General features: G+C 46.5%; 74 protein-coding genes and 2 tRNA genes (1 of these 76 only partly in view). 30 read left to right on the top strand and 46 right to left on the bottom strand.

Annotated features, from left to right (window positions below):
• Positions 1-192, top strand: a 192-nt coding sequence (locus AC1DFM_RS29205) for a hypothetical protein (protein WP_477080315.1), incomplete at its 5' end; no start/stop codon positions are given.
• Positions 193-351: 159 nt separating this feature from the next.
• Here AC1DFM_RS29205 and AC1DFM_RS29200 read toward each other — a convergent pair.
• Positions 352-424 (bottom strand) — tRNA-Lys (locus AC1DFM_RS29200).
• 188 nt (positions 425-612) lie between these two features.
• On the opposite strand from AC1DFM_RS29200, the gene AC1DFM_RS29195 reads away from it, so the two are divergent.
• The 4 genes from AC1DFM_RS29195 (at position 613) to AC1DFM_RS29180 (ending at position 6,152) form a co-directional block, all read left to right on the top strand.
• Positions 613-1,425, top strand: coding sequence for an SDR family oxidoreductase (locus AC1DFM_RS29195; RefSeq protein ID WP_477080314.1), 813 nt, complete (start codon positions 613-615; stop codon positions 1,423-1,425).
• A 202-nt stretch (positions 1,426-1,627) separates the two neighbouring features.
• On the top strand, positions 1,628-2,455 hold the full coding sequence (locus tag AC1DFM_RS29190; RefSeq protein WP_477080313.1) for an SAM hydrolase/SAM-dependent halogenase family protein: 828 nt from the start codon (positions 1,628-1,630) through the stop codon (positions 2,453-2,455).
• The gene (locus AC1DFM_RS29185) at positions 2,452-2,745 is read left to right on the top strand and encodes a putative quinol monooxygenase (protein WP_477080312.1); all 294 of its coding nucleotides are present in this window, start codon (positions 2,452-2,454) and stop codon (positions 2,743-2,745) included. Before AC1DFM_RS29190 ends, AC1DFM_RS29185 begins: the two co-directional genes overlap by 4 nt.
• Positions 2,746-2,918: 173 nt before the next feature.
• The gene (locus tag AC1DFM_RS29180; RefSeq protein ID WP_477080311.1) at positions 2,919-6,152 is read left to right on the top strand and encodes a glycosyltransferase family 117 protein; all 3,234 of its coding nucleotides are present in this window, start codon (positions 2,919-2,921) and stop codon (positions 6,150-6,152) included.
• Between the two features lie 303 nt (positions 6,153-6,455).
• Here AC1DFM_RS29180 and AC1DFM_RS29175 read toward each other — a convergent pair whose 3' ends face one another.
• Positions 6,456-7,301, bottom strand: coding sequence for a sugar phosphate isomerase/epimerase family protein (locus AC1DFM_RS29175; RefSeq protein ID WP_477080310.1), 846 nt, complete (start codon positions 7,299-7,301; stop codon positions 6,456-6,458).
• Between the two features lie 235 nt (positions 7,302-7,536).
• On the opposite strand from AC1DFM_RS29175, the gene AC1DFM_RS29170 reads away from it, so the two are divergent.
• The 4 genes from AC1DFM_RS29170 to AC1DFM_RS29155 all read left to right on the top strand — a co-directional run bounded on the left by AC1DFM_RS29170 (position 7,537) and on the right by AC1DFM_RS29155 (position 12,522).
• A complete protein-coding gene (locus AC1DFM_RS29170; protein ID WP_477080309.1) occupies positions 7,537-8,631 on the top strand; it encodes a vWA domain-containing protein in 1,095 nt (364 codons plus the stop codon).
• Between the two features lie 41 nt (positions 8,632-8,672).
• Positions 8,673-10,178, top strand: a complete 1,506-nt coding sequence (locus AC1DFM_RS29165; RefSeq protein WP_477080308.1) for a magnesium chelatase ATPase subunit I — start codon at positions 8,673-8,675, stop codon at positions 10,176-10,178.
• A 234-nt stretch (positions 10,179-10,412) separates the two neighbouring features.
• Entirely contained in the window at positions 10,413-11,735 is a 1,323-nt protein-coding gene (locus AC1DFM_RS29160; protein ID WP_477080307.1) for a Gfo/Idh/MocA family protein, read from the top strand.
• A gap of 49 nt (positions 11,736-11,784) precedes the next feature.
• Positions 11,785-12,522, top strand: a complete 738-nt coding sequence (locus tag AC1DFM_RS29155) for a 3-keto-disaccharide hydrolase (protein ID WP_477080306.1) — start codon at positions 11,785-11,787, stop codon at positions 12,520-12,522.
• A gap of 118 nt (positions 12,523-12,640) precedes the next feature.
• On the opposite strand, the gene AC1DFM_RS29150 is transcribed toward AC1DFM_RS29155, so the two are convergent.
• Both AC1DFM_RS29150 and AC1DFM_RS29145 read right to left on the bottom strand, forming a co-directional pair.
• Positions 12,641-13,126, bottom strand: coding sequence for a GNAT family N-acetyltransferase (locus AC1DFM_RS29150; protein WP_477080305.1), 486 nt, complete (start codon positions 13,124-13,126; stop codon positions 12,641-12,643).
• Positions 13,127-13,534: 408 nt separating this feature from the next.
• Positions 13,535-13,608, bottom strand: a tRNA-Cys gene (locus AC1DFM_RS29145).
• Between the two features lie 202 nt (positions 13,609-13,810).
• Here AC1DFM_RS29145 and AC1DFM_RS29140 point away from each other — a divergent pair.
• From AC1DFM_RS29140 to AC1DFM_RS29130, 3 genes are all read left to right on the top strand, one after another.
• The gene (locus AC1DFM_RS29140) at positions 13,811-14,689 is read left to right on the top strand and encodes a nucleoside phosphorylase (RefSeq protein ID WP_477080304.1); all 879 of its coding nucleotides are present in this window, start codon (positions 13,811-13,813) and stop codon (positions 14,687-14,689) included.
• 30 nt (positions 14,690-14,719) lie between these two features.
• On the top strand, positions 14,720-15,505 hold the full coding sequence (gene dapF, locus AC1DFM_RS29135; protein ID WP_477080303.1) for a diaminopimelate epimerase: 786 nt from the start codon (positions 14,720-14,722) through the stop codon (positions 15,503-15,505).
• 95 nt (positions 15,506-15,600) lie between these two features.
• Positions 15,601-16,782 carry a TDP-N-acetylfucosamine:lipid II N-acetylfucosaminyltransferase family protein gene (locus tag AC1DFM_RS29130; protein ID WP_477080302.1) on the top strand — a complete coding sequence of 394 codons (1,182 nt, stop codon included), beginning with the start codon at positions 15,601-15,603 and terminating at the stop codon, positions 16,780-16,782.
• A 90-nt stretch (positions 16,783-16,872) separates the two neighbouring features.
• On the opposite strand, the gene AC1DFM_RS29125 is transcribed toward AC1DFM_RS29130, so the two are convergent.
• Entirely contained in the window at positions 16,873-18,363 is a 1,491-nt protein-coding gene (locus AC1DFM_RS29125) for a lipopolysaccharide biosynthesis protein (protein ID WP_477080301.1), read from the bottom strand.
• Positions 18,364-18,451: 88 nt separating this feature from the next.
• Here AC1DFM_RS29125 and AC1DFM_RS29120 point away from each other — a divergent pair, with 88 nt between their 5' ends.
• Entirely contained in the window at positions 18,452-19,390 is a 939-nt protein-coding gene (locus tag AC1DFM_RS29120; RefSeq protein ID WP_477080300.1) for a magnesium transporter CorA family protein, read from the top strand.
• Positions 19,391-19,410: 20 nt separating this feature from the next.
• Positions 19,411-19,863 (top strand): NUDIX domain-containing protein, encoded by a 453-nt coding sequence (locus tag AC1DFM_RS29115; RefSeq protein ID WP_477080299.1) that lies wholly within the window; start codon positions 19,411-19,413, stop codon positions 19,861-19,863.
• A gap of 84 nt (positions 19,864-19,947) precedes the next feature.
• On the opposite strand, the gene AC1DFM_RS29110 is transcribed toward AC1DFM_RS29115, so the two are convergent.
• A complete protein-coding gene (locus AC1DFM_RS29110; protein WP_477080298.1) occupies positions 19,948-20,754 on the bottom strand; it encodes a queuosine precursor transporter in 807 nt (268 codons plus the stop codon).
• Between the two features lie 344 nt (positions 20,755-21,098).
• Here AC1DFM_RS29110 and AC1DFM_RS29105 point away from each other — a divergent pair, with 344 nt between their 5' ends.
• Positions 21,099-23,594, top strand: coding sequence for a YfhO family protein (locus AC1DFM_RS29105; protein ID WP_477080297.1), 2,496 nt, complete (start codon positions 21,099-21,101; stop codon positions 23,592-23,594).
• Positions 23,595-23,716: 122 nt separating this feature from the next.
• Here the strand turns inward: AC1DFM_RS29105 and AC1DFM_RS29100 are convergent, their stop codons facing one another.
• The 6 genes from AC1DFM_RS29100 to AC1DFM_RS29075 all read right to left on the bottom strand — a co-directional run bounded on the left by AC1DFM_RS29100 (position 23,717) and on the right by AC1DFM_RS29075 (position 29,130).
• The gene (locus AC1DFM_RS29100) at positions 23,717-24,472 is read right to left on the bottom strand and encodes a glycosyltransferase family 2 protein (RefSeq protein WP_477080296.1); all 756 of its coding nucleotides are present in this window, start codon (positions 24,470-24,472) and stop codon (positions 23,717-23,719) included.
• 8 nt (positions 24,473-24,480) lie between these two features.
• The gene (locus tag AC1DFM_RS29095; RefSeq protein ID WP_477080295.1) at positions 24,481-25,722 is read right to left on the bottom strand and encodes a glycosyltransferase; all 1,242 of its coding nucleotides are present in this window, start codon (positions 25,720-25,722) and stop codon (positions 24,481-24,483) included.
• Positions 25,723-25,725: 3 nt separating this feature from the next.
• Positions 25,726-26,724, bottom strand: coding sequence for a polysaccharide deacetylase family protein (locus AC1DFM_RS29090; protein ID WP_477080294.1), 999 nt, complete (start codon positions 26,722-26,724; stop codon positions 25,726-25,728).
• A 22-nt stretch (positions 26,725-26,746) separates the two neighbouring features.
• Complete coding sequence (locus AC1DFM_RS29085; protein WP_477080293.1) at positions 26,747-27,439, bottom strand: class I SAM-dependent methyltransferase; 693 nt, start codon at positions 27,437-27,439, stop codon at positions 26,747-26,749.
• Entirely contained in the window at positions 27,432-28,325 is an 894-nt protein-coding gene (locus tag AC1DFM_RS29080) for a hypothetical protein (protein ID WP_477080292.1), read from the bottom strand. Before AC1DFM_RS29080 ends, AC1DFM_RS29085 begins: the two co-directional genes overlap by 8 nt.
• A gap of 136 nt (positions 28,326-28,461) precedes the next feature.
• Positions 28,462-29,130 carry a C40 family peptidase gene (locus AC1DFM_RS29075; RefSeq protein WP_477080291.1) on the bottom strand — a complete coding sequence of 223 codons (669 nt, stop codon included), beginning with the start codon at positions 29,128-29,130 and terminating at the stop codon, positions 28,462-28,464.
• Between the two features lie 134 nt (positions 29,131-29,264).
• Between AC1DFM_RS29075 and dnaE the strand changes: the two genes are divergently transcribed.
• The 6 genes from dnaE (at position 29,265) to AC1DFM_RS29045 (ending at position 37,781) form a co-directional block, all read left to right on the top strand.
• A complete protein-coding gene (gene dnaE / locus AC1DFM_RS29070) occupies positions 29,265-32,909 on the top strand; it encodes a DNA polymerase III subunit alpha (protein WP_477080290.1) in 3,645 nt (1,214 codons plus the stop codon).
• A gap of 108 nt (positions 32,910-33,017) precedes the next feature.
• A complete protein-coding gene (gene trxA / locus AC1DFM_RS29065; RefSeq protein ID WP_477080289.1) occupies positions 33,018-33,335 on the top strand; it encodes a thioredoxin in 318 nt (105 codons plus the stop codon).
• A 166-nt stretch (positions 33,336-33,501) separates the two neighbouring features.
• Entirely contained in the window at positions 33,502-33,819 is a 318-nt protein-coding gene (gene trxA, locus AC1DFM_RS29060) for a thioredoxin (RefSeq protein ID WP_477080288.1), read from the top strand.
• Between the two features lie 138 nt (positions 33,820-33,957).
• Positions 33,958-36,057 (top strand): M43 family zinc metalloprotease, encoded by a 2,100-nt coding sequence (locus AC1DFM_RS29055; RefSeq protein WP_477080287.1) that lies wholly within the window; start codon positions 33,958-33,960, stop codon positions 36,055-36,057.
• Positions 36,054-37,235 (top strand): aminofutalosine synthase MqnE, encoded by a 1,182-nt coding sequence (gene mqnE / locus AC1DFM_RS29050; protein ID WP_477080286.1) that lies wholly within the window; start codon positions 36,054-36,056, stop codon positions 37,233-37,235. The genes AC1DFM_RS29055 and mqnE overlap by 4 nt, the downstream gene beginning before the upstream one ends.
• A 12-nt stretch (positions 37,236-37,247) precedes the next feature.
• A complete protein-coding gene (locus AC1DFM_RS29045; RefSeq protein WP_477080285.1) occupies positions 37,248-37,781 on the top strand; it encodes a DUF192 domain-containing protein in 534 nt (177 codons plus the stop codon).
• Between the two features lie 82 nt (positions 37,782-37,863).
• Here the strand turns inward: AC1DFM_RS29045 and AC1DFM_RS29040 are convergent, their stop codons facing one another.
• The 3 genes from AC1DFM_RS29040 to AC1DFM_RS29030 all read right to left on the bottom strand — a co-directional run bounded on the left by AC1DFM_RS29040 (position 37,864) and on the right by AC1DFM_RS29030 (position 42,395).
• Positions 37,864-38,238, bottom strand: coding sequence for a GreA/GreB family elongation factor (locus AC1DFM_RS29040; protein ID WP_477080284.1), 375 nt, complete (start codon positions 38,236-38,238; stop codon positions 37,864-37,866).
• A 44-nt stretch (positions 38,239-38,282) separates the two neighbouring features.
• Positions 38,283-39,848 (bottom strand): FMN-binding glutamate synthase family protein, encoded by a 1,566-nt coding sequence (locus AC1DFM_RS29035; protein ID WP_477080283.1) that lies wholly within the window; start codon positions 39,846-39,848, stop codon positions 38,283-38,285.
• Between the two features lie 276 nt (positions 39,849-40,124).
• Complete coding sequence (locus AC1DFM_RS29030; RefSeq protein WP_477080282.1) at positions 40,125-42,395, bottom strand: DUF7133 domain-containing protein; 2,271 nt, start codon at positions 42,393-42,395, stop codon at positions 40,125-40,127.
• A gap of 171 nt (positions 42,396-42,566) precedes the next feature.
• On the opposite strand from AC1DFM_RS29030, the gene AC1DFM_RS29025 reads away from it, so the two are divergent.
• The gene (locus tag AC1DFM_RS29025) at positions 42,567-43,829 is read left to right on the top strand and encodes a NupC/NupG family nucleoside CNT transporter (protein WP_477080281.1); all 1,263 of its coding nucleotides are present in this window, start codon (positions 42,567-42,569) and stop codon (positions 43,827-43,829) included.
• Between the two features lie 194 nt (positions 43,830-44,023).
• On the opposite strand, the gene AC1DFM_RS29020 is transcribed toward AC1DFM_RS29025, so the two are convergent.
• Both AC1DFM_RS29020 and smc read right to left on the bottom strand, forming a co-directional pair.
• A complete protein-coding gene (locus AC1DFM_RS29020; protein WP_477080280.1) occupies positions 44,024-44,419 on the bottom strand; it encodes a DUF4259 domain-containing protein in 396 nt (131 codons plus the stop codon).
• A 77-nt stretch (positions 44,420-44,496) separates the two neighbouring features.
• The gene (smc, locus tag AC1DFM_RS29015; RefSeq protein WP_477080279.1) at positions 44,497-48,027 is read right to left on the bottom strand and encodes a chromosome segregation protein SMC; all 3,531 of its coding nucleotides are present in this window, start codon (positions 48,025-48,027) and stop codon (positions 44,497-44,499) included.
• Positions 48,028-48,410: 383 nt separating this feature from the next.
• On the opposite strand from smc, the gene AC1DFM_RS29010 reads away from it, so the two are divergent.
• Entirely contained in the window at positions 48,411-50,660 is a 2,250-nt protein-coding gene (locus tag AC1DFM_RS29010) for an FUSC family protein (protein WP_477080278.1), read from the top strand.
• Positions 50,661-50,855: 195 nt separating this feature from the next.
• Here AC1DFM_RS29010 and AC1DFM_RS29005 read toward each other — a convergent pair whose 3' ends face one another.
• Entirely contained in the window at positions 50,856-53,225 is a 2,370-nt protein-coding gene (locus AC1DFM_RS29005; protein ID WP_477080277.1) for an ABC transporter permease, read from the bottom strand.
• Positions 53,226-53,445: 220 nt separating this feature from the next.
• Positions 53,446-55,038, bottom strand: coding sequence for a bacillithiol biosynthesis cysteine-adding enzyme BshC (gene bshC, locus AC1DFM_RS29000; RefSeq protein ID WP_477080276.1), 1,593 nt, complete (start codon positions 55,036-55,038; stop codon positions 53,446-53,448).
• Between the two features lie 264 nt (positions 55,039-55,302).
• Here bshC and AC1DFM_RS28995 point away from each other — a divergent pair, with 264 nt between their 5' ends.
• Positions 55,303-56,304, top strand: a complete 1,002-nt coding sequence (locus AC1DFM_RS28995; protein ID WP_477080275.1) for a glycosyltransferase family 4 protein — start codon at positions 55,303-55,305, stop codon at positions 56,302-56,304.
• A gap of 41 nt (positions 56,305-56,345) precedes the next feature.
• On the opposite strand, the gene AC1DFM_RS28990 is transcribed toward AC1DFM_RS28995, so the two are convergent.
• Genes AC1DFM_RS28990 through AC1DFM_RS28980 form a run of 3 tightly spaced genes read right to left on the bottom strand, consistent with a single transcriptional unit; the run spans position 56,346 to position 60,559 of the window.
• On the bottom strand, positions 56,346-57,815 hold the full coding sequence (locus AC1DFM_RS28990; protein WP_477080274.1) for a glycoside hydrolase family 130 protein: 1,470 nt from the start codon (positions 57,813-57,815) through the stop codon (positions 56,346-56,348).
• A gap of 13 nt (positions 57,816-57,828) precedes the next feature.
• Entirely contained in the window at positions 57,829-59,100 is a 1,272-nt protein-coding gene (locus AC1DFM_RS28985; RefSeq protein ID WP_477080273.1) for a glucose-1-phosphate adenylyltransferase, read from the bottom strand.
• A 43-nt stretch (positions 59,101-59,143) separates the two neighbouring features.
• Complete coding sequence (locus AC1DFM_RS28980; RefSeq protein ID WP_477080272.1) at positions 59,144-60,559, bottom strand: glycogen synthase; 1,416 nt, start codon at positions 60,557-60,559, stop codon at positions 59,144-59,146.
• Between the two features lie 332 nt (positions 60,560-60,891).
• On the opposite strand from AC1DFM_RS28980, the gene AC1DFM_RS28975 reads away from it, so the two are divergent.
• Positions 60,892-61,785 carry a DUF72 domain-containing protein gene (locus AC1DFM_RS28975; protein ID WP_477080271.1) on the top strand — a complete coding sequence of 298 codons (894 nt, stop codon included), beginning with the start codon at positions 60,892-60,894 and terminating at the stop codon, positions 61,783-61,785.
• Positions 61,786-61,871: 86 nt separating this feature from the next.
• Entirely contained in the window at positions 61,872-64,796 is a 2,925-nt protein-coding gene (locus tag AC1DFM_RS28970) for an FAD-binding and (Fe-S)-binding domain-containing protein (RefSeq protein ID WP_477080270.1), read from the top strand.
• A 185-nt stretch (positions 64,797-64,981) separates the two neighbouring features.
• Here the strand turns inward: AC1DFM_RS28970 and AC1DFM_RS28965 are convergent, their stop codons facing one another.
• Genes AC1DFM_RS28965 through AC1DFM_RS28950 form a run of 4 tightly spaced genes read right to left on the bottom strand, consistent with a single transcriptional unit; the run spans position 64,982 to position 71,469 of the window.
• The gene (locus AC1DFM_RS28965; protein WP_477080269.1) at positions 64,982-65,734 is read right to left on the bottom strand and encodes a class I SAM-dependent methyltransferase; all 753 of its coding nucleotides are present in this window, start codon (positions 65,732-65,734) and stop codon (positions 64,982-64,984) included.
• 16 nt (positions 65,735-65,750) lie between these two features.
• Complete coding sequence (locus AC1DFM_RS28960) at positions 65,751-68,924, bottom strand: efflux RND transporter permease subunit (RefSeq protein ID WP_477080268.1); 3,174 nt, start codon at positions 68,922-68,924, stop codon at positions 65,751-65,753.
• Positions 68,925-68,944: 20 nt separating this feature from the next.
• Entirely contained in the window at positions 68,945-70,081 is a 1,137-nt protein-coding gene (locus AC1DFM_RS28955; RefSeq protein WP_477080267.1) for an efflux RND transporter periplasmic adaptor subunit, read from the bottom strand.
• Between the two features lie 44 nt (positions 70,082-70,125).
• Complete coding sequence (locus AC1DFM_RS28950; protein WP_477080266.1) at positions 70,126-71,469, bottom strand: TolC family protein; 1,344 nt, start codon at positions 71,467-71,469, stop codon at positions 70,126-70,128.
• 169 nt (positions 71,470-71,638) lie between these two features.
• On the opposite strand from AC1DFM_RS28950, the gene AC1DFM_RS28945 reads away from it, so the two are divergent.
• Both AC1DFM_RS28945 and AC1DFM_RS28940 read left to right on the top strand, forming a co-directional pair.
• Positions 71,639-72,343 carry a TMEM175 family protein gene (locus AC1DFM_RS28945; RefSeq protein WP_477080265.1) on the top strand — a complete coding sequence of 235 codons (705 nt, stop codon included), beginning with the start codon at positions 71,639-71,641 and terminating at the stop codon, positions 72,341-72,343.
• Between the two features lie 11 nt (positions 72,344-72,354).
• The gene (locus tag AC1DFM_RS28940; protein ID WP_477080264.1) at positions 72,355-73,386 is read left to right on the top strand and encodes a hypothetical protein; all 1,032 of its coding nucleotides are present in this window, start codon (positions 72,355-72,357) and stop codon (positions 73,384-73,386) included.
• A 96-nt stretch (positions 73,387-73,482) separates the two neighbouring features.
• On the opposite strand, the gene AC1DFM_RS28935 is transcribed toward AC1DFM_RS28940, so the two are convergent.
• The gene (locus AC1DFM_RS28935; protein WP_477080263.1) at positions 73,483-74,457 is read right to left on the bottom strand and encodes a terpene synthase family protein; all 975 of its coding nucleotides are present in this window, start codon (positions 74,455-74,457) and stop codon (positions 73,483-73,485) included.
• Positions 74,458-74,651: 194 nt separating this feature from the next.
• On the bottom strand, positions 74,652-75,191 hold the full coding sequence (idi, locus tag AC1DFM_RS28930) for an isopentenyl-diphosphate Delta-isomerase (RefSeq protein WP_477080262.1): 540 nt from the start codon (positions 75,189-75,191) through the stop codon (positions 74,652-74,654).
• Between the two features lie 176 nt (positions 75,192-75,367).
• Between idi and AC1DFM_RS28925 the strand changes: the two genes are divergently transcribed.
• Together AC1DFM_RS28925 and AC1DFM_RS28920 are read left to right on the top strand one after the other, a co-directional pair.
• Positions 75,368-75,841, top strand: coding sequence for a GAF domain-containing protein (locus AC1DFM_RS28925; protein WP_477080261.1), 474 nt, complete (start codon positions 75,368-75,370; stop codon positions 75,839-75,841).
• A 101-nt stretch (positions 75,842-75,942) separates the two neighbouring features.
• Positions 75,943-76,623, top strand: coding sequence for a tyrosine-protein phosphatase (locus AC1DFM_RS28920; RefSeq protein ID WP_477080260.1), 681 nt, complete (start codon positions 75,943-75,945; stop codon positions 76,621-76,623).
• 2 nt (positions 76,624-76,625) lie between these two features.
• Here AC1DFM_RS28920 and AC1DFM_RS28915 read toward each other — a convergent pair whose 3' ends face one another.
• The 18 genes from AC1DFM_RS28915 to AC1DFM_RS28830 form a co-directional block, all read right to left on the bottom strand.
• On the bottom strand, positions 76,626-78,233 hold the full coding sequence (locus tag AC1DFM_RS28915) for a T9SS type B sorting domain-containing protein (protein WP_477080259.1): 1,608 nt from the start codon (positions 78,231-78,233) through the stop codon (positions 76,626-76,628).
• Positions 78,234-78,349: 116 nt separating this feature from the next.
• A complete protein-coding gene (locus tag AC1DFM_RS28910) occupies positions 78,350-79,543 on the bottom strand; it encodes a glycoside hydrolase family protein (RefSeq protein WP_477080258.1) in 1,194 nt (397 codons plus the stop codon).
• Between the two features lie 39 nt (positions 79,544-79,582).
• Positions 79,583-80,113, bottom strand: a complete 531-nt coding sequence (locus AC1DFM_RS28905; protein WP_477080257.1) for a PglD-related sugar-binding protein — start codon at positions 80,111-80,113, stop codon at positions 79,583-79,585.
• Between the two features lies 1 nt (position 80,114).
• A complete protein-coding gene (locus tag AC1DFM_RS28900; RefSeq protein ID WP_477080256.1) occupies positions 80,115-81,068 on the bottom strand; it encodes an MraY family glycosyltransferase in 954 nt (317 codons plus the stop codon).
• A gap of 11 nt (positions 81,069-81,079) precedes the next feature.
• Positions 81,080-82,021 (bottom strand): NAD-dependent epimerase/dehydratase family protein, encoded by a 942-nt coding sequence (locus AC1DFM_RS28895; protein ID WP_477080255.1) that lies wholly within the window; start codon positions 82,019-82,021, stop codon positions 81,080-81,082.
• Between the two features lie 2 nt (positions 82,022-82,023).
• Positions 82,024-83,160, bottom strand: coding sequence for a glycosyltransferase family 4 protein (locus tag AC1DFM_RS28890; protein ID WP_477080254.1), 1,137 nt, complete (start codon positions 83,158-83,160; stop codon positions 82,024-82,026).
• Positions 83,161-83,184: 24 nt separating this feature from the next.
• Positions 83,185-84,552, bottom strand: coding sequence for a phenylacetate--CoA ligase family protein (locus AC1DFM_RS28885; protein WP_477080253.1), 1,368 nt, complete (start codon positions 84,550-84,552; stop codon positions 83,185-83,187).
• Positions 84,553-84,609: 57 nt separating this feature from the next.
• The gene (locus AC1DFM_RS28880) at positions 84,610-85,674 is read right to left on the bottom strand and encodes an EpsG family protein (RefSeq protein WP_477080252.1); all 1,065 of its coding nucleotides are present in this window, start codon (positions 85,672-85,674) and stop codon (positions 84,610-84,612) included.
• 13 nt (positions 85,675-85,687) lie between these two features.
• Positions 85,688-86,554, bottom strand: coding sequence for a glycosyltransferase family 2 protein (locus tag AC1DFM_RS28875; protein WP_477080251.1), 867 nt, complete (start codon positions 86,552-86,554; stop codon positions 85,688-85,690).
• A 2-nt stretch (positions 86,555-86,556) separates the two neighbouring features.
• Positions 86,557-88,164 carry an oligosaccharide flippase family protein gene (locus AC1DFM_RS28870; protein WP_477080250.1) on the bottom strand — a complete coding sequence of 536 codons (1,608 nt, stop codon included), beginning with the start codon at positions 88,162-88,164 and terminating at the stop codon, positions 86,557-86,559.
• Positions 88,137-89,270, bottom strand: coding sequence for a polysaccharide pyruvyl transferase family protein (locus AC1DFM_RS28865; RefSeq protein ID WP_477080249.1), 1,134 nt, complete (start codon positions 89,268-89,270; stop codon positions 88,137-88,139). The genes AC1DFM_RS28870 and AC1DFM_RS28865 overlap by 28 nt, the downstream gene beginning before the upstream one ends.
• Positions 89,271-89,329: 59 nt before the next feature.
• Positions 89,330-90,322: an SDR family oxidoreductase gene (locus AC1DFM_RS28860; protein WP_477080248.1), complete on the bottom strand. Its 993-nt coding sequence runs from the start codon at positions 90,320-90,322 to the stop codon at positions 89,330-89,332.
• 49 nt (positions 90,323-90,371) lie between these two features.
• A complete protein-coding gene (locus AC1DFM_RS28855; protein ID WP_477080247.1) occupies positions 90,372-91,652 on the bottom strand; it encodes a nucleotide sugar dehydrogenase in 1,281 nt (426 codons plus the stop codon).
• Between the two features lie 19 nt (positions 91,653-91,671).
• A complete protein-coding gene (locus AC1DFM_RS28850; RefSeq protein ID WP_477080246.1) occupies positions 91,672-94,062 on the bottom strand; it encodes a GumC family protein in 2,391 nt (796 codons plus the stop codon).
• Between the two features lie 6 nt (positions 94,063-94,068).
• Positions 94,069-94,917, bottom strand: a complete 849-nt coding sequence (locus AC1DFM_RS28845; protein ID WP_477080245.1) for a polysaccharide biosynthesis/export family protein — start codon at positions 94,915-94,917, stop codon at positions 94,069-94,071.
• A 90-nt stretch (positions 94,918-95,007) separates the two neighbouring features.
• On the bottom strand, positions 95,008-96,858 hold the full coding sequence (locus AC1DFM_RS28840) for a polysaccharide biosynthesis protein (RefSeq protein WP_477080244.1): 1,851 nt from the start codon (positions 96,856-96,858) through the stop codon (positions 95,008-95,010).
• 1,003 nt (positions 96,859-97,861) lie between these two features.
• Positions 97,862-98,434: a LutC/YkgG family protein gene (locus AC1DFM_RS28835; protein ID WP_477080243.1), complete on the bottom strand. Its 573-nt coding sequence runs from the start codon at positions 98,432-98,434 to the stop codon at positions 97,862-97,864.
• Positions 98,431-98,519 carry the end of a lactate utilization protein B gene (locus AC1DFM_RS28830; protein WP_477080242.1) on the bottom strand. The gene runs 1,291 nt beyond the window's last position, so only the last 89 of its 1,380 coding nucleotides appear in the window; its start codon lies beyond the right edge, outside the window — the gene reads right to left on this strand; the stop codon is at positions 98,431-98,433. The genes AC1DFM_RS28835 and AC1DFM_RS28830 overlap by 4 nt, the downstream gene beginning before the upstream one ends.

Genomic DNA, 98,519 nt, shown 5'->3' with positions numbered 1-98,519 from the left:
AATCTATTAAGTCAAAATACTCTAAAACTCCTGCTGGTAACAGCATCTCTACTAGTTTGCGAAAATTCTGATCCACGTGCTTCTTTGGCTAATCTGATGCAAAGCAACTATTTTTTATACTATCCCCCAACTTTTCAACTTGATCCCAATAAAGACTATTCAGATATTTATGGTCTTGCCAGTTGCAACTAAATGCTATAGCATTTAATGTCCAAATGTTGTAATTTAGTAACGACACGTCAACCCAAATAAAACTAAGTAACCACAAAACGCAAATCCGCACTTTGATAGACTAACAAATACACCCAAAACAAAAAGCCCACGCATCGCGCAGGCTTTCAAACTCTCCAGTGATCCCCTTGGGACTCGAACCCAAGACCCATACATTAAAAGTGTATTGCTCTACCAACTGAGCTAGGAGATCCTTTGCTGTTAAGCGATTGCAAAAGTAATAATATTTTTTTTCCTGCCAAATTTTTCTTCAAAAAACCTTCAAACCAGCCACCAGAGCGAAACGACAAACAAAATACAGAAACATTTCTGTAAACGTCTGTAATAAAATGTCATTCCTATCATCTTCTCGCCTATTTTTGTGCAGCTTAAAATATACCCATGAAAGCATACTTTCAAAATAAAACCATCGTCATCACTGGTGGTTCATCTGGAATCGGTAAAGCCCTTGCAGCCGAATTACTGGCGCATGGTGCCAATGTAGCCGTATGTGGCAGAAAGCAAAATGCGCTGGATGCCTTACAGCTGGAATTAAATAACAAAGCACTGTATACTTTTGTTGCGGATGTAAGTGTAGAGGCCGATTGCAAAGCATTTATTGAAAGTACGATTGCGAAGTTCGGGAAGGTGGATATACTGATTAACAATGCGGGTATCTCTATGAGGGCATTGTTCAAGGACCTGGAGGTGAAGGTGCTGAAGTCGCTGATGGATATTAATTTCTGGGGAACGGTGTATTGTACCAAATTTGCGTTCGACTCTATCTTAGYGAACAAAGGGACGATAGTAGGTGTATCATCTATTGCGGGGTATAGAGGCCTCCCGGGTCGTACGGGATATTCGGCATCTAAGTTCGCGATGCAGGGCTTCCTGGAGGCGCTGCGGACAGAAAATTTACATACAGGCGTTAACGTGATGTGGGTATGTCCTGGGTTTACGTCGTCTAATATCCGTAATACAGCGTTGGACCCGAAGGGGGAATCACAGAGTGAAACACCGCTGGATGAGGGTACGTTGATGTCGGCCGAGGCGGTGGCGGAGGCGATCGCGAAGGCGATTGCGAAGCGCAAACGCACGTTGGTATTAACGGGACAGGGTAAGCTGACCGTCTTCCTGAGCAAATTGTTGCCGGGTGTATTGGATGGTTTGGTATTTAATCACTTTAAAAAAGAACCAGGGTCTCCCCTGCAGTAATTCACGTTAGCCGTTGACGTTAGTGTGAAAAAATTCCGCTTAAAATACGATCGCCTCGGGTTTTTTGTCTTTATTTGCAGTAAGTTAAGCTCGCATAACCCCCATGGCATCTTTTTTGAAAGGAAAGCGCACACTTAATTTGCCATGTTGAAGGTGAGAAAGCAATTGGAGAACTAAGGGAATTGGATTTAGATATTCTGGCATGTCCATTATAACATTAACATCAGACATAGGGATGCAGGATTACCTGGTAGGTGCCATTAAAGGGCAGCTCTGGCAATACTGCCCGGAATGTCATGTTACGGACATCACCCACCATATCAGCCCTTTCAACTTACCGCAGGCGACTTACATCTGTAAAAGTGCTTTCGCTTATTTCCCGCTGGGAACCTTTCACTTTGTCCTGATTAATTTATTCGACAGACGTCCGGATCATGTACTCGTAGCGGAACATAACGGGCAATATATAGGCTGTGCTGATAATGGCCTGCTGACAATGATCGCCGGGGGTATGCCGGAAAAGGTGATTAAAATACCTTTACCGCCGGATGCCCCTAAAAATACCTTTACCATTATACAGCTGCTGGCTGGTGTGGCCAGAGAGCTGAGTCGTGGCAGGGCTTTGGGAGAACTGGGGCCGCTTACGCAGCAGATCCAGGTGAAGAACAACCTGCAGCCGCTGGTGGGCGACGACTTCATAGAAGGACAAATCATTCATATCGACAGCTTCGAGAATGTGGTGGTGAATATTACCCGCCAGCAGTTCGACATGCAAAGTAAAAACCGTCGCTTCCGGATCTTCTTCCGCCGCGATGAAGTAATCAGCCAGATCAGCGAAACCTATGCCGATGTAGCCGAAGGAACCAAACTGGCCTTGTTCAATGCCGCCGGTTACCTGGAAATCGCCATCAATAAAGGAAATGCCGCCGGACTCTTTGGCCTCCAGGGATTCCGGAGAGACCAGCTCACACATCCTACCGGATTCCAGCAACTGTCATACTACCAAACTGTAAGAATAATTTTTCAATGATTAACCGTATCGTTAAAATGGAATTTGACCCGGAAAAAGTAGATACCTTCCGGGCCCTCTTTACACAACAACAACTGCTCATCCGCCACTTCCCCGGATGCCTGCACCTCGAACTATGGGAACATCCCGCTTCCGGCAACACGTGGTTTACTTTCAGCCAATGGGAGTCTGAGGCCGCACTGGAAAATTATCGCGCGTCCGACCTGTTCCGCGAAACCTGGGCCGCCACCAAAGTCCTTTTCAACGGAAAACCCGCTGCCTGGACCGTCCAAACCGCCGTTAGCCTCTAACAATCAACAAAGTTTAATACCTTTTTAATGTCCCCGCGAACACAAAACGGGCGCATAAAAGCTGATAGCCCAAGGCTAACAGCTAAAAAGATATTTACAAAAAGTTAAAACTGTTCACCAGATTAGCATAATTTGCTGTTTTTTATATTTTTGTCGGACCTTAAAACAACCTTATGAATTTTAAAAGGACCAACAACATGGTCGGCTGGGTCATCTGCATCATTGCCTGCTTTGTTTACATTAAAACGATGGAAGCTACAGGCAGCTTGTGGGACTGCGGCGAGTTTATTTCAAGTGCTTATAAAGTACAAATCCCGCATCCGCCAGGAGCGCCATTGTTCGTGTTGCTTGGAAGATTGTTTAGTATGTTCCTGAAACCTTCTCAGGCTGCATTGGGCGTAAATACCATGACAGCCCTGGCCAGTGGTTTCACTATTCTGTTCCTGTTCTGGACTATCACCCACTTCGCTCGCCGCCTCATGGTGAAAGCCGGGGAAGAAATTTCCCGCGAGAAAATGATCGCGATCATGGGCGCTGGTATCGTAGGTGCACTCGCTTACACTTTTTCCGATTCATTCTGGTTCTCCGCTGTGGAAGGTGAAGTATATGGTATGTCCTCTTTCTTTACCGCTATCGTTTTCTGGGCGATCCTCAAATGGGAACATGAAGCCGACGAACCCTATGCTGACCGCTGGATTGTTTTAATCGGCTACCTGCTGGGTCTCTCCATCGGTGTCCATCTCCTCAACCTCCTCACCATCCCGGCAATGGTAATGGTGTACTACTTCAGACGCTTCAAACCAACCGGTTGGGGCACTTTCTGGGCTTTCATGGTAGGTTGCGGTATCACCGGTCTCGTTCAAAAATATCTGATCCAGGATACCGTGAAAGCTTCCGGTTACATGGACGTATTCTTCGTAAATAGCCTCGGAATGGGATATTTCTCAGGATTTATCTTCTATTTCGTACTCATCATAGCCATCCTGTTGATTGGTTACAGAAAACCGAAATTCGGTCTGTATGCGCCTTTCATCGTGATTGCAACCGTTATCCTGGTACCTGCATTTAACGATGCCAGCGGTGCTACAATCTTCTTCAAATTTATACTGGCTGCGTTCTTTGTCGCAATTCCTTACCTCATGAAAGTGGTAGGTATTAAATTGGACTTCGCGAAAGCTACCCATTTCAGCCGCCTCACCATCATGTTCGTACTGTTCATGCTGTTGGGCTACTCCACTTATATCACTACCATGGTACGTTCTACAGCGAATCCTTCTGTAGATATGTACAATGTAGATAACCCGATTTCTCTGGTAGGTTACCTCGGCCGTGAGCAGTATGGCGACTTCCCACTGATTTATGGTCAGGTGTTCACTGCCCGCCCTACAGAATACAAGGAAGGTGGTAACATCTACGCCCGTGGCGATAAAAAATATGTGGTAGCCGGTAAAAAAATGGACCCCGTGTATGCACCGGATGATATGATGCTGTTCCCACGCGTATGGGATGCCAGCAACGATCAGGGTCATGCCGATTTCTATAAATCCTGGCTGGGATTACAGCAGGGCGAAAAACCAGGACTGGGCGATAACGTGAAGTTCTTCCTCCAGTACCAGGTGAACTTTATGTACTTCCGCTACTTCATGTGGAACTTCGTAGGTAAACAAAATGATACCCAGGGTTATGGTAACGTGCGTGATGGTAACTGGATTTCCGGTATTCCATTCATCGATAACCTGATCTATGGCGACCAGAGCATGATGCCGGATAGTCTGAAAGACAACAAGGCACACAACACCATGTTCTTCCTGCCATTCATCCTCGGACTGCTGGGCTTCTTCTTCCAATATAATAATCATAGAAAAGATACCCTCGTCGTAGCCCTCCTGTTCTTCTTTACAGGTTTTGCGATTGTGATGTACCTGAACCAACCCGGTAACCAGCCACGTGAACGTGACTACGCCTATGTAGGCTCTTTCTACGCGTTTGCTATCTGGATAGGTTTAGGAGTACTGTCGGTATACCGCTTCCTGGCGAAAAAAGTAAAGAGCGCGATGACACCGGTATTGGCTACGGCTATCTGCCTGCTCGCCGTACCTGTACTGATGGCCTTCCAGGAATGGGATGACCACGACCGCTCTACCAAAACAGTAGCAAGAGACGTGGCAAAAGATTACCTCGAATCCTGTCAGAAAAATGCGATCCTGTTTACCGTAGGTGATAACGATACTTATCCGCTGTGGTACGCACAGGAAGTAGAACATATCCGTCCGGATATCCGCGTAATTAACCTGAGCCTCCTCGGTGTGGACTGGTACATTGATCAGATGCGCAGAGCCGTAAACGAAAGCCCTGCTATTCCAATGACCTGGTCTGCCGATAAATATCAGGGCGAAACCCGCAACTATATCCGCTTCTTTGATCCGGGTAACATCCCTGCCAACAAGTCCTTCAACCTGATAGAAATCATGAACTTCATGGGAAGCGATGATCCTAACAGTAAAGTGACTACGCAGGATGGTGGTGCGGAGAACTTCCTCCCTACCCGTCAGCTGTATGTGCCGGTCGACAAACAAGCGGTACTGGCCAATGGTGTGGTAGCGGCGAAAGACAGTGCGAAGATTTTACCTTCCATGCCTTTCAAAATCACGAAGAACTACCTGCTGAAAAATGACCTCGCCGTGTATGATATCATTGCTGCCAACAACTGGAAGAGACCTATCTACTTTACCAGCCCTACTGATCTTGGCCTGAATGAATACACACAAACAGATGGTCTGACTTATCACCTGGTACCACTGGCGAAGCAATCTACACCAGATCCGCTGGGCATGGATATCAATGCTAACGTAGGTGTGATGTACGATAACCTGATGCACAAATTTGAATTCGGTGGCGCACAAACCCGCGGTACCTACTTCGATGAGCCTAACAGGAAAATGGTCATGTACCTCCGTCAGGCATTCACTAAATTGTCTGTGGCCATGACTCAGAACGGTATGTCTAAAGACAGCGCGCTGAACGTGTTACATTATATGGATAAAGGCATCCTGGAAACTAACTTCCCTTATGCCATGACTACTCCGGGTAACATGCACAACTACACCTCTATCCAAACGATCTATGCTTACTACATCGCAGGCGATGCGAAAAGAGCAGATGAACTGGCGGATAAAGTGATCAGAGACTGCGAACAACAGCTGCGCTACTATGCACAACTGCCTGCCAGCAAAATGACCAACGACTTACAACGCGATGGCCAGAATGCTCAACAGTTCGTTGCCTGGTTACATCAGATGAAAGCTGATTACGGTGCTAATGGCGCCAAAAGAAATAAAGAAGGCGTGATCCAAATGAATACCGAAGATTCCAATGCAGTACCTGCTGCAGGCGATACTTCCAAATAATCTGGTCACCCTGATAATAAAAAGCCCACTGCGTATTCGCGGTGGGCTTTTTTTATAGCTCTTTTTCGGGAGAAGGGAAAGCGGTATCCATCTCCCTTTATCAAATAATACCAGGTGGTCACTGTTATTATTTCCCCTCCGGGAGATAAGTACCTCCGCAGGCCTTCTCCTCTACCATCATCTCCCCTTCACTCCATCTCACCATATCATCTCACAAAAATCAGTATCATCAGTATCATCCTGACAAAAAAAATCCGGAGATGGCGGTAAACCACCATCTCCGGACTATCTATCATTTATTGACTACAGGTTAGAAACCATTGTTCTCCAGAAAGCCGCGCTGGCTTTAACATCTGGCACACTGTTATCCCAGTTGTATTCGTATTCAGCAGAAAATAATCCTTTGAACTTCTGTGCTTTCAATGTTTCCAGCACTTTTGGCATCTGGCAAACACCATTACCCCAAATTACATCATGAGATTCAGGAGATTTATTGTCCAGGTCTTTAAAGTGCAGGCTTACAATGTGACCATCCAGTTTCTTGATACATTCAACCGGATCAAGTCCTGAGCGTACCCAGTGACCGATATCAGCACAAGCGCCCATCAGCTTGCTTCTGCCTTTAATAGCCGCCAGTACGATTTCCGGGCTCCAGTAATGACTTGGTTTCGGATGGTCGTGGATAGCCAGTTTAATCTGGTATTGATCACACAGGGAAGAAATCAGATCCAGGTCCTCTTCTTTAGGCTCAGAGGTGATGCTCTGAATACCCATTCTGTTCGCGAAATCGAACAGCATACGCCATTCTGCCGCTGATCCGGGTACTACTACACCGAATGCCACCAATACTTTGTGTTTCTTTTTAAACAGCGCTTTTACTTTCTCCTGCTGATCAGGCGACATATGGTAATCAAATTTACCTTCAATGCCACCACCAATGGTTTGGCCAGGGAAAGCCTCTACATACTGGATGCCGCAGCTATCCATCTTATCCAGCGCCTCTGCTAATGTAAAATGATTGAAGGTCCAGGCCTGTGCTCCCAGTTTCCAGCCTATTGCATCTGCCCTTGCCTGACCAGCCGCGGAGTTTGCAAATAATGCAACTGCCAATCCGCCTGCCAGCATCAATGCATTTCTCAGTTTTTTCATATGAATTTTTTTTTGATGATTGAAAGTAGTTGCTTTCAAGATAAAATGCAAGTTTTTTGAGCAGAAAGCAGAAAGCGAAAAGCAAAAAGCGATTGAAGCGATTGATTAACAATTAGGACTAGCATCCGCTTCTGTCATTCTACACAATAGCTTTTTGCTTTCCGCTTTCTGCTTTCTGCTCAAAAAAAAAGTGGTAAATTTAAATCAGAAGAAGAATTTAACCAGAAGAAGAGCTATGAGAGGAATACAATTCACCAGGTTCAACCCGGACGACAATAAAAAGCCACCTTTCCAGAAACTACTGGACCTTTTTACCCAACTCCTTACTTACACCAGCGGAGACGTTTCTGAAGCCCTGCAATGGCTTACAGAACTGGATAACGAATATAAGCTGACCAATGAGGAGTACGGGATCGGCGACTTCATACAAGAGCTGAAAGACAAAGGATATATCCGCGAAAATGAGGAAAGCGGCGACATCGAAATTACTTCCAAAGCAGAACAAACCATCCGCAAAAATGCCCTGGAAGAAATCTTCGGGAAACTGAAAAAATCAGCCACCGGGAATCATAATGTCCGCAAATCCGGCATGGGCGATGAACTCAATGCCGAAACACGCCCCTTCGAATTCGGCGATGGCGTAGATCAACTGGACATTACCGCCTCTATCCGCAACGCGCAGATCAATCACGGCATCGATAGTTTCTCCATCAGCCAGGACGACCTGGAAGTGAAAGAAACAGACTTCAAAACACAAACGTCCACCGCCCTGATGATCGATATCTCCCACTCCATGATTTTGTATGGGGAAGACAGGATCACGCCCGCCAAAAAGGTAGCCATGGCGCTGGCAGAACTCATCACCACGCGCTATCCAAAAGATACACTGGACATCATTGTATTTGGCAACGATGCGTGGCAGATAGAAATTAAAGACCTGCCCTATCTCCAGGTAGGACCTTTCCATACCAACACCGTGGCAGGCCTGGAATTGGCCATGGACTTGCTCCGCCGCCGGCGCAATCCGAACAAGCAAATATTTATGATCACCGACGGCAAACCCACCTGCCTGAAAATAGGATCGCAATATTATAAAAACAGCTTCGGCCTCGACAGGAAAATACTTAATCGCACCCTCAACCTGGCCGCACAATGCAAAAAATTAAAAATACCCATCACCACCTTTATGGTAGCCTCAGATCCATGGCTACAGCAATTTGTACAGGAATTTACAGAAACCAATAACGGTAAAGCCTTCTTTTCCGGTACCGACAAACTCGGACAATTTCTCTTCCGCGATTTCGAAAGCGGTAAAAGAAAATTCTATTAAAAACGGTCCGTTTACATTTCTATCATTCGTAACTATTTAAGATGAATACAAGCATAAAAACATTAGGCGAACTCAAAAAAAGTGGCTATAAAACAGTATCCGTAAAAGAAGAAATCAGGCGCAACCTGATCAAAAAATTAAAAAACAAAGACAGCGCTTTCCCCGGTATTATCGGCTATGAAGACACCGTGATCCCGGACACAGAAAGAGCCCTGCTCTCCCGGCATAACATCCTCTTTCTGGGCCTCCGCGGCCAGGCAAAAACACGCATGGCCCGGCAAATGACCGACCTCCTGGATGAATACATCCCCGTGATCGAAGGCTCCGAAGTAAATGATGATCCCTTTAATCCGCTATCGCGCTACGCACGCGACCTCATTGCGGAAAAAGGCGACCAAACACCCATCACCTGGCTCCATAGCAGCGCACGGTACGGCGAAAAACTCGCTACCCCCGATGTGTCTGTAGCCGACCTCGTAGGCGATATAGACCCCATCAAAGCGGCTAACCTGAAGCTCAGCTACGCCGATGAAAGAGTGATCCACTTCGGTATCATTCCCCGCTCCAACCGCGGCATTTTCGTGATCAATGAACTGCCCGACCTGCAGGCACGCATACAGGTATCCCTGTTCAATATCCTCCAGKAAGGCGATATCCAGATCAGAGGCTTCAAAGTAAGAATGCCACTGGATATCCTGTTTGTATTCACCGCTAACCCGGAAGACTATACGAACCGCGGCTCCATTGTAACACCGCTGAAAGACAGGATCGAAAGCCAGATCATTACCCACTACCCGAAAACCATCGAAAACGCCCTGCTCATCACCGAACAGGAAGCCGATATACACGACGATCAACTCAAAAAAGTACAGATCGCCGACATGGTAAAACGACTGATCGAACAGGTTTCTTTTGAAGCCCGTGGCAGCGAATACGTCGATAAAAAGAGCGGCGTATCCGCCCGTCTGACAATTGCAGCTTATGAGAATGCCGTCAGCGCCGGAGAACGCCGTGCCATCATCAACAATGAAAAAGAAACACAGGTACGCATCGCCGATCTGCAGGCCATCATTCCGGCCATCACCGGTAAAATAGAACTGGTGTATGAAGGCGAACAGGAAGGCCCGCTGCAGGTAGCGCATAACCTGCTCGACAAAGCCATTCGTACCCTCTTTGCCGTATACTTCCCTAATCCCGATTCTTTCAAGAAAAAGAAAGCCGGCGCTCCCGCTGAAAATCCTTACCGCAGCGTTATTCAGTGGTTCGATAAAGGCAATTCCGTACAGCTCCTGCAGGATGTCAGCGATAAACAATACGAAGCTACCCTCAGCAAAGTAGAAGGACTGAAGGAACTGATCAAAGCACGCTTCCCGAAAGCCAATAACAAAGAAGCACTGCTGCTCATGGAATTTGTACTCCATGGCCTCTCCTCCTACTCGCTCATCAGCAAAAAAGTGGTGGAAAATGAAACCCGCTTCAGCGATCTGCTCGGCACCATGATGAACTTCAGCCTGGGCGGTGATGCAGAAGAGCCGGAAGAAGAATAGTATCTGGAGGGCAGGATTAAACTGATTTTTATTTTTTGATTAAAAAGATGGGGAAGATATACGTAGATAATGATCTGCATATATCTTCCCCATCTTTTTATATCTTATAAAATCTAAATCCGTTTAACCAGTTTAATCCTGCCCTCAAACAAATTCCGCTAAAATCATCCGCAATTTTCCCTATTTTGTATTTATTAGTGTCAATTATACAATTCCACAAAACCGTTTTATTACATGAACAATTCCCGTAGAAACTTCATCAAATCCGCCTCCACATTGGTGGCTGGCGCCGGGTTGGTATCTGCCCTACCGGCCTCCCTGCAGGCATTCCCGCTCCGCACCGTAGCTGCCAGCGACCGGCTGAACATCGCCGCTATTGGTATCAATGGTATGGGTTGGGCCGACCTCACCGCCATGCTGAAAAACCCGGCGGCACAATGCGTAGCCCTCTGCGACGTAGATAAAAATGTGCTCGACAAACGCGTGGGCGAACTCGCTGGCAAGGGGATTAAAGTAACGGCTTATAGCGATTATCGTAAGCTGTTGGAAGATAAAAACATCGATGCCGTCATCATTGGTACGCCCGACCACTGGCATTGCCTCCAGATGACCGATGCCTGCTCCGCTGGTAAGGATGTGTATGTGGAGAAACCCATGGGCAACTCCATCATCGAATGCCGCTCCATGGTGGCTGCCCAGCAACACCATCAACGCGCCGTACAGGTTGGGCAATGGCAGCGCAGCCAACAACACTTCAAAGATGCCATTGAATTTGTACACTCCGGCAAACTGGGCAAAGTACGGCTCGTAAAAGCCTGGGCCTATATGGGCTGGATGAAATCCATCCCGGTAAAACCCGATGGAACCCCTCCTCCCGGCGTAGACTATGCATCCTGGCTGGGACCTGCCACCAAACGCCCTTTCAATGAAAACCGCTTCCACTTTAACTTCCGCTGGTATTGGGACTATGCCGGCGGCCTGATGACCGACTGGGGCGTACATCTCCTGGATTATGCACTGCTGGGCATGAAATCGGCCGCACCTAAATCTATTATGGCCGCTGGCGGTAAATTCGCTTATCCTGACGATGCTGCCGAAACACCAGATACACTCACCACCGTATACGAATTCGAAGACTATAACATTCAGTGGGAACAAGCCATCGGCATTGATGGCGGTCCGTATGGCCGTGATCATGGCATCGCCTTTATCGGCAACAATGGTACGCTGGTACTGGACCGCGGCGGCTGGGAAGTAATTCCGGAAAAAGGTAAAATGGAAGCCGTACCCAGACAGAAATCCGTCGACAATGGCCTGGATCTGCATACCACCAACTTTGTGGAAGTAGTGAAATCCCGCAAACTGGAGGACCTGCATGCACCGGTACAGGTAGGCTCACTGGTGGCCACCACGGCGCAAATGGGCAATATCGCGTATCGCACTGGCAAAAAAATATACTGGGATGCCCAAAAAGGCGCCTTCACCGACAAAGATGCCAACAAACTGCTCGCCGCCCAATACCATAACGGCTATAAACTACCTAACGTGACCGTATAAACGAAAACAACATTGCCCTTTTTATCTACCTGAAAAATAAAAATAACACATGCGTACGTTATTCTTATCTGCCTGTACTTTATGGTCAGTGGCCGCAGCCGCACAAACTACAGAGCAGATGAAACCTGAAGCCACAGAGGTTTGGGAGCCGGTGCCCAAAGTAATTACACCGGGTACCGAAATTCTCACGGCCCCCTCCGATGCCATCGTCCTGTTCAACGGTAAAAGCCTGGACAGCTGGGAATCAGAAAAAGGTGGTCCGGCCAAATGGGAGTTAAAAAATGATGTCATGACCGTGATAAAAGGTACGGGCATGATTAAAACCAAACAACAATTCGAAGATTTCCAGTTGCACATCGAATGGCGTACGCCTGCCGAAGTAAAGGGTGAAAGCCAGGGACGCGGTAACAGCGGCATTTTCATGCAGGAATACTACGAGCTGCAGGTATTGGATAACTACAACAATCGTACGTACTCCAACGGCCAGGCCGGTAGTTTCTACAAACAAAAAATTCCGTTGGTAAATGCCTGCAAAAAACCAGGCGAATGGCAAACTTATGATGTGATCTGGACCGCTCCCCGCTTTAACGACGATGGATCGCTGAAATCACCCGCACGCGCCACCGTGCTGCAAAATGGCGTGTTGGTACAAAATAATGTGGAGTTGGAAGGACAAACACAATACATTGGCAAACCGTCTTATGTAAAGCACGGCCCCAAATCTATTGCCCTACAGGATCATGGCAATCCGGTGAGCTATCGTAACATCTGGATCAGAACACTGTAATGAAGCTAAAGGCATAAAGCCGAAAGCAAAAAGCTATTGAAACGAATGATCAACGGGAATATCCGCTGGTATCAAACGCTTCAATAGCTTTTTGCTTTCGGCTTTATGCTTTCTGCTCTCAAACAGTTGCCTCCTCTATATTGAGTGATAAATACACGGCATCGCTGATAGGATTATCATAATAAGCCGCAATAGGCTGAAAACCTAATGAAGTATACAACTCAATAGCAGAACGCATATGTGCCAGGGTATCGAGCAAAATGCGCTTATATCCCAGTCGCTTACTTTCTTCAATAGCGGCGGTGGCAAGGGCTTTCCCTACACCTAGCCCTTTAAAGGCGTCCTTTACAAAAAGACGTTTCATCTCTGCAATACTGTTGTCGAATGATCTCACTGCTACACAACCGGCGATCTTTTCATCCACCAGCGCCAGGAACAAGGCTCCTGTAGGCGGTACATATACACCTGGCAAGTGTGCCAGCTCATCTTCAAATTGTTGAAAACTCAGGTCAACATTTAACCAATTGGCATATTCGCGAAAAAGCAGCTTCACCTGGTCCAGGTGCTTGGAATCTTCGGCGGTTACTTTAATAATCTCTGTCATAACCACTTCTTTTAATTGTATATAAAAACGCAAAAAGCCTTCTGCATGCAGAAGGCTTTTTGCTTGGATAGTTGTAAACAACACGGCTTTTTAGTAGTCCTGTTGCCAGATATCTTTATTATCAAAATTACATACGCTGTGATCTATAGCATTAGTATATCATTGATAAATGTCATGCCTTCTGCTTATTCATCCTGCCTAATGCGGGGGATGCAATATAACCTTTTACATCCACATTTTCATCACTATTCGCATAAATATTTTAAGTCACTGAAAGTTACCAGCAGTAAGGGTTTACAGATGCTGTAGCAGTACCGCAACAGCTCGTTCCATAAAATAATGAGAAGATAATAGTCAGGGGAGATAAAAAAGAAAAAGCCGCGATATACGCGGCTTTTATCTTTTCTTTGGAGGTTCCGAGCGGATTCGAACCGCTGTACGAGGTTTTGCAGACCTCTGCCTAGCCACTCGGCCACGGAACCATTTGTGTTAAAACGTCCGCCTGATTGCCCCACTGGCGTACATTTCATTCGTTTGTGGGATTGCAAAAGTAGTAAATTTCTGATTCCCACCAAATATTATTTAAAAATTATCTGAAAAATATTTTGATAATAAGGCAGAAKGAAGGAATATTGACCTTGAAAAACAGGAATTGTTGATTCGTGAAAAACAAAAATTAGTACAATGGATAATCGTATTGCTGAATCAGAATTGATCATCAACAGCCGCGGAGCAGTGTATCACCTGGACGTAAGACCGGATGAACTGGCTCACACCATCATCACCGTTGGCGACCCCGATCGTGTAAGCGCCGTAAGTCAACACTTCGATAAAATAGAAGGTAAATTTCAACACCGCGAATTCGTTACACATACCGGCTATATCGGTAATAAACGCTTGTCTGTAGTGTCTACCGGCATCGGTACCGATAACATTGATATCGTACTCAATGAACTGGATGCACTCGTCAATATCGATTTCAATACCCGACTCATTAAACCTACCCTCACTTCCTTACAGATTATACGCCTCGGTACTTCCGGCGCACTACAGGAAGTCATTCCGGTAGATAGCTTCGTGGTTTCCTCGCATGGCCTGGGCCTCGATAACCTCATGCCCTACTACGCATTTGAAAACACTACCGCCGAAAAGCAATTGCTGGAAGCCTTCCGCGGACAAGTATTCCTGCAACCCGGTGGCGCCAATCCGTGCCTCTTTGAAGCATCCACTACATTACACAATCACTTCAGAGATGGTTTTCATACAGGCATCACCGTTACCTGCCCCGGTTTTTATGCACCGCAGGGCCGCGTACTGCGTGGTACCTTATCCAATCCTAACCTGATTGATAATCTGACCGGCTTCTCTTACGAATCACACCGCATCACCAATTTCGAAATGGAAACATCCGCCATTTATGGAATGGGGCGTGTACTCGGGCATGAATGCCTTTCTATCAGCGCCATCGTAGCTAACCGCATCCGCAAAGAATTCAGTAAAGACGGCGGCGCAGCAGTAGCAGCCCTGATCGAAAAAGGACTCGGAATCATTGCCGGTATATAAGCCATCGCTTATTTTTTTATCTTTGTCATCATGAACAATATCCACTTTTATAAATATCAGGGTACCGGAAATGACTTCGTCATCATGGATAACCGCGACGGAAAATACGACTGGCTCACAGAAGAACAGGTGAATGAATTGTGCGATCGCCGCTTCGGCATCGGTGCTGATGGATTAATGTTGCTGAATAAAAGCGAAGACTACGACTTCGCCATGAAATATTACAACGCAGATGGCCGCGAAAGCTCCATGTGCGGCAATGGCGGCAGATGCCTCGTTGCCTTCGCCCACAAAATGGGCGTTGGTGATGGTAACCTCTACTTCATTGCAGTAGACGGTGAACATGAAGCCACTATGGACGGCGACAGCTGGGTAAACCTGAAAATGTCTGATGTGCATGATGTGGAACACGGTCCACTCTACTATTACCTGAATACCGGCTCCCCACACTTCGTAAAATTTGTGGAAGACGTACAGGCGGTAGACGTATTCAATGAAGGCCGCGGTATCCGCTACAACGAACGCTTTGCAGCCGAAGGTACCAACGTGAACTTCGTACAGCCCTTCGAAGGTGGCATCTTTGTACGCACCTACGAAAGAGGTGTGGAAGATGAAACCTATTCCTGCGGCACCGGCGTAACCGCCGCCGCACTGACATTTGCCGGCAAAGAAACCAAAGCATATACTGTACCCGTACAAACTTTAGGCGGACAACTGGAAGTACGCTTCTCTAAAACCGGAGAACGTACCTTMAGCGATATCTGGCTCTGTGGCCCCGCTAAACTGGTATTTGAAGGTGATATCACCGTGAAATAATTATATCCTTTTTCAGGTATGTATGCCGGCATTACCGGCATACATGCTTATACTCCCACCCTATCCAATTATAGCAGCCACCTAAATAAACCGGCATGAATTATCACTTAATGGTTGACGATAAGTTCATCAATGACTTCATTCGTGATGCAGAAAAAGTAGCTCCCGGAAAAAATGTCTATATCATTGATAACTGGAAAAACAACGCAAAGTTCGTCAAATCCGACCTGGTAACTTTCGCGCCCTTTTATACCCCTGCTTTTAAATCTATCTTAAAAAAAATCACGAATAAAGACAAAGTATTTGTACACTGGGCCTCCGACCTGGCTGTACAAGCCGTACTCAGTCTGCCTCCCGACGTGGCCACCGGCATGTTTTTCTGGGGCGGCGATGTAGTGGAAGTCCCCGCTTCCCGTTTCAAAAAAACGATTTACGGACCTTTGAGCCTGCCCTACTTTGAGAAAACAGAGGGACGGCCTAAGCTTAAGTTCAACCCAATGCGACCCAAGCGGGTACTAACGTCCTTCGCCCAACGTTTTTTCAATTACAAAGGGCAGGAACGCACTATCCTCCGCACGCGCGACCAGTTTTTCAAAAGACTCAACTTCTTCCTCCATTGGAGTCATATCGACTACCAATGGGTGTTGAATCATTATACCACACCCGCACAGCATAAATATTTCTTTTACGACTGCGGACAAAAACCAGATGCTGCAGAACAGGCGGTCATCAATGCCGCCGCCAAAAACAGCGGTGTCACCACCATCCTGCTGGGCAACTCAGACACGATCACCAATAATCACCTGGAAGCATTACAGGCCTTGTCGGCTTACAAACACCTGCCTGTTAAGCTGATTATTCCGCTGAACTATGGCAACACCCAGTACGCCGACTTTGTGCAAAGTGAAGCTATCCGCATCTTTGGTGCAGATAAGGTAATGGCGTTACGGAGCTTCCTCGCCCGTGATGAATACTACAAAATGCTGGCACAGGTAGATGTAGCCGTGATGTACCACTACCGTTCACAGGCCGCTGGCAACGTGCTGGCGCTGTTGTACAGAGGAAAGAAAATCTTCCTCCACAGCAACAGTACGCTTTACGAGCTACTGAAAACAAATGATATCGCTGTTTTTGATTCCAAAGAAATTGGAACCTTGGATTTTGAACAGTTCAAAGCGCCACTGGATGCAGATACTATTCAAAAGAATGTGGCGATTGTAGATAGACTGTTTGATGAAAAAACGAAATTGGACGCGTTGAAGGAAATATTGAATTAATACGCTGGCTATATATTTTTAAGGTGGTCGCATATCGCGGCCACCTTTTCTTTTAGTGGTATCACAAAATGTGATACCACTAAAAACTACCTACTCCCTTCTTCCCCTCAGCTTATTCCACGTAGTATACACGGTGCTATTGATATCCTCCGATACCCTGAATACCAGTATCAGCGAAGCAAATATCACAGCAAACAAAGCACTTCTGACAGCAATATCAATAAAAGGATGAATCATGAAAGGAATCCACATTGTACCGAAATAAGCCACCAAACCTACCACTATCGCTTTCACAGTATTCACAGTAAAAGGTTGTAGGTCAAATTTCATCAAAAGAAACAGGTACCGGATAAGATTAAACACAAAGATGGAAATCAACTCAGCATACCCAGATCCAATCATTCCCAAAGTTTTAATAAGGAAGAAATTCAGCGGGAAAGACAATGCCAGCAACACAATCGAGCTATACAAGTCATACCGCCAGAAACGGGACGTTGCCAGCACCTGACTGTTTAACCCTGTTCCCATATCTATCACCCGGGCCAAACACAGGTAAAGTACTACATACTTACCCTGACTATATCCTGGCGGCAACAATTTGAAAAAGTTATCGATGTTCAGCCAGATAATAAGAAAAATAAACAGGCCGTAAATCAACTGCAACAACGACGACTTAGTATATACCTCATCAATTTTCTCCATATCCCGCTCCTTCCATGCCTGCGCCAACACTGGCAGGCCAATAGCGGACATACTGCGCTGTGGGATCAGTATCAGCGTAGATACATAGGTAACTATAGTGAAGTAAGCCACTTTCTCCAAGCCTCCGGTACTGGCGAGGATAAGGGGCGCAATATTTTTAGCCAGCAATGAAAATAAGATAGCCCCCAGCAATGAAAATGAATAAGTAGCCATCCGCCTGGACAACCGACGCGTCACTTTACTTACCTTGAATGTAAAATGCAGAAAGTGATGCTGATAAAGGTATACCATCAACGCCACCAACAATACACCATACAACAGGGAAAATAACCATAAGAAAGTATCCAGGTTAATCCACTTGAAATAATACGCCGCAATCAATACCGTAGTGAGTAAACGCAATACCAGCTCCTTCAGGAAATTTGGGAACACTGACAAATGCCGCGAACCACTATAACTCTCGAAAACGGCAAACACGGCAAATAAAAAAACGTTGGGATATAACAGGTAGAAATATTCGATAAATAACCGCGACTTTTCAATATATGCCCCTACAATCATGCTTTTGAAGAAGAAAGTACCTGCCACAAACAAGGTAAACCCTATCAGCGTTGCCATCAACGCCCAGGTTAACATATCATTATCTTTATTCTTCAGATGACTCGAATAATAGGGAAAAAAACGGCTGATGGTGGGCACCGAACTAAGGGTACATATTGGCACCATGATCATGGCTATTTCAGGTAACAGGCGGGTCAACGCAAACTGCTCTTTGCTGAATACATGGGGAAATAGGAACACAATATTAATACCCCCTACCGCAAAACCAAGGTAAATCAGCAATGTTGAATTGATACTCTGTTGTTTTATTACGCCCATTTATATATAAATAAATTTAACTATCCCTTGATCTGCAATATTACGCAATATGGAACAGGATTCAACATTTTAACTACCTTTGCGCCCGATGATCCAGTATTTCACAAATATAGATTCCAAAACTGTAGAAATAAAACAGCCCGAAAACGGCGCCTGGGTAAATATCACCCCTCCGCTGAAACAGGTTGAATTTGAACAGTTATCCGAAGAGTTGGATATCCCCCTGGACTTCCTCACGGATTCCCTCGATATCGACGAAAAATCACGGTATGAGCTGGAAGACAATGTGAAACTCATTGTACTGAAAACCCCTACGGAAAATAATTCCATCAACGAAAGTGATGCCTTCTATATCACCATTCCGATTGTAATTATCCTGACCCACCACCAAATTATCACGGTGAACTCCTTCGATAATACGGCAATCAAGAAATTTCTGAACACCTTCCATAACCGCTCCCCCGAGAAAAGGAACATGATGGTGCTCAAAATCTTCGAAAAGGTGGTCATCAACTTCCTGGATTATCTGAAAGAAATCAATCAGCGCAGAAACATGCTGGAAGCAAAACTCTACGATTCCAACCGGAATGAAGAGTTATTAGGGATCATGCGTATCCAGAAAAGCCTGGTATACTTCGTGACGGCCCTGCGCAGCAATGAACTCCTGCTGATGAAGCTGGAACGCACCAACTTCCTGGGGCTCAATGAAGATGAGAAAGAATTCCTGCATGATTTAATTGTAGACACTTCCCAGGCGCTGGAGATGGCCAATGTATACACCAACATCCTCAGCAGCACTATGGATGCCTTTGCCAGCATCATCTCAAATAACCTGAATGTGGTAATGAAACGCTTAACGTCTATTACCATCATCCTTACATTTCCCATGCTGGTAGCCAGTATCTATGGCATGAACGTAGATATCCCCTATCAGCATACCATGCACGCCTTCTATATACCAGTCATCCTTTCAATCGCTATTTCCGTAGTGATCAGCTGGTATTTTATGAAGAAGAAATGGTTCTGACCATTAACTGATACAACTATATGAAAACAGGATTTAACGTAAGAGTATACGGTATCATGATCAATGAACACCAACAGGTGCTGGTCAGCGATGAGTATATCCGTGGAGGTTATTACACCAAATTCCCTGGTGGTGGCCTCGAATTTGKAGAAGGGACCCTCGAATGTGTAATAAGAGAATGGCAGGAAGAACTGGGGCAAGATGTGAAAGTAGTGGAACACATTTACACCACAGACTTCTTCCAGATCTCTGCATTTGATGATGAAACACAAATCATCTCCATCTATTACCTCGTAACACCTACCTCTCCCTTTACGGCCAATGTAGGCACCAAACCTTTCGACTTCACAGTACCGGAAGGTGTAGAAGAAGTAGAACGCGCCCGCTGGATAGATTGGCGCGAGTTTTCTTCCGATGTGGTGACTTTACCGATTGATAAAGTAGTAGCGGATATTATTAAGGAAAAATATTAAAGAGCAGAAAGCCATTGAAGCGATTGACCAACGCGGATATTATATTCGCAGCAGTCAATCGCTTCAATGGCTTTTTGCTTTCTGTTATTCACTAACAATCGGATCTACATGCGGATGTTCTTTCCCCATGGCCGCTAACTTCATTTTCTTCGCCAGATCATGCCCCAGGAAACGTTCTATCCGGTGTTCCAATAAATAGATTAATGGCGTAAGTGCAACAGCCAATACAAATTTGTAGCTGTAGTTCACCATACAAATGGCCAACACGCGTTGCCAGCTCCAGTTATTACCCAGCTTAAAGGCAATAAATAATACGATAAAGCTGTCAACCAGCTGCGATACAATAGTGGAACCTGTTGCCCGTAACCATACGTGCTTATCACCCGTACGTTTCTTAATACGGTGAAACACGGTAACATCCACAATCTGGCTTACCAGGAAAGCAGTTAAGCTACCAAGGATGATCCACATACCCTGTCCGAAGATACTGGTAAAGGCGGTCTGCATATTGGGAACACCATCGGCGGCCTTGCTACCCACCCACCAGCCATCGGCCGGCACATTGATAGCCACCATAAACATAATGAACGCATAAGAAATCAATGCCACCGCGATATAAGAAATACGGCGCACCGCCTTCGGTCCAAAGTATTCATTCACAATATCTGTCATCACAAATTCCAACGGCCATAATAACACCCCTGCGGTTAATGTATAGGACAGCCCGGACTCCCCAAACAGGGTGAATTTATGAGGCGTCATACCGAATAGCTGTTCCAGCGAAAATAATTTACCGCCAATACATTCCGCAATCAATGCGTTGGCCACAAAAAAACTGGTGAATATAACGAACAGCTTGGTAGGCTTGTCGTTTAACAGATTCTTGATCATTTAGTAATTAACTATGAGTTGAAATATAAAAATGGCAATGTTGAGCAAATATAACCACGGAGGCAGTGTCTTCCATTGTATTTTTTTTAACAATAACAGTAACCCTGTCAGCACACATATCAGCCCATTCAACGGAAAAGCAATCCCTACACCCAGTACCAGCACATGATTCACGATAGTATCTAACGCATGATCATATACGGTAATACGCAGGATTTCACTAATTAGAAAGCACAGATTGCATATAAATGCAAATTTTAAAAGGAACCGTATCCAGCGCATATTGAAATTTCGGATAAATTACAGTTATTTTTGTTTCTTTAAAACTAAATCCAAAATATCCGATGAAGCAAAACTGGCTAAAAGCCATTCTTCCCCACCTCGCCGCAATAGGTATCTTCCTCCTGCTGGCAGTGGTGTATTGTTCTCCCGTCCTGGAAGGCAAAGTTGTAAACCAGGCCGACATGAAGAATGTGGAGGGAATGGCGAAAGAGGCAAAGGACTTTTATGAAGCAACCGGTGAACGCCCTTTATGGACCAACAGCATGTTTTCAGGCATGCCGTCTTATGTGATTTATACCGGCCCTGGTACTAACCGGGTGGCGTATATGAACGCAATCACGACCCTGAAAACACCTTTCCCTATTAATATGTTGTTCATGGCCATGTTGAGCATGTACCTGCTCCTCTGCATCCTGGACTTCAAATACTGGATACGCGTCATGGGTGCCRTTGCCTTCACGTTTTGCTCCTACAACGTGATCATCATCGACGTAGGCCACATCACCAAAATGTTCGACATCGCCCTGATGCCGGCTGTACTGGCGGGAATTATTCTCACCTATCGCGGTAAACTCATCACCGGGGCTGCATTAACAGCTTTGGCTACCGGCATGCTCATCTACAATAACCACCTCCAGATTATTTATTATACCCTCATCATGGTAGGCTGTCTGGCGGTAGGTGCCTTTGTTCATGCCCTTCGGGAGAAGCAAATACCACAGTTCTTAAAAGCATCCGGTCTGCTGGCCATTGCCGGTGCACTGGCGGTACTTACTTCCATGGATAGCCTGTTGGTGATCCGCGAGTATACCGACTATACCATGCGTGGCAGCAAATCTGAGCTCACCCTCGACCAGGGCGATATCGCACAAAAGAAATCTACTGGTCTGGATATAGATTACGCGTACGATTGGAGTTATGGTAAAGCAGAATCAGGTACCTTCCTGATCCCCGGCTACGTTGGTAACTCCTCCTCACAGAAACTGGGCAGCAATTCCAATTTCGCGCAGCAAATGATAAGCCTGGGCGTACCTGCGCAACAGGTAGAACAATTTGTAGAACAACAGAAACTACCGGTATACTATGGCGCCCAATCCAAAGGCACCTCCGGCCCGGTATATGTAGGCGCTATCATCTGCTTCCTCTTCGTATTATCATTACTGTTAGTGAAAAGCTGGCATAAATGGTGGCTGGTAGCAGTGACCATTATTGGCTTCATACTGGCATGGGGTAAGAACCTGGCATTCATCAATGATTTCCTGTTCTATCATCTCCCCCTCTACAATAAATTCCGGGCGCCTGCACAGGCACTGGTATTACCATCGTTCACTTTCGTAGTACTGGGATGCTGGGGCTTACAGGAAGTGATCAGCAGCAAACTCACCAAAGCAGTACTGCTGAAAAAACTGAAAGAAGCCCTGCTCATTACCGGCGGTATCCTCCTCGGTTTTGTACTCATCAGCTACTTCTTCACCGGCTTCAGCAGCGCCAGCGATGCTAGCATGCTAGGCTATTTCGCACAGATGATGGGCGGCGAAGAAAATGGTAAACTCCTGATCCGCGCCCTGGAAAAAGATCGCAGCAGCCTGCTCATCAAAGATGCATTCCGCTCTGCTATCTTCATCCTCATCGCAGCAGGTGCTATCTGGGCTTATCTCAAGGATAAAATTAAATGGCAGCCAGCCCTCCTGATCATCGCCGGTGCAGTAGCCATCGACCTGCTACAGGTGGATAGAAACTACCTGAACAACGACAGCTTCGTAGATGATATGAGCTATATGCAGGTATTACAGCCTTCCGCCGCTGATCAGCAAATCAAACAGGACCCTGATCCATACTACCGCGTGTTTAACGTCACCACCGCACCATTCGATGATGCCTCTCCTTCCTACTTCCACAAAAACATCGGCGGCTACAGCCCTGCTAAATTGTGGATTTACCAGGACCTCATCACCCACCAGATCTCCAAACAAAATATGCGCGTGCTGAACATGCTCAACACGAAATATTTTATTGTACCAGATCAGAAAAGCGGTCAACCGATGGCACAACTCAATCCCGGCGCATATGGTAATGCCTGGTTTGTGAAAGATATCGTTTGGGCGCCAGATGCCAATACAGAGATGAAAACGCTGGATAACCTGAATACCCGCGATTCTGCGGTGATCGACAAACGCTTCGCAGCGCAGATGGGTAGCTTCAAAACCAGCGCCGACAGCAGCGCCAGCATCAAGCTCACTAAATACAGTCCGAATAAACTGGAATATACCTCGCACAACCCACAGGATGGCTTCGGCGTATTCTCTGAAATATACTACCCTGCCGGCTGGAAAGCATTTATCGATGGCAACCCCACCGATATCATCCGCACCAACTACGCCCTGCGTGGTCTTAAAATTCCTGCCGGAGATCATAAAATTGAAATGCGCTTCGAACCTACCACCATATTCACCGGTTTGAAAATCGCCAACATCTCCTCCATATTGTTGCTGCTGATAGTAGCCAGCGTATTTGGATGGGAGTTCTTTCAATACCTGAAGAAAGAGCAGAAAGTATAAAGCAGAAAGCAAAAAGCTATTGAGGCGAATGATTAAAGCGGAAGTAATATTCGCTTAGATCATTCGCCTCAATAGCTTTTTGCTTTTTGCTTTCTGCTTTCTGCTTTCTGCTTTCTGCTCTACTAATATCTCTTTGAAAAAATATATCTCAATCCAATAAACAAGTGATGCGCAAAATTAGGGATATGCCCATAATAGCGACTTAATATCTTATACCGCTCTTTCCACGCCAGTTGCTGATGCTGCTTAGAAGCACCACCTACCCTGAATCGCGCTACCACCACCTGCGTATGGCAAATGTTCCTGGACGCCTTTAAAGTACGGATCATCCAGTCTATATCTGCACAAATTTTATACTGCAAATCATACAACGGACTTAAACTACGACGAACCACATACGCCTGATGCGATACCACCATACCATGTTTCAGACTTTTCCAGGTAAGCTGCTCCGGCACTTTATGCGGCGTTTGTTCAGAACGCAAACCAATATCCACTCCATTTTCATCCATGAACATGGCTTCTCCATAGTATACGTCGGCATGTGCGCAGCTGGCAAACATTTTACTCACCACGGCTGCATCTGCCAATACATCATCTGCATTTAAAAACAACAGGTAATCGCCCGTAGCCAGTTGCATGCCCTTATTCATGGCATCATACAGGCCCTTATCTTTTTCAGATATCACTTTGGCGATACGCGAACGATATTTTTCAATCACGCCCAGCGTATTATCCTTAGAAGCGCCATCCACAATAATGTATTCAATATGCGGATAGGTTTGCCCCAGCACGCTCTGAATCGTGCTTTCTATAAATTTCTCCGCATTAAAACACACGGTGATAATGCTCAATACCGGGTTGGCTGACTGACTCATGTAAATAATTATAGTGGTTCCTTTACCACGGATTGAAACAACTCGTAATACTGTTTTGCTACTACCGGCATACTAAAACGCGCTTCCATGTATGCCCGCGCTGCTTTGCCAAATTGCCGGCAACGCGCAGGGTCCTGCAACAGCGACAAGGTATGCGCTGCAAACGCTGCCTGATCACCCGGCGCAATCACATAGCCGGTTTCTCCATGCTTTACTATTTCCCGGCAACCGCCTACATCAAACGTAATACAGGCCGTTTCACAACTACTGGCTTCTATCAGCACATTGGGCAGGTTGTCTGCTTTAGTGGGATAAAAGAAAATATCACTGGCACTATAGCATTGCATCATCTTTTGCGTGTCCTTCACATAACCGGTGTACACACATTCCAGGTGCTTAAACGTACCAGGAATGCGATCCCTGCCAATCATGAGCAAGTATACTTTATGCGTCAGCTGTTGATCCAGTCGTTGTAAAATCTGAAGCAACTCCGCTCCTCCTTTAAACTCACTGTTAAATAAACGCTCGGATACAAAGGTAATCACAGATGCATCTGCAGGTAAGCCCAATGCCTGCCGGGAAGCGGCGCTATCCTGTGGCCGGAAATAATTGGTGTCAATCGGATTCGGAATATGATACAACGGTTCTTCTCTCGTAAGTGGACTCTCCAGCGTCATATCATACAGCCATTCAGAAGGAGAAACAATATGCAGGTCGCTGGCTGCATACAAACGTTGCTTTCTGCGCATCAGGTAATTACCGGTAGGCAATCCCATGGCAGGTGAATGCTTATGCTCTGATTTGCCGGCCCGGCCTGATTTCCAGGCAGTGTCGCCAAAGGTATGCGCGGCGTTGCCCGTCAGGGCCCACATATCATGCAGGGTCCATACTACCGGGGCTACCACTGATAAACGCGGTAACAAAGTAGCGTCAAAGTACCCTCCATGTATATTGTGTAAACTGATGATATCCGGCTGAAAAGCGCGCGCAGCACGCATAATAGCCGGAGAAGAGAAAGGAAAATATAAATATTGTAACCCCAGCTTATTGCTGACTACATTCAGTCCTCTTTCTATCACGTTGCGTACCATACCCGGACGGCTGACCGTTACGCCGGCAGATGCCCGGTGGGTGCCTACCACAAAATGATTTTCGGTATGATAATACTCCGAAAGCCCTGCTGCTATCCGTTGTGCGGCAATGGCAGCACCTCCGCTGTTCTCATATTTATTGATAAAAAGTACCTTCACCCGCTAGTATTTAAAGAACTGTTGCATATGCCTGCGAAACACATCAATGGGCCAGTCGCGCACCAGGATACGGGGCAACGCATATGGATCACTCCAGCTATGCACTTGTCCGTAATAATTGGCGGTTACCAGTTGTAAACCCAGTTCCTTACAGGCTTTTATACTATCTGCATTGTAGTAACGTTTGGAGCCCAGAAATTTACGGCCGCCAAAAGGATAAGAGAAATGTACCTGAGGTGCACCCAGGGTACTTTCCAGTATTTCTTTCGACTTCCCTATTTCCTGCAGCTGCTCCGCATAACTCAACATGCCTACCGCAGGATGCCGGTGTGTATGGCAGCCAATGGTAGCATAGGCGGCATTGTTCATGCCTTTCAGCTCGTCCCAGGTCATGAGGCGGTGAGATGGCCGTCCATTGGCATCTTTGCCGGACCATTCATATAATTGCGCCATCGCTGCTTCAATCATATCCGGCTTGCAAAAGCGTAATACCTGCTGCAGGGCATAATAGGTTTCCCGTATAGCCATGAGCGTGTCTGTCGGGTATTGCCACGTCTGTCCGTTGATATTGATTCGTAATACCGGCGGCAGATTGCTGTCGGTGAGCAGGATGCGTTCCAGATCGTCCCACCACAATTCGTAGTTGGTATTCAGCTTGGACGTGGTAATATAAAACAGCGCGGGTACCTCACGTTGCGTCAGTATGGGCAACGCTTCGTGGTAATTGTCGGCGTATCCATCGTCAAACGTAATGAACACGGACCTTTCCGGGAATGCCTTTTTATTCTTTACATGATATAAAAAGCGATCGGCATCCAGTACGGTATAATCGGAAGCCAGGTGCGTGAGCTGTGCATTGAAGTTGGCGGGGGTAACAGACAGCTCTTGTGGGTCCTGCTGTAAGGTAGTGACCCGGTGATACAATAAGATCACTGCCGGCCGCTGCACTTTGTTCGCCACATAGTGCATCACTGAAAATACTTTTTGACTCACGTTTCCCATCAGATAGTACTTTATAATCGTATCAGGCTTTCTTCGCCCTTACTGCAATAATAATCGGGTATACCGGGTCCTGGAAGTTCAGCTCTTCCGGTAATAATTCTTCGGCCGAAATCCCTTGCAGAATGGCCGTACAGGTGAGTACATTTCCGTAAGAAATGACCTCAATATTATCTTTCCCAAAAACTTCACCAAATACTTTTTCCGCTGATTGTATGGTAAAACGCCAATAATCACCCCAGCGCTGCTGATCGTAGGCGGATATCTGCGTAGCACCTGCTAAAGTGGCCAGCAGTATACCTCCTGGCTTCAGCAGATGATGAGCGCCGGCAATCGCCGTTTTGAAATCGTAAATGAAGTTAAAGGTCTGTGTACAAATGAAGCAATCAATTTTATCTGCAGGTAATGAAGCCATATTGGTCAGATCGCCGACGATAGTTACGTTGGCGCCTTCCTGTACATGCAATACTTCAAAACTGCTTACCTGTGCACCAAATTGTTTGGAATAGCTGCTCTCCGCAATTTCCAGCACATGCCCATTAATATCGGCGCGATGGGCATCCAGGAAGGCAGCAATATAGTGCCGGTCGACCGGCGTACCCCGGCTCCATCCAAAGGCGGGCGACACGGGTTGCAGCTTTCTTAAATTATCCCAGGATACCGGTGAAATGACCTCCCGCTTCATTTTTCTGATAACATTCCGAATGATTTTAAGCATGGCCGGTTATTTTTTTCCAGTATTTTTTGAGCCTGTTTTTAATTTTTGCCTGCACGGTCATTCCTGCTTTTGCGCGCAGGAATTTCGCAAACAATTTTTCCATGGGCAGATTATTCTTCACCGGAATATTGCCAACAGGGATGGGCGACTGATACACTTCCGTATGCAGCCAGTCTTCCTCTTTATAGTGATGCGTTGCCGAGGCAACGTTGCCATCATGTCTCACCAGTGATTTCACGGGGTATAGTGTCAGCATATCATGCAGATAGGCCGTGCCTCTCCAGCGAATGGCCCAGGAGCTTACCTTACCGTTTTTATGCTGGCGCAACATTCTGTAAAATGGATAAGCTCCCCAGAAATCGAATGGCCGTTTTAATCCTTTTGCTTTTATCTGCGCCATCACCTTGTCAGTATCCGGCTCAAACTTGCTCCAGGCGCGGCTCCAGGTGCCCCATCCAAGGCTACCCGGGTCATGTACCAGGAACGTGCTGTCGGTAAAGCTGGCGGGTATCTCAAATGGATACAGATAGCCATGTACTGCCAGCAGCTTTTCTTCATCTGCGTATTTGGTCAGTGCATCGTTCATATATTTTAGGAAGAAGGGCGACAGCGTGAGGTCATCTTCCAAAACAATTATCTTACCATGCTTACCGATCACTTCTGTTACCCCATCAATCACGGAAGTAGCCAGACCTTTGTTTTTCTCCGCTTCCAAAACCACTACCTTACCGCACCATGGCTGGCTATGCACTATTTCCCGCACCTGTCTGATCAGCTGTAACTGTTCAGGTGAAGCGCCTGCTTTGGCGCCATCACAGTACACATATAAGGTACTTTCTTTCGCTTCCTCATTTTTACTCAGACACTGCAAAGTACTGAGCGTCAAATCTGGCCGGTTATAAACAAATAATACGATGGGAGCGAATTCCATAAATGTAAATAGCCCCCGCAGAGCGGGGTAGTTAAGTTAAAGCGGTAAAAATCGGATAAAATTAACAATAAAACAAATGTGTAGAACGGGCTTACAGTCTTCCGCCACCGGCAAAATAACGCTTCCAGTAAGGCTCATTCAAATCACTGATGATAACGCCTGCACTGGTGGATGCGTGTACAAATTTATCATTCTCCAGGTAGATGCCTACATGGGAAATTCTCTTTTTATGAATGCGGAAAAATACCAGATCGCCTTCCCGCAAATCACGTACACTCATCCTTTTTATCTGCGTATACAAATCGGCAGAGTTGCCGGAAAGACCCAATTGAAATACTGCATTCATCAGCGTATTCACAAATCCGGAACAATCAATGCCTGAACGGGTTTTCCCTCCAAGCCGGTAAGGAGTTCCCCACCATTCTTCAATAAAACTATACAACTTCTGGTTTAACACGTCTTCCACGGGAACATCCAGTAACTGTGCATATTTAAACTGCCAGCTCTGTGCATTCTCCAGGTTGGCGCTGCCCCTGGTAATATTTTTACTGATGCTGATATCTTTATTGTTAAAGTTATTACGGGGATGGCGGTTAGTGGCAATGCCATCTATAAATTCAACTGGTCTGTTATTGCCGCTGGTAGTGGGTGTGGTAGTGGTTTTCTTGCTGGTCGTACTTTTCTTTAGTGAAGCGCAGGAACTAAGTGACAATGCACAAATCGATAACTTCACAAATAAATGTCCCTTTACTCTGATCATAATCGGCAGGCTAAATTTTTGCTAAAATAATGTAAGATATTTACTTTCAGCCCTTTCCAACGGCTTTTTATTTTCAAGGTTCTGCGTTCTCTATTTTTCCCGTACTTTTGTCGCTTGACGAAATAGATTAGCTGATGAATTTCTCCCATTTACACGTTCACACCCAATTCTCCTTACTGGATGGTGCCGCCGATATCAAATCTCTGTACAAAAAAGCCATGGCTTCCAATCAGCCTGCCCTGGCCATAACAGACCATGGTAACATGTTTGGCGCTTTTCAGTTTGTGGCAGAGGCATATAATAATAAACTCAATCCGGGCGACCCGAAAGATAAAAGATTAAAAGTAAAACCTATTGTAGGCTGTGAATTTTATGTGGTGGAGAACCGCCATAAACGGGCCTTTACAAGAGAAGAAAAAGATGTACGTTACCACCAGGTGTTGCTGGCAAAAGATGATGAAGGTTATCGTAACCTGATCAAACTTTGTTCACTGGGATATATGGAAGGACTGTATGGTAAATATCCCCGTATCGATAAAGAACTGGTAATACAATACCACAAAGGACTCATTGCTACCACCTGCTGCCTTGGTGCTTCTGTTCCCAGGATTATTCTTCGCCATGGAGAAGAAGCCGGAGAAAAAGAATTCCGCTGGTGGCTGGATATTTTTCAGGATGATTTTTATGTAGAACTGCAACGCCACGGTATTCCGGAACAGGATCAGGTAAACGCCGTGCTGCTGCGCTTTGCCGAGAAATACAATGTAAAGGTAATCGCCTCCAATGATTCACACTATGTAGACCAGGCCGATTCCAACGCACACGACATCCTGCTTTGTATCAATACCGGCGAAAAGAAAAGCACCCCTACCAACAAAGACTTTTCTGACGACGATGCTGCCGGCCCGAAAAAAGGACGCTTCGCGTTTTATAACGACCAGTTTTATTTTAAGACGACGGAAGAAATGACCAAATTGTTTCATGATCTTCCGCAAGCCATTGACAATACCAACGAAATTGTAGATAAAGTACAGCTGCTGGATCTGAAGAGAGATATCCTGCTGCCCAACTTCCCTATTCCAAAAGAATTTATCACCCAGGACCAGTACCTGCGGCATATCACCTACGAAGGCGCCCGCAGCCGCTACCTGGAAATGACCGCCGATATTGAAGAACGTATCAACTTTGAGCTACAGGTAATCGAAAACATGGGGTTTGCCGGTTACTTCCTCATCGTAGCGGACTTCATCAAAGCGGGGCGTGAACTGGGTGTATTTATTGGTCCCGGACGTGGTTCCGCCGCCGGTTCTGCGGTGGCCTACTGTATCGGCATCACCAATATAGATCCCATTAAGTACAACCTGCTGTTTGAGCGTTTCCTTAACCCGGAACGTAAGAGCATGCCCGATATTGATACGGACTTCGATGATGAAGGCCGTCAGAAAGTAATTGACTACGTAGTACAGAAATATGGCCGTAACCAGGTGGCGCAAATCATCACCTACGGTACCATGGCCGCTAAAATGAGTATCAAAGACGTTGCMCGCGTAATGGACCTGCCACTGGTAGACTCCAACGGGCTGGCAAAACTGGTACCAGATAAACCCGGCATCCAGCTGGACCGTATCTTCAACGCCCCGCTGGAAGGGGAGAAAAGCCTCGCCGATAAGGAAGGCCTCGCCGGAGAAGATATTGAAAACGTAAAGAAACTCCGGGAACTGATCACCGGGAACGACCTACAGGCAGAAGTACTCCGCGAAGCCTGCGTACTCGAAGGCTCCGTACGTAATACCGGTATCCACGCGGCAGGTATCATCATTGCCCCGCAAGACCTGTACGACCTCATCCCCGTATCTACCGCGAAAGACTCCGACCTCCTCGTTACACAGTTCGAAGGAAGCATTATCGAGTCGGCCGGCGTTATCAAGATGGACTTTTTGGGTCTGAAAACCCTTACCATCATCAAAGGTGCGCTGGAACTGATCCGCCAAAACCACGGTATTACCATTGAAATAGACAATATTCCACTGGATGATGCCAAAACATACGACCTCTATCAAAAAGGTGAAACCAACGCTACGTTCCAGTTCGAGTCGCCCGGGATGCAGAAGTACCTGCGCGAACTGAAACCGGATAGATTCGACGATCTCATTGCGATGAACGCCTTGTACCGTCCGGGACCACTGGAGTACATCCCTTCCTTTATCCGTCGTAAACACGGGCTGGAGCCGGTACAATACGATATCGCGGAAATGGAGGAATACCTGAATGATACCTACGGTATCACCGTATATCAGGAGCAGGTGATGTTGCTGAGTCAGAAACTGGCGAACTTCTCCAAAGGTGATGCGGATGTACTCCGTAAAGCCATGGGTAAAAAGCAGATCGCGGTACTGAATAAGATGAAGGCGCAATTCATGGAAGGCTGCGCCAAAAATGGCCATGACCCTAAAGTATGCGAAAAAGTATGGACCGACTGGGAAGCATTCGCCTCCTATGCGTTTAACAAATCCCACTCTACCTGCTACGCCTTTGTAGCTTATCAAACGGCTTACCTGAAGGCCCACTACCCTTCTGAGTATATGGCAGCGGTGCTGAACTGCGCCAGCAATATTGAAAAGATCACCTTCTTCATGGAAGAGTCCAAACGCATGGGCATCGACGTATTACCGCCGGATGTGAATGAATCGTTCAAGGGCTTTGCGGTAAACAAACAGGGCCAGGTACGCTTCGGATTGGGTGGCTTGAAAGGTGTAGGTGAAGCAGCCATTGAAAACCTGCTGGAAGAACGTAAAAAAGAAGGTGCTTTCAAGAATGTGTTTGACTTTATCAAACGCGTGAATCAGCGTGCTGTGAACAAAAAATCATTGGAGGCCCTGGTAATGTCCGGTGCTTTCGACAGCTTCCCTGAATTACACCGTGCACAATACTTCCACAAACCGGAGGGCGAGCCGCTCAACGGACTGGATAAAATCGTAAAGTTTGGTCAGCAGGTAACTGCCGGCTCCTCCAATGTTGGTAGCCTCTTCGGCGCCGATGATCTCCCGGATGTAGAGCCACCAAAAATCCCGGCTTGTGATCCATGGCCGCTGATCATGAAGCTAAACAACGAGAAAGATATCACCGGTATCTACATCTCCGGGCACCMACTGGATGATTATCGCTTTGAAATGAAGCATTATCATATGAATTCGGTGCAGGAGCTGGTAGAGTATCAAACAGAGATCGCCCAACCCGGCGGTACCGGCGGCCGTTCCCGGGAACGTAATTTCCGCCTGGCAGTATATATTACCAGCGCACAGGAAAGAATTTCCCGTAACAACCGGCAGTTTGGGGTAATGGTGATTGAGGATTATACCGGTAAATTTGAATTTGCTTTGTGGAGTGAAGATTTCATCCGCTTTGCGCCATACCTGAAACCGGGATTATGCCTCTTTATCAATGGTGGCTTCAAATCCAAACGTTTCAACGATAACGAATACGAGTTTAAAGTAAGTAGTATACAATTGCTGCAGGAAGTGAAGAAAACCCATACCAAACAGGTTTATCTGAATACGATGCCCAAGTATATCAACCGGCAAACCGTCGACTTCCTGGTAGACAATGTAAACCGTTTTCCGGGCAACAGCATCCTGCATGTGCACCTGACCGACCGGGATGATCAAACACAGGCTAAATTGCACACTTTTAACCGGAATATTGAGATGAATGACGAGCTGGCAGGGTTTCTACATAAGCAGCCTGACATTGATGTGTATATAGAGATAATCAATAAGTAATGATGCCAAAAATGCAGTAATTTGCACGTGGATTAAGATTTGATAATAAGATAATACAATTCAGAAAATCAAAACAATCGTTAAATAAAACATTTTAAATCATAATTTATGGCTTTAGAAATCACTGACGCGAACTTCCAGAAAGAAGTTATTGAATCCGATAAATTAACTGTTATTGACTTTTGGGCAGAATGGTGTGGTCCTTGTCGCGCAATCGGTCCGGTAATCGAAGAGTTGTCTAAAGATTACGCAGGTAAAGTAAACATTGGTAAGGTGAACGTGGATCAGAATCCAGAGTTATCTATCAATTACGGTATCACCAGCATTCCAGCTATCCTGTTCGTAAAAGGTGGCCAGGTAGTGGACAAACAAGTGGGCGCCGTGCCTAAATCCGTACTGGATAAAAAAATACAGGCCAATATGTAATTTTTATAAAAACAGAGTTTAGGAGCGCGCCGGATTATTCCGGCGCGCTTTTTTTTGTCTTGTCGGGATTCATGGCCACCGGATGTTAAACAACTTTGTATTGATGTTTGTAGATATGGGTAATCAATAAAAGCAATTATTAATTAAAACTCCAAAATCAAAGTACATGTCATTAGAATTCACTGATGCGAACTTTCAAACTGAAGTTCTTGGCTCCGACAAATTATCTGTTGTTGACTGTTGGGCAGAATGGTGTGGCCCATGTCGCGCAATCGCTCCGGTAATCGAAGAGTTGTCTAAAGATTACGCAGGTCAGGCAAACATTGGTAAATTGAACGTGGATCATAATCCCCAGATAGCTGTCGATTATGGTATCACCAGCATTCCTGCTATCCTCTTCATAAAAGACGGCAAGGTAGTGGACAAACAAGTGGGTGCTGTGCCTAAAGCCGTACTGGAGAAAAAAATACAGGCTAATCTGTAATTTTTATAAAAACTGAGTTTAGGAGCGCGCCGGATTATTCCGGTGCGCTTTTTTTGACCCGTTCTTTCCCGTATCTTCATTGCAAATTCTACTTTATTGCGCTATCACTTTATTATCCTTTTTACCTTTCTTTATTGCGTGGGTGCCACAGCACAGCGTAAGTGCGGCACCGCAGAAGCCTTGCAACAACGGGTGCAGAAAACTCCCCGTTTACAGGAATTACTGCAAAAAAATGAAGCCCTGATGCTGCAGGGCCAGCAACGGCAACGCCTGCACGCCAGAACAGAAGCTGTTCGTGCATCGGTATCTATTCCCGTAGTAGTACATGTGTTATTGGATGATCCCAGCCTGGTAACGGATGCTCAAATCCAATCGCAGATTGATGTGCTGAATCGCGACTACAACGCCGTCAATCCTGATATTTCCCAGGTACCTTCGGTATGGCAGCCTATTATCGGTAATACACAAATTCATTTTTGCCTGGCGCAACGTACCCCGGGCGATGAGCCTACCAATGGCATTGTGCGCGTGAAAACGGCGCCGGGCCAAAGCTTTTCTATTCTCAACGGCGCTGCCGATGCCAAATATGCCGCCACTGGCGGTACCGATGGCTGGGACCATTCCAAATACCTGAATATATGGGTGACCCGCCTGTCTGGTAACTACCTGGGCGTAGCCGCCCCTCCGGGCACCGGTTATCCGCTGGAACAGGAAGGCGTAGTGATACAATACACCGCTTTTGGAACCACTGGCAGCGTTGGCCGGGTATATAACCTGGGCCGTACAGCTACCCACGAAATAGGCCATTATTTTGGTTTAAAACATATTTGGGGAGATGATAATGGCGGCTGTACCATTGATGATGGGATCGCCGACACGCCCCTGCAGGGTGATAATACCTACGGATGCCCTTCTTTCCCAAAACTGGACAACTGCTCTCCCACCTTTCCCGGTATCATGTTCATGAACTACATGGACTATACCGATGATGCCTGTATGCATCTCTTTACGGCGGGTCAGGTAGACCGGATGCGCTTTGTGCTCGAAAATATCTCGGAAAGCCTCATGAGCTCCGATGGCTGTACGCCGCCGGTGCTGGTGAACAACGATGCCTCACTGGTAGGCATTACGGCGCCGGATGGCAAAATATGCGACAATCATATTACGCCGGTAGTCATTCTGCGGAACCGGGGTATCAATCCCCTCACAGCAGTGACTATCTGGTATCAGCTGAATGGCGGTGCGCTCACCCAGTACCAGTGGACAGGCAACCTGGGCAGCTTACAGCAAGCAACGGTGACGCTGCCGGGTACAGATGTAGCCATCAATACCTATAACCTGAAAGCCTATACGCAATCTCCCAACGGACAGCCCGATGGGAACCTGCTGAACGATACGGCMAATATCCGTTTCCGTTATGATGCAGAAGCCAGGCTTCCCTTCTCGCAAGGCTTTGAAGATGATAGCTTCCCACCACCCGGCTGGGATCTTTATAATCMTGACCGCAGCTTCACCTGGGAACGTTCCCGCGATGTAGGCAGAAACAGCCAGGCGTCTGCCCTGATCCGTAACCTGGGTTACAATACCAATGACCAGACAGACGACCTTATTACACCAGTCATAGATCCGCAAGGCGCCGATTCCGTATTCCTGTTTTTTGATGTGGCGGCAGCGGTATATTCCGATCCGGCTACCACCGGCATTTCCTGGGATACCTTGCAGATCATAACTACGAACGACTGCCGCCAAACCGGTACGCTACTATATTCCAAATGGGGACCGAACCTGATTACCAGGGCCAAACCGATACAAACGGAGTTTGTGCCCACGGCCAATGAATGGCGTAGAGATTCTGTGGATCTGACCGCAATAGCACATAAAGGAAAATTTCAAGTAGCATTCAGAAACATTTCAAATTCAGAGAATAACATTTATATTGATAATATAAATATTGTCACGAAAGAAGTGAACCCTGCTCTCCGGGAAAAAGGCGTACTGGTGAATCCCAACCCTACTACCGGCGTTTTTTGGGTCACCTTTTACCAGGTACCGGAAGACCTCCAGCAGGTGTCTATTTACAACACGCAGGGGCAGCTAATGGGTAGCCAGCCGGCATCTGCTATCGGCGCCGGCAACCGGCTGACCTTTAATTTGGTAAATGAGCCAAATGGTGTTTATTTTGTAAAATTAATTTACAGGAACAGGGCCAACACCATCAAATTAATGAAAGTAAGATGACGACGAGAAAAGATAATCCGGCTGTTCAAACGCTCCTTCAGCAACCCAACCTGGACGCAGCACTGAAGCGCATTGCAGAGAAAATCCTTCAAGAGGAAAGAATCACGCCCGAAGATGGGCTGGTCTTATTTGAAAAAGCAGATATTGGCCTTGTAGGCGCTTTAGCCAACCATGTACGCGAGCGCATGCATGGCGACAAGACCTACTTCAACCGCAACTTTCACATAGAGCCAACAAACGTCTGTGTATTTACCTGCCACTTCTGCTCCTATTCCCGCTTGTATAAAAACCGGGAAGATGGATGGGAACTGAGCATCGACCAGATGATGGATATCGTGAAAAAATACGACAACCAACCCGTTACAGAAGTACATATTGTAGGTGGCGTACATCCTAAAATGCAACTGGACTTTTTCGTGGAACTGATCAAACAAATCAGGGCCCACCGTCCGGAACTGCACATCAAAGGATTTACCGCCGTGGAACTGGATTATATGTTCCGCAAAGCCAAAGTAAGTGTAGACGAAGGTATGCGCATACTCAATGAAGCCGGCCTGCAATCCATGCCGGGCGGCGGCGCAGAAATATTTGCACCGGAAGTACGCGCTAAAATATGCCATGATAAAGTAGATGCCGACGGATGGCTCGCCATTCACAAAGCTGCTCACCTTCGCGGTATGCACACCAACGCTACCATGCTGTATGGCCACGTGGAATCTTTTGCAGACCGCATTGACCACATGGAACGCTTACGCAGCCTGCAGGACGAAACCGGTGGTTTCAACACCTTCATTCCGCTGAAATTCCGTAATAAAGGCAACGACATGTCTGATATCGCGGAAAGCTCTATCGTGGAAGATCTGCGCCTGTATGCCATTGCACGCCTTTACATGGATAACTTCCCCCACCTGAAAGCCTACTGGCCTATGCTGGGAAGAAATACCGCACAACTCACCCTTTCTTTCGGCGTAAACGACCTGGATGGTACCATCGATGACACCACCAAGATCTACTCTATGGCCGGTGCAGAAGAACAAAATCCATCTATGAACACGGCACAACTGGCACAACTGATTAAACAGGCTGGCAGAAGACCCGTAGAAAGAGATACCGTATACAACGAAATAAAGGATTATACTAACGTCGTTTTTTCTGATGAAGAATTACTGACCAAATAGTACTGCTATCTTATGCAATTACACCTGAAATGTTTACTGATCGCCAGTTTATACGCTGCCGGCTGTCACCAGAGCAATACCAGTAATACCGCCAACACAGCAGATACCGCCACCGCTGCTACTACCACAGAAGCAGCTACGGTAACTTCCAACGGCACCGCCTTCAAAAAGCAAGGTACACTGGCCTTTCTGGGAAAATCCGGCGCAGATACCCTGCGCAAAATTGATATCCAGCTGGCGCAAACCGACGAACAACGCGCCGATGGATTGATGTATCGCAAGTCAATGACAGACGATCAGGGCATGCTCTTTATTTTTCCGGACATGGAAGAACGTGCCTTCTGGATGAAAAACACCTACATCTCCCTGGATATTATCTATATAGCAGATAACATGGAAATTGTGTCCATACAGAAATACGCCACACCACTATCCGAAGAAAGTTTACCTTCCTACAAAAAAGCAAAATATGTACTGGAGGTAAATGGTGGCTTCAGCGATAAATACCACATCGCCTACGGAGATAAAATCGCTTATCAGCAATAATATTAAAAGAGAAGCCCCCGCACGAAGCGGGGGCTTTTTTCGCTCTATGATACATATTTGATCGCTAACACTAATAGCCTCTTTATACTTCAGCAGCAGCATTCACTACTTCAAGAATATGCAGCTGGGTTTTCCCCGCAGGTACTTCCCAGTCAATCACATCACCAGTGCTATACCCCAACAGGGCCGTACCAATGGGCGACAGAATCGATAATTTACCTTCCTGCAAATTGCTCAATGCCGGCAGCACCAGCTGTACACTCCTGACCTTTCCGCTGCGCTCATCCCTGAATTGCAACGTTGAATTTACCTGTACTACATGGTCAGGCACTTTACCCTTTCTCACAACTGCTCTGTCCAGCTCTTCTTTGAGCTTGTGGGTAGCCGGCGCTTCATAGCACAGGGTTTTAAGGATTTCGTAATCATGTAGGGACACAATGATCTGTTTCTTTTTCATGATGACCGGGTTTTACAGCTTCGGCTTTCGCACACAGCTTTCAGCTAGTTATTAAATGATGGCCCCGGATGCAGCAAAGCTCCTGCTCTACTATTGTAATCCGGTGCATATATTTCCTGATAAGATCGTACATCCGTTCTCGTTATTCTTCTGAACAGGGCGGCAGGACTTACCTTCTCTGCCGAAGCAAAGCCACAGGCTCCCATCAGCTCCGCCAATGCCGCAATGGTGTTGCGGTGATAGTTGGCTACACGTACCCGTTTGTCAGCTACATTCACGCCCTGATAAAGCGTGGGGTCTTGTGTGGCCACCCCTACCGGACAGCTGCCGCTATCACATTGCAACGCCTGGATACAGCCCAATGCCAGCATCATACCGCGGGCACTGTAACACGCATCTGCGCCTATCGCTAATACCTTCATAATGTCGAAACCGGTAATTACTTTACCACTCGCCATAATGCGGATATGTTGCTTCAGATCATAATGACGCAACAGGTTCACCACCAGCGCCAATGCATCGTACAACGGCATCCCGATGGAATCGGTAAATTCCAGTGGCGCCGCACCTGTACCACCTTCTGCGCCATCCACCGTGATAAAGTCCGGATAAATACCCGTGTTGACCATAGCAGTGCAAATACGTTCAAACTCGTCAGCACGGCCTACGCACAGCTTAAACCCAATTGGCTTGCCGCCGGAAAGTTTACGCAACTGCTGTAAAAAAGCCAGCATCTCATACTCATTACTGAAAGCGGTATGCGCGGCAGGCGATAATACGCTGGTACCTGATTTTACTTTACGGATCGCCGCAATTTCAGGCGTATTTTTAGCAGCAGGTAACACCCCTCCCTTACCCGGTTTGGCGCCCTGACTCAATTTCAACTCAATCATTTTTACACACGGCTCCGCAGCAGCTACCACAAATATTTCCGGCGAAAAATTCCCCTGCTCATCGCGGCAACCAAAGTAACCGGTACCAATTTGCCAGATCAGGTCACCGCCATGCTGCAGGTGATAAGGACTAATCCCACCCTCTCCGGTATTATGCGCGAAACCACCTATTTGTGCACCACCATTCAGCGACGCAATAGCTGTTTTACTCAATGCACCATAACTCATAGCGCTTACGTTCAACAGACTGGCATTGTATGGCTTCGTACACTGGGCATTACCAATATTCACTCTTAAATCTTCCGCTTTTACTTTCATGGGAAACGCCGTATGCGCGGCCCACTCATAGCCCGGCTCATACATGTTGTCCAATGCGCCAAATGCCACGGTTTGTTTTACATCCTTCGCACGCTGATACACCACCGCACGCTGACGGCGATTGAATGGCCTTCCATCTGTATCCGATTCAAAGAAATACTGACGCATCTCCGGCCTGATTTGCTCCAACAGGTAACGCAACCGCCCCAGCAAAGGATAGTTACGCAACAACGCATGCTTCCTTTGCAGCCGGTCATAAATGGTTAACACGCTAAGCCCCACTGCCACAGGCAACAGGAACCATCCGGTTAAATATCCACGATAAAGACTTGTAGCGACGCTCACATCCAGCAACAGGCATAAAAGATAAACTGCCCATCGTGCTATCCGATGATTCATAAAACTGTTTTTATAAGATTGTTTTGGAAAAATACAAGTGGAATAAAACTACATAGATACAGGTAGTCATTCCCCCGGGTACAACGCTTTATATACTAAAAGTTGCCCGGGATTAAGTGTTGAAGTCTTTGGGGCAGGATAAGAACGGCAATAAGAACCCTCCCATACGCTTATACGCACAGCAGGTGTTTTGAAATTGTAATATGGTAATTGCCGGATTCAATTAATTAATAATTGTAATCCGGCAAATATAAGGGATTTATTTCCAATAAACTATCATTTTGGTAATTCAGACGCGGTAAACGGCTTCTGCCGGCCGTTATACTGCTTACGTACCTGCTGTATGTCCGCGGCCGTTACCTTGTCCGCATTATTCTTCCAGGCACTGCGCAGGAAAGTCAACAGCTGCGCAATGTCCGCATCATTGAACTCATCACTGCCTCCAATACCCGGCATATCGCCGTTTATTTCCGGCGCTTTATATACTTTACCATGTACTTCTACCGGCCCGGTTAAACCGTACAATACAATAGAGATAAAGGCTTTTTTATTACCATTTACCCAGTTGCTTTCATTCAACGGCGGCGCCATGGCGGCAATACCTTCTCCGCTTTTACCATGACAGGTCTGGCAAACGGTATTGAATATTTTATACCCGCGGGGCAATGCTGTGCGCAATGCTTCCATCTTTTTAGCGTTGGCTTTGTTATCCAGGTTCTTCAGCACCTTTTCCAGCTGCCGGCGCAATGCCAGCGTGGTATCCGGATTCCAGGCAATCACCTGTTTCAGCAAAGCTGGCTCCCGGTTCACTGCATTGTTGACCAATGCAGAGGCCACATAACGGTTAGGGGCATACGCTTTTATCATTTTCTCTTCCAGTCGCGCGGCAGCTGCCTTGTCGGCTTTTCCGAGTGCGGGCAACAGGTACCCCACTACCGGCGCCAGGTAAGCATTGTCTGATAAGCTGTCTAATGCAGCGGCCATGGCTTTTGCATTACCGCTATTCAACACAAATGGCAATGCGGCCAGCGCCTGCATTTTCAGCATAGCGTTGTTACTTCGCCAGATATCTTCCAGGTCTGTTGCTGTCAACAGATGTAATCCTTCCAGGGTCCAGAGTGCATGCACCTGTACAGCGGAAGCGATATTTGCATGCAGCAATTCCCTTAACGCAGGCAATACTTCCTTTAACTGGCGATCAATGATCAGTTGCTGCGCCTGATCCCGTAAGGTACCGTTGGGCGAGCTGAGTTGCTTCACCAGCCCGGCAGGGCTGTGATCCGCTGGTGATGCGGCTGGCAATGTACCTTCCGGAATAATGCGATAGATACGTCCGGCATTCAGCGGCTGTGTAAGCTGCCGTATTTTCACTTCATTCTTTAAGTATTCTGTGATATACGTTTTATGTTGCAGGATACCACGATACATATCGGCGATATACAGCGCGCCATCCGGGCCTGTTTTTAAATCTACCGGCCGGAAACGCTCGTCGTCACTGGCCAAAAACTCTTTGCCCTGATAGGCCTGTATGCCCTTTACCACAAAGCTGCTATCCGACAGGATGTTTCTTTTGATAAGGTTGGCAGAAGGCTCGGCCACGAAGGCGTTGCCCTGATAAGTAGCCGGCAGCAGATTACCCCGGTAAATCAGGGGGCCGCAGGCGGCGGTGAAGTTGACGAGGCGCAGACTATCATCCAGCGTACCTTTCTGATATCCGCGGTTTACGCCAGGCGTAGGATGTATGGGATAGGTGCGGTTGTCGGGTACTATTCGCTGATCAAAGCCGGCGTCATTCTGCTGGTACGGGTTAGTGCCGCCTAATCCTGGCGGGAAGTAATCGCCCAGCAGGTTTTCTGAGTTGTTATTATAATAGAGGCGTCCCTGGTTGTCTTGGGTGATGCCCCATTGGCCGCGGAAATGAGTGGTTTCCTTCAGCCATTTATTGCCTGCCTTATGGTAACGCCTATCCGATTTTGCGTTGTAGATCCAGTTATCCATGGCTCTTAATAAACCGTTGGGCTGATGTTCTACGTTGCCGCCGGCAGCGTATTGGTCGTCTACCAGTGTTTTTTTGCCGGGCTTGTCGCCGTTAATTTCCACAAACCAGAGCTGTGGTGGCGTGGCCACGAGGATACCGTTCTCAATCAGGCAGATGGCCCTGGGGAGTACCAGCGAGTCGAGGAATACGGTCCTTTTATCCATGACGCCATCGCCGGTGGTATCTTCCAAAATCACCACCTTGCCATCGGGTTTATCTTCCCCGGTACCTACGGTATCGGGCATAAAGCCGGTCATTTCTACCACCCACATGCGACCGCGGTCATCGAACGTCATGGCGACCGGGGCTACCACCATGGGCTCCGCCGCTACCAATTGTACTTTCAGGTCTTTGTCGTAAGTCATATGACGGATGGCTGTCTGTGCATCCAACACGGGTGAGGTAGCATATTGCTTCCGCATGGCCAGAGAATCCTGTTCGTGTTTATTTCCTTGCTGGTGCTGATCCCGCTGCCCACAGGCAAAGAGCGCGAGACATAACGTGGTCATTAAATAGTGGGTACGCTGCATTGTTGTAAATCGATTGCGAAAAGTAAAAATACATTTCTGATCATATTTTTTTTGAAAAATTATAGGAGACAACAGTTTCGCTTCGGCGCGATTTCAAAAAGACTTATCTTCGTCGCTTTATTGGATACATTTTACGATTTATTTGCATTTATGGAACGCTTTCAGGGCATCATAGGCATTGTACTTATCTTGGGCATCGCCTTTTTGTTTTCTAACAACAAAAAAAAGATCAACTACCGATTGGTATTGAGTGGAATTGGGTTGCAGGTAGCCATTGGACTTTTGGTTTTTAAGGTGCCTCCTATTACATGGTTTTTTCAGCGCGTAGGTGATGCCATGGGGAAACTGGAAGCTTTTGCCCGCAAGGGAGCCGCTTTTGTGTACGGTGGTATTGGCATTACCCAGCACGATGGCAGTGTAAAAGATTATGCCGGCGGCGGATTTGTATTTGCATTCAACGTAACGGCTACCATCATCCTGGTATGTGTACTGGTAGCGGTGTTATATCACTATGGCATTATGCAGCGCGTAGTAGCCGTGATTGCGCGGGCCATGAACTTTGTGATGCGGGTAAGTGGTGCAGAAGCACTGAGTAACGTAGCCAGCGCCTTTGTAGGCCAGGTAGAAGCACAGGTAATGATTCGTCCTTATCTCTCCAGCATGACCAAAAGCGAAATACTGGCTTCTATGAGTGGTAGCCTTGCCTGTATTGCCGGCGGTATCCTGGTTGTTTACGTAAACATGGGCTTACAGGCGGGATTACATATTGCACCTTTCCTGATTACGGCCAGTCTCATGGCGGCGCCGGGCGCCCTGGTAATCTCCAAAATCGTATTTCCTGAAACTGAGGAAAGCGTGACTATGGGCCGGGTGAAAATGGAAGTAAAAAGCAATTATACCAACGTGATCGACGCTATTTCACATGGCGCCGGCGATGGTTTTAAAATAGCCATGAACGTTATTGCGATGCTGATTGGTTTTATTGCCTTTATTGCATGTATTGATTGGTGCCTGGTACATCTCGGACATCTTGTCAAGCCTGACTTTAACCTGAGCCTCGACTGGATTTTCGGTAAGTTATTTATGCCAATGGCATGGGCAATCGGCGTACCTTCCGCGGATGTACAGAATGTAGCTACCCTGCTGGGACAGAAACTCACCATCAACGAATTTGTGGCCTTTAAAAGCATGACMGATAAAACCGTACCTATTGTCACCGCGAAAGGCATTGCCATTGTAACCATTGCTATTGCGGGTTTTGCGAACTTCAGCAGCGTGGGTATGCAGATTGGTGGTATCGGGGAACTGGCGCCAGACAGAAGGGCGGATTTGGCCAAGCTGGGGCTGAAAGCGTTGTTGTGTGGTACGCTGGCGTCTTATATGTCGGCCGCCATTGCAGGGATATTGATCTAAGCGATTTTTTGTCTGAGGACAGGATCAGACTGATTTCATATTTTAAAAAGAAGGGAGATAAAAGCGGATTCGCTTCTATCTCCCTTCTTTTTTCAACATATAATTAGTCAGAATAATCAGTCTAATCCTGCCCCCAGACAAAATCCGCGGTTATTTTCGTCAGCAACCGGTATTTACCGGGCAGTTGCTATCTGCTACTCCAGGCGCTTAATCAGACCTGCCTGTATAGCAGCCCATGCTTCGCCTTGTCCTTCTCCTTCCCAGTAATTCTTCATTTCAGAACCGGCTGTAACTTTATTGACTACAGTGATCGCCTGATTTCTGAGTGCGCGGGTTGCGATGAGGTTCAATACGTCCAGCTGATCCAGCGGATCTTCCGGAAAATCCTCGCTGGGTTTACCAACCAATGCCGCCACAGTTTCTGCTGCTGCTAATGCTTCTTCGCAATCCGTTACTTCCAGTGTTTCGATGTTGTTAATGATACGTGCCAAGGTATCCGTAACCAAGCCACCGTCTTTACTGCCAATCAGGTCAAATACCCAATCCTGTGATCCATCATTTTCAAAATTCCTGGTGCCCCATGCGCCCATAGTGTTTACGTTTTTTTATTTTTTTCGAATAAAGAATAAAAGTAATCGTTTCTTTTTACAACAACCAAACCAACCTGCTAGTTCAAACTTCTAAAATCTACCGGTACCAGTTTGCTGACACCTGGCTCCTGCATGGTTACGCCATAGATCACGTCTACAGCGGCCATTGTTTGCTTGTTGTGCGTTACAATAATAAATTGTGAATTATCAGAAAACTTTCTGATCATGTTGGTAAACTTACCCACGTTAGCATCATCCAGTGGCGCATCTACCTCATCGAGGATACAGAAAGGCGCCGGCTTAATCAGGTAAATGGCAAACAACAACGCCGTAGCGGTGAGTGTTTTTTCTCCTCCGGACAGCTGTGTGATGGCTGCCGGACGCTTACCTTTTGGCTTCGCGATGATTTCAATACCGGTATCAGCCAGGTTGGAGGGATCGCTCAGGATCATGTCGCACTGGTCTTCTTCGGTAAACAGCGCCTTAAATACCCGGATAAAGTTTTCCTTCACCTGGTTAAAAGTATCCAGGAACTTTTGGTTCGCGGTGGTTTCCACTTCCTGGATAGTTGCCAGCAGGGAGTCTTTCGCGTTCACCAGATCCGTTTTCTGTTCCAGGATAAACTCATATCTTTTCTTCATTTCCTGATAAGCTTCGATGGCGGTAGGGTTGATTTCTCCCATATTTTCCATCCGCTTTTTCAGTCGTTCTGCACTACCCTGCAACTCTTCTACCGGCAGTTCGGAGCTGCGTTGTTCATCAATGATTTCATCGAGGTTCACTTTGAACTCCACACTGAGCCTTTCTTTCATGGTGGTCAGTTGCAGCTTCAGCTCATTCACTTTATCCTTGATGGTATTGAGTTGCTGATCCAGTTGCTCTCTGGCGCGCTGTTTTGCTCTCAGCGTGCTTTCCAGCTCCTGCAGGTGGTTACGGAAGTTATAGTATTCCTGGTCTTTTTCGTTGAGTGCTTTTTCTTCTTCTTCACGTTGACGGAACAGTTCTACCAGTCCATCATCTGCGTGGCTCAGTTTTTCAACAGCAGCAGCAATATGGCCTACGGCATCTTCCAACTGCGTTTTATTACTGGTAATCTGCACGTGCAGGTCCGACAGTTGCTTGCGCTTAAACTCCAGCTCCTGTTTGAGGGCCTGCACTTTACTTTGCTGACGGGTATGTTGCAGGTTTTGGTTATTGAACTGCACCGTTGCCATGTTAAACTGTTGTTCGGCTTCCTGCGACATCCGGTCGGCATCGGTAATGCTGTCCTGCAGTTCGGTGACTCTTTCATTGAGTCCTTCCAGTTCATCTCTGACGCCGGAAATGCTTTCCTGGTTGGTGGCCAGTGATTGCTGCATTTCCTCGAGGCGTTTATCGCCGGCTTCAATGAGGTGATGGAAGTTTTCAATCCTATTCTGGAGGCCAAACAGCTGATTGCTCAACTGGTTTACCTTTTCCCGTGCAGCATTGATATTATTTTCGTTGAGTTGGCTGTTGTAGCCTAATACTTCGTCGTGTTTCTGTTGCAGGGCTATTTTCAGGCGGCCTACCACGGCTTCGAGATCTTTGATCTCTACTTCCAGTTTCTCCAGGTTTTTAGCCCGGCCCAGTTTCTTTCCTTCAAATAAACCTACAGATCCACCGCTGATATTGTATTTACCGCGGTGCATGCGGCCGGATTTTTCCACCAGCAGCATTCTTTCGTCTGCCAGCTGGCTGAATTCCAGGCGTGTCAGGTCTTCCCCGATAAATACCTTGCCCAGCAGGTGTTGGCCGAGGCCTTTGTATTTCTCTTCAATTTCCACTACTTCTAATGCCGGGATGGTGCCGGGAGGCGCCAGCAGCGGGGTATTGTCGGTGCGGAACTGATCGAGAATAAAGAAATTCGCTTTCCCTTTTTTGTTGGCATCGAGCAGTTGTATGGCTTGTACCGCTTCGTGAACGTTGTTCACCACATAGTAGCTCAGATAGGGCTCCAACAGATTTTCCACGCAGGTGCGATATTCTTCTTTACAGAAAAATATATCACTCAGGATGGGGGCATTATTATTCCAGTCGGGATTTTTCTTCAGAAATTTAATACTCTCGGGATAGCCTTCAAGGCTGTCTACCAGCGATTTGAGGAGGTCGAACTCATTCTTTTTGGAATCGAGGGTTCGGTTCTCATCTACCAGTTTATCACGCAACCCTTCAATATCGGATTGGGTGGCGAGGATTTTCCCTTTGGTTTCTTCCTGGAACCGCACCATGGCTTCCAGGTCGGTTTTGCTGGTGTTGAGGGTTTGTTGCAGCGCCTCTTTTTCTGTTTCCAGCTGGGCTATTTGTTGCTGGCGGCCCACTTTCTCCTCCTGCAGTTGTTGCATACTGCGTTGCAGGTTCTGTACGGAGGTATCGGCTACCGCTACTTTCTTTTCTGCTTCAAACTGTTGCCGTTGCCAGCGTTGCTGGTCGTTACGCAGGTTTTCGAGGGCTTGTTTCTTCTGGTGAAAACGTTCTTTCTTTTCCTCCACCATGTCGCGGAGGGTGTCCAGTTCGTCTGCCATGGTGTCAAACACTTCTCCTTCTTCTGTTACCTGTTTCTCGGTAAATTCGATGGAAGTGGTGAGGCCCTGCAGTTGTCCTTCTGCATTGTTGAGGAAGTCGTTGATGCTTTTCTCACGTTCCCGCAAATAGGTTAATTGCTGGGTGGCGAGGTTTTTATCATTTTCCTTGGTACGGATGGTAGAAACGAGTTCATTGAAAGATTTCTGCAGGGTTTGCAGTTCTCTTTCTTTGGCCACGAAGTGTAGCTTATCTTGTTCAACGGCGGCTTCGGCTGTCAGGATTTCTGTTTCCAGGGCCAGTTTGCGGTCGCTTTCCGCCTGCTGGGTTTCCGACAGTTCTTTAAAGTTGATGTTGAAACCTTCCAGGGCGGCTTTCGCCAGTTCTATACTTATTTCGCGGTATTCTTTTTTTACTTCGTAGAAGCGTTCGGCTTTGCGGGCCTGGCTTTCCAGTGTTTTGAGGTTGTTATTGATTTCGAATAACAGATCCTCAATACGGTTAAGATCCCCTTCTGTGGCGTCCAGTTTGGATTTAGCTTCCTTTTTACGGGTTTTGTATATGGAGATGCCTGCCGCTTGTTCCAGCATACGACGACGGCTGTTTTCCTTATCCTTGATGATATCGTCTACCATGCCCAACTCAATGATGGCATAGGAATCGGTACTCACCCCGGTGTCCATGAAGAGGTTATGAATATCTTTCAGGCGGCAGGCTACATCGTTGAGCCGGTATTCACTGTCGCCGTTTTTATAAAATTTACGTGTAATCGTCACCGTGGTGAACTCGGTGGGCAGTACATTTTTGGTATTTTCGAAGGTAAGGCTTACTTCTGCCATACCGCTTGCGGAGCGGCTTTTGGAGCCGTTGAACACTAATCCCGCCTGATTATCAGAGCGGAGGTTACTGATTTTGTGTTCGCCGATTACCCAGCGAATGGAGTCGATGATATTACTTTTGCCGCAACCATTTGGCCCAATCACCCCAGTGATCCCCTCATCAAACTGCAAAACGGTTTTATCTGCAAAACTTTTAAAGCCTTTTATTTCTAGTGTTTTTAAGCGCACGTCGTACTCCGAGGTTTTTTAAGGCGTCAAAGATATAATTTTACCCGAATCAAAAAGTAATTTAAGTGAGATGCGATAATATCATCTGATTATTTATACACAATCAGGTGTCATTTACTCCCGCACGCAGCACGCTTCAAAACTGTAATAGACTGGTTATAAATATAGTAAAAAGATCAATTAGAATTAAATTGGGTGTGAGAAAAATACCAAATAAAGCGCTGAAAGGGGAAAGCGTAAAGCAAAAAGGTATTGTAGCGGATGGATGTTAGCGGATTTTTATTTTTGGACAGGATTCACTAAGATCCATCCGCTACAATACCTTTTTGCTTTACGCTTTATGCTTTATGCTCGCTATATTTGCGGCACAAAACCCATATCGTTTGCGAACAGAACAGCTGATCAACAATATTAAGAATTTCCTTTACAGTTATCATTTCAGTAACGGCATGCGTACCACCATCAGCGTGGTAGTGCCGTCCATGGTATTTGCCGGAATGGGGAAGCTGGATCTGGGCATTGCCATGTCCATGGGCGCCTTGTGTACCGCGCTCAGCGACGTTCCCGGCACCATCATCCATAAACGAAATGGACTGATCATCAGTACCATCCTCATTTTCATTACCGCACTCGGTACAGGGCTGCTCATCCCCTACACCATTCCCATGGCGCTGTGGATAGCCGGCTGCTGCTTTATGTTCGCCATGTTACTGGTATATGGCAACCGTGGCGGCAATATTGGTACCGCCGCCCTGCTGGTAATGGTATCCATACTGGGAGAAACACAGCTCACCCCTAAACTGACCCTGCTGCACGCCTCCATGGCGCTGCTGGGCAGCATCTGGTACGCCATACTGGCCCTCACCCTCTGGCAGATCCGCCCTTATCTGAATGTACAACAGGCGCTGGGCGACTGTATCATTCAAACCGCCCGCTACCTGGAAACAAGGGCCAATTTTTATACCCCCGGCATTAATGTAGCTGAAAACTATAAAGCAGTACTGGCCCAACAGGTGATCGTAAACGAAAAACAGGAACAGGTACGGGAACTGCTGCTGAAAAGGCGTTCCGCCCAACAAGGTACTACCAGTATCAACAAAAGCATGGTGCTGATATTCCTGGATATGGTGGATCTGCAGGAACAGATCATGGCCTCACAAACGGATTACAACGCCCTCCAGGCCGATTTCAAAGACCAGGAAATACTGGAAAAATTCCATGCCCTCATCCTGGAATTCACGACGGAACTACAAAATATCGGGATGGCCGTAGCAGCCGGACAACGCTCCCTGCCCAAAACCAACCTAAAATTTGAAATGGAGAAGGTAAAACAGGCTATCGCCGACATTACCCTGAAACTCCCCACCCTCAAGGAAAGAACCCGTACTATCCCGCTCACCAATATCCTGCAAAACCTGCAGGACATGGCCCAGCGCATTTATAACCTGCATCGACTCACCCGCCTGGAACGACTGAAAGACGAATCCATCGATCCTAAACTGGAACTGTCTAAATTCACCACGCGGCAGAAATATGATTTCGAAACGTTCCGGGATAACCTCACGTTCAAGTCGCATATTTTCCGCCATGCCATCCGTGTAAGCCTGGCCACCGTATTGGGTTACGGACTAGGCGTGGTATTGCATCTGGATCGCGTATACTGGATACTCCTCACCATTGTAGTGATCCTGAAGCCAGGATTTGGCTTAACCAAATCACGCAGCATACAACGTTTAATCGGTACCGTTACCGGGGCACTATTCGCCGCTGGCCTGCTTTACGTGACGAATAACAATACTGTTATTTTCATCGCCATGCTGCTATGCATCCTGGGATCTTATAGTTTTATGAGCTTCCAGTATACCCTCAGTGTATTTTTTGTGACGCCTTTTATCATTTTCCTCCTGCATTTCCTGCATCCGTCGGACCTCTACAATGTGACGCAGCGGGTATTGGATACTTTCATTGGCGGAGGCATCGCCTTCTTTGCCAATATGCTGCTGTGGCCGGCCTGGGAGCATAACCTCCTCCCGGACTACATGAAGAAAATGATGGATACCAACCGCAAATATTTTGAGCTGGTGATGCGGGCTTACTCCAATGAAAAAGTATCCGTGACGGATTTTAAGCTGGCCAGAAAAGATACCTATGTGGCAAGCGCCAATATGATGGCGGCTTTCCAACGTATGCTGTCGGAACCCAAGAGCAAACAAAAAAATGGTTCGCAGGTCTATCACTATGTGGTACTGAACCACACGCTTACCTCTCATACCGCCGCACTGGCGGCTTACAACATGCACCATGGGGTGCTGTTTCCAAGGCCTGAATACCGGGAAATCACCGATTACCTGCTCCATAATATGGATCAACTGATACTGATGATCGATCCTGCTACTAATTCCAACGCCAGCATTTCGCCACAGGTACACGCCTTCGATCGCCTGGATGATCACCTGGAATCACTGGTGCACAAAAGACAGCAGGAAATCAATGATGGCATGGGGCCCACGCCTACCCGCGATGAAATGCTGGAAACCAAACAGGTGCATGATCAGCTGATAGCGATCCTCTCACTGATAAGGGATATGGGGAAAGCGCTGACAAGAGCTGAAAGCGTAAAGGAGAAAGCATAAAGCGATTGAAGCGATTGACCAGTGCGGATTTTGTCTTGTCCAGGATTAAACTGATTACACTGATTTTTATATTTTGATTTAAAAAAGATGATGGGAGATCGAAGCAAGTATCAGCTTCAATCTCCCATCATCTTTTTAATACTATAAAATATAATCAGTGTAATCAGTTTAATCCTGGGCAAGACAAAATCCGCGTTACTCTGCTCTCAAACTCTTCACGGGATTCGTCAACGCTGCTTTCACCGATTGGAAGCTGATCGTCATTAAAGTGATCAACACAATCAGGATAGCTGCAGCTATAAATATCCCCGGACCAATATGAATGCTATAGGCGAAGCCTTTCAGCCATTGRCTGCTGGCCCACCACGCTACAGGAAACGCAATGAGAATAGCCATCCCCACCAGTTTCAGGAAATCTTTTGATAACATCATCACAATAGTTCCTACAGTGGCTCCCAGTACTTTGCGGATACCAATTTCCTTCAACCGGCGCTGGGCGGTAAATGCCGCCAGTCCGAATAAACCTAAACAGGATATCAGGATAGCCAGACCAGCGAAATACCGGGATAACAAAGACACCTGTTTTTCCGCGGCATACATCTTATCGTAATTACTATCCAGGAATTTATAATCGAAAGAAAAGCCCGGGTTAAACCGCTGATATAATTGCCCCAATTGGGCAATTGCTGTTTTTTCTCTGCCTGTTTCCAGCTTCACTACGAACTTATATGCGGAAGACCTATCCAACGTAAAAAACAACGGCTTTACTTTATCGTGGAGCGATTGAAAGTGAAAGTCTTTCACCACACCGCCAATATGCATTTTCATTCCCCATAATTCCACCTCTTTTCCAATTGGATGCTGCATGCCCATGAATTTAACAGCAGCTTCATTGAAGATGATCATGGAGGTGTCTGTTCCGAAGTCGCGCGAAAATCCCCTGCCCTCTTTTATTTTAATGTCCAGCGTTTTCAACAGGTCATAGTCGATAGACACTGCCTCGAACTCTGTTCTATCTTTCAGGTCTTTTCCCTCCCATATCACAGCTGAAGTACCAGAGCTATGGCCCGTAAGGGAATGCGCTATACTGGAGGCGTCAATAACACCGGGTATATTCTTTACTTCGGCCAGGAAAGCATCCTGTGCCTGGTTATTATCCAACTTTCCTTCTTTCGTAAAAGTGATGACATGATCTCTATCATACCCCAGATTCTTGGTTTGTATGAAGCTGATCTGGCGATAAATCACCAACACAGCAATGATCAGTATGATAGAAAGACTGAATTGAAAAACCACCAGTCCTTTTCTGACTACCAGTTCTCCTACCGTGCCTCTTAGCTTTCCTTTCAGCACCAGCGCAGGTTTGAAGCCGGACAAATATAAGGCGGGATAACTGCCTGCCAGCAAGCCGGTGAATAAAGTGATGACCAATACGGATATAATTAATCCTGGTTCCAGATGGGATAAAGCCAATTGTTTGCCGGTAATATTATTGAATGCCGGCAGTGCAAACATCACCAATACAACGGCGAGAGCAAGCGCCAGGAAGGCCATCAGCACAGATTCTCCCAGGAATTGCAACATGAGTGAGCCACGGCCTGCCCCCATCGCTTTTTTCACCCCTACTTCTTTAGCCCTGCCCGATGCCTTGGCTGTCGAGAGGTTCATGAAATTAATACAGGCAATCACCAGGATAAAAATGGCAATGAGGGAAAAGAGTCGTACATAATCTATTCGTCCTCCTACCTGTATCCCGTTTTCGTAGCGTGCATGAAGGTACCGGGTGGAATACCGCTGGATAAAGGGCGTACGGTAGGTAATGTCATTATTGGTATTCCGCTTAATGAAGTCAGCCAGTTTTATATTGAACTTCACCGGATCTGTACCTGGCTTCAGGGTCAGGTAAGTAGACGGACCTGTACTTCCCCAATTATCTACATTCTCTACAATCCTGGGATAGGCCATTACGGGCAGTACAAAGTCAAACTGATCTGACGACTGCTGCCCCGGCGATTTAAATATCCCCGTTACCATGAACTGATCCTCATGCTGCATCTCTACTGTTCTGCCGATAATATTCGTTGTAGTACCAAATAGTTTCTTCGCCAGCTGATCTGATAAAACGATAGACTTCTTTTCCTGCAGTACCTGCGAGGCATTACCCTGAATCAAGTCATAAGAAAACATCTTAAAGAAATCTTTGCCGGCATATTTCCCATTTGATTTAAGACTATTGTCATTATTTACAGATAGCGTCGCTTTAGGTATCCAGTCTGTAATTGCCGTGTACTCTACTTCTGGCATTTGTTTCACCAGGGCGTCAGCCATGGGGACAGATGAAGACTGTGCCGTCCATATACCACTGGCCTGCACCCGGTTTTCCATTACCTGGTAGAGGTTAGCATCTTGTTTATGAAAACGGTCCATTTGCAATTCATCATTCACCCAGATGTAAATGAGCAGTGCACAGGCCAAACCCGTTGAAAGCCCAACCAGGTTGAGGATAGCAAACCTGCGATCTTTTATCAGATTACGCCAGGCAATCGCCAGATAATTTCTAAACATAAGAATATATTGCTTATTCCAGGATCGACAAAGGAAATGCCACGCCCCACTCTATGTATCCAACAATATCATACATATTATTATTTTACACAAACTGTTCGATACTGCACAGTGTTCGTTCGCATACATAGCATGATAGTTATAGCCGTACCCGGCTGTATATAAACAGCACAGCACCGCATGCTGCGGTGCTGTGCCTCTTCAAATATCATATACTGGCTTATTTAGCCGGAATATCCATAATGGTAAACTGATCGGTCACCGGGTTAATAGCTGCCAGCACCTGGTCGAAGAAAGCCGGGCCTTCTGCAGCATACCAGGGCAGCAGGTTTTCCTTGCGCTCCTGCAGGGAACCAGCCGGAAACAGTTTATTTTTCAACTGCCGGATCTGGTCTGTTTGCCAGGCAAACTTTTTCTTTTCTGCACGCAGGAATTTATGCTCCAGTTTTCCGATCGACTTCAAAGCTTTGGTCCTTTCGGAGCCGGTGGTGGCMACCAGCGTTACATCAATGCTGCGGGCCTTTGCCTMCAGCGCGTCAAACAACTGTTCTACTGCCGCATATTCATCTTTCAGCACCAGCGAAGCATTGGTATGTTGTTTCACATAGTCATTAACGATATCTTCTGTACGCTTAAACAGTTCATTAATATTAATCCCCAGCTTTTGCATTCTTTGCCGGGATAACTCGTCGGTCAGCAACAGCGAATTACGCAATAACAAAATGGGGAATGGCACTTTGTAGTGCGCAAACAATTGCTGTAACTCCAGCCAGTAGGCTATTTCACCTCCTCCACCTATAAAGGCCAGGTTAGGCAATATGGTTTCCTGGAACATGCCACGCAAGATTACATTGGGGCTGAAGCGCTCTGGGTGTGCTTCCAGCTCCGCTTCCAGTGAGGCAGCGGTAAAAGTCAACGAGGTGTGTAATACTTTCCACTGATCGCCCTCCCGCACAATGCGTTCACGCATCCCATCCTGTAAATAAAAAAGATTTATTTCCCGGGGATTGGCCTGCATTTTATAATGCTCCGTCAGTTTTTCCAGGGTACTGTTGACGATGCCATAAGACACCTGATTAAATAATTCATCCTTTATAACGGGCAGGTATAAACGTTTTAACGCCGGACTGTCCGGTACCAGCACCACCAGGCCCAGGCGGCCAAACAGTGCATCTACCAGATATAAGGTAGCTTCCTGTATATTCTTATGACCGAGGTAGGCTTTACGCAACAATTCCATCAGCTCGTCGGCATGGGGTGCATAGCCGATGGCTTTCTTTACATCGGCCAGCATGGCTTCCAGTCCTTCGGGATGCATGCGGCCTACCGCGCCCTGCTGACTGGTATTCCACGTCAGCGTTTTTCCATCTATATAAATACTACCTAATTCCTCCAGATCAGCATCTTCACTCCCCATGTAATATACCGGCACAAAGTTATACTGCGGATATTGCTGTTTCAGAGTAGCGCAAAGCTTAATCGTTTGCAGGATTTTATAAGCGAAATAAAGATAACCAGTGAAGACATTGGGTTGGTGCGCGGTACACACCGTAAAAGTGGTAGGCTGCAACAGGGCGGTAATATTGTCCTGCACCGCTTTTGCAGGTTCGAGCGAAGCATATTGTGCTTCCAGTGCGGCTACCAGCGCGGCTCTCGGTGTATCAAAATTTTGCCTGGCCTTAATAGCCGCGACAAAGTCCGGATGTACAGGAGAATAGGTATAAAACGGTCTGATCTGCGGATGCTCTACTAAAAAATCTGTTACCAGCTGGTTAAAATAACCAGTTTTCCCATAAGGAATATACTCCAGCATATTGAGTTGCGAATTACGAATTACCAATTACAAGATCGATGCAGTGCCAACACATCGAAACTTTTGAATGTACGAAGTTAGGTAAATACTTAATTGGTTGGTCAATTTATGGTTGGCCGGTATCTTTTACGCCCCTGTTCTTTCCTCCCAACGCGTAGAGCAGCAACCCCGCAAAACGGATCATCCGCCCTTTGGCGCTTGTTTTGAAGGAGTAACAGGATGGACGGCCGAATGGCCAATTACTTTCATTGAAACTGATGCATTATGAAAATAGCGATACTGGCTCCCGTAGCATGGCGTACCCCTCCCCGGCATTATGGCCCCTGGKAACAAATGGCCAGCAACCTGGCCGAAGGATTAGTAGCAAAAGGAGTAGATGTGACGCTGTTCGCCACCGCTGATTCTATTACCGATGGCCGGCTGTTGGCTATCATCCCCAAAGGATATGAAGAAGATCCCAATGCAGACGCGAAAGTAAATGAGTGTATGCATATCAGTTACCTGATGGAACAGGCGCGCGATTTTGACATCATCCATAATCATTTCGACTTCCTGCCGCTCACCTGGTCCCGGTTGATCAAAACGCCGATGGTAACAACGATACACGGTTTTTCTTCTCCCAAAATATTACCAGTATACCAGCGTTACAACGATCGCGTGAGCTATGTATCTATCAGCAACGCCGACCGGCATCCCAGCCTGCATTATGCAGCCACTATTTATAATGGCATCCAACCGGCAGATTTTGTTTTTGAACCGGTGCCAGATGATTACCTGCTATACTACGGCCGCATTCACCCGGACAAAGGCGCCCATGAAGCCATACAGATAGCCCTGCATACCGATCGACGCCTGCTCATGGCAGGTATTATCCAGGACGAAGCCTACTATCTGGAGAAAGTAAAACCTTATATAGATAACGTTCAAATCCAGTACCTGGGTGCTGTAGGCGGGCGGCAACGCAGTGAATTACTAGGCAGGGCGCAGGCGTTATTACATCCTATTCAGTTTAATGAACCCTTCGGGCTGAGTGTAGCGGAAGCCATGCACTGTGGTACCCCCGTGATTGCCTTTAACAAAGGCGCGATGCCGGAACTGATTGTGGACCGTAAAACGGGTTTTCTTGTAAATGACGTACAAGAGGCCGCGGCCGTGGTAGAAGACCTGAGTCTGATTAAACGCCTCGACTGTCATTTACATGCCAGCAGTGCATTCAGCGCGGAAAAAATGGTGGAAGGATATTTATCGCTGTACAATAGATTATAGTAACAAGAGTAAGGGCTAACTGGTGTTAGCCCTTACTCTTGCTATACCCCGTCTGCTTTTATCTGCGACAACAACTTCTCGAGGTTGACTGTCGCAAATCCGGAGGCATAATCGGACAGGCCGTATGGGATAATCAATTCATCGTTGTGAATCATGGAGCCRCAGGAGTACAATACATTGGGTACGTATCCTTCACGCTCATCTTTGTTCGGCATCAGCAAGGGTTCCCGCAGGCGCCCAATTTCTATATTGGGGTTCTCCAGATCCAGCAGGCTGGCGCCAATACAATAGGTACGCATGGGACCTACGCCATGGGTAATCACCAGCCACCCATCTGGTGTTTCAATGGGAGAACCGCAGTTACCTACCTGTACAAACTCCCAGGCATACTTAGGTGTATGCAGTATTTGCGGATTCTCCCAGATATTGATTTTATCGGAATACATGATGTATCCGTTGATACCATCTATCCGGGAGATCATTACATATTTGCCATTTATTTTGCGGGGAAACAGCGCCAGGTTCTTGTTCTGTGCGCCTTCTCCATACAGGGGCATGATTTTGAAATTGTAGAAATCTTTTGTTTGCAGCAGCTTGGGCTGAATAGTGATGCCGTCGTAGGCGGTATAAGTAGCGTAGTAGGTAACGTTGCCGTTTTCGCTGGTATATTTTACGAAGCGGGCATCTTCTATTCCGCGGCTTTCTGCATCTGAATAAGGGAAAATAACGCGATCCGACAGATCCGTGTCCAGTGAAAAATTCAATTCATAGTAGGAGTCTGCCAGCCAGAGCACTCTTTCCAGGCCTTTCTTCAGCAGATGATCCACCTGGAAACGCTGTTGCATTTCGCGGATTACTTTTTTAAGTGCCAGGTATTCGAACTGATCTGGTAAACTACTTTGTATTTCCTGCATCACGGAATCCGGTAGCCGGATAGATACCGCGTTCTGGAAAAAAGTATGTTTTTGGTAGATGGAATTGCGGATGACTTCCGCTTCATCTACATAATTGCCCGGCGCTATCAGAGAAATTTCATTGCGTTTGTCGATAATCCCGGATCTGAAAGCAATAGAAGATACGTGTCCTTCTCCTACTGCACGAAAGCTCATGATTACGCGCTTCTGCCCTTCTTCCAGACCGCTCTGGTCTATATCTTCAATCAATGAAGGATTGAAGAACGCAGCGGATTCAATAGAATATTCATTGGTAAAAAAGGAACCAGTGAGGAGTTTTCGTTTGAGTGACCACTCGTCGTAGTCAATCTGCAGGCTGGGAAACAAGTGCCGCAGCCGGTCTGCGTGTCTTTCAAAAATCCGGGTAATATTCCGGTGGCGACGGGAGAACTCTCTGAGTATAGGCAGAATCGTTATGTCAACCTCCACATCGCTCATCATCGCCACTTGCTGAATAATTGATTTTGCCCTGGCCTCTCCGTTGAAAAAAAACCTTGCTACAACGCGTTTCAGGTCAGGGTAAATCTTTGCGGATTTCCGCTCGATTGACAATCGCATGTTTTATGTTTTGTTAAATACTAAATCCATCTTCCAACACCACCCCCTTTTTAACAACAACAATGCCGTCTTTCACGGTATATTTTTCAAAGTCGCCATCAGCCAAATGCTTGCCTCCATTAATATGTACGCCGTTTCCGATACTGCAGTTTTTATCGATGATGGCGTTGTTGATAATACAATTCTCGCCGATGCCCATAGTAGGGCGGCCTGCGGCTCTTGCATTTTCTATTTCGTCGAGCGTTTGGTAGTAGTCGCTCCCCATGATGTACGCATTGCTGATTTCAGAGCCTTTCCCAATACGCGTACGTATGCCTACCACCACCCTTTCGAGACGGTTTGCCATTATAATACAACCATCGGCGATCATTGTTTTCTCCATGTGGCCGGAAATTTTTGCCGGAGGCAACATTCTGGCCCTGCTATAGATGGTTTGTGATTCGTCGAAGAGGTTAAATAAAGGAATTTCATCGGTGAGGCCGATATTGGCTTCGAAGAAGGATTCGATGTTACCAATGTCTGTCCAGTAGCCTTCGTACTGGTAACTGAAGATTCTTCTTTGGGCTTCAATAGCCTGTGGGATGAGCTGTTTACCGAAGTCGGCGGCTTCCGGCTGATCATTGAGCATATCAAAAAGCACCTTCCTGTTGAAGATGTAGATACMCATGCTGGCCAGATAAATGCGGCCTTCTTTCTGCATTTCCTCGCTTACTTCTGATGCCCACGGTGGTAGCACCGCCTGGGAAGGCTTCTCCGTAAAAGATACAATAGCGCCTTTCTCATCTTCCTTTAATATCCCAAAATCAGAAGCATCCCTGGCGCTTACGGGAATAGTGGCAATAGATATTTCCGCGCCGGTGTCAATATGGTGGCGGATCATCTTTTTAAAATCCATCTGGTACAACTGATCACCGGACAAAATGAGTACATACTCAAACTCAAAGTTCTCCATGTGATGAATACATTGCCTTACCGCATCTGCCGTACCCTGGTACCAGGTGGGATTATCGGGCGTTTGCTCCGCCGCCAGGATGTCTACAAAACCCTTATCAAAATTGCTGAAATGATAAGTGTTCTTAATGTGTTTGTTCAGGGAGGCTGAATTGAACTGGGTGAGTACAAAAATGCGGTTCAGTTCAGCATTCAAACAATTGGAGATAGGAATATCCACCAGTCTGTATTTACCAGCCAATGGCACCGCTGGCTTGGAACGGCGACGGGTAAGTGGATACAGGCGGGTGCCGGCCCCTCCTCCGAGAATAATGGATATTACATCGTTAGTCATAATGGGAATTGGTTTTTAATGTTTCATCATTCAATATTCTAAACTATTTCATACTACTGTACATATCGATGTAGCGTTGTGCAGAACTACCCCAGGAATGATCAATGTTCATGCCTCCTAAGCGTACTTCTGCCAGGTGTTGGGTATCCTGGTACAACTCGATAGCTCTTTTTACGGAGTAACAAACATCCCAGACGCCGGCATGATTAAAGCGAATGCCTACGCCGTCTTTATCTCCAAAGTCGATCACAGTATCTTTCAGCCCTCCCGTGCTACGTACCATTGGCACTGTACCGTAGCGCAGGGCATACATTTGATTCAGCCCGCAGGGCTCCACCCTTGAAGGCATCAGCAGGAAGTCGCTGCCCGCATAAATCAGATGGGATAACGATTCATCATAACCAATGTGTACATTAAAACCATAGCTCGCCACCTGACGGGTTTGTTGCAACGACCACTCAATGTGTGGTTCCCCGCTCCCCAAAACCAGGAAGTTGACTTCTCCCGGCAGCTCATGCAACGAGCGACCAATAATTTCCGGCAACAGGTCAGCGCCCTTATCGCCCACCAGACGGCCTATGAAGGCTATCAGCGGCAAGGAAGCATCCAATCCGAAGCGCTCGCAAAGCGTTTGCTTGTTTTCTTTTTTGCCGGCATCTACGGTATCCTCATCGTAGTTTTGCGTCAGCATATGGTCCGAAGCAGGGTCCCATACCAGCGTATCTATACCGTTCAAAATGCCCACCATCTTGGCCTTTTCATGGGTAATCAGGCTTTCAAGACCGTTGGCGTTGTCAAACAGTTCCTCCATATAGCCAGGAGATACCGTAGTAACCCGCCAGGCGCACTTGATGGCCGACGCCAGTGGATTGATGGCACCGCCCCAGTCCAGCAGACCGGACTTCCATAAGTCGAAAGAAGGAATCAGGTATAGCTTATCCCACCCAAACTGGCCCTGGTATTGAGCGTTGTGAATGGTCAATACAGAAGGCACCTCTTTTAAGCGGGCATATTTATAGCCATAACTCATCAGAAAAGGGATTAACCCGGTATGATGGTCGTGGCAATGGACAACATCAGGCAGGTGCTGCCACTCATTAATCCAGTCCAGCACCGCAATCTGGAAGGCCAGGAAACGTTCCGTATCATTGGGGTATCCATATACGCCAGGGGTATCCAGCAAGCCGGGAATATCCACCAGGTACAGGTCAAAGCCCAGTTCATTGCTGCGTTCTTTTAATACATTGAAATGATACCAGTCGTGCCCCAGCCACATACCTGCCTGGTGCACCACGTCGAATTCATGGGTATCATAATACTTTGTCCGGTAAGCGGGTACCACTACTTTGGCAAAATTCCCCAACTGATGCTGGTATTTGGGCAAAGCCCCCACCACATCACCTAGTCCGCCTACCTTGGCTACCGGGTAACATTCCGCGCTAATGTGTAAAATCTCCATGCTAAATAATTGATAATGCTTTATTAAGTTAAACTGGAAAAACAAGAAAACAAAGGACGAGGCAGAATTTATTTTATAGCGGATTTTTAGAAAGATGATTTCCGCGGATTTTGTCTGGGTGCAGGATTAAACTGATTAGCCTGATTTTTACTTTTTTGTTTTTAGAAGATTTTAAAAGATATGGAAGATATGTACAGATATATTCATCAACATCTTCAAAATCTTCTAAAATAAAAAATCAGTATAATCAGTCTAATCCTGGGTAAGACAAAATCCACGGGGTATATTTGTAATCGTTATTGTCATGTGTTCATCTTCTAAACATACCAGTTATGGATTTTGGTCGTGTTCCTACCCCTGAACTCTCAGAGATTGACTTTAAGCTGCCTGCCGAACCTGCATTTAATAAGAAGGTATTAAAAGGCAAGCCTGTTAAAAATCCGCAAGCCTGGCTGGGCTGTGCCAAATGGGGCCGGAAGGAATGGATCGGGAAAATTTATCCCAAAGGCACCAAAGAAGCCGACTTCCTTGGTGAATATGTGAAACACTTCAACAGCATAGAGCTCAACGCCACCCACTACCAGATTTATGGCCCGCCCACCATTGCCAAATGGGACGCCAAAGCAGCAGGCATGGAGTTTAAGTTTTGTCCCAAGGTACCTCAAAGCATCAGTCATTTCAGTACTTTGATCAATGCCGGCGATAAAACCACGGCCTTCCTGGAAGGCGTGCTGACCTTCGGAAAACACCTGGGACCTATCTTTTTACAATTGAGTGATAAATATGGTCCGGCCAAACGGGAACAGCTATACGAATACCTGGCTTCTTTGCCGAAAGACCTGCAATTCTTCGTGGAGCTGCGACACAAAGCCTGGTACGAGGATGAAGCGGTGCGACTCGAATTATTTGAAAAGCTACGGACCCTCAACGTAGGTATCATCATCACCGATACTGCGGGCAGAAGGGATGTAGCCCATATGTACCTCACCATTCCCAAAATATTTATCCGCTTTGTGGGCAATAGCCTCCACCCTACCGATTACACCCGGATAGACGACTGGGCCAACCGCATCAAATACTGGCTGGACAATGGTTTGAAAGAAGTGTACTTTTTCATGCACATGCACGATGAGGCCAAATCCCCGGAACTGGCAGTATACCTGATCGACAAGCTGGAAGCCGTTTGTGGTCTCCACGTAAAAAAGCCCCAATTTGTAAAAGAATAGCGCTTTTTTTTACGAATACATTACAAGGCATAGAAAAGCCGGACTGAAATATTAATTTCGCCCTTTCAAAACCGGTACTTAAAATGATGCGCGACAAGCTAGAGCAATTGGCCCAGCAACTGGAAGGCAAGCTTTATACAGACGATACCATGCGAACACTCTATGCCACTGATGCGTCGGCATATCGTGAAATGCCGCTGGCAGTAGCTATTCCACAGCATATCGATGATTTGAAGACACTGATCAGCTTTGCGCGGGAAAATAAAACCTCCCTCATCCCCCGTACCGCCGGCACCTCGTTGGCCGGACAAGTAGTTGGCAACGGCATCATCACCGACGTATCCCGCACCTTTACCAACATACTGGAGCTCAATAAAGAAGAAGGCTGGGTACGCGTACAACCCGGTGTGATCCGCGATGAACTGAATATGTTCCTCAAACCACACGGCCTCTATTTCGGTCCGGAAACCTCCACCGCCAACCGCGCCATGATAGGTGGCATGGTGGGCAACAACTCCTGCGGCTCCAACTCCGTGGTATATGGCAGCACCCGCGAACACCTGCTGGAAGTAAAAGCCCTGCTCAGCAACGGCGAAGAAGTAACCTTCGGCAGCATAGATGCCGACACCTTCCACCAGAAATGCGAAGGCCCCGATACCCTGGAAACAAAGCTCTATCAACAAATCCGGAGCAGCCTTAGTAATCATAATTACCAAACCGAAATACGGAAAGAGTTCCCGAAAAAAAGCATTCCCCGCCGCAACACCGGCTATGCGGTAGACATGCTGCTGGAAACCAATCCCTTCACCGCCGGCACGGAAGACTTTAACTTCTGTAAGCTGATCGCCGGATCAGAAGGTACCCTGGCCTTTCTCACAGAAATAAAACTGCATGTAGATCCCCTGCCTCCAAAAGAAACAGGGCTGGTGTGCATTCACTTTAATAATATCGATGAATCGCTCCGCGCCAACATCCTGGTCATGGAATATAAGCCCAGCGCCAGCGAGCTGATTGACCACTACATCCTGGAATGTACCAAAGACAACATCGAACAAAGTAAAAACCGCTTCTTCGTACAAGGCGATCCCGGCGCCATCCTGGTGGTGGAGTTTTGCCGCAATACCCGCGAAGAAATAGTGGAAATTGCCGGCCAGCTGGAAGCCACGCTGCGCGCCGCCGGACTGGGATACCACTTCCCGCTCCTCTTCGGCGACGATACCAAAAAAATATGGACGCTCCGCAAGGCCGGTCTGGGCCTGCTCAGTAACCTGCCCGGCGATGAGAAAGCCGTACCCGTGATTGAAGATACCGCCGTAGCAGTAGAAGATTTACCAGATTTCATCCGCGACTTCAACGACATCCTCAAACAATATAATCTCTACGCCGTTCACTACGCCCACGCCGGCAGTGGTGAAATACACCTGCGCCCTATCATCAACCTGAAAACGGAAGAAGGCAACCTGCTGTTCCGTAAAATTGCCGAAGAAATTGCCACCCTCGTGAAAAAATATCACGGCTCCCTCAGCGGTGAACATGGTGATGGCAGGCTACGCGGCGAGTTCATTAAACAGATGGTAGGCGACAAAAACTACGAACTGCTGCGGCAAATTAAATATACCTGGGACCCTGAAAACATTTTCAATCCCAACAAAATCGTAGACACACCGTCAATGAACAGCATGCTGCGCTACGAACCGGGACAAAAGGTGCCGGCCATCAACACCATCTTCCATTTTCCGCAGCAAACCATGCTGCAACATGCCGAACAGTGCAACGGCTCTGGCGACTGCCGCAAAACGCAACTGAGCGGTGGTACCATGTGCCCCAGCTACATGGCTACCCGGAATGAAAAAGATACTACCCGCGCCAGGGCCAACATCCTCCGCGAATTCCTGACACATAGCCCCAAAGAAAACCGCTTCGACCATAAAGAAATTTATGAAGTACTGGATCTGTGCCTGGCCTGTAAAGGATGTAAATCGGAATGTCCATCCAACGTGGATATGGCCAAACTGAAAATGGAGTTCCTGCAGCATTACTACGATGCCAACGGCGTACCATTGCGCGCAAAAATGATCGGTAATTACTCTAAATTATCTGCCCTGGCCGCCATCGCACCAGGGGTATATAATGCGGTGATCAATAACAACTTTACGGGTGGCATCATCCGTAAATTCTCCGGATTTGCCGCCAAACGCTCTTTGCCAGGGCTCTACAGCACCACCTTACGGAAATGGTTCAACGAAAAATGGCCGAAAGAGAAACAAGGTGCTACCGGCAACAAAAAAGTATACCTTTTCTGCGACGAGTTCACCAACTATAATGATACCGCCATTGGTATCAAAGCCGTTCACCTGCTGCACCGCCTGGGCTATGATGTACAAATGATTGATCATCCGGAAAGCGCCCGCGCTTATATGTCGAAGGGACTACTGCGGAAAGCAAGGGACTATGCAGAAAACAATGTTCGTATATTCAGCAACGTTATCAATGAAAACACACCGCTGCTGGGCGTAGAACCTTCTGCCATCTTAAGTTTCCGCGATGAATATCCGGACCTGGTGCGGGAAAATCTGCGTACGCAAGCCAAAGCATTGGCAAAGCATGTGTACCTGATTGATGAATTCCTGGCAGCAGAAGCGGATAAAGGACATATCACCGCCGCACAATTTACCAGCAACAAACAACATATCAAATTACATGGGCATTGTCAGCAAAAGGCATTGTCTTCCGCGCTGCACAGCAAAAAGATGTTATCGCTGCCACAGAACTATTCTGTAGAGGTAATTCCTTCCGGTTGCTGTGGTATGGCGGGCTCTTTTGGTTACGAAAAAGAACACTACGACCTGAGTATGCAAATCGGTGAAATGGTACTGTTTCCGGCCGTGCGTAACGCTGCGGAAGGAACGATTATAGCTGCGCCAGGCACCAGTTGCCGGCATCAGGTAAAAGACGGTACCGGCGTAAAAGCATTGCATCCGGTAGAGATATTGTATAACAGTCTGGCATAAACGCGATTTTTTGTCTTATTCAGGATTAAACTGATTATACTGATTTTTATATTTTGATTTTAAAAAGATGATGGGAGATTGAAGCCGATATATTTGCTTCGATCTCCCATCATCTTTTTAATCTTACAAAAATCAAAATATAAAAATCAGTATAATCAGTTTAATCCTGAATAAGACAACATCCGCTATACTCTCCCCGTATACAACATAGTTTCATAGTGAAACTTCACCATGCCCTGTTCCTGGTACTTTTCAAACAAATCTTCCAGCGCTTTCATCATATCTTCATACACGGGATGGTCTTTCTCCGGTGCATAAGACGACGACAGCAACCTCCCTTTCAGCGCGGGGAAATCAAAAATCTGCGCATTCTGAAACGATTTTTCCTGCATAGTGCCTGGCTGAAAAAAGCCGGCTAACTGTGACGTACCAACGTTTCTGTGTTGCATATCTTTATAGTCGGTACCAAATTGATGCAGCAGTTTCTCATAGCCTTTTTCGAAAGGCAACTCCGCCTGTCGTACGTTCCACATCAGCACTACGGAAGCATCCTTACGACCAATACGCCGGAACTCTGCGGCAGTGGCGGTTTGATCAAACCAATGAAAAGCAGTACCTGCTACAATGAGATCTACCGAAGCATCCGGCAGCGTGGTATGTTCTGCGGAACCGGCAACGGCTGCGAATCCGGGATAGCGTTGTAACAGCTGCACCGCCTTCTCCCGCATTTCTGTATTGGGTTCTATGGCGTATACCTTATTGCCGTTATCGAGAAAAGGTTGGGCAGAAATACCTGTGCCAGCACCGATATCGGCTACAATGGTAGCACGGGTTAAGCCGGTAGCAGTGGCCAGATAAGGAATAATGGCCACAGGATAATGTGGCCGGTATTTTACATAGTTATCTACCCGGGTGCTGAAACGTTCGGTATTTTTCATGGTACTGAAGTTAAGGTTATTCTCCTAAACCTTTAGGTTTCTTGTCTTCATTACCATGTGCTTCCAGTTCGGCCAGTTTCTTTTTACCATAGGCCATCTTCGTGATGAGGACATACAACACCGGTACGGTGAAAATACCTAGCAGCGTAGCGGCCAGCATCCCTCCTACTACGGTAAAGCCTATATTAACACGGGAAGCGGCACCCGCACCTTTCGCTAAACACAAGGGCACTACCCCTAGTATAAAGGCGAAGGAGGTCATGAGAATAGGACGCAAACGCAATTTTACCGCCTCTAAAGTAGCATCCAGCAAAGGCATACCTCTATCCACACGTTCCTTACAGAACTCTACGATCAGGATGGCATTTTTCGCGGCCAAACCAATGAGGGTGATCAAACCGATCTGAGAATATACGGAGTTGGCTTGTTTAGTGAGTGACAGCGCCAGGATAGAGCCGAATAACGCAATAGGTACCGCCAGCAATACCGAAAACGGTACCGACCAGCTTTCATATAACGCTGTGAGCAGCAGGAACACGAACAGGATCGACAAGCCGAAAATCAGTACACTACTGTTACCCGCTTCAATTTCCTGCAGCGATACGTTGGCCCACTCAAAACCGAAGTTCTCCGGTAATACTTTGGCCGCCACCTCTTTCAACGCCTCGATGGCATCACCACTACTATAGCCCGTTTTGCTATCCCCGTCAATTTCCACGGAGCGATACAGGTTGAAGTGGTTGATAACCGGAGCACCGGCTGATTTCGTGGTGGTGATGAGCGCACTGAGTGGCACCATCGACCCGGTGTTATTTCTGACGTAATAGGTGTTCAGATTATTAATGCTCGTACGATACAGGGAATCGGCCTGTAGTACCACCCTGAAGCTGCGACTGAATTTGGTGAAGTCATTTACATACAATCCGCCGAGGAAGGTTTGCAGTGCATTGAATACATCGCTCACGGCTACACCGAGCTGCTTACATTTATCGCGGTCAACGTCTACATTGAACTGTGGCGTATTGGCGCTGAAGAAAGCATATGCCCGCGCTATTTCCGGCCGCTGATTGGCTGCCATCAGGAATTGCCCCATCACCTGCAGGAACTGGTTGATATCCGGATTGCTACGCTGTTCCATGATAAAGGAGAACCCGCCGGAAGTACCCAACCCACGCAGGGTTGGTGYGGGAATACAAATGATATTGGCGCCAATAATTCTCATCGTCGCCATCTGGATACGTCCTAATACCGCGTTGATATTGTCGCCATGTTTATAGCGTACATCCCAGGGTTTAAGACTCACGAAGAAGGTACCGGAGTTGGGCTTGGTGGCATTGGCCACGAAGTTGATACCGGTGATGCCGAAGAAGTGTGCTACGGCGCTGTCTTTCTCCAGAATATGGCTCACTTCCGCCACTACTTCCTTGGTTCTTTCCGTAGAAGAAGCTTCCGGCAGTTCCAGGGCAATAAAGAGGGCGCCCATGTCTTCCTGGGGCACAAAGGTAGTAGGCGTTTTCTTGAATAAGTAAAATGCGGCCGCGAAAAGCAATCCCATAATAATGAGTACTACCGGTGTTTTCCGGATAGAATACATCACCCCGTTTCCGTAGCGGTTGGTAACTCTTGTAAACCATTCATTGAACTTAAAGAAGAGTTTATTGAGGCCATGGGATTTTTGGGTGAGATGAGCGGGCCTCAGTAAGATAGCCGTTAATGCGGGCGTAAACGTCAAGGCCAGGAAAGCGGATAACAGCACCGAAAAAGCGATCGTTAACGCAAACTGCTGATACAGGCGTCCGCTCACACCGGGAATGAAAGCCACCGGCACAAACACCGCCGCCAGGATGAGGGCGATGGCGATTACTGGTCCCTGCACCTCCGACATCGCTTTGAACGTAGCATCCCTGGGCGACATCAGATCAGCATCAATATGATGCTGAACCGCCTCCACCACCACAATGGCATCATCCACCACAATACCGATCGCCAGTACGAAACCGAACAGGGTGAGGGTGTTAATGGAGAAGCCTAGTAGCTGGAAGAATATAAACGTCCCAATCAGGGAAATAGGAATTACCAGGATGGGAATGAGGGTAGCGCGCCAGTTCTGCAGGAATACAAACACCACGATGATTACGAGCACCATTGCTTCAATAAATGTATGGATTACTTCATCGATAGAGATCCGCACAAAGGACGTGGTTTCAAATGGTACCAGCCATTGCACATCTTCCGGAAAATTCTTTCCCATTTGCGTCATCTTGGCCATTACCTTATCGTTTACATCGAGGGCATTGGCGCCTGGCGAGAGGTAAATGGCCATCCCGCTACCGGTTTTACCATCGGCTTTAGCGTCAATGGCATAGGTGAAGGAACCCAGGTTGATGCGGGCTACATCCCGGAGCCTTACGAGGCTACCGGTTTTGCTGGTAGCCACTATCACGTTACCAAACTCTTCAGAAGTGGCGAGGCGGCCTTTCACACTCACCGTATATTCAAATGCCTGTTGGCGGCCCATGGGTGGCGCACCGATACTACCGGCAGGCACCTGTTGGTTTTGTTCTGTAATGGCCCTGGAGATATCTCCTGCAGTAAGGCCGAGGGCGGCCATCTTATCAGGATTGAGCCATATACGCATACTATAATCCTGTGAGAAGGCGTTCACATCCCCTACTCCTACAATACGGGCCAGCTCAGGTTTCAGGTAGATGTTGAGGTAGTTATCGAGAAATTCGCGGGTATGTGTTCCTTTGGGTGAGTTCAGCGCAATTACCATTAACATATCATTGGAGCGCTTCTTCACCGTAACGCCTACACGCCGTACTTCATCGGGGGTACTGGGCAGCGCCAGGCTCACACGGTTTTGTACGTCGAGTGTAGAGATATCCGGGTTAGTTCCCAGGTTAAAGGTGACGGTAATACTCATGGAGCCGTCGTTAGCGCTCACGGACTGTATGTACATGGCGCCGGGGGTACCGTTTACCTGGTTTTCTATGGGCGTGGTCACTGTTTCTTCAACCGTAGTGGAGTTGGCGCCCACGTAATTGGCCCTTACATCTGTTACCGGTGGTGCAATATCCGGCAACTGTGCAATGGGAAGGTTAAACATGCAGATGAGCCCTACAATCACAATTATGATAGCAATTACGATAGTAGTATTCTTACGCTCTATAAAGGTTTTTGAGATCATACTGTGAGAGTGATTTATTATTATTGTTTTCCTGCCGCTCCTGCGCCTGCTCCTGCAATGTTTACAGTGTCACCGGGTTTCACACGTTGTATACCTTCTATTATGATGCGGTCGCCGGCTTTGAGTCCGTCGAGTACCAGCATCATCGTATCTGTAACAGCACCTGGTACAATATCTTTGGGAGCCACTACATTATCTTTAGTGAGGGTATATACACTGGTTTCAGAAAGATTCTGAATGATGGCCTTTGCCGGTATTGCGATCTGGGTGGCGGGTGTACCATATTCCATCACCACTACAATGCTCATCCCTGATTTCAGCATACCATCTTTGTTTTGAAATACGAGGCGTACCCGTACCGTACCGGTTTGTGCATCCACAATATTGTTGATCGTGAGAATTTTTCCTTCTTCTCCGTAGCGGGTACCATCGCCAAACTGGATAAAGAATTTCTCGTCGCCCTGCCCTTTCTGGATGCGGAGAAATTCCGGCAGGCGGGCCTGGGGAATGTCCATATCTGCAAACATGGGGTGTTCGTTCACGATGGTGTTGATGAGGGTTTGACCTGCATTTACGATGTCTCCTACTTTAATTTGCACGATGCCTATTTTACCGGTTACCGGTGCTTTTACCACGGCGTGGTTCACATCTGTACCGGCTCTGGCTACTGCAGCTTTGGCAGCGGCCACGTTGGCCTGTGAGCTCAGCATGGCAGTATAGGCCTGATCTACGGTTTGTTTGGAAATAGCATCGTGGTCCAGCAGGGTTTTATACCTTTCATAGTCTTTCTTCTTCTGCGCCAGATCGGCTTCTGCCTGTTGCTGGGTGGCGGCCACCTGACCGTATGCAGCGGCAGCACGGCTCCGGTCTATATCGTATAAAGGTTGTCCTTTGGTGACGTTGCTGCCATCAGGTACGCGGATGGCCTCCAGGTAACCAGAAACATCCGGACGGAGTTCCACTACATCGTGGGCCGTGAGGGTAGCCGGAAATTTTTCGGCCACGGTATATACGGCGGGCACCACATCAGCGGCGACTACCGTAGGTTTCATCTTTCCCATCATCCCGGCCTGTTGCTGCTTTTTGCTGTTGCCACAGGCTACACAGAGTATCATACCTGCCACGTAAAAGTTCCGCTTATAGTTTACTAGATACATATGAGAAATTAATTGCGAATTACGAATACAAAAAAGCTAACTGCTTACTTAATTTTGCCCATGGCTTTATCCAGGTCTGTTTTGCTGATCAGGGTGTTGAGCAGGGCCTGTACATAATCCACCTGCGCCTGTTTCAGCTCACTTTCCGCGGAAGTCACGTCCAGACTGGTAGCTACGCCCTGTTCAAATTTGAGTACAATGCGATCATATATTCCCTGGGTAAGACCCATGTTCGTTTTCTGCGTTACAAACCGGGACCTGTTATTGAGATATTGGGTATTTGAATTGGCTACGTCTACCTTGATTTGTTGGGCGAGGTAGTCCAGGTCGTTTTGCGACTTCTTTAAAGTGATCCTGCTTTCCCGGATCTGGTGAACTCTTTCTGTACCGGTAAAAATGGGCCACGACAGTGTTAATCCCAGTGCTGAGGCGCCGTAGCCTGTTTTATACAAGTCGCCGAACTTTTGGGAAAAATAATTAAAGCCATAGTTTACGTAGGCACTTAATGTAGGCAGATAGCCCAGCTTCTTGCTTTTCAGGCTCAGTTCATTCAGGGCAATCTGTGTATTTTGGATGCTGTATTCAATTCTGTCTTGTACCTGGTAGTCGATAGTATCCGCCACATAGGCATCCACATCCAGGTTCTGCACGGTTTCGGTGAGGGTCAATTTTGCTTCCTGCGGCATCCCCATCTGGAACTTCAATAACTGCATCGTATATACGAGAACGCGGATCTGTGTTTCAATATCCGTCACCACATTATTGTAAGATACCTGTATACGATCTACATCTACCCTTTCTGCTACACCCACATCATACCGGGCTTTGGTATCGGAAAGGGTTTTGCTCAGCTGGGACATATTGGCTTTGGCGAGACGGATATTCTCTTCATTGGCCAACACGGCGTAATAAGCTTTGGTGATGGCTACTTTGGTATCTATTTCTGTGCGTTTATAGGCCTTTTTCGATAAATCGCCATACACATGGGAAGCTTTCAGCCCCAGGAAGTAGTCGCTGTTGAAGATGGCCTGATCTACCTGTCCGGTGGCAGACGAACTCCATTTGGTACCAAACTGCACGGGGGTTCTTTTATTAGGGTCTGCACCGGTAAGATCCGGAATCAGAGAGGTCTGCAACTTAATGTTGTCTATGAGCCCTGCATTGACGCTGACGTGGGGCAGAAACTTACCAGTGGCCTCTTTTATCTGTTCCTGGGAGAATTGTACATCCAGTCGGGCATTTATCACATCGTTCTGATGATCCAGTCCGTATTGTATGCAATTTACCAGGTTATAGGCATAGCTGCCAGGCTGCGTTGTATCTGCCTGCCCGTAAGCTGTTATTCCTGGTAATAAAAGAAGGGTGAAAAGAAAAAAACGACAATGCATACTTATTACTTTGAAAGTATATGATGATTGATAAATACTTAACAACGAACAGGTAAAAAGGTTGTGCCCTTTTTGCGGCCATGGACTGCAAACGGGACGGCTGCATAGTAATAGCTAATAACGGGAGCTATTTTCGTATCTTTCAGAAAAGTTATTGTTAACTATGTCTATGTCTGTTATAAAAGAACCCAAACCCTTTCATCGTGAGTTTGAGCTGGAGCGATTAATCCTATTCAGTGATGCGGTATTTGCCATTGCCATTACTTTATTGATTATTGAAATCAAATTGCCTGCTTTACCGGGAAAAATGCCTACCAGTGGTTACTGGGATTTGTTACGACCGACTGCTATTGAGTTTCTGACTTTTACCGCCAGCTTTATATTTATTGGAAATTTTTGGGTACGGCATCTTCATTTATGCCGCTTTCTCCAAAATTACAACGAAGGATTGATTCATCGCAATCTTTTCTTTTTATTTTTTATTGTATCGTTTCCATTTTCTACTTCTGCGATTTTACATACCTCTGCCCACTTTATGTTGCCGTTCTTTATCTACCTCTGTAACCTGACGGGATGTTTGGCCGCTTTATTCTGGATCAGTTACTATGTATTTCAGAAAAACCCGCAACTGGCGGTACCGGGGCATCAAACAGAGAAGGAGTTGTTGTACCAGCGTTGTAAATACGGGTTTCTCACAGCGGCAACGGGTTTTACCTGTATTGCCATGACTTATTTCCTGTATCCGGAAAATACTGCGTACCAGCGTATCAGTTATATGATTATTCCGGCGCTGGGGCTGTTTAATTATTTCCGTTTAAAAATCAAAAAACGCAATACCCTCCGCCTTGTACATAAAGTAGAGGCGAATAACTGAAACTGTAGCTTATGATGGAACTGGATAAAAGGGAAGCCCAACTACTCCGCCGTGCCATTCATCAGTGGGAGGAGGAGCAATTGATTACTACTGAACAGGCTGGCAGGCTGCAGGAGAGCTATAAGGTAGTGAATACCGACTGGCAAACTATTACCCTGTATATATTCATAGCCGCCATTTCCTGTGCGCTGATGGCTTTCGGCTCACTGGTACTGGATGAGAAGTGGATAGAAATTATCCGGAAGAAGTTTTCGCTGACAGATGGCGTGATTGCGCTCCTGTTTGCCGGACTTACCATCTTTTTATGTTACGAGGGCTGGCGGCGTAACAAGCGGCAGCCGGTATTTTCCTTTAACCGGGAACTTTTCTGGTTGTTACCTATACTTAGTATAGGCGTCAGCGTGGTGTATCTGGGCAAAAGTGTCAACTACCTGGATGGCAACTATGGTGCTTTCTGGTTATTGGCCACGGCTTGTTTCGGCATATTGGGCATTACCCTCCACTCCCGGCTGATGTGGATTGCCACGCTTTTATGCCTGATACCGGCATATGTAAAGCTCACCTACTATCTGACCAACGATGGCGCTTACTTCCTGGGCATGAATTTGCCCTGTCGTATGGCGGTATTGGGGGCGCTGCTGGTGGGCATTGCCTGGATATTGCGTCCACTGAAAGTATATGCCCCTATTAAACGTATTACCTGGAGCGGTGGTTGGCTGCTGCTGATCATTTCAGGCTGGCTCATCTCTATTTTCGGTAACTGTGGTACGTGGGACGAATGGCAACAGCTTCGGCAGATACATTTACTGCAATGGGTGATCATTTATACCGCGTTATGTGCGGGCATCCTGCTGCTGGGCATCCGGTTGAAGGATGATCTGTTGCGGGATCTGGGCGTTATTTTTCTTTTACTGGACCTTTATACCCGTTACTTCGAATACCTCTGGGATCATACTAATAAAGGCCTTTTCTTCGGGATACTCGCGATTTCTTTCTGGTGGGTAGGGAGATTGATAGAGAAGCGGATGAGAAGCAGCAGTTAGCTTTTAGCCATTAGCTTTTAGCAAATGCAGCGCAGATCAACACAATACCTACTTCCCTGCATTTGCTAAAAGCTAAAAGCTAATGGTTAAAAGCTGCTACGCTACCGCCACTTCTTGCGCTGCCAGGCCATAGCGGCCGGTATCACTTACACTCCAGTCGAAATTACCGGTTATCCATGACCGTAGTACGGACACGTAACGAAGCAATTCATAATCCCTTTCATCCCCTTTTAGCGGCAATAGTTTTTCCAGGGTGACAAAAATGGCGACTTCTTCATTGTGCATGCGGGCGGCCTGATTAACGGCATCCTGTAAGCTCAGCTGCCGGTGATGTTGCAATACGAGCACCAGGTTATGTACATCGCCCTGGCGCGCTTCTTTGGTGCAGGAAAACAGGTCGTTGGACCAGCATACAATGTTATTACAGGCTTGTATCATGCGCTGTAACAAAGGTTGTTCAATAATGGTACGGGATAGGTAAATTTTTTCGATGATTTCGATGGCTTCAATATCTGCCAGGAGTGCGCCGGTAAAGGGCCGCATGTGGACGTAGTCTTCCACAGAAGGCACCAATCCAGCTTCCCGGTTTTCGGCTTCCCATATGCAGGACCTGAAGTAATCGTCCATGCTGCGGATGAAGCGGATGCGCCAGGCAGGGCTGCCAATGGCGCGCATACGTTCCCAGATACTACTCAGGGCGGCGGGCAATGGGCCGCCGGTTGCAGGTGTTACCAGCCGGTTGGATTGCAGGATATCCATGAATCCGGCCATGATACTTTTCAGGTAGTCGGCTTTACGGCCGGAGGCGGCTTCGTCGCATTGGTCGTCCAAAATAAAGAGCCAGGTGTTGAAATCGGCTACAATACAAAGCTCATGCAGGGCTGCATCGGGGAAAGCTCTGGCTGCCAGCCAGGCAAAGCGTGCTTTGTGAAAGCGCTGCCAGGCTTTTTCTGTGGTCAGCAATCCGTGAAAGGCTACCCAGGAAGCTACGTGGTCCTGGGCTGCGTTGACATGTTGGTTAATACCAGACGGGAAGGGATACCTGATATCAGGCATTTGAATGGTTGTCATGTGTCTTTGGATTTAATAGTTAATTATTGAGGGTACTAAAAAAGCATAGGCATAACCGGGCTTTTCCCGGTAGGAAAACTAAAAGGCATAGAAACGACTGCCTTGTCTGGCAGCCGGCAGATGGGTGCTGAAAATTTTACTTCCTAAACAACTCTTGGTAAATAGTAAACTGGCATAGCTAAACGAAACAATAATTATACACCGGTGGCATTTATCGGGATATTCATATACTGCAATACCAACGGCAAGGCACGATGAAACCAAACGGTAAATGAATCGGGGTCCTTTTCCATTAATTCGATAATATGGCCGGAAGACAAATATTTGTAATCACATACTTCAGATGGACTAGGAGATATGTTGCCGTTATACGTGCCGAGCAACACATGGTCAAATTCATGTTCGGTTAACCCATTATCAAATTCCGCTCTATAGGTGAATGTAAAAATTTCCTGCATGTCACAATCGAAACCCATTTCCTCCTGTAAACGACGATGCGCCGCGGCCTCGGTAGATTCCCCCGGATAAGGATGACTACAGCAGGTGTTGGTCCACAACCCGGGAGAATGATATTTCTCCAACGCACGGCGTTGTAATAATATCTCTCCGGCATCATTGATGATAAATACGGAAAATGCGCGATGGAGTAATCCTTTATAATGCGCATCCATCTTCTCCATGGTACCAATAGCTTCGTCGTGCTCGTTCACTAAAATTACGTCCGGTGATTTCATAGTCTCGCAAATATATTTTAATTAAGCTTTTGGCAGATGGAAAAAACGGCTAAACTACCAAAAACAACTCTCTTTACAGCTAAATAATGGTCGAATGGTTAACGACAATGACTTTAACGGTTACTATACTAAATATATATAAAATTCCGGACTTTTGCAGTACAACAACAATCATTATGGCAGAAGACTTACATATTATCCAGGGCAATAAAGCAGAGCAATATACGGCGCTGATCCCGCAAATAAAGGGTTTGCTGGAAGGAGAACCCGACCTGATAGCGAATCTGGCGAATGTGGCGGCTGCATTAAAAGAGCAGTTCGGCTGGTTTTGGGTGGGGTTTTACCTGGTAAAAGGAGAAGAACTGGTGCTGGGACCCTTTCAGGGGCCGGTGGCGTGTACCCGTATCCGTAAGAACCGTGGTGTGTGTGGCAGCAGCTGGACGCAGGCAGCCACCCTCATTGTACCTGACGTAGAAGCATTTCCGGGGCATATTGCATGCAGCAGTCTTTCCCGGTCTGAAATAGTAGTTCCGCTGATCCGCGACGGTGAGGTAAAGGCCATTCTGGATGTAGATAGCGAACATCTTTCTCATTTTGATACAACGGATCAACAATTCCTCGAAGAAATTGTGGCATTGATTGTGTTGTAGCACCACAAATTTTTGTGTCATTATTTTACTGAGAAGCCATTATGCTATTTTTTCGAAAAAAAAATACGGAGACACCACTTCCTACGGATTTGTTGGCTTTTATGTCAACAGACATCCACTCCCATCTCGTGCCTGGCATTGATGATGGCGTACCTGATGTAGCTACAGCCGTGCAGTTTATTGCACAGCTGCAGCACCTGGGTATTAAAAAGATCATTACCACTCCGCATATTATGATGGATCGTTATCCCAACTCCCGGGATACCCTGACCGCACCTTACGAGGCCGTACAGCAATCGCTATCTGCTGAAAACATCACCCTCCCCTTTCATTACGCGGCCGAATATTACCTGGATGAGCAGTTTGAAGCGTTGATGAAAGCACCCTTGCTTACGCTCAACGGACAATTAGTGCTGGTAGAAATTTCTTTCATGTCACCACCACCACAATTACACGGGTGGCTTTTTGAACTGGGTGCGCAAGGTTATACACCGCTGTTAGCGCATCCGGAGCGATATAACTATTGCCATAAAAATTTTGAACTATATCAGCAATACAAACAATGGGGCTGTTTGTTCCAGGTAAACCTACTGTCGCTCACAGGGTATTATGGCAAACATATTCAGCAGGCAGCAGAGAAGCTGATGGAGTTAAATATGATCGATTACATTGGCACTGATCTTCACCACGAAAAACACCTGCAAGCCATCAGCGACATCAGTAAAAATAAAAAGTTGCGACACGAGCTGGAAAAATATCCGTTCAAAAACCATACACTGTAAGATTACTTTACCAGCATCAGATTACCGGTTTGTTTACGCGCCTGCTTTTTGCTATCTGTGTATATGAGTACCCAAACATAAGTCCCGACGGGCTGTTGTGCGCCGTCCCAGGCGCCTTCGGGATCAGTAGTCCGAAACACCAGGGCGCCCCATCGATTGTAGACTTCCATTTTATAGTCCGTTATATCATCGTTTATTCTTGCACGGAACAAATCATTTTGTCCATCACTGTTAGGGCTAAACGCAGTGGGGACATATACCGCGCAGTTACGGTGATTCCTGATGATACCCGCAGATCCGTGGGTGGCGCAATTATGCAGATCTTTTACGTCGAAATAATAATGTCCCTCATCAAGATGCCACCAGGCATTATCCGGTTGCCAATTGCCAGCTTCCAGTTTATAGGAATATGGCGCCGTACCACCAGCCATTTGCAGGGTTATTTTTCCATCGGTGGTTTCGTCGCAGCTGATATCTTTTGTAGTAACAGCAGCTATTTGCAATGGCGCAGGCTCCGTGAGTGTAATGTTGCTTAGTTTGTCTTCACAGCTTTGTTCATCTTTCACTATTAAACTATATTTCCCGGGAGGTAATTCCTTAAAAACAGGTGTATAGCTGGGTGTGGCAGCGCCGTTAAAATAATAGCGATAAGGCGGTACGCCACCGGTGGTGCGCAATTGTATCTCATTCTGGTTATCACCGTTGCACGGAGAACTCACCGTTGTGAGGTCACTTTTCAAATCTGTTTCTTTCACTACTACCGCAGCGGTTGTACTGGTACCATTGGCAGAAGTAACGGTTAGTGTGTAATTACCGGCTGCTAATTGCTCAATATGCGGAGTGGTTTGTTCGCCAGGCTGCCATAGATAGGTATAGGGAGGAATGCCACCTGTTACCTTAGCGGTGGCCATCCCTGTATTCATTCCTTTACAGGTAGATTGTATTGTAATCGCCACCTGTGGTACCTCCCGAATCGTTGGCGAAAAATTATCGATCAATACCGTAGACCCTAACTCACTTTTATTACAGGGGAGTTTTCCATCTGCCCAAAACGAAATATATTTATAATCTTTTGACGGACTGAATACGGCATTATACTGCGTCCAGCTGGTATGGTAGAACGGTCCCGACTTCCACAACAACTCCGTAGAATCTTCCGGTTTATTACCTGCGTAAATAGCGAGATTGCCATAACAGGCATCGTAAGTGTAGTGTGCAATAAAAGCGAGATCAAAAGAAACGAGGTAAGTATGTCCGCCTTTCAGAGCGGCTCCCTGTGCAATGGCTTCCGCCCATTCGGCGCCACCGTGAAGGCCTATATAAGTATTACCATCAGCAGCAGGAACACTGATAGCATGTACGCCCGGTTGAATATCCGGTGTACCTGCGGCCTTTATCCAGGAGACAGGTACCCTTCCTTCCGCCGGAGTTCCCTCCAGCGATGGATTTTTCAAAGGAATATCCTGGCCGTAAACAATAGTACCGGTACTTAGCAGCAACAGTAATATCCCTACTTTGCTTAGTAACAGATACAGGCCGGGTGATAGTCTTTCGATATGGCTCTTCTCACATGATTTCAGGCTATGTACGAAGCATAGCAAATTATTCATAGATAGTTATTCGTAAAAAAAACTAAACGCGTCGGTTTTTCAATTATTGCTTTTATAAAGAGATTCGCGTTTTATATATTAAGATTATGCAAATATATAGTTTCTTCAAAAAAGAATTACTGAACACTGAATTTTTTTTCCTGCGTGAATGATTTTTTCATCTCCATCATGTAATTGCTGTTCTTCTCTGTTCTGCCATCAGCACTGGTTTTCATGACAGAAACGCCACTGAATTTTACTGCGGGAGAATATCCGTTAGACTTCCCATTTCTAAAAGGAATCTTATTATTTTTCCATACCGGGTTTGAGACATCGATATTTCCGGTGAGTGGTTGTACGCCAGCGATGTTATCATACTTTTCTTTATAGCCGGAAATAAAGAATCCAATTTGCGATCCATCATCGATATGATTTTTGATGGAGCAATTTACTTCCCTGGCTTGCTGACCGGGCAAAGCGCTGAGGTGCACGGAAATACCGTGTTGAGCATTATTGAAAGTGATCGGATTATCTATTTCAATATTATCTACAAAATCCCGGTTGCTGTTAGGCTCAATATCGATGCCCGTCATAGGCGATGTCCCGTAACTATTGGAGATCACCGGCTTAATGATCTTCAGCCCATTTACGCATCCCACCGAGATGCCGTTGCGGCGGTTATAATCCAGTTGTGCATTGTAGATGGCGATATTTTGCACCGGAAATGCTTTTACATCCGGGCGCACCTCTTTCAGTTTTAATTGTCCGATACAGATACCATCTCCCCAGCAGTTGGATATGACAGGACGAATGATATTGATATTTTGTGAAGAGCGGATATCGATGCCCATGCCCCACTCACCGCTGTTTCCCTGATGTTTATCGCGATCGCCTACTAATACCGGATAGTATACATTCACGTTTTCGACACCAGTGATACCTAACATTGCATAACGTTCCTGATCATTCGGCGCCAGCAATAATTTAGCGCCCGGCTTGAAAACCAGGTTGCTGTTGCTATGTGTTTGTAGGCCTTTTGCGTTGATCAGTACCGGAAAATCCGGGAATACTACGGTTTCATGTTTATCTATTCCTGCCTGTAAATAGCTGGTATAATCTACAGAGCCATCTTTCACATAGCCTGACGGCAACAAGGTAGTCAGATCAAAGGCTTTGCCCATCAATGCTGCAGCTTCCTGCCGGAACGCCGGAGAATCCCCCGCGATGTAGGCTTTGGGTAATGCCCTGTAATCAAACTTATTGCCTTGTCCCTCGCAGGCGTAGCCACCGGCAAACAATACCGCTAACAGAAAAAAAACAGACCTTTTCATGAAACAATGTTTTTTTGATACGTGTGATTGCAACATATATTATGCCACGACCGTAAGTGGTGGAATCACGGAGCCCGCCTGTATAACGGCATGTCGCATGATGATAGCGCCCGCGCCAATAGCCGCTCCTCTCCCAATCTGCGCACCACCGCCTACATAGGCATTAGCCGCCACATGCACGAAATCACCAATAACGACATCATGATCTATTACTGCACCAGCGTTGATAATAACATGTTTTCCGATGCTGCAGTTAGATTGTATCACGGCCCTGGCCAGTACTACCGTTCCCTCTCCTATAGCCACGTCTGCCGCAATACTGGCGTCTGCGTGGAACAACGAGGCAATGCTATGCGCTACACTGGCAGCCAGTCTTTCCCGTGCCTGATTATTGCMAATACCAATTACCAGCGAAGCCTCCGGATAAAGGGATGTTTCATACTGCACTGCTGATGCATGGCCTTCCTGGTCCGTGAATAAGGTCAGCACTTCTCCGCCATTACTCCGCACCAGGTCCGACAATACACTGGCGTGGCCGCCTGCGCCATAAATAACAATTGATTCCTTCATATCATCCAATAGTTTTAGTATTCATCAATCCAGGCTTTATCAGTACATAAATCAGTACCAACGGTACACATACGGCTAATAAAGTCCATAATAAAGAAGCCTGATTATTTATTATAAATGCGTTCAACAATAACTGGCACAGCCCATAACCCGCCGCCACCAAGCGATGCGGCAGCTTACGCTCATTGGCCAGCAGCTGATAAAAATGTAACCGGTGCGCCTCGAAAATATTCTGCTTCAGCAATAACCGATGTACAATAGTGAGAATAGCATCTACGCCATACACCGCCAGGAACAACAAATATTTCCATTCGCCGGTGACAAAAATAAGTTTAAGCAGCAGGGTAATAATCCAGAAAGCAATGGTAACACTGCCCACATCTCCCGCAAAACAGAGTGCCTTTTTACGGAAGTTGAACACCAGGAAAACAGCGCTGGCCAACATTGGCAACCAAATAATATCTGTCTCTATAAAAGCTACTTCCCGGTAGTTTACATATTGCAGTGCGGCTAATGTTACCAGGCTGTAGCAGCCCGTGATACCATTAATGCCATCCATAAAATTATAGGCATTGATAATACCAATCACCAGAATATACAACGCCACAATGACGTACACCGGGAACAAAGAAAATGCCGCCAGGTAGTAAAACATCAGTGTAACCGCGGTGAAATGAAACAGCACGCGTACTTTGTTGGGCAAACTATACATATCGTCCACAAAGCTCACACCACCAATGATTCCCATGCCCAACGCTGCCGGCCAGAAAGTTTGCGGATACAGTATAACTGCGGCTACGGCCGCTATCAGGTAGATGATACCTCCTCCGCGGATGGTCACCGTTTGATGGGAGCTGCGTTCATTCGGTTTATCAATGATATTAAAACGGCTGGCAATACCGAAGTAGGCCAGCATGGCAACAAAAAAGAGTATGGTTAAAATAAGGTACATCATATCAATTAGAATTACGACTGACTAAAGCTGGCGATGGTTTTACGCAACCCCTCTGCTACATTCACCGGCAGTGCGCTGATGCCCAGCGCATTCCTGATTTTATGGTTTGAAACCAGGTAGCTTTCCGTTAGTTTATTTAATCTTTCTGTGTTCAGCGGGAGCTTCATCACATCCCCCACCCTTGCTRTTGCCTTCACCAAACCGGCCTGCAGCGCCAATAAGCGTGGCTTTTTCTGCAGCGTACCAGAAATGATGTGCACGACTTCGTTGGTAGACAAACTTTCATCATCTGCGAGATTATAAACACCGGAAGCGATGTTTTCATCGCTGATCACCCGATTCACGATATACGACAGATTATCTACGGATAAGAAAGAGCGTTTATTCCGGAATGCCGCCAATGGATAAGGGATTCCCTTCTTCACAAATCCATATAACAAATTCAGATTTCCTTTATTCCCCGGCCCATGGATCATACAAGGACGAAAAATAAATACCCGTTTGCCGGCAGGTAGTTTTTTAGACAGCAGGTAAGCCTCCGCCTCCTGCTTAGATTGACCGTAAGGGGTGACCGGATCTGGGTTTACATCTTCCTGCAATATGCCTTCTACTTTATCTGCCACTGCTTTTACGCTGCTGAAATAAATGAAATCCCTGGCGTTGCTTTGCAAAAAGACGTCGAATATTTTGATAGTCAAATCACGGTTCACTAAAAAATAAGCGTCCGCGTTGCTGGTATTCTTCAGGTCATGTGCCTTGCCCGCCAGATGTAGTACGGCAGTCACTTTATCCAGGTCTGCTACCGACAACTGCTCCCAGGTAGTGCAGGATTGCAGCAACGGATCGTTATCCACTTTTGTTCTGGCAATGCCATGAAAAAGATGTTGACCTGCATTGGCCTGGAGTAAGTAGTTACCGACGAAGCCGGTATGTCCTGTGATGGCGATTTCCATAATTAATTTAAAGTAAGTGCTGAGTAAATAGCCGTTGTTTCCCGAATCACTTTATCGATGGAGAATTCCTTTTCTGCCAGTATACGCGAATGCTGCCCCATGGCTACCTGCAGTTCCCGGTTTTTAATCAGCTCCAGCATCGCTCCTGCCAAACGGTGCTCATCTTTTGCTGGTACGAGGAATCCGTTGTAGCCATCCACTACACACTCTTTGCAACCCGGTACATCTGTAGTAATAATGGGACGCCCAATGGCTGCCGCCTCTATCAGCGATTTAGGCAATCCCTCCCGGTAGGAAGGCAACACCACAATATCTGCTGCCTGTAACAGGCCCACCATATCCTTTTGAAAACCAACCCAACGCAGGTAGTCTCCATCCATCAATTCCTGGATTTTTTCATGCGGTATGGCGGCCAGGTTTTCTTTGTCTACATCACCAGCCAATATAAATTCTGCTTTATCCAGTAACTGATTTTTCAGCAACTTCGCGGCTTCAATAAATTCTATCACGCCTTTATCATACAACATCCTGGCAGGCAGCACCACCTTCACTTTGCCATTTGCAGGCCCCAGCGGAGTAGCGGAGAACTCCTGCAGATTAACGCCTGATCCCTTGATCAGGCTCACCTGTTTGTCTTCCACCAGGTTCAATGATTTGAAGGTATTGATATCATCCTCATTCTGAAAAATGAAGTGCATATTCTTTTGCTTAAACCCAAACTTCATCATCATTAACAACACTTTTTGGGTAAAGCCTTTGCGGTCGCCGGTGAAATTATATCCCAGCCCGCTGATGGCGTTTACCACGCCTCCTGCTTTGCTCAGGCGGGCAGCAATACTACCATACAATGCCACCTTGATAGTAACATGATGCAGGAGATCCGGTTTATGTTTCCTGTAAACTTCCCGCAGCATCCGGATACACTTCATTTCATACATGATATTTGTACCCGACCGTTTAAAAGGAAGATCTATAAAATTAAGTCCATGGCTTTTTATCTCATTACCTCTGCCGGTATCGCAGGTAACAATGGTCACCTCATATCCGGCCGCTTTAGCCGCCAGCGCCACTGGCAGCCTGTGTGACAGGAAAAACCAGTCCACATTCACTACCATAAATAACCGTTGTGCTTTTTTCATCTCCAAAATATTTTAATGCCTGCCTTATACGGTCAGCCCTTGTTTTACGATACGATACTTTCCACTTGCCTCTCTCGGAATGTCCTTTACATAGGTGATATCAATGTTCATCCGGTTGCCCAGACGCTCTCTTAATTCGTGCAGGAACATCTTCTCATCTTTGTCCGTAAACGTATTATCTCTTACTATCTTCACCTGAATATGATCAGTAGCGTTTTGAATGATCTGAAACTTCACGACGCCTTTTACATACTTCACACAGTTGGAAATATTACCCAGGTTAATTTTTCCTCTTTCTTCCGAGTACACAAAATCGTTGATCCTGCCCTGGATGCTTTCGACTACCGGATTGTGGTTACCACAGGTACAGGTTTCGGTCGACAGCTTAATTTTATCTTTTATAGCATAGCGCACCAACGGCGTACCATGTGTCGTAAAAGAAGTAAATACCAATTCGCCCTCGTTAGCCGCCTGTCCTTTGTCGTCCAGTATTTCAAAATAGCCGGTCAACAATTCCATGTGTAATTTGCCCTCGGAGCATTCCAGTATAAAGGGTGCTCCTTCTGAGGAGGCGTACTGATTCACTACTACACCGCCAAAAAAAGTTTCAATGGCTTCGCGTTCATGCGGCATCACGGTTTCAGCCGTTGGGAATATAGCCCGCATGCGATAAGAGAGGTGATAATTATTGGCCAGTCCCCATTTGGCAATTTCGTACATGCTGGATGGAAACCCTACCGCATATAAGGGTTGCAGTTTATTAAAGTCGTCAATATAATGCTTCGCTGTAATGGCGTTGATGTGAAAAGTAGAATAGTAGCGGATTTTATAGCGCCAGTCGTACTTCCAATATCTGTTCTTTAAGGTATCCTTTTCTGTCAGCAGCGATTTACCACTAAACCAGGCCACCTTACTTCCCAACTGATAACCATAGCCTTTTCTGAAAAAGTCGAGCGTGGCGAAGCGGTGCTGCATGTCGTCGTACGTAAACCTTACCTCCAGCGATTTACCAGTGGTACCACCTGTTTTGGAAAGAATGGCTTGTTTCTTTCCGATGGTGTAGATGGATTCAATATTAGCACGAATATCTTCTTTCGACTGAATGGGCAACCGAAGAAATTGTTCCAGGCTGGTGATTTCCGTTAACCCGAGTTCCGTAAATATTTGCTTATAATAAACCGACTCGCGGGCGGCAAAATTCACGAAGGCAAACAGTTTCTCCAGCTGAAACCGTTGGAGTTTGGGCAGGTCAAATTTACGCGCGGCTTCATAGTATTCCATCCACCTGGAATAGTTTCCAGAATGCCTTTTTCTATATTGCAGTACATCGAATAGAGTCACCAGACCGTTCTGGAAAACAGCAGGCAGGCGCTGATATATTTTCTCCGTCATCAATTAATTATTTAGGTTCTTCTATGCGCAGTCACCGGATATGGTCAGTGACGGGTTTTATTTAAAAAATGTAATCGAAAACAACTTCATGGCTAAAATAAAAATCAGGTAATACAAATGTTTGAATGCAGGTCCCCGCATTTTCAACAATGGGTAAAACAATATTACCGGTATAAATATCCAGGATAACAACCCGAATCTATCAGAAAAAGCAATGTTAAAGCAAAGGTAGAATACGGCTGTCATCACGAGGTACAGCTTAAAAATCCTCGTATAAAATTCATTTTTCTCCAACTGATTGGCGAAGTGCCCAATGACCACAAAAATCATATTGAACGCCCAAAAATCAATCCGGAAGCCCACTTTGTACTCATTCAGGTTATCTGTATAGCCTGATATTCTATCCAGCGAAACCAGTTCAGATACAAAGGGAATATTGTTAAATCCAAATCCCGCATAAGCTGCTACAGATACCACTGCCAACAAACCATAGTAAAGCCGGATATCTTTTATTTTCCGGATGGCCAGGTCAGCCAGGAAAATAGCTACTACCGACAAGTGAAAAAATGATGCCACTAGTGCGCACAATATTTTCTTCCAGGTATCTTCTTTGCGGTGCATCCCAAAGTATAAGATGGTGAAGCCCAATGCCACGCCATTCCGGATAATATTGATTCCAATGGCCTGGAAAAAGAAGAAGCTGACAAATGTCAATAATAACAATGATCTTTTGGTGGCGGTAATTTTATAAGTAAATGCGGTTATCGGCCACATCAACAACACCACCATCAATGCCAGATAAATCTGGCTATTGAAGAAACGGGTACAGATATACGTAAATACATAAAACAGCAAATCCCCCTTTACGCCCTGCAGGGCCAGGGTGAGATTACCCATACCCGCTACCCGGTTAAAGGTATCGATATAAGCCGCCGTATCTTTTCCTACATCTGCCGACCGGCTACCAAATACCAGGATGATATACCCCACAATCACGCCGACAATAAGATTATCAAATCCTTTGTCGTTCCATCGCCTGATATCCAGCTTGAGTACATACAGCAATGCCAGAAAAAAAGCGAATAAGTATCCTACAATATCTTCCCAAAAAAATACCTGCATAAATTATTTACACCTATCCTTTTTTTATAAAACTGAGGGTGAAATGAATATAGTCCCCTATTCCCAGGAAGTGGTTGTATTTCTTCGCAATCACCAATGCCCACTTCACCTTTTTATGTTGCAGGTACTTCATCACCCGTCTTACAATCAGTTGTTGATAGTATTTCTTCTGGTAATGTTCCTGCACATTGTCCGTGTTGAGGTAATATACCAGCGACTTATCCGGCGCCGGCAGCCTCACAGACGCCCTGTTTTCCGCGTCCTGTATATAATACGATTTTACTTCCGGGCTCATGGCCACCTGGAAATGTTGTGCCAATCGCGCCCACACGTCCAGATCTTCTCCATGCGTAATTTTTTCATTAAACGGCAAAATGCTGTTGAATGCTTCTTTCTTCACACAAACAGCAGAAGAATGGATCACCGCATTATTCAGCACCAGCTTGAAGTAGTTGCCGATAATACCTCCTCCTGCTACAATATTTTGTTTACCAATTTCCCCGTTGCGCGTCATCCCTGCAAAACCGGTAGCAAATACACTGGCCGCCGGATAGTTGCTAATCAACTGCTGTATCGTAGCCAGAAAGTCAGTCGCCCATAAGTCATCTCCATCAATAAAAGCAATGTAGCCTGCCTGTGCCTCCCGGATACCGGTGTTGCGCGCACTGGATACGCCACCATTAGGCTTATCTACAATGCGTATCCGTGGATCTGCGATAGCGGCCACCACTTCACGGCTCTTATCTTTAGACCCATCGTTTACTACCAGCAATTCAAAATCTCCCAGCGTTTGCGCTAATACTGACTGAATCGTTTTTCCAATGCTTTCCTCCTTGTTGTACAGCGGGAGTACCACAGAAAATGTAGGTGTATATGCCATTGCTATGCTGCTTTCTTTTTTAAAAATGTTCCCAGAATAAATTGCCGGTCGTTTGCAGGAATGATAAATTTATACGCGATCAATGCCGCGCCTCCACCTGCTACTGCCAGTGATAATCCTACCTGGAAAATGTTATGCTGGTTTACAAAATATAAACACGCGCTACCCAGTATACCAATAACTGCCAACGTGATAATCCCTGGCAGCAAGGCTTTGAAATAGCCGTTCTTTACCTGCATCAAATGAGAAGCGTACCAGGTAGTGAACAGCAGGTTTTTCATTGTCAGCACAATCATGCTCGCAATCGCTACTGCATATAGTCCCAGGTCAGTATATTTCACCAGTCCCAGGCTTAGCCCGAAGTTGACCACACCTAGTATTAATGTAATAATACCCGGTGTTTTAGCTTTGTTGTAGGCCTGAAAAATAGAGAGTAAAGGAATCACGGATACATTTACGATCAGGTGCAACGTAAGTGTACTCATGAGCGGCGCCAGCACTACATAGTCTTTCCCCAACCAGAAAAATAAAATGGATTTGGAAAAACAGCAGATAATACCCACCGGGAAGGCCAGGAATATAGCGAGCAGGCGAACAATACGCTGCGACAACTCCGCCATTTTTTCCGTTTTACCTTGTGTATACAGCAACACCAGTGCAGTACCAATCCCTCCGGATACAACAGCTCCCAGTGCACGAATTAATACCCCCCATTGCATCACCGCCGCAAATTTTCCGGAGGCAGCGGGTCCGAGGTAAATATTAATGATAAAAAGGTCCATATTGAGAAACAATACTGTGGCCACGTGATTCACGGTCAGCCAGCCACCGAGACCAAAAATTTCTTTCAGCTTGGCCTTCCGAAAACTTTTGACAGAGATACTGATATAAGGTGATAACTTTTTCCATATCCGGATGCTGTAAAATAACGTAGCCAATGATCCGACAGCATAGGCAATGCCGATGTACACAATAGACTTGCCGAATGCCAGGATCAGGCAGGGCGACAGGATAGCATAAGTTAGCAGGGCAATCCTATCTGCAATATTTTTCAGGTATACTTTATTGTACGCGTTCGCGATGGCAGTGAATACACCTGCAATGATGAGCAGGGAAAAAGAAATACTCATCAGTATATATAACTCCCGTGTATCATTTGCCAATCCTGCAGGGATGTTGAGTAACCTGTCTACATAAAAAATACACAATGAAAACACCGGGATAACGAGCACCACAATGGTGACCAGCTGCGTCCAGAAGGCGGTATTGAAAGTATGATTGATTCCATCCACATCATCGCGTTGCATATCCATCATGAGGAATCTGGAGAGAGAACCATTGATGGCAATGGTGATAATGTTGACGTAGGAATATAACGACAAGCCGATAGATACAATACCAAATACTGCTACACCAAGTGATTTTACAAAGAAAGAAGGCAATAACAACCCGATGATGATGTTCAATACAAAGATCATCACATTGCTGAAGAGGTTTGTTTTATAGTTGCTCCTATAGTCAATATCCGTTTTAATGGATACCATGGCCGGCTTCGGCGTTGCTGGTGCCGGGGGAGTGTCTGCTACCGCTGCTGAATGATACTGGCGCATGTTTCTAAATTTTTATAAACGATATTAGTGGCGGTGGCGGGTGGCAAGGTGGCCAACGTTGTTTTTTTATGCAACAGGTCATCCAGTAAACTATCTCTGCCGGCTTTATCCTGTGCCGTAAGCGACGCTACCTGATATGCCGGGTTATAGCCTACTGACTTAAGGAAGTCTGTACATTTTGTGTGATATTCAAACAGCAGAAATGGTACCTCTGCGATATAAGACATAATTGCAGAATGCAGCCTGAAGCCGATGAACAGATTACATTTCTTCATATTATCCCAGAAGGCCAAGGTATCTCTGTCGTAGTCGACGAGGCTGATGGTGACCTTTTTATAAGTCTTCACCTGACTGATGATCCGCTCTGTCAGTGGTTTATCGCCAACGTGTTCGTTGGCGTTAAAAATGAAAAATCTGAATTCTACGCCGTTATACATTTCATGCAGTGAAGAAAGGAGTAACAGGAGTTGTTCTTCCCGTTCCTGTTCTTTCTGCGGGTCACCGTTGTGGTATTTTTCATAATTGCATACGCTGATACCGATTACTTTCCGGTTGTTGTCAAAAGTATCGGCAGCTTCAGTAGTGGCATAGGAAGTATCGTTACCGATGAGCGGTAGTAAAGCGGCAACATCGAAACCCTTTTCCACTTTGCTTTCCAGCCGCATTTCCTGCACATAATCCATGGATTGCTGATCTCTCACCGATACATATCTGAATTTGTTCAGATAGTTTTTGATGTAGTTGAAATCTGCTTTTGTTTTAAAGGGGCCGACGGAGATACCGAGTGCGTATAATTTTTTATACTGGTAGATATTGCGTACATCTACTATGGAAGTGGCGCCATCGCCGAATGTAGAGCCGCCCACATGAATAATGTTACTGCTTTTCAATGCTTCCATATATAGTTGTCCGTATTTGACATACTTATTAGCAGAAAGCTTTGACGACTGTATATATTTCAGTTGGGGCAGGTCTAAACCCTGCACATGCGTGTTCTTGAGGCCGAACTTATTTTTAAAAGTCCAGTCTGCCACTACACAGAATACGTCGTCTCCTATGTTTTTATGGCCATAGTATCCCCTCAGGTAAGTGCGATTGCCTGTCATAACAAATTTATACCGGAAAAATGCTTAAATATTATTTGCTGTTATTCGTGTCTTTTTTGTTAGAAAAAAGTTGGGTTATCGCGATACCAGTTCACCGCAATTTCCAGTCCGTTTGCCACGGAAAATACCGGCTGATATCCTACCAGCTGATGTGCTTTGCTGATATTTGCCAGGCTATGTTTCACGTCGCCTTTACGTTCTGGTTTATATGTTGGAGGCGCTATAAAGTTTGTGATAGTGCCTATTTTTTGCCATAGTTCATTGAGGGTAGTACGTTCGCCAAAGGCGATGTTAATAATTTCGGCGGTAGTTATTCCGTCTGCAAAAAAGGCCTTAATGTTGGCCTGTACGGCGTTTTCAACGAAAGTAAAGTCGCGGCTCGTTTCTCCATCACCGTTAATAGTGGGTACTTCTTTGCGCAGCGCGGCATCAATAAACAACGGAATAACGGCGGCATAAGCGCCTTTAGGATTTTGCCGGGGGCCAAACACATTAAAATAGCGCAGGCCAATGGTATGAAAATCATATGTGCGGGAAAACACCTGCGCATATAACTCGTTCACATATTTGGTGACCGCATAAGGAGATAATGGATTACCGATTTGGTCTTCTACTTTCGGTAATCCCGGGTGATCTCCGTAAGTGCTGGAGCTGGCCGCGTATACCATTCGTTTTACGCCGGCATCGCGGGCAGCCAACAATATGTTCAGGAAACCGGATATATTCACCTCGTTGGTGGTCACCGGATCATTAATAGAGCGGGGAACAGAGCCCAGCGCAGCCTGATGGGATACGTAGTCAATTCCGTCCATCGCTTTCCGGCAATCTTCCTGCTGGCGGATATCTCCTTCCAGCAGTTCGAAATGCGGATGATTGAGAAAGGGGGCAATGTTATTCCGGGAGCCGGTAGAAAAATTGTCCAGTACCCGCACCTTTTTTGCACCGTATTTCAAGAGATATTCTACCAGATTGGAACCGATAAAACCGGCGCCGCCTGTGATTAAAAAGCTATATGCTGATAAGTCTTGCTGATGATATGCCTGTTTGTACATAATTTTTCTTTGTCGAATATTCCTGAAATACCTGTGTTTATATCTTGAATTACAACCTGCCGTCTACCAGGTCTTTTTGTAAGGTGCCTTTTACATCGTAGATCACGGAAGTAGGTTTGCACAATTTTTTGATGTCGAGTGTTTTAAACTGATGATGGGAAACCGCCAGTACTACAGCATCAAACTGACTTTCCGGCGCCAGTTCCTTGATGGATTGCCAGCCGTATTCATGTTCTACTTCTGCCGGCTCTGCCCATGGATCGAGGATAGTGATATTGGTGTTGTAGTCTGCCAGGTTTTTGAKAATATCTACTACCTTGGTATTGCGTACATCCGGGCAATTTTCTTTGAATGTAATGCCCAGCACCAGTATTTTCGCGCCTTTTACAGCAATATCTTTCTTCACCATGAGTTTAATAACTTCCTGAGATACATATGCGCCCATGCTATCATTTAACCGGCGTCCTGCCAGGATGATTTCAGGATGGTAACCGGCTTCCTGCGCTTTTTGGGCGAGGTAATATGGATCAACGCCAATGCAGTGCCCACCTACCAGGCCGGGTCTGAAGTTCAGGAAGTTCCATTTAGTGCCCGCAGCTTTCAGTACTTCTTCTGTATCGATGCCCAGGCAGTTAAAGATCTTTGCCAGTTCATTCACAAAAGCAATATTGATATCGCGTTGTGCATTCTCGATCACCTTAGCTGCTTCTGCTACCCGTATAGAGCTGGCCTGATAAGTACCTGCGGTGATCACTGATTTATATAAGTTGTTTACCTTCTCTCCTACTTCAGGGGTAGATCCGGAGGTAATTTTCAAAATTTTAGATACGGTATGTTCTTTATCACCGGGGTTAATACGTTCCGGTGAATAGCCGGCGAAGAAGTCTTTATTGAATTTCAGACCGGATGTTTTTTCGAGTACCGGTACGCAATCATCTTCCGTAGCACCAGGGTATACGGTAGATTCATACACAACAATATCGCCTGGTTTCAATACCTTCCCAACGGTTTGACTGGCTTTGATCAGTGGTGTCAGATCCGGTCTGTTGTTTTTATCAACCGGTGTGGGTACGGTGACGATGAAAAAATTACAATCCCTGATATCATCCAGCTGATTGGAGCAAAAAAGTCCGATGCCGGCTTTGTCTGTAATGAGTACCCGTTGCAGGTCTTCGGAAGACAATTCCAGGGTATGGTCTTCTCCCCCATTCAGTTCCTTAATACGTGCTTCGTTAATATCAAACCCTACTACCTTATATTTTTTGGCAAATTCCACTGCCAATGGTAATCCTACATATCCCAGTCCAATAATTGCAATTTTTACGTCCATATGAGTTGTACGTTTGTAGTTATTTTTTGCTAAAAATGTTTTTTAATCTCCTAAAGATACCTTTTTTGTGTTCCATTCCATCATGTCCGTAGCCATAACCGTACCCATAGCCATATCCATAGCTACCTGACGTTTTCACATCATTGATGATAATGTTGAGTTTAGGCATTTTGTGCTGGATATAAAGGTMTCTGGATAACTTCAGTTGTTCTTTAAATGTATAGCTCTGGCGGACTAAGAACAGGGTGGCATCTGCGAATCGTGCCAGCAGCTGTCCGTCTGTCACAAGCCCTATGGGCGCGGTATCCACGATGATATAGTCGAACCGGTCCCTTAACACATCAAACAGTTTGGCTGTTTCTTCCTGCAATAATAGTTCAGCGGGATTGGGCGGAATAGGTCCGGAAGAGATCAGCCAGCAGTTATCATGTATACCGGAAGGCCGGATAATCTGATCCACAGCGGATTTACCGATCACGTAGGTACTGAATCCTATGTTATTGGGGATATCCAGGCTGGCAGAGATCCGGGGTTTACGCAGGTCCATTTCCATCAGCAGCACCTTTTTACCTGATAAAGCCAGTACTGCAGCCAGGTTGGTGGCCACAAACGACTTCCCTTCCCCGCTCATGCTGGAAGTGAGCATGATCACTTTTTCGCTGGCACGGGTAAGGATAAACTGTAAATTGGTACGCATGGCGCGGAACTGCTCTACTACCGGGGAATTTGCCTTTGCGGTAGCCACAATGAGCTGCTGTCCGCTGTTATGGCCAATTTCCGCGATGATGGGTACCGGCGTTTGATCGGTGACGTCTTTCTTATGGAAGATGCGTTTGTTGAGTAACTCCTTCAGGTAGAAGATGGTAGCCGGACAACCCACACCCAGTATAAACGACAGCAGGTAGATAATCAGCGGATTCGGATTATACGGTTTGGCGTCGCTCTTGGCTGGATCTACAATCCGGCTGATGGCCAGGTTAGAGGATTTGGAGATGGCCGACTCCTCTCTTTTCTTCAGCAGGAACAGATACAGTTCCTGCTTAATGGCCTGCTGCCGGGAGATATCGAGGAATACGCGCTCTGTGGCCGGCACCTTCTCTATTTTCTGGTTCACCGTACCTACATTTTGTTGCAGCTCATTGATGCTCACCTGGATGCCCTGCTTCAGAGACGACAGGTTACTCCGTAAATCTGCCCGCAAGCCTACCAGCTGTTCGTTGAGATTCTTTATAAACGGATTGGCCTCCGTGCTGGTAAGCAACTGCCTGTCGCGCTCCATCTGCAGGGTATTGTACTTACCTATTAACCCAACGAAGGTAGGATCGGCCACCACCAGGGCGGAAGGCACTACGTGCGAGGCGTTTTTATTATCCTCCAGGTATTGTTCCAGCGCGGCCACTACGGATAGGCGTACCTGTTGGTCTGTCAACTGCTTCATCAGGTCGCCGGTACCTACTACCAGCTGCTTGGACTGCTCCTCGATGTTGGCCAGCTTATTTTGTTGCTTGAATTGTTGTATTYCATTTTCTACGCCGGATAGCTCTTTGCTGACAATCACCAACCGGTTATCGACAAACGAAATGGTGCTGTCAACGATGCGGTTTTTATCTTCCACACTGGCATGCAGGTACAGATCGATCAGCTTATTGAGTACGGCTTCCCCTTTTGCAGGTACACCGGAAGAATAAGTCATGTCGATGGTGCTTACCTGTTTGTTGGGGATCGTTACCGTGAACTGTTTCTGAAAATCGGCTACTGCCTGATCTACAGATATTACTTTCACGAGGATATCTTCATCCAGCAAAGGATACATCGCTTTTCGTTCCACTGCCAGTATGCCTTCCGGCAGTTCCAGGGTATCGCCCCAGGCGCTGTGCAGACTCAGGTTTTCCCTGGATAAGGCGAAGCTGTCTTTTCCCATGGCCGATATCGTATACGACACGGAGGTCAACGTATCTTTCAGGGCCAGCCAGTGCATGGCAATGGGCAGGCGTTCGTAGATTTCTGTTTTCTTTACGTGGCCGGCAATAAAATACGTGACGTTCAGCTGTAAAGCCTTGACTACGTTTTCTGTGAGCGACCGGGATTTTAATATTTCTGCTTCATTATCTACACTGTTCTTGTTGTTGAACATGGCCAGCTGGTCCAATATTTCAGCACCGGGAATATCGCCTCCTTTCTGCTGATCCTGTACCAGGATTTTAGCACTGATTTTATAATCCGGCGATGCGTACCGCAGGTAGAGCCGGGCTGCCACCCCCAATCCAATCACACAAAGGACAAACCAATACCAGTTACGGAGGGTTTTGTCCAGTATCTTACTAACGTCTAATCCAGTACCTTTCGGCTCTTCGAAAGGTTGAACGTCGTTTAAAGGAAACCGGTTGTCCGTCTTTATAATATTGTGCATATCCCTCTAAAATTTAACTCTGGTTAATAAAACGATCAGTACAGATATCACAGAAGACGCGATTGTAATGTTTCTTAAGCGTGCGCCATCTGATGCCGTTACTTTTGATTTATTAGGCTCTACGTATATCACATCTCCCTGTTGTAAATAGTAGTATGGCGACGCAAACAGGCGGCTTTCATTCAGGTTCAGGCGAACGAATTCCTGTTGGTCGTTTTTCTTGCGGATGAGTAAAACATTCTCGCGTTTACCGTATATGGTCAGATCTCCTGCCACGCCCAGCGCATCCAGTAAGGTTACTTTTTCGTTGGGCATAATATAGGAAGATGGTCTGGCTACCTCTCCCAACACGGTTATTTTAAAATTCGCGAAGCGCACATTTACTACCGGATCTTTGTAGAATACGGCTACTTTGGTCTGTATCTCATCCCGTACCGCGTCTGTAGTTTTACCTTTTACATCGAGCTTACCGATCATAGGTAAACTCACCGTGCCGGCTTTATCTACCAGGTATCCACTCACGTTGGCGCCGGTTACTGTAGCCGCTGGTGCGGGAACACTGGTGCTACCGGTGGCCGGTATGTTGGGTACATTCTGTTGATTCATGATAGCAGTCGCTGTTGGGTCCATCGTTTGAACGGTGATCTGCAAAATATCATCCGGCTGGATAACCGGTGTAGTGTAGGCCGAAAGATTGACCATACTTACCTTAGCCGTATCCGGTACATCCTTGAAATAAGTAATGTGCTTAGGACCCGAACAAGCTGCCAGGAAAAGACTGCACGCACCTATGACGACAGCAAACAAGATCTTATCAGCGGATGCGAAGCATCTGCACGTACTAAGTATTTTCATTATACGATATGGCTATTAAATAAATAACAAACTCATTGATTAAAAAACGAATGAGTGATGTATGATGCGACAGTAAATACTGCTACTTTTTTACATTTTAATTTTGTCTTTATCCAGTTCTTCATAAGAAGAATTCTGGCTGATAAACTCTGGCACCAGTTCTTTCATTTTCTGTACTGTTGGCGTAAGATAGTGTCCTTTGGCGGTGTTTATCAGTTGGTTAATCTGCTCATTTACTTCGGTAAAATCTGATGACCTTACTTTGGCGATCATAATTTTTTCGTGGTAAGTGGGCATTGTATTTTCTGCATTGTTCAATAATTCTTCGTAGAGCTTTTCGCCTGGGCGAAGACCGGTGAAAACGATTTGTACATCGCGGCCAGGTTCTTTGCCGGTCATGCGAATCATTTTTCTTGCCAGCTCTGCAATCTTCATGGGTTTGCCCATGTCGAAAACAAATATCTCCCCTCCCTGTCCCATAGCGCCGGCTTCCAGCACCAGCTGGCAGGCCTCCGGAATGGTCATAAAATAACGGGTGATTTCCGGATGCGTGACGGTAATCGGGCCACCTTTTTCCAGCTGTTGCTTAAAGCGTGGAATCACCGAGCCATTAGAGCCTAATACATTTCCGAAGCGGGTGGTAATAAAGCGTGTAGGCGTAGACGTATACACCGGCCCCATCTTCATAAATTTTTCATTCAGCTTATTGTTATATGCCTGGATGAAAATTTCTGCGATACGTTTAGAAGCGCCCATGACATTGGTAGGATTCACCGCTTTATCGGTAGATACCATCACAAATTTCTCTGCGCCGGATTCTACTGCCAGCTCCGCTACGATCTTTGTTCCCAGCACATTGTTCATCACGGCAATGGATGGATTTTTCTCCATCATCGGCACGTGCTTATAAGCAGCTGCATGGTAAACGATGGCAGGCGCGTAGATGTCGAACAGTTGCTGCATGCGTACATTATCGCATACATTTCCGATGAAAGGAATGATGGGTACATTAACGCCTTTCTCTGCTATTTCCAGTTCCAGCTCGTGCAATGGCGACTCTGCTTTATCGCACAGCACAATTACAGAGGGTTCATAGTTGAGGAGTTGCCTTACTATTTCACTACCAATAGAGCCAGCTGCCCCTGTAACCAGGATGCTTTTGCCTTTGAGTTCTTTGCTTAGCTGTTGATTCTTGATGCTGATGACAGATCTTTCCAGGAGATCTTCGATATTAAGGTCCTTCAATTGGATACTATTATTAGTAGTGGCTCCTTCCGTCCATTCGCTCACGGGAATAATTTTTTGTACTCTTATATTCAGTGCAATACATTCTTCTACCAGCTCGTTGAGGTGAGCCGCGTCGAAAGGATCGTTGGGAATGAGCAGCAGGGAGATCTTCCCTTCTTTCACCATTTTAAACAGCTGTCCTTTGCGGGAATTATAAACGGGCAAGCCTTCTATCGACTTTCCTGCGTGCGCCTTGGTATCGGCCAGGAATGCGGCAATTCTGACATCCGTGGTAGGATCATCGGCAATAGCTTTGCGTAACATGAGACTGGAGTGCCCGTTGTAGTAAATAGCTGCCCGGGTGCGACTCTGGCTACGGAAATTATTATAGTATCTGAATATCCATTTCACCAGCAGGCGATAAGATAAGAGAAAGAAAGAAGTGATAAAGAAGTTGATCAGTATCACCGACATGGGGAATGCATTTAGTCGTGCTTCCAGCAGGTGACTGCGGTCAGTTGCAAACAGGAAAAGGCTGCTGAGTACATTGAGTCCTGCAATGCGGCCAATATCGGCCATGCTGGTAAATCTGACAATCCCGCGATAGGTACGTAATACCAATGCCAGCAGGAGGTTAATCCCCAATACTACGATCCCGATCAGCAGCATCGGATAGGCCTCTAATGCATCTACATCAAAGTTAAATCTGAGCAAAAAGGCTAAGTTAATTGCTATAACGGAACACCCCAGGTCTAATAGAAGTATTAGCCATGACGGGGTAATCCAGGATGAACTACGCACCATAGGTTCAATAATAAGATATGGTTATTAAATGTATTTACATTCGCCTGGTCAACTACATCCGCGCTTTTTTCAAGGTTTTCATAGTGTCGCGTCAGTTAATCCAGACGGGGTATTAAAAATGATTTACAAACTATTCGGTTTTCAAAGTTAGCACAAAGTAAATACTAAATTTGATAAGTTCTGTTATCAAAAGGTAAACTGTGGAAAAAAAATTTTCTAGTTCCCTTAAAATACAGATGAATAGGGCAAAGCATCCCCGAACCGGCTTAAAAAAGCGGTTATAAAAACAGTAAACCGGCTGCAATAAGCTGCTGAAATGCACCAGGAGTGCGCTGCTACAGCAAAATAACTTTACCGGATATACGAAAATAGGCGGATCAGCTTCTTAAGCTGTCCATACTAAATACTATTAAAGGAACCTGGCAACATTGGTGGTGATGCCTCCCTACTACTACTTGTACTTGTTGTAACGATTTGCTGGTCTTCCGCTGCTCTAAAGTGTCAGATAGATGATACATGGTCATGGTCTTTCAATTTTTTGGTTAACGCAGTGTGACGAAAAAAATATGGCTAAGTAAATATGGTTATAAACCTGCGTTAAAAATCAATCTTGCAACGCACGCATTCGAACAAACACCATACCAATTTACTAATTATTGAAATTATAGCGCTAAAGTTAGTAAACTATTTATTCAAATACTGCTGTGATTAAAAAATAACTAAACGATCTGGATACCTTACTATAAGCAGAAAGCGAAAAGCAGAAAGCAAAAAGCCATTGAAGCGAAGACAAGCATGGATTTTTTTACGATATCCGCTGCGATCTTCGCTTCAATGGCTTTTTGCTTTCTGCTTTTTGCTTTCTGCTTTCCTCCGGTGAGGTCGCTATAACGTATAGGTATACACGGAAATATCAGGCCCCTGTAATAAATACGACCAGGCTTTTTGCGCCATGGGCGCCGAGTACCAGCGACTGTTCAATATCAGCCGTTTTGGATGGGCCTGCAATAAATACACTGAAACCAGTTTGCGGTGCACCAATTTTCTCATAAGCCTCATGCATGGTAGGCAATATGTTTTGACGGGGAAGTACAATCGCCAGGTGCTGGCAAATAAACGGCAACACCCTGACTTTCATTTCCTGCTCGGTGAGCCAGATAGCGCCATTTTCTGCTACGCCCCATTGCCCGGGTACAATCGCCATATCTACATCTTCGAGCAAATGCGGATCTTCGTTGGCCCATTCCCGTGATACTTCGCGGGCATTGACCACACGTTGTAAATCCGGATAATGCTCCGCCAGCAAGGCCGGTATTTCAGATTCATCTTTTATTTCAAACAAGCTGCCTCCCAGTGCTTCCAACACCTTCCGGTAAGCGTCCAGTGTACCGGGCATGTTTCCGGAGAGGCCTTCCAATGCCGGAAGCGGCGCAAACTCCGGCTGGTTTTGTTTTACCGCGGCTAATATTTTATCCCTGCTGCTCATGAAGATTTTTTATTTTTTGCATACCATTCGGAGAACGACTGTGCCGGTGGCGCCGGCATCTCCCGTTGTTTATACCAGGGGTTCA

This window comes from Chitinophaga sp. 05T412 (assembly GCF_056396465.1).
This window is presented reverse-complemented; position numbering and strand designations above follow the sequence as displayed.

Coding starts and splice junctions, on each gene's coding strand:
- AC1DFM_RS29190 (WP_477080313.1), top strand. CDS start 1,628: ATGTCCATTATAACATTAACATCAGACATAGGGATGCAGGATTACCTG.
- AC1DFM_RS29185 (WP_477080312.1), top strand. CDS start 2,452: ATGATTAACCGTATCGTTAAAATGGAATTTGACCCGGAAAAAGTAGAT.
- AC1DFM_RS29180 (WP_477080311.1), top strand. CDS start 2,919: ATGAATTTTAAAAGGACCAACAACATGGTCGGCTGGGTCATCTGCATC.
- AC1DFM_RS29175 (WP_477080310.1), bottom strand. CDS start 7,301: ATGAAAAAACTGAGAAATGCATTGATGCTGGCAGGCGGATTGGCAGTT.
- AC1DFM_RS29170 (WP_477080309.1), top strand. CDS start 7,537: ATGAGAGGAATACAATTCACCAGGTTCAACCCGGACGACAATAAAAAG.
- AC1DFM_RS29160 (WP_477080307.1), top strand. CDS start 10,413: ATGAACAATTCCCGTAGAAACTTCATCAAATCCGCCTCCACATTGGTG.
- AC1DFM_RS29155 (WP_477080306.1), top strand. CDS start 11,785: ATGCGTACGTTATTCTTATCTGCCTGTACTTTATGGTCAGTGGCCGCA.
- AC1DFM_RS29150 (WP_477080305.1), bottom strand. CDS start 13,126: ATGACAGAGATTATTAAAGTAACCGCCGAAGATTCCAAGCACCTGGAC.
- AC1DFM_RS29140 (WP_477080304.1), top strand. CDS start 13,811: ATGGATAATCGTATTGCTGAATCAGAATTGATCATCAACAGCCGCGGA.
- AC1DFM_RS29130 (WP_477080302.1), top strand. CDS start 15,601: ATGAATTATCACTTAATGGTTGACGATAAGTTCATCAATGACTTCATT.
- AC1DFM_RS29125 (WP_477080301.1), bottom strand. CDS start 18,363: ATGGGCGTAATAAAACAACAGAGTATCAATTCAACATTGCTGATTTAC.
- AC1DFM_RS29120 (WP_477080300.1), top strand. CDS start 18,452: ATGATCCAGTATTTCACAAATATAGATTCCAAAACTGTAGAAATAAAA.
- AC1DFM_RS29110 (WP_477080298.1), bottom strand. CDS start 20,754: ATGATCAAGAATCTGTTAAACGACAAGCCTACCAAGCTGTTCGTTATA.
- AC1DFM_RS29100 (WP_477080296.1), bottom strand. CDS start 24,472: ATGAGTCAGTCAGCCAACCCGGTATTGAGCATTATCACCGTGTGTTTT.
- AC1DFM_RS29090 (WP_477080294.1), bottom strand. CDS start 26,724: ATGGGAAACGTGAGTCAAAAAGTATTTTCAGTGATGCACTATGTGGCG.
- AC1DFM_RS29085 (WP_477080293.1), bottom strand. CDS start 27,439: ATGCTTAAAATCATTCGGAATGTTATCAGAAAAATGAAGCGGGAGGTC.
- AC1DFM_RS29075 (WP_477080291.1), bottom strand. CDS start 29,130: ATGATCAGAGTAAAGGGACATTTATTTGTGAAGTTATCGATTTGTGCA.
- trxA (WP_477080289.1), top strand. CDS start 33,018: ATGGCTTTAGAAATCACTGACGCGAACTTCCAGAAAGAAGTTATTGAA.
- trxA (WP_477080288.1), top strand. CDS start 33,502: ATGTCATTAGAATTCACTGATGCGAACTTTCAAACTGAAGTTCTTGGC.
- mqnE (WP_477080286.1), top strand. CDS start 36,054: ATGACGACGAGAAAAGATAATCCGGCTGTTCAAACGCTCCTTCAGCAA.
- AC1DFM_RS29045 (WP_477080285.1), top strand. CDS start 37,248: ATGCAATTACACCTGAAATGTTTACTGATCGCCAGTTTATACGCTGCC.
- AC1DFM_RS29040 (WP_477080284.1), bottom strand. CDS start 38,238: ATGAAAAAGAAACAGATCATTGTGTCCCTACATGATTACGAAATCCTT.
- AC1DFM_RS29035 (WP_477080283.1), bottom strand. CDS start 39,848: ATGAATCATCGGATAGCACGATGGGCAGTTTATCTTTTATGCCTGTTG.
- AC1DFM_RS29030 (WP_477080282.1), bottom strand. CDS start 42,395: ATGACCACGTTATGTCTCGCGCTCTTTGCCTGTGGGCAGCGGGATCAG.
- AC1DFM_RS29020 (WP_477080280.1), bottom strand. CDS start 44,419: ATGGGCGCATGGGGCACCAGGAATTTTGAAAATGATGGATCACAGGAT.
- AC1DFM_RS28980 (WP_477080272.1), bottom strand. CDS start 60,559: ATGGAGATTTTACACATTAGCGCGGAATGTTACCCGGTAGCCAAGGTA.
- AC1DFM_RS28975 (WP_477080271.1), top strand. CDS start 60,892: ATGGATTTTGGTCGTGTTCCTACCCCTGAACTCTCAGAGATTGACTTT.
- AC1DFM_RS28970 (WP_477080270.1), top strand. CDS start 61,872: ATGCGCGACAAGCTAGAGCAATTGGCCCAGCAACTGGAAGGCAAGCTT.
- AC1DFM_RS28965 (WP_477080269.1), bottom strand. CDS start 65,734: ATGAAAAATACCGAACGTTTCAGCACCCGGGTAGATAACTATGTAAAA.
- AC1DFM_RS28955 (WP_477080267.1), bottom strand. CDS start 70,081: ATGTATCTAGTAAACTATAAGCGGAACTTTTACGTGGCAGGTATGATA.
- AC1DFM_RS28950 (WP_477080266.1), bottom strand. CDS start 71,469: ATGCATTGTCGTTTTTTTCTTTTCACCCTTCTTTTATTACCAGGAATA.
- AC1DFM_RS28945 (WP_477080265.1), top strand. CDS start 71,639: ATGTCTGTTATAAAAGAACCCAAACCCTTTCATCGTGAGTTTGAGCTG.
- AC1DFM_RS28940 (WP_477080264.1), top strand. CDS start 72,355: ATGATGGAACTGGATAAAAGGGAAGCCCAACTACTCCGCCGTGCCATT.
- AC1DFM_RS28935 (WP_477080263.1), bottom strand. CDS start 74,457: ATGACAACCATTCAAATGCCTGATATCAGGTATCCCTTCCCGTCTGGT.
- idi (WP_477080262.1), bottom strand. CDS start 75,191: ATGAAATCACCGGACGTAATTTTAGTGAACGAGCACGACGAAGCTATT.
- AC1DFM_RS28925 (WP_477080261.1), top strand. CDS start 75,368: ATGGCAGAAGACTTACATATTATCCAGGGCAATAAAGCAGAGCAATAT.
- AC1DFM_RS28920 (WP_477080260.1), top strand. CDS start 75,943: ATGTCAACAGACATCCACTCCCATCTCGTGCCTGGCATTGATGATGGC.
- AC1DFM_RS28915 (WP_477080259.1), bottom strand. CDS start 78,233: ATGAATAATTTGCTATGCTTCGTACATAGCCTGAAATCATGTGAGAAG.
- AC1DFM_RS28910 (WP_477080258.1), bottom strand. CDS start 79,543: ATGAAAAGGTCTGTTTTTTTTCTGTTAGCGGTATTGTTTGCCGGTGGC.
- AC1DFM_RS28900 (WP_477080256.1), bottom strand. CDS start 81,068: ATGATGTACCTTATTTTAACCATACTCTTTTTTGTTGCCATGCTGGCC.
- AC1DFM_RS28890 (WP_477080254.1), bottom strand. CDS start 83,160: ATGAAAAAAGCACAACGGTTATTTATGGTAGTGAATGTGGACTGGTTT.
- AC1DFM_RS28885 (WP_477080253.1), bottom strand. CDS start 84,552: ATGACGGAGAAAATATATCAGCGCCTGCCTGCTGTTTTCCAGAACGGT.
- AC1DFM_RS28880 (WP_477080252.1), bottom strand. CDS start 85,674: ATGCAGGTATTTTTTTGGGAAGATATTGTAGGATACTTATTCGCTTTT.
- AC1DFM_RS28875 (WP_477080251.1), bottom strand. CDS start 86,554: ATGGCATATACACCTACATTTTCTGTGGTACTCCCGCTGTACAACAAG.
- AC1DFM_RS28870 (WP_477080250.1), bottom strand. CDS start 88,164: ATGCGCCAGTATCATTCAGCAGCGGTAGCAGACACTCCCCCGGCACCA.
- AC1DFM_RS28865 (WP_477080249.1), bottom strand. CDS start 89,270: ATGACAGGCAATCGCACTTACCTGAGGGGATACTATGGCCATAAAAAC.
- AC1DFM_RS28860 (WP_477080248.1), bottom strand. CDS start 90,322: ATGTACAAACAGGCATATCATCAGCAAGACTTATCAGCATATAGCTTT.
- AC1DFM_RS28845 (WP_477080245.1), bottom strand. CDS start 94,917: ATGAAAATACTTAGTACGTGCAGATGCTTCGCATCCGCTGATAAGATC.
- AC1DFM_RS28835 (WP_477080243.1), bottom strand. CDS start 98,434: ATGAGCAGCAGGGATAAAATATTAGCCGCGGTAAAACAAAACCAGCCG.